Below are 115343 nucleotides of genomic sequence, written 5' to 3' on the forward strand. Positions count from 1 at the left end.
ACGTATAGCTTCTCAATTTCTTCAATAGAGGCAAACTGATTTAGGGTTCTTACTAAGTAGGTCTGACTACCATCGTTGATGCGGCCACCCGCAACGTTGACGTTTTCACTCTTTAATCGGTCTACGATGGTGTTTACGTTGATATTTAGCTGGCTGGCTTTACGCTGATCGATAAGAATTTGGATTTCATCTTCAAGCCCGCCGCCAATTTTGACGGAAGCTACCCCTTCAATGGACTCCAGCTCGCGTTTTATCTGTTTTTCAGCGAATAAACGCATGGCTTTCATGTTGTAGATAAATGACGCCTGGTCAGAAGGGGGATTAACTTCATTAAAGCCCAGACCCATCTTCAATACTGGATCAAAGCTTGGATTAAAACGCAAAAGTCTTGGCTTATCTACATCTAACGGTAGCTGAAGAATATCCAGTTTTTCCCTTACTTCCAGACTGGCGAAGTCCATATCTGTTCCCCATGCAAATTGCAATACAACATCCGATTGCTCGGCCCGGGACACAGATTTGACATTTCTAACCGCTTTAACGACCCCGATGGCCTCTTCAATGGGTTTAGACACCAGTTGTTCAACTTCCGCCGGGGCGGCTCCAGTATAGGCAGTGCGGATGGTTAAGGTGGGGTAGGATAGGTCTGGCAGTAAATTAACCGATAATCTATTTAACGCTACCATTCCAAACAACAAAATAGCAAACGTAAACATGGCAACAGCAACTGGACGTTTAACAGCAATATCGACAATACGCATGGTTCTTGCTCCAAATATTATTCTTATTTAATGCGAATTAGCTACGAACCACTTCAACAGGAGCACTGTCTTTTAAGTTCTGATGGCCTACGGTGACAACCTGTTCGGCGTTCTTTACTCCTGAGAGGATTTCAATTGTATTGCCGTCCTCATAGCCAAGTATGACTTCCCGTTTTTTGGCTATGCCATCTTCCACAACGAAAACGCTGTTTTTATTATCGATTGAAATAATTGCCTGACGAGGTAGTAAAGTCGCATTATCGTGCGTGTCATAGTTGATAGCGACCTCACTGAACATGCCAGCCATAAGCTTAGTGTCTTCGTTAGGCACGCGTAGGGTGACCTTAAATGTGCCGGTCTTAGGGTCTACAACCGGACTTATCCTTTCAATGTATGCAGGGATAGCAGCGTTATTAAGGGCCGGGACGTTAAGTGAAGCCTTTTGTTCTTTACGGATCCTAGGTAGTTCGCTTTCCGGTAAATAAACAATTCCCTGCAACAACTTTTGTTGCACAATGTGAAACATTCGTTCACGTTGAAATGATTCAGTCAGGTTTCCTACTTTTGCATTGCGCTCAGCGATAAAGCCACTGATAGGGGCCACGATGGTGGCTTCTTTTAGATCTAATTCGGCTAATTTGACTGTTGCCTTTATCGCTTCATACTGGGCAGATAATTTGTCATACGTGTCATCGCTGACAAGTTTCTTAGAATAGACTTTATTGATTTTGGCCAGCTCTTGCTCGACGCCTTTTAAATCTGCACGGGCTTTTTTAAGGCTTAATTCATAACGGCTGGGGTCGAGTTGAGCAAGAACTTGCCCTTTTTCCACATAATCACCTTCTTCCACGTAAATATTTTCGATAATGCCAGCAGCTCGCGCGACTACGAACGCCTCTTCTTTGGCTTCAAGTATCGCTGTAGTGGAATAATTTGATGCGATTTCACCCTGACGGGCTTCGTACACTTCAACTGGAATTGCTAACGTTTTTTCTGCTTCGCTTTTGGCAGACTCTGCGGCATAGGTTGCATCAGCGTTACCGCAACCAGATAAAATAAAAGGTGAACTAAGAAGGGTGGTTAACAGGATTGCTTTAGCAATTCGATTTAGTGGCTTATCCATGGTAGTGACCTTTGCTTATTGATGTGTAAGATATTAATAACATCAAATAGCATTCACTGTGCCACCGGCATGAAACGAAAAAGTTGTTTTGAAACAGAGGGTTGAGTTATAAAAAAAGAGAGGCGAAAATAAACTTAGACGCAAGCTTAGTCTTTTTCGCCAAAAGGTAGTGCTTATAACTAAGTTAAATTAACCAGTGATAATTTCGTATGAGGTCGAAATTTTAACCGCATCTTTGAGCATCAGTATGACAGAACAGTACTTTTCAGCCGATAAGTTAACCGCACGATTCACCGCTTTTTCTGTTAACCCGCTACCTTCAACTTTATAATGCGCGTGAATTTTTGTGAAGACTTTCGGGGCAGACTCTGCGCGCTCAGCGGTTAATTCACAATCACAATGATGAATATCGAATCGTCCTTTCTTTAAGATGTCTACCACATCAATACTAGAGCACGCGCCCACAGCGACTAACACCGATTCCATCGGCGATATAGCTTGTCCATTACCGTCCATTACCGTTTTATAACCTGTGTCGGTTTGGCCCGAGAAGGTAAGCTCTTTGTCCCATTTGACTTGTGCTTTCATCGTACTCATTTTTTTGCGTTTTCCTTGTTGAGTTTAATCATTTCAGGATTAATCGTAATACGGCGCTGTTTGTATAACGAACCGAGCGCTTTTTTATACGCCCCTTTACTGACGTTAAATCGTTGATATATATCATCGGCTGGACTTTTGTCAGTTATTGTTGAAAATCCACCATGGGCATGTAAATCGTCAATAATTTGTTGTTCCAGTTTAGCTCTTCCTTTATGCAACTGAGGTTGTAAAGCTACGTCGATTTTACCGTCTTCACGAATGGCTTTAATAAACCCTGTGGTCACGTCACCAATCTTTAAAGGTTTGAATGCATCGCTTTGAAAAATTAAACCTAGACAATTTTGATTTATTAGTACCTTAAAGCCGAGAGGGGTTTTGGCATACACCTGACATTGCACCTCTTCGCCTTCATTTAAATAAGGGCTTTGCTCACGATAAAAGGAGTGAAGTCGGGTAGACCCCAGCAAGCAGCCTGTGTGCTCATCCATATAAACGTGCACCAGGCAACGCATTCCCTGATGGATTGGAAATTCCTGTTGGCGTGTTTTCACCAGTAAATCTTTATCAAGTCCCCAATCGAAAAATGCACCGAAGTCAGTGACTGATACCGCGGTTAATACAGCAGTTTCACCTACCATTACAGCAGGTTGATTATGGTAAGCAACAAGTTCACCATGCTCATCAGTACCAACAAATACATCTATTTTGTCGCCTTGTTTAATATTGTCAGGTGCATTTTCAGACATCAACGTTACTAAACGATCTGGGTCTTCAGGCGTAGAAAGGTGAAAGCCAAAAGGGAGTTCGGCAGAAACAGTTAGCCGATTCATCTTGCCAATATTTATCATAAGGTCCAAATGTGGATAGAATTACTTATGTAATGATAACCAAATGTAGAGATAAGCTGAACATTTATGAAATTAAATTGTGATTTGGGCGAAAGTTATGGTGTGTGGAAGATGCCCGTTGATGACGCGATTATGCCAATAATTGATCAGGCGAATATTGCCTGTGGCTTTCATGCTGGCGATCCGTTAGCAATAAAACATGCTCTTGGTTTAGCCAAAAAACACGGTGTAGAAGTGGGGGCACACCCAGCATACCCAGACCTTTCAGGCTTTGGGAGACGAAGTTTAGCGATGGACGCAAAAGAGATAATCGCGATGCTACATTATCAAATCGGGGCGTTACATGGAATGGCACACTGTGAAGATACGGTTATATCTTTCGTTAAGCCTCATGGTGCACTTTATAATGATATGTTGTCTTCAAAACAAGTAAGGCATGCGGTTATGGATGCTATAGCCAGCTTTATACCCACTTCATTGACCTTAGTTATGCAAGCGCACCCTGATTTTAGATCGTTTCGGGCTGAAGCTAATGAGAGAGATTTAGATATACGTTTCGAAGCCTTCGCTGATCGGTGTTATGCCGACAACGGAGCATTGGTGTCTCGACGTGAAAAACATGCAGTATTAGATTTTGATAAGGCGCTAGAGCAAAGCGAAAAGTTAATAGAGCAAGGATTTGTAATCACTGAAAGTGGTAATACCTTACCGTTGATTGCTGATACACTTTGTGTACACGGCGACTCTCCTGATGCAGTTTACATGGCAAAAGCAATAAGAGAATTAATTAATCGTTCTGATAAAACAGCTTAATGATTTATCACATGAAGGCATTTAAACATATTAAGCATATCGCCTATGCAGGAATGGATGGGTTGATACTATACTTTGCCGGTGAAATTGGACCGGCTAATCAGCGCATTCAGCAGTATATGCAAGCTATCAGCTATGACAAACCGGACTGGTTGAAATCTCTCATTCCTTCATATGATACCCTTCTTGTGTGTTTTGATTGCTTCAAGGTTGATAGTCACTTCGTTTACCAATATCTCGCGAACCTTGAAATAGAAAGTTCTTTTACAAGTGATAGTTCACACCATCATATTCCTGTGTGGTATGACTGCCCACAAACCAGTGACTTTGAACAAATAAAAAACCAAACGGGTTTGGAAAAAAATGAGGTCATTGAACTACACACAGCCTATACATTGCAGGTTTTTGCGGTGGGGTTTGCTCCCGGTTTTGCCTATATGGGTGAATTAGTCGATGAATTAGTTTGCCCGCGATTAGCAACTCCTCGAAAACAGGTGCCCCAAGGCGCTGTCGCAATTGCAGAAAAACAAGCGGCGATTTATCCATTTAGCTCGCCAGGAGGGTGGAATTTGATTGGACTTTGCCCCTGGTATCATAATTTGTCAGATCCCGGCGATTTGCCAGAGTTTTCGGTAGGCGACAGAGTGTCTTTTTATTCCGTTAATGAGAAGCAGTATGGGGAAATAGTAAATGACAAGTAGATTACCTATAACAATTGTCATTGATAACCCTGGTTTGTGCGCAATAATTGTAGATACAGGTCGCACCGAGGGACAGGATAGGGGGTTTTCTGAAGCTGGCCCGTTAGATGAAGAAGCGTATTTTTGGGCAAATTGGCTTTGCGGAAACGAAGTCTCAGAACCCGCTATTGAATGTATCGGGTCCATAGCGTTTACGGTCAAAGCTCACGCAGCTATGGCGGTAACCGGCCCTGAGGTGACATTGACAATTAATGGCGAGGAGCACGCGGCGTGGAAAACGCTTACTGTAGATTCAGATGATAACGTTGCCATTTCTACAAAATGTTCAACCGCTAAATTTTATGTCGCTATAGGGGGCGTGTGGTTACTGAATAAGGTAATGGGTAGCGCATGTACTGTATCGCGCGAGGGTATGGGGGGACTGCATGAAAAGGGCCAACCACTGATTGCCAATGATTCTATTCCTATTCGGGTAGGTTGCGTTGAGAAAAAAGACGTACCCAAGTGCCTTCAACCTGATTATGCCTCGGTGAATCCCGTCGATATCGTCTTAGGCTATCAGTTCGAGAGTTTTCGCTCTTTGGCACGAAGACGCTTTTTTTCTACCGAATATGTAGTGACATCTGATATCAATCGAATGGGATATCGATTAAAGGGAGCTGCCGTTACCTCTGATATGAAGAGTATGCGCTCAGAAGGAATAAATTTTGGTGCAATTCAGTTTCCCCAGGATGGGCAACCTATCATAATGTTGAGAGATCGTCAGACCCTCGGTGGTTATCCTAAAATTGGATGTGTGGCACCTTACGATATTCCGCGATTAGTTCAAACCCCGATAGATGGAGCTATTCGCTTTAAAGAATGTGCGGCCAGTGACGCGCGCACGAATTGGCTGCTCGCGCGGGTGCAAAGAGCTCGCTTTATCAATGGAAAATAAAAACATAATGACTACAGTAGCGTTTCTGAATAACCAGTATCTGCCGCTTGATGAGGCAAAAATTTCCCCTATGGATAGGGGATTTCTGTTTGGTGATGGTATTTATGAGGTCATTCCCAGCTTTGATAAACGAATCGTTGGCTTTGACGCTCATATGCAGCGTATGAAAAATAGTTTACTCGCATTGGAAATTGACAATCCCTTAAGTCGCGACGAATGGAAATCCCTCATACAGACTTTAGTCGAAAAGAATATTGAAGAATTAGGTGCAAGCGTGGGAGTTTATCTTCACGTTAGCAGAGGAATGCAATTAACCCGAAGTCATGGATACAACGACGACTTTACACCCACAATATTTGGGTTTGCCTTTGCAATTCCCCCATCCCAATCCCATCGGCCCGATGAAGTCCAAGGGCTGTCAGTCTCTTTGGCTAAAGATTTACGTTGGCAACGTTGTCATATTAAATCGACTTCTCTGCTAGGAAATATACTGCATTTTCAAGAAGCGAAGCGAGACGGGAAGCATGAATCCATTTTATTTAACCATAACAACGAAATTACCGAAGCAACAACGTGCAACGTTTTTATCGTCGAGCAGGGTATCGTTAGAACACCGCCGCTAGATAATCAGCTATTACCAGGAATAACACGAAAATTGGTCATAGAAAGTTTAGTTAACGAGAATATCCAAGTAGAAGAAGTGGCAATCTCTACTCAAAGACTACTGAGCGCTGATGAAGTTTGGCTTACCAGCTCAAGCAAAGAAATTGCGCCTGTCATTAACGTAGATGGTAGTGTAATGGGGGATGGACTTCCTGGGGAGATGTGGCGTAGAGCGTTGCTTGCCTACAACGAACATAAATTTACCTAAATGCACAAAAAAGCCTGCATGTTACAGGCTTTCGTCTTAGCAATATTATCGATTACTCTTGCTCTTCACAATTGCCATGATTACATTCACCGTACAGGTAAAGGCTGTGATGTGTAAGGGTCATGTTGTTTCTTTTTGCTACTTCCATTTGGCGTTGTTCAATGACGTCATCTTCAAATTCAATCACCTTTCCGCATTTCAGGCATACTAGATGATCGTGGTGCGCTTTGTGACTCATTTCAAAAACCGACTTTCCACCTTCAAAATGGTGGCGATTGAGTATTCCTGCGTCATCGAATTGGTTTAAAACGCGGTACACGGTTGCCAGACCAATCTCTTCTCCATGTTCAATCAGAATTTTGTATACATCTTCAGCACTAATATGCTGATTTTGAGGTTCCTGGAGAATTTGCAGGATTTTCAATCTTGGAAGGGTAACTTTTAGTCCCGCTTTTTTAAGTTCTTTATTTTGATCCATAGATTGTAATAGCTGGCTGCTTAAAGATAGGGCCTATTATAGGTAACTTCCTCAGATTTGGAAGTAAAAGCGGACCTTAAAACCTTAACTGATGCAAAAAAGCACTAAGGGGGGCAGATAGATTTTCAGAATAGTGAAAATAAATCGTTATAATGTGTCTCAAGTTTTGCAAAAAAGTTACGATAATTTTAATAAATAGTCTTTTTTATGGTATAAGGTTTAACAATGTCAACACTAATCCCGTGCACAATAAATAGAATAAATTCGGTGTTGGTATAGATATAAATACTGTGCACGCATGCGTATACCAATTCATTTAAATACTTAACTCACTCATGGGTGGAAATCCCATACTGAGGAGTTGTGTAAGTTAAAGAATCGTATTAAACAATTCCACGCTATAACTATAAACAAAAGTGGAATCGGGAAAAAATGAGTGAGTTGTTTCATGCAGTTAACTGTCGTTAAAAAAATAACCCTGGGCTTTGGGCTATTTGGTTGTTTACTCTTACTAACCAGTGTCTTATCCTATTTTGGCTTGAACGATATTCGTACTTCAGCGGTGGTCGTTGTTGAAGAAAAAATGCCAGTTCAGGCACAAATGGTGGAAGTTAAAACCGATATATTAAATTTAGCCCGTATCACCGCGAACGGTTACCATGAATCCACCGCCGAAGGTCTCTCAGAAAACCGCGAAGAATTTAATGCCAAAGCGCAGATGTTCACGCAACAACGAAACCAACTGGTTTCTCTTATTGAGTCCAGCCCTTTTTTAACGTCGGCCGTAACATCTAGCGATACCTATCTAAACGAAAGTGTTGCTATGTACGAAGCTATTCGCGAACGAATTGCCTTGGAAGCTCGTTTAGCGGGTAAACTTGAGGAAGTGTTGCGGGTGGCGGATGAAGGCAGTGCTTTAATGCTCGATTTATCTTATCTGGATAGTAATGACCCAACCATTAACACCATGATCGGAGCCGGTACCAATATTGACAATAAGCTGTTGACGTTGACAACCGCGATAAGCGAATTAGGTACAACAAATGATAAGCAAGTGACAGATAACATCGTTGAAGATTTGCAGTATCAGTTAAGCAATTTACAGGTTGATAAGGATTACCTGAACCGATTAGCTCAAGATGTTGAAGACGGTGGCACTGTTGAAATGTTTAATGAACAGTATGAAAAACTACTGGCAGGGCTACAGGGAGAAGATAGTCTTGTTTCGTTACAACAACAAAAATTGGCCCAAATTGAAGCCAGTAATCGACATCGTCAATTAGCTTCAGACGCATTAAATGTTGCCCTTGAAAATATCAATACGTTGTCAGAAAACGTACGTCAGTCGAGCCTTGATGGGCAAAATGATATTTTAGAAACCGTACAAGACAATCTCGTCAAAAATGTGATTGTATCAGTGTTTGGTCTTATCGCTGCCGCAATACTTGCAATTATATCTACGCGAAGTATTGCCAGACCACTCGCTAGAATTAATCGCGGATTAACTTCGTTAAGTAAAGGGGATCTTTCGAGAAAATTACGGGAAGAAGGTAATGATGAGTTTTCAGATCTGGCAGTGAAAGTAAATAGTCTAACCGAAAGTTTACGAGAGTTAATCGGGAATATTCTGACGCAGGAAAAGCAGCTTATAACAGTCACTAAAGAAAGCGTGTCTATGGGCGAGAGAAGCTTACAAGATGTAGACCAGCAGCGCGAACAGGTGCGGGTAACATCGCGCAATACGGAAAATGTACAAAACACTAGTCGGAGTAATTTAGAGCAAATTAACCTTGCCATGGAAAAATTAACATCGGTGTCAAATCAGAGTGATCACATTTCGAAATTAGTCGAGGACAACCGTAGACAAGTAGAGATTCAAGCCTCACAAGCTGAAGCATCGGCCACCATAATTCATCGATTGGACGATAACAGCCGCAATATCGGCAGTATACTTGACGTTATTAAGACCATTGCCGAACAAACTAATCTGCTCGCCCTTAATGCTGCAATAGAAGCCGCCAGGGCAGGTGAGCAGGGTAGAGGCTTCGCAGTGGTAGCAGACGAAGTCCGTACTTTAGCGACAAGAACGCACGATTCCACTGAAGAAATTGAAGCTATGATCGGGAGTTTGCAGCAAGATGCGGCCGAAGCTGTGAAGGCAATTAATATCGGGCGTGACCAGGCTAAAGAAGGTGTTGCCATCACTAGCCAAGTAAGCGAGCAAGTTGAAGACATCCGCAAAATCATAGAGGCGCTCAGTCAAATTAACCATCATATCGTGGATGATACGCGTGAGCAGAATACATTATTGGCTGAGGTTGCTGATAGTTTAAATACTATAGTTAGTCTAGCTGACTCAAGTGCCCAGAGCACTCGTTTATCTAATGAGTCTGTGATGCGGTTAGATGCTCAAGTTGAATCACTTAAACGAGCTGTCGAAAGGTTCAAGCTATAGAAAAAAAAGCTGATAGCGTAACCATGCCGCTATCAGCCTTAAATCTAATTTCTATACTATAAATTCTAAATTCCGCTAGGCCAATTCAGCTAAACATAGTTCATCGTGCAATTGCTTACACCAAGCCTTAACGCGACTATCAGTTAATTCAGGTTGGCGATCTTCGTCAATACCCAAGCCAACAAAATGATTATCATCCTGCAAGCCTTTAGACGCTTCAAAATCGTAACCTTCAGTAGGCCAGGCACCCACTAATATAGCCCCCTTAGGTTCTACAATATCTCTTATCATGCCCATCGCATCTAAGAAATACTCCGCATAGTCTTCTTGATCCCCACAGCCAAAAATAGCCACTAATTTGTCGGTAAAATCAATCTCTTCGAGTTCAGGAAAAAAGTCATCCCAATCGCATTGTGCCTCGCCGTAGTACCATGTTGGTATACCAAAAATTAATAGGTCAAAGTTTGCGATATCTTCTTTTGTACTCTTTGCAATATCCCGTACATCGATTAGCTGTTTACCTAATTCTTTTTGAATCATCTTAGCAACATGTTCGGTGTTGCCTGTATCACTGCCAAAAAATAGGCCAACGCTTGCCATATTTAACCTCTTAAAAACTAAAATTTATAACCCAGTACTGAGCCAGAATAGCTCAATAATACCTTTAGCAACAAAACCCAGTGCGCCTAACCCAAGCACTCCGTATGCAACAACGCGGCCGATTAAAGGTACTTCATTTTTCTTTAATACATCATGAACAGCAAAACTCATGAGAGCGAATAACCCGAGTAGCGTTACATACAATACAACGGATTCAATTGTTTCGTAATTTTCGGCAATCATACAGTTTAATATGTGTTGCTTTGATCGATAGGGCGGCAACTATAGCACAATCTATTTACGTCGCGCAGTACAAAGCTGAGGTTGTAAAGAGAAAATAATTCTCATTACGGCTCAGCATTTATTCAAAAGTGGGCCCAATAATGAAAAAATCAATGCTGTTGGTTTAAAAAGCGTTCGATGCCGCGGTTAAAAGCCTGAGGCTTTTCAGCGTGAAGCCAATGTCCCGCAGCCTGGATTATTTTGGCGGAAGAGTTTGGGAAGTATTTTAATACCGTACTTTGATGCTCAAGGGTTAAATAATCTGACAATTCACCTTTAATAAACAGGGTGGGGCCATTGTACGTTTGTTGAGATTCTGGCCAATCACAAATAGCGTCGTAATGCTCGCGAAGATTGTGCACATTGAAGCGCCATTGCCATTTGTCTTTCTCATTTTTCACCAGGCTTTTAAGTAAAAACTGTCTGACGCCAGGCTCAGAAATATACCTAGCAAGCTGGTTATCTGCTTCCTGACGCGTGGTGATTTGTGTTAACTCAACATTATTAATGCCATTAAAAACCTGTTGATGACGGGGAGGATATCGAACGGGAGCAATATCAGCTACCATTAATCCTTTTACTTTTTCAGGCTGCGCTAAGGCCATTTGCATTGCTAGCTTCCCGCCGAGCGAATGGCCTAAGACATAGCATTCTTCTATGTGATGGTCTGCCAAAGTGGATGCCAGCAATTCAACCCAAAGTTCAAAAGAGAAAGTATCCAAATTTATGGAGCGCCCATGGTCGGGCAAATCAATATTCAGTATATTATACGTTGATTCAAAATGACGGCGGACTACGGCAAGATTATCCAGATCACCGAACAGCCCATGGATAAGAATTAACCACGGTGAGTTATGGTCGAGTTTTCGTTTTTCTACATTTAAACTTTTTTGCATAGTAAAATTTACTTATCATGCCGTTATAAAGTAACAGGTGGCAAAGCCACCTGTTTTTACAAATATCAAACTATCAGGTCGTCCGAATTTATAGAAAAATAAAACGAACAAATTAAACTTTTTATATTGAAAAGTTTTCTAATTTCTTACCTTTTTCCAACGCTTCCTTAAATATTTTTGGCATTCTGCCTATGCCCGTCCAAGAGTGTGATTCACCATTTCCATCTTTAATTTGATATTTAACTGGGCGTTTTTTCTTGGGCTTTGTTGAACCAGCTTTTGAAGAGTGTAATCTTTGCAAGTCCTCAAAGTTAACGCCCATTTCTCTCATCTGCGAATGTATTTTTTCAGCACTGGCAAGCCTCTCTTTTTCAGCTTGTTGCAGTTTTTCTTCCTTAGCTTTTCTTTTCTCAATAATACGACTTAATTTTTGCTGAACTTCTTCAAGTTCCTCAATACTTAAATCTTTTACAGCTCCTTGCAAACGTCTTCCATGGGTTAACACGTTTAAAAAATCGTTCATCTAATAACCTTGCATATTGAAAAAGCATTCTTTCTAATAATATGAGAAATTTGTTTAAAAAAAAAGCGGATAATATCCGCTTTTTAAAATTAAATTGTGATTACATATTGGGATAATTAGGGCCGCCGGCTCCTTCAGGTGTTACCCAACGAATATTCTGCGAAGGATCTTTTATATCACAAGTTTTACAATGGATGCAGTTTTGCGCGTTTATTTGAAATTTTGGTTGCCCAGCTTCTTCAACTACTTCATAAACGCCAGCGGGACAGTAACGCTGAGCGGGTTCATCAAATTTAGGTAAATTAACCTCAATGGGAATTGATTTATCTTTTAACTGCAAATGGCATGGTTGATCTTCTTCATGGTTTGTATTGGAAAGAAATACCGATGAAAGTTTGTCAAAACTAAGGTCACCATCAGGCTTCGGGTAGTTTATTTTATCGTGAGAAGCTGCCGTTTCCATTTTCGCATAATCTTGCGTGTTATCTTTTAGGGTGACAAACATATTGCCACCGAAAAGGTTTTGCTCAATGGTATTAAATGCGCCGCCCCAGAAATTACCAAATTTATGAATTGCTGGGCCAAAGTTCCGCGAACTGTAAAGTTCTTTGTGAACCCATGAGCGGGTGAATTTTTCGTCAAATGAAATAACATTTTTTTGTACTTCATCTGTAGAATAGAGCGCGTCAAAAATTGACTCGGCCGCTAACATCCCGGATTTCATAGCGGTATGGTTACCCTTGATTTTCGCAAAGTTTAGGGTCCCAGCGTTACATCCTACTAAGAAGCCACCAGGAAATGTCATTTTCGGTAGCGCGTTTAATCCACCTTTTGTAATGGCTCTAGCCCCGTAAGAGACACGATTCCCTCCCTTTAGATACTGACTGAATAAGGGATGATGTTTCAAACGTTGGAATTCGTGAAAAGGACTTAAATGTGGATTTTTATAATCTAAATCGACGATTAACCCCACCAATACCTGATTATTTTCGGCGTGATATAAATAACTTCCTCCCGACGCTTTATCCAAAGGCCACCCTGCAGTGTGAATGACTAATCCGGGCTGGTGCGCAGATGGATCAATATCCCATATTTCCTTAAAACCAATTGCGTAATGTTGCGCTGTAGCATCTTTATCTAATTCAAATTTTTCAATCAGTTCTTTACCCAGATGCCCCCGGCTTCCTTCAGCAAAAACAGTATACTTTGCGCGTAATTCCATGCCGGGCATATAACTATCTTTATGCTCGCCGTTGACACCAATTCCCATGTCGCCCGTGATGACGCCGCCTACGCTGTTATCATCATTATAAATAATCTCTGCCGCGGGAAAGCCTGGAAAAATTTCAACCCCTAATGCTTCTGCTTGTTCTGCCAGCCAGCGACATACATTACCCATGGAAACGATATAATTTCCTTCGTTATGCATGGTTTTCGGCGTCATGGCGTTAGGAAGTTTTCTTGCCTGTGTCTCGCTTGAAAGCAAATAAATTTCGTCTTGCGTTACTGGCGTATTTAATGGCGCGCCCTTTTCTTTCCAATCAGGAAATAGTTCATCCAAAGCTTTGGTTTCGAAAACCGCACCCGAAAGAATATGAGCGCCAACTTCTGAGCCTTTTTCTACTACGCAGACCATTAATTCCTGGTCTTTTTCTTTCGCTAATTGCATTAGTCGACAGGCCGTTGACAGTCCGGCAGGGCCTGCACCAACAATTACCACGTCAAATTCCATTGATTCTCGTTCCACAACCCGGCTCCTCTTTTTTATATCTGATCTGCACTATAGCTGAAACCAGCGTTGCAGTTGTCAAATTTATGTAATTATATTGGGTGGGAAAGGTAAAGCAGGTTGACGTTTACGTCAACAGTAAGTACATTTCATTCCAGTTTACGTTAACGTAAACGCCCTACATTAAGAAGGGAATCTGAATATATTCGGTTTTTCACGTGTTTTTTAAAACTATCCAACCAATATGTTGGGTTTACACGTAAAATCCGCAGAGCCTTCAAACTCAACGATTGAGGTAAATCATGAAAATACTCGTACCAGTAAAACGAGCTATCGATTATAACGTCAAGGTGAGAGTAAAAGCCGATGAATCCGGCGTTGACCTGACTAATGCCAAAATGGCCATTAACCCATTTTGTGAAATCGCGGTTGAAGAAGCCGTGCGTTTAAAAGAAAAAGGCATTGCGACTGAAGTGATTGTCGTTTCTATAGGCGATAAAAGCTGCCAAGAGCAAATCAGAACAGCATTGGCTCTCGGTGCTGATCGTGGCTTGCAAATTGATGTCGATACTAAACTGGAGTCACTACAGGTTGCAAAATTACTTGCGAAAGTTGTAGAAGAAGAACAACCGCAGCTGGTTATTTTAGGTAAGCAAAGTATTGACTCAGACAATAATCAAACGGGTCAAATGTTAGCCGCATTAACCGGTATGCCTCAGGGTACATTTGCATCTAAAGTGGACGTAGAGGGTGACAAAGTTCATGTTACTCGCGAAATTGATGGTGGGTTGCAAACAGTAGCAATTAATTTGCCTGCAGTTGTCACCACCGATTTGCGATTGAATGAACCCCGTTATGCATCTCTTCCCAATATTATGAAAGCGAAGCGTAAACCTCTAGAGGTTAAAGCTGCAGCTGATTATGGGGTTTCATTAGAGTCTAAAGTGAAAGTCGTTAAAGTGACGCCGCCTCCTAAACGGGAAGGTGGGGTGAAAGTAGCAGACGTGGCTGAATTGGTGGATAAACTCAAAAATGAAGCGAAGGTGATCTGATGTCGATTTTAATTTATGCAGAACATGATAATGTACATCTAAAACCAGAAACCGCGAAAGTTGTTGGTGCTGCTTCTAAAATGGGCGACGACATTCACATACTGGTAGTGGGTGAAAAGTGTCAGGCCGTAGCTGAAAGTGCGGCTAAGATCGATGGTGTAGAGAAAGTCTTGCTTGCAGATAATGCCGCTTACGGTCATCAGTTGGCAGAAAATATTGCCGATTTAATGGTATCCATGGCTGAAGGTTATACTCACATCCTTGCAGCTGCAACGACCACGGGCAAAAACTTCATGCCACGTGTAGCAGCATTACTTGATGTGGCCCAGATTTCTGACATCATAGACGTTGAGTCAGCGGATACCTTTGTACGGCCTATTTATGCAGGTAACGCAATCGCTACAGTCCAATCTGAAGACTCTGTTAAAGTGCTTACAGTTCGCGCCTCGGCTTTTGATTCAGTCGAATTGAACAATTCAGCATCTATTGAGACTATTGAGACTGTCAAAGAAGCCAACAAATCGGCGTTTATCAAAGAAGAGTTAACAGAGTCTGAGCGTCCTGAATTAACCGCTGCTGAAGTGGTTATTTCGGGCGGTCGCGGTATGCAAAATGGCGAAAACTTTAAGTTATTAGAGGGCATCGCAGATAAGCTTGGTGCTGCAATTGGCGCTTCTCGGGCAGCCGTGGATGCGGGTTTCGTACCCAATGATATGCAGGTGGGGCAAACCGGTAAAATTGTTGCCCCTCAGCTTTATATTGCAGTAGGCATATCCGGCGCTATCCAGCATTTGGCGGGTATGAAGGACTCTAAAGTAATCGTTGCTATCAACAAAGATGAAGAGGCGCCTATTTTTCAGGTGGCTGATTATGGATTGGTAGCGGATCTTTTTGAGGTGTTACCTGAATTAGAAGATAAGCTTTAATAAGCGTTACCGGCTAATCAAGCAAAAAAAAATAAGTATTAAAGAAATAGGTAAACAGTAAAAAGTAAAAAGTAAAAAGTAAAAAGGCGGTATCTATCAGATACCGCCTTTTTTATTGCATCTAGAGACACATTTTTTAACAAACTATCACAAGCCTCTGGTAATTAATCACTATAAACTAGTGATTCCAATAATAAGAAGTAATATATGGCGGTAGAAGTTTTATGCTGTCATTGTGTAGATCTGAAATCCATGCTTCTTCACATAGTTACAATACTCGCCTTGAAGGGAAAAAGAATGGCAATGCGAAACTCCATGTTATTAAAAAGCGGTATCCCGTTACTCATCATTCTAGTAGCAATTATTGCGGCAGCAGTGATGATTGGTGCGAAAAAACCTCCAGAGCAAAAGCCTGTTGAATCCAAGCCATTTTTGGTAGATGCCATGCAAATTAATAGTGAAGATGTACATTTCAAAGTGTATTCACAAGGAAACGTCATCCCCAAACACCAAACGAACATAAGCGCACAGGTTAGTGGCAAAATTGTAGAGGTGTCAGATACTTTCGTAGCGGGAGGGTTATTTAATGAAGGTGACTTACTCGTCCGACTCGAACAGGAAGATTATGCCACTGAACTGAAGTTGGCTGAAGCAGAGTTAGTGCAAGCAAATGCTGCCCTTACCGAAGAAAAAGCACGCGGAAAAGTAGCCGAGCAAGAATGGCGTTCAGTTAATTCTTCTATAGCGCCGGAGCTGGGCTTGAGAAAACCACAACTTGCCACTGCACAGGCAAATGTTAAAGCTGCTGAAGCGAAGTTTGAACGCGCCCAACGTAATCTTGCCAGAACTGAAATCCGGGCCCCCTACGATGGTTTAGTGGTTTCAAAAAATGTAGATCTAGGTCAATTTATTACCACCGGGGCAGTGATAGGCACGATTTATTCTACAGATGAAGCAGAGATTAGACTGCCTATCCCCGATAGCGATATGGCCTTTATTGATATAACTAGTCAAATAAAACAAGCTTCACCAGTAACGCTTACCGCGACAGTAGCGGGCAAAAAAAGAGCTTGGGAAGCGGAGCTTGTTCGCTCTGAAGGCATTTTGGATACAGGAAATCGTGTGATTTATGTCATTGCAAAACTTGATGACCCTTATGCCAGAAAAGATACAGATACAACGCCATTGCGGTTCGGCCAATTTGTAGAGGCAGAAATTACCGGAACGCAATCTCAACAACTTTTTGTACTTCCCCGCAACGTTCTTCGGCTGGACAATACAGTATTACAGGTAACAGATGACAGAAACGTAAAAATCAATCCAGTAGAAGTTGTCAGAACGAACGCTAATTATGTATACATCTCGTCGGGTTTAGATGAAGAAAGCCAAGTTATTACTAGTGCAGTACCGAACCCGTATAACGGCATGAAGGTGCGGCTTCCGGGAGATGAAGTGCCCACGAACGCGACTCCTGAAAATGATAAAGCTGATGATTCTTCAAGTATTGACGCACGCGAGGCTGCAAACTAATGGAAAAGATAGATACCCAACGTGGTGTAATAGCTTGGTTTGCCCGTAATTCAGTGGCCGCTAACTTGTTAATGTGGATACTGATCGTTGGCGGAATTCTAGGCGCTTTTGGTATTCAAAAGCAGATTTTTCCAGCATTTGATATAAATGTTATCAATGTGCGCGTGCCTTATTTGGGAGCGGCTCCCCAGGAAGTTGAAGAAGGGGTGATTGTTAAAATCGAAGAGGCTGTGAAAAATCTTGAAGGCATTAAAAAGATTACTTCCACTGCTACCGAAGGAATGGGAACCGTCAGTATCGAGGTGGAAGAAGACTACGATGTTCAGGAAGTATTGGACGAAGTAAAAGTACAGGTTGATGCTATACCGACTTTTCCCCTCAATACCGAAAAACCGGTCGTTTATAGACAAAAGATTCAGCAAGATGTTATTTGGGTGTCGGTTTATGGTGATGCTTCTGAACGCGAGTTAAAAGAATTTGCTAAAGATATGCGAGATACTGTGGCGAATCTACCTGGTATCTCTAGTGTAGAAGTGGTGGGAGCTCGCGATTATGAAATTTCCATCGAACTATCTGAAGCCGATCTTCAAAAATACAATCTAACGTTTGCTGAAGTCGTCAATAAGGTAAGGCAGTCCAGCGTAGACTTACCTGGTGGGTCGATCCGCACAGAAAACGGCGATATTTTACTTCGCACTAAAGGGCAAGCGTATACCGGCTGGGATTTTGCACAAATTGTGCTATTGAATGATAGCTCAGGCTCTCGCGTCACCTTAGGTGATGTGGCCTACATTAATGATGGATTCGTTCAGGAAAATCAATATTCAATGTTCGATGGCAAGCCATCGGTTAGCATGCGAGTTAGAGCCGTAGGTGATCAGAATGCGCTGGAAATCTCTAAAGCTGTAAATGGTTATTTAGAAAAAGCGGAAGAATCTCTTCCTGCCCATATTAACGCTTCAACATGGGGTGATAGTTCATTTTACTTGGCTGACCGTCTCAATATGATGTTAGAAAACATGTTATTCGGTGGGCTTTTAGTATTTTTAGTCCTGTCCTTGTTTCTAAAAATTAAACTCGCCTTCTGGGTAATAGTTGGATTGCCAGTGTGTTTTTTAGGCACGTTATTGGTTATGCCTCTCGATATGGTAGGGGTGTCGATAAATCTTTTAAGTTTATTTGCATTCATTTTAGTGCTCGGGATAGTAGTTGATGACGCTATTATCATGGGTGAGTCTGCTTATTCTGAAATTGATCGCAAAGGGCATAGTACTGACAATGTTATTGCAGGGGTGAAGAAAGTGGCCATGCCTGCCACGTTTGGAGTGTTAACTACTATCGCTGCTTTTTCTCCCATGTTGATGGTTTCGGGCCCATTTGGGGTTATCTGGAAAACCATTGGTTCTGTGGTCATCGTTTGTCTTATTTTTTCATTGATTGAATCTAAATTAATTCTTCCTGCTCATTTGGTTCATATGAATTTGAAGCCCTATGATCCAGCTAAGGCAAATAGGTTACAACGCTTTAGAGATATTTTTAGTGAGGGCATAAAAACATTTGTCGAAATGAAATACGCGCCGTTTTTGAAAAAGGCAGTAAAAAACAGGTACACAACGCTCGCAACATTTTTAGCTATGCTGATATTAACCATAGGATTATTTGGTGGGGGCTTAGTTCGGTTCGTATTTTTCCCCGATATTCCAAGTGATTTTATGATGGCAACGGTTGAGATGGAACCAGGTTCTTCGCTTTCTCAGCGGGACTCGGCTATCGATAGCTTACAACGTGCGATGCAGCGTATGGATGACACAATTAAGCAGGAAAGCGGTGAGGGTGTAGTAAAGCATGCTATAGCTTTTGACACAGGAAACCTTGGTGGACAAATATTTGTAGAGCTCACTAAGGGTGAAAACCGCGAGATGACTGATTTCGAGATTCATCAAAAATGGCGCGATGAAATGGTCGAGATTCCTGGTGTGAAGACATTTAATATAGGTTCTCCCGGAGGCCCTGGCGGTGGTGCAGACGTAAGTTTTGAATTTTCTTCCCATGATATCGAAGCGTTAAGAAGCATTAGTCAGGAACTTAAGGATAAATTAGCTACTTATGATGGTGTGGCAGATATTAATGATACATTCGCTGGGGGAAGTGATGAGATTCAGTTGTCACTAAAACCTCAAGCAGATGCGCTAGGCATCTCTTTACAGCAACTTGGGCAACAAGTTCGATATGGATTCTACGGTGCCGAAGTACAGCGCTTGCAAAGGGATGAAGAAGAAATCAAAGTAATGGTGCGTTATCCTGAGTCTGAGCGTAACTCAATCGAGCATCTAGAATCTATGCGGATCAGAGCCCCCAATGGTGACGATATACCGTTTGAAGAAGTTGGCGAAATGACGGTTGGCAAAGGGTTTGATTCAATCATACGGGTCGATGGTGACCGTTCTGTAACGGTGACCGCAAAAGTTGATAAGGGAATACTTGATCCAGGTGAAGTGACCCGCGATGTCGTCTCTAGTATCATACCTGAGCTAAAAGACAGATATCCGCAAGTTAAATTTCAATTACAGGGTAACTCAAAAGAACAAGGCGAAGCTATGTTAAGCTTGGCCAAAGGCCTCTTGTTTGCATTATTTGCGATTTACGCCTTGTTAGCTATCCCGTTGCGCTCTTATTCTCAGCCATTAATTATTATGTCAGTTATCCCATTTGGTATTGTAGGGGCGATTGTCGGACATCTATTACTCGGTAAAGCAGTAAGTGTATTATCCATATGCGGCATCATTGCCCTATCTGGTGTGGTGGTTAATGATAGTTTAATAATGGTAGATTTCGTAAACCGTGCCCGTAAAGAAGGACACAACTTGATTGGAGCTGCTATCAGTGCAGGTACGCAACGGTTCAGGGCTATTGTTCTAACCTCATTAACAACGTTTATGGGGTTATTGCCAATTGTTTTTGAACGCAGCTTACAAGCACAAATAGTCATTCCAATGGCAATATCGTTGGCGTTTGGAATCTTGTTTGCAACTGTGATCACATTGCTATTGGTCCCGTCTTTATACGTAATTCTCGACGATATCCGCGGTTTATTTAGAAAACGAACCAAGGAAAGTCGAGAGAGCAGCGAAACTGCATCTGTATCGAGTTAGCAATACCTGTATGGAATATGCGTGCTCCATCGCGTGTAAAAGGTATAAAAAGTTTGACAAGTCAACTTCGGAAAGGGGCTGTGGCTCTAAATCAAGCGAGATGCAGAAAGTTAGGTTTGAGAGGCAGTAATAATCTTAATTAACCATTGCATGAAAAGCCCGATAAGTATATCGGGCTTTGTGTTAATGACATTCAGTTGTCTATTATTTCGTATACACGCGAAAAAGCCCCGGCAACGTATGTATGACGGGGCTTTTGAATTCTAGGTAGTTATTGCTGATAAATTGACAGCTTACCGGGCACGATAGATTATGCGACCTTTGGTCAAATCGTAGGGTGTCATCTCAACCGTTACTTTGTCACCGGTTAATATACGAATATAATTTTTACGCATCTTTCCTGAAATATGGGCAGTCACAACGTGACCGTTTTCAAGCTCAACACGAAACATGGTATTTGGCAGGGTATCTAATACCGTCCCTTCCATTTCGATACAATCTTCTTTTGCCATTGAAAGCAGTTACCTCAGTAAGTCTAAATTTTTGCCGCGCAGACATTAACCAATATGGCTTAATGTGTAAAGCGGTTAGATGGATTTTTTATCTATTCTACACCATTTTCCGTCACTAAACCTCTCATGAGGGAAAAAACGTGTTTTATAATTCATTTTTTTACACCCCTCTACCTGATATCCCAGATACAAGTATGCTTTATTTAAACGAGCGGCATACTCGATTTGTTTTAAGATCATATAAGTACCTATTGACCGCTCCGCATATAAAGGATCGAAAAAAGTATACAACGCAGAGAGCCCCGAATGACCAAAATGATCTTCTATAATATCGGTTACAGCAACAGCAATGAGTTGCTCGTCGTTATACGCTTCGATAAATAAGGGCTGCTGCCATGAACACGTAATAAAACTATTGAATTGGTCTACGCTGGGAGGATACATAGTACCATCGGTGTGCCGCGTAGAAATGTAATTATTGTAGAGCGGATAGTAATTGCCTTTCGGTTTGTAACTCAATTCCGTGCCAATTGATTTATTGCGCGAAAGCACACGCTTTTGACTTTTGGTAAGGGCAAAGTCATTTACTGGAATCCTGATTGATTCACATGCCTGACATTGGGGACAGTGAGGGCGGTAGATTTGTTCACCGCTACGGCGAAAACCGACTTGAATGAGTTGCGCATAACGTTGGGAAATAAAGTTTTCGTTGCTTGCAAACACAAGCAATTGCTCATGTTGTCCTGGCAGGTAGCTACAGGAAAATGCCTGAGTTATGCCAAATTTCATGGTGTGATATCCTGTTTTTTCCATATCGCGCAAAAGGAGTCCAATAAATAGCCCTTACTGTCACAGGTCAGATTATTATCTCTTAACTCCCGTATGAATCGTTCACGCTTAATTGGCTTTGCCCCAAGGCTTGCTAAGTGGGGGGTAGGAAGCTGGCAGTCGATAAAGGCCAGGTCAAACTTTTGCATATGCTTTACAAGTGCTGACAGGGCAAGTTTAGAGGTGTCGGTTTTAGTATGAAACATAGACTCACCACAAAATATTTTGCCAATCGCCACTCCATAAAGTCCACCTACTATTGTATTGTCTTCCCATACTTCGACAGAGTGAGCCAACCCTGCCTCGTGCAGCGCTTGGTACGCTAACATCATATTTTCGGTAATCCAGGTACCGCTGAGTTCACTGCTGCCCGGGTAGCTACGAGGGATGTTCGCACAGTGTTCTATAACCGTCTTAAAATCCGCATCCAACGTAACCCGATACCGTTTCTTGTTTATCAATTTGCGTAATGAACGGGAAGTATGAAAATCCTTTAAATATATAATAGCCCGTGAAGAGGGAGACCACCAAAGAATTGGTTCGTCTTCGCTAAACCATGGGAAAATTCCGTGTGAATAAGCAGTAAACAGGCGATTTACGTCCAGACCCCCGCCGAATGCTAATAAACCGTCGGGGTCGTCTAGTGCTGTAGAGACATCAGGAAATGGTGTAGTAGGGTGTAGAAAAGGGATCTCAATCATATAGTATGAGTGGAAAGTAAGAAAGTTAGGCTAAGGCATATAGCCTTAGCCTATATCAAAATAAAAGCTATTGCTCCATTTTAATGCCATCGAGATATTTTTCAGCATCCAGTGCGGCCATACATCCGGTACCTGCCGAGGTGATAGCTTGTCGGTAGACGTGATCGCTGACATCGCCGGCCGCGAATACGCCCTCAACACTCGTTTGAGTAGCATTGCCGTTAAGGCCACTATTAACAATAATATAGCCATCTTTCATTTCAAGTTGACCAGCAAAAATATCGGTGTTGGGTTTATGTCCAATAGCGATAAACAAACCCATTATATCCAATTCTTCTTTTGCATCTGACTGAGTATCAGCAATACGAATTTTACTTACACCCATTTCGTCACCTAATACTTCATCAAGCGTGCGATTTAAATGAAGTACTACATTACCATTCTCAGCCTTATCACGAAGACGCTGCTCAAGTATTTTCTCACTGCGGAATGTTTCGCGGCGGTGAATGACATGAACCTCTGAAGCAATATTAGATAAGTAAAGAGCTTCTTCAACCGCTGTATTGCCCCCACCAACCACTGCAACTTTTTGGTTACGGTAAAAAAATCCGTCACAGGTAGCACATGCAGATACACCTTTGCCCATAAAGGCTTGTTCTGACTCTAGGCCCAGGTATTTTGCTGAAGCGCCAGTGGCAATGATTAATGCATCACAAGTATAAGTTCCATTGTCACCATGAAGCGTGTAAGGGCGCTTGGAAAAATCTGTTTTGTTGATGTGATCAAAGATTATCTCGGTATTGAACTTTTCTGCATGTTTTTGCATTCTGACCATTAGATCGGGACCAGTTAACCCTTCTGGATCGCCCGGCCAATTCTCTACTTCTGTCGTGGTAGTTAGCTGACCGCCTTGTTGGATACCCGTCAATAATACTGGTTCCAGATTAGCGCGCGCAGCATAAACTGCGGCTGCGTACCCTGCAGGGCCCGAGCCTAAAATTAGAAGGCGCACATGTCTGCTTTCTGCCATTTCTCTCTCCAAAAACTTTTTTACGTAGCTGACTCAAATTTGTGGGGCTGAATTTACCACATTCAATAGGGTATGCATATTTTCTCACGTGATTTAAAGGATCCCGATAGTGTCAACACATTGTATGCTTTTGCTATCGGAGTAAGGTAAGACCGGAGCGAAAACACGCTGTTTTTTTTCGGGAAAAGGCGTTGATGCCGATTAAAGTATACTCGCATATTAACAATAGTTATCTGGTATTACAGGTCGACAAATCACCACAGAGATGAAGTAAAAAGGATAAAAGCTTCCCATGCTAACTTTACAATTTTGTAATTTTTATTTTCTTTCTAAGCTATACTGCTCAAAATCGAGTACTATTAATTTGTATAATAATTTTTTCCTGAGATGGTAATAACTGCCATCATGTTTTATGTCGTAACGGGGTGTAGAGTGTCTCAATCTGTAGCTAACATTTTCCGCGATGGACAGGCTTATATGAATACCTGGCCAGTTAGAAAGGAACTTTATGCTTACTTTCCAGACAGTCGAGTCGTAGCGACAACCAAATTTGCTTTAAAAGTGATGCCCCCTATGGCGGTCCTTGCCAGTGCGATAATGATCAATACGTTTGGATACGAATACTTACCACAAGCCCTAGCTATAGGAGCATTTTTTCTAAGCTTGCCTATGCAAGGGTTATTCTGGCTGGGTCATCGTTCAAATCAGACGTTGCCACCTCAATTAAAGCAATGGTATCACAACATTCACGCCAAAATGAGTGCGCACGGTTGCCAGATTAGCGCACTAAAATCCCGTCCTCATTATAAAGAGTTAGCACAACTGTTAAAGGTAGCATTTGAAGATGTGGATAAGATGTTTACCCGAAACTGGTTTCAGTAACTAACAAAACATTGTTAGATGCGAGTTAGCATCGTACCAATTCTTGATGACATCGTTTGCAACGATAAGTTGCGCCTTTTTCTATTCGGTTATGACGGCGTATAGTTACTTCTAGTTTTTGACACCCACAAGTATATGCGAAAGTTTTCATACCTAAAGATGACAGGTTAAAGTTATGCGTAGTCGTTGCTTTAGCCCCAAAAACGGCCTCCATAACATTTCGCCACTCTTCGCCGTGAGGCTTTACCGTGACTGATTGTTTGCGCCATAAGCCCGTTTGGATAAATCGTTTTCTACCATAAACTTGAAATACAACAAGGTGAGCCACTTCATGAGGGATGACGTGATCAATATACTCTTGCCAATTCTCAACTAACAGAACAGGGTTAAAATTAATTCGGTTTTGTTGCAAAAATGCGGTACCGGCATTTTTACCTGAGCGTCTGAAGGATATTGAGGGGGGAGGGAAGGCCTGCTGAAAATACACTGAAGCCTGGTGCATCAACTCTTGCGTACGTTGATGCACCAAATCTATTTGTTCTTGGCTAAGGGTTATTTTACCTGGCATTGCATACACAGAACGTAAACGCCCTGTGGGTCATTGAGCTGGCTGACTACGCTGAACTCATTGACCACCGTTCTTACCATTCCTGCTAAGGCACTGTTTGAATTTGAAAACTGAAGCTTAGCCGCCCAGACCATAGCCTTGCCGAAGAACTCGTTCCAGAAGCGCTCCTGCGGACTGAGTGGACGCTCTACATATTGCGTATCAAACTTTTCCAATGATGCCAATTCAGCCGCTACCCTAACCGCGTCCTGAAGGTCTCCCAGTTCATCGACCAACCCAAGTTCCAGTGCGGTTTCGCCAATCCATACGCGTCCTTGTGCGATACGGTCTACTTTTTCTACTGGAATGCCCCTAGCGTCTGAAACCATATTAATAAAGCGTTGATAACTACTTTCTACGTTCTTTTGTAATATGTCGCCAAACCTGGGATCTAACGGCCGCACTGATGAGAAGCCCGTCAATTCCGTCGAACCTACGCCATCCGAACTAATGCCTAAGTATTCCAACGAGTTCTCGTATGTCATAAGCATACCAAAGACGCCTATTGAGCCCGTGATTGTGCTAGGCGAAGCGATGATCCTGTCTGCATTTGCTGAAATCCAATAACCTCCTGAGGCAGCATACGTGCCCATAGAAACAACCACAGGTTTACCCGAAGCTTGCAGCTGTAGCACTTCTTGGCGGATTATTTCGGATGCAAATGAGCTACCGCCAGAAGAGTCTACCTGAAGCACCACTGCTTTGACGCTATCGTCGAGTCGCGCTTTCCTTAGCAGCCTGGCGGTACTATCACCACCAATTGTTCCTGCGCGCTGCTCGCCATCTAAAATGGTGCCTTTTGCAACAACTATCGCAACCTTATCCATATTACTTTGCGCGCGCATGGGATTATTTACAACTCTGGAATAGGCATCAAAGGGCGTCACATTTATACCCAGTTCGTTATCGTCAGTGCCTACTAAGTTCACGAGTTCCAGACGAATTTCCTCTCGAGTGCGCAAGGCATCGACCCATCCATTCTCTAAAGCGTATTGGGCAAAGTCTCCCCCAGCCTGTTCAAATTTTTGTACCAAGACATCCAGCTTCTCATCAAAGTTATCTTTACTCAGGTTTCTAGCAGCAGCGACATCGGTTTTATATTGTTCCCAGTACGCGTTCAACCATTGTTCATTTGCTTCTTTAGCTGCGTTAGACATATCGTTACGTAAGAAGGGTTCTACTGCGGATTTATAAGTGCCTACGCGGAAAATATGTGTAGTGACTTTGAGTTTTTCCAACATATCCTTGAAATATAAGGCGTAACGGCCATAGCCCTCAATCAGCAAGGCACCCATCGGATTAAGATATACGTGATCAGCATGGGCAGCGAGATAATATTGGGTTTGCGTAAAGTAATCACCAATGGCATAAACAGGTTTGTCCGAGGACTTGAAGTCATCAATCGCGCGTGCGATTTCACGTAATTTATCCAGCCCGCCACTTTGCAGACCTTGTAAATCCATTACTAGCGCCTTAATTCGTTGGTCGTGCTTTGCGTTTTCGATTACCTTAACCACGTGGCGAACTAACACTTCGGGGTTTTCTTCTTCCTCGGCGAAAGCTTCTTCCATAAATTGTTCGAAAGGGTCGACGGCTTCTTTTTCAATGACCAAATTACCGTTAAGGTTCAGATAAAGTGCACTTCCATGCTTGACCATAACGGGATTCTTATCGCTGGAAAATACTACAATAATGCCGATGACAATGACTATGAAAATAACATTGAAAAATAGTTTCCGGCAGAAATTCAGTGCCGACCAAATGCCCACAAATAGGGACTTTGTCCAATTGCTACTGGCGCTCATACGCAATACAAAACCTCTTCGTACAAATATTGATTGTATGTTATCTGAATTACCAGGAATGGCGAACCTAAATTGTAATATTTTGTGAGCAATATATTCGCTATCGAAATGTTGACCCAATACCTTTACCAAGTTGTAACAATATGTAGTCGGTTAAGAGTTCAAAAAGGGTATCTATTCAAGGTGCACTGATGAATGAATACGGTAGACTTTCAAATCACCTAGCGTAGCTGTATTTTACTTTGTACTTTTTCTGTTTTATTTTTTATTTTTTACTTTTTACTTTTTACTTTTCCCCTAGAACGCTTTTTTTTCTAACGATTAGTGTTGCCTCTCTAACTAGTATTGGTTTGGCTAAATTAGCCCAGCATAACTTGTATAAGGAGGAGCCACGCGCATACCCTTAATTAACCCATATCTTATCAGATTAATATTATTATTTTTGCTCATCCTCTTTAAGCCACTTTTTTATTAACGTGGCAATGCGGCGATGTTCTTGTTCACTGAATAACATCAGCACATCGGACTTTTGACTGGAGTATTTTACTTTTCGATGTCCCTTTTGCATCAATTGGCTGAAGGGTGACGGTTTTTTCTTTTGCATAATTAATTGAAAGTTATTCGAGTAAGTCTCGTTCCTGATAATAGTACTTAACTATCTTCACAAAGGTTAAGTCGCCTGTTACTTATTGTGTTCTTATTTTTAGAGGACAGTACTGAGTTAAACAAGTTAAACCCTAAATTTTCTGAGTGAGAAAAAGTAGCATGTTACGCGGTGCATATATAAAATTTAAAAAATTATTAAATTACTTTAATGGCGTTCCATTATTACTGGTCCGCCTATACTTGGCACCAGTACTCATACAAGCAGGTTGGACTAAGGTGATTGGTTTCTCTGATACCGTTGCCTGGTTTGGTAATAGTGAATGGGGCCTTGGTCTGCCACTCCCTGAAATCTTAGTAATACTTACCATTTGTGCTGAACTAATTGGCGGCGTGATGATTTTGCTAGGCCTTTTTACACGTTTGGTCAGCATACCTTTGTGTTTTACCATGTTGGTTGCAATGATTACTGTCCATGCTGAGAACGGGTGGCTTGCTATTGCAGATAAATCGAGTTGGTTAGCTGATGGCACTCTATATTATGACAACGCGATAATGACCTCCGGTGATAAACTAGCGATGGCTAACTCTATCCTTCAGGAATATGGTCACTATGAGTGGTTAACGCAAAGTGGGAAATTTGTGATACTCAATAACGGCATAGAGTTCGCAGCTACTTATTTCATCCTGTTATTAGTTTTGTTGTTTTATGGAGGAGGGAAATACCTTAGTATTGATTACCTTCTGTCGCGACAAAAAATACAGTAAAAATGTCGTCCCTAAGTTATGGTCTTTTTAAACGAATCTGCGTAGGATCGATTTTTATATTGATTGGTTAAGGACCCACTGTGGACGCACTCACTTTATTACTGAATCGAACCTCTCAACCGCGCCTGGACGAGCCAGCGCCAAGTGCAGACGCGTTAGAAAATATAAAATGCGCAGCACTTCGCGCGCCGGATCACGCGTCTTTAACGCCTTGGAAATTCATCGTGTGTGAGGGAGCGGGATTAAATAAACTCGGAGCGTTGTTCGAACAATCCGCAATTGAGGCGGATAAGTCGACAAAGGAAATAGAGCGAGCGCCTTTGCTACCTTTACGGGCGCCTATGGTGATAGTTGCAATTGCGAAGGTCACAGAGCATCAAAAAGTACCCAGAGTAGAGCAAGTAGCATCAACGGCTTGTGCAGTAATGGCTATGCAACTGGCGGCTATTGCTCAAGGATTTCAGGGAATGTGGAGAACCGGAAGCTATGCGCAGTGTGACACCGTAAAAAATGGGCTTGGTTTGAGCGAAGAGGATGAAATAGTAGGCTTTTTATATTTGGGCACAGCAGCAGTTGAAGCGCCCGAACGCAAGTCACATGATACGGCTCAGTATTTCGAGCACTGGTCTTAATGTTCAAAGTCATTATTAAATAAAAATTTAGTCGAACGAATAATCCCTCCGTTGTAGTGGTAATTAATATCAAACCACAATAGCGTCTGCTCATCCAATGGGTGAGCTTTTCAACTATTATCATACCAATTGGGAGAGGAGCTTCTGGTGCTAAACCGAGGGCAACTGGACTCATTCAAACGTTGAAAAAGCCGCACTCGCAGGGCGAAAGAGCAGGCGCCTACACTGCGCAAGATTGATTTTAATGGCCCAGGTACTTGATCATCAAAGCGCATCGATAAAGTACGCGCTACTTTTTTTGAAATAACCACGCCTTATTCCGAATTCATAGTATTAGCGCGCATGATTCTTTGCTGTTCACTTTTTCAGCGAGTGTTCGGGTGTTTGCGCAACGCAGCAATGGAAACTACGTACATAGCGATTAGTCTGTATAAACAGTTTCTCACTTCGCTTAGATGCCCATTAAGCACGGCCCTTTAACGCTAATCTGAGTGCTAACCTGCCGTTGGCGCGCCAACGGCAGGTTAGCACTTCGACCGAAAAGGTTTCGCGCTTTAACAATTTACAGGTTTTAGTCTACCTTAACGATTTTAAGAGCGTTAGTGGCGCCAATTTTTTCCATCTCATCGCCATATGTCATGATGATGCTGTCGCCACTGGCTATCAATCCGTGTTCCTTCAAAACTGCGATCACATCGTGTTTAAGTCGACCCGGTTCACTATTTCTAGAATCGAAGTAAACAGGCTGGACGCCACGATACAGCGCCATAGAGTTTAATGTATCCACATGTCTAGACATAGCAATAATGGGTAGCGATGTCGTTATGCGAGACATTAGCTTTGGCGTATTTCCACTTTCTGTCAGGCCGACAATAGCTTTTATACTAGGTAGATGATTAGCTGCATATACGGTCGATAACGCCACCGTTTCGCTTACAGTAGAAAAGACATCATCCATTCTATGCTTGGATATTTTGACACTGGGATGGGTTTCAGCGCCTTCGCAAACTCTGGCCATGGCTTTAACCGTTTCCACCGGATAACTACCTGCAGCGGTTTCAGCGGAAAGCATGACTGCATCGGTACCATCTAAAACAGCGTTAGCGACGTCCATTACTTCTGCCCGGGTAGGCATAGGACTGGAAATCATAGATTCCATCATCTGAGTTGCGGTTATGACCACTTTGTTTAATTGTCTGGAGCGAGAAATAAGTTTCTTTTGCACGCCAACTAGCTCAGCGTCGCCAATTTCAACACCTAAATCTCCACGCGCTACCATCACTGCATCTGATGCACAGATAATGTCATCAATCGCTTCAGCGCTCGCTACGGTTTCTGCCCGCTCAACTTTCGCACAAATTTTAGCATGACACCCCGCTTTTTCAGCCAATTGGCGTGCATAATTTAAATCGTCGCTGGAACGAGGAAACGATACTGCCAAGTAATCAACATCCATCTGAGCAGCGGTTATGATGTCCTGTTTATCTTTTTCGGTCAGCGCTTCTGCAGATAATCCGCCCCCTTGTCGGTTGATCCCTTTATTATTGGATAGTTTACCGCCCACTATAACCGTGGTTATCACCTTACGACCTTCAACGCTATTTACTTTAAGTTGAATACGACCATCGTCAAGTAGTAATAAGTCACCCTCGCTGACGTCATCAGGTAGTGCTTTATAGTCTATGCCGACCGATTGTTCGGTGCCCTGATCCTTGTCCAGCTCTGCATCCAGGATAAACTGTGCACCTTCATTAAGCATTATCGAACTTGCTTTGAAGCGAGCAACGCGGATTTTTGGCCCTTGAAGGTCGCCTAAAATGGCTACATACACCCCCAAATTTTTAGCCGCTTGCCTGACACGTTTCGCTCGCTCAATATGATCTTCAGCGTTGCCATGGGAAAAATTCATTCTAACTACATTCGCGCCCGCTGCGATAATAGCCTGTATTTTTTCTAGAGAGTCGGTCGCAGGGCCTAACGTAGCAAGTATTTTAGTTCGTCTTGTCATAAATTCATGTCGCTTTAGAAGTTGTTATTAGTCCCACTTCAACGTCGCAGGAATGTTTTTGTAACTATTTTACGTAATATAATTACGTAATGTTAATGCAAAAAGACAAAAAAGTGAAAGTGAAAAGCGTTAAAGTCAGGTCTGAAAGAAGAGGTAAGACTTCTGCAACGCTTTTAACATTGCAGAAAGTATAGCGTGTTTAACACAAGATGCGTCAAGTCAGACTAGTCTGATTTTTTATCGTATCGAGAGCCGCGCAGGGTATCTTTGACGCGTTTTAAATTTTCTCTAAACTTGTTACCTCGCCTTAGAGTGAATCCGGTAGCCAGCACGTCAATTAACGTAAGCTGGGCAATTCGTGATGCCATTGGCATATACATGTCAGTGTCTTCTGGCACTTCAAGTGATAAAACATAAGTGCATTCATTGGCCAGTGGGCTGTCTTCTGATGTTATGCCAACTACAGTTGCATCATTTGAGCGGGCTATCTGGGCAATTTCTACTAAGCTTTTAGTTCGACCAGTATGTGAAATGAGAACAACTACATCACCTTCATGGCAGTTCATGCAGCTCATTCGTTGCATCAGTATGTCTTCAAAATACACCACAGGTACATTGAAACGGAAAAACTTATTCAGCGCATCGTGGGCCACCGACGCCGAGGCACCTAATCCAAAAAATGAAATGCGCTGGGCTTGTGTAAGTAAATCAACAACGCGGTTAACTGTTTGAATATTAACCGATTGGCGAGCGACTTCCAGCGCTGCCATAGTGGATTCAAAAATTTTATTGGTATATTCCTCGGGGCTATCGCTTTCATCAACATGTCTATTAACGTAAGGCGTTCCATTGGCAAGGCTTTGCGCTAAATGTAATTTGAAATCGGGGTAACCCTTGGTGTCCAGCCGTCTACAAAAACGGTTTACAGTAGGCTCACTGACATCTGCCATTTTCGCTAATGTTGCTATACTCGAATGAATAGCTGTCTGCGGATTGGCCAGTATAACTTCAGCAACCTTGCGCTCTGATTTACTGAAAACAGCTTTGTTTTGTGTGATTTTTTCTAATATATTCATACGGCTAAAACATTATTTCTGCGTTAAGATATATACGATTGTAGGCGCTAGTTTACTGTATGTAGCATTTGTGACAAGCGAATTGTAATTTTTTGACAAAAATGCTGTGTTTATTCACCGTAAGGAGGTTGTAAATCCACATTTTTCGCACTTTATTCAGATTGCTTGTAATTTTACTACATTTGTTGTTTACTAATGCCATGTCATTACATGCGATTTAACTCGCGCATAAAACCTCACATATTAAGGGTATCCTTTTATGGTAATGGAAAATTCTAATGAACCTTGTGACTTCGTATTATTCGGGGCACTAGGTGATCTTTCCCGGCGCAAACTTTTACCTTCGCTTTATCAACTCGAAAAAGCCGAGCTTCTCCATCCTCAAACGTCTATCGTAGGTGTTGCCCGCCAAGCTATGAGTGTGAGTGAGTTTCAACAAGAAGTTAAAAAGAATATACAGAAATTCGGGGAGGCAGGGTTTTGTGAAGATACCTGGGCTCGACTGTCGGCCAGATTAGATTATGTATGTGTCGATATGAAGGACACCGCGAGCTATAAACAATTTGATGAGCACGTGAACCCTGATAGAACGATGGTGTGTTATTTAGCCACCCCTCCTTCTATTTATGGGGATATTTGTCGGGGGCTACATTCTAGCAACATAATCGATAGTAGTGTAAGGGTGGTACTGGAAAAACCCATCGGACACGACCTAGAATCATCAAACGTTATAAACGATCAGGTGGCAGAATATTTTAGCGAGTCTCAAATTTACCGTATCGATCATTATCTGGGTAAAGAAACGGTTCTGAATCTGGTCGCGTTAAGGTTTGCTAATTCAATTTTTGCCACGAACTGGGATCATAACTGTATAGATCATGTCCAAATTAGTGTAGCAGAGTCGGTCGGCATAGAAGGGCGCTGGGGCTATTTTGACGATGCCGGTCAAATGCGCGACATGGTACAGAATCACCTTTTACAAATATTAAGTTTGGTGGCGATGGAGCCGCCAACTACTCTTGATGCTGACAGTATCCGAGATGAAAAGCTGAAAGTATTAAAAGCTTTACGTCCAATAGATAGTTCAAATATCAATACGACTACAGTGCGGGGCCAGTATACAGCAGGCTTCGTGAAAGGGGCAGAAGTCCCTGGTTATCTAGAAGAAGACGATGCAAACCAGAAAAGTCAGACCGAAACATTTGTAGCAATTAAGGCCAATATAGACAACTGGCGCTGGGCGGGCGTACCGTTTTACCTGCGCACCGGCAAGCGCATGCCAAAAAAAGTGAGTGAAGTTGTTATCTATTTTAAGCGTCAACCTCACAATTTATTTGGCGACAGCTTCCAAAGCCTTCCCCCTAATAAATTGGTCATTCGGTTACAACCCGATGAGGGGGTAGAAATTACGGTAATGAATAAAGTACCGGGTTTAACCAGCTCAGGCTCTATGGATTTACAGAAGTCAAAGCTCAATCTCAGTTTTTCAGAAGCGTTCTCAGCAGATCGCATTCCTGACGCCTACGAGAAGCTTCTATTGGAAGTGATGCTGGGCAATCAGGCTCTCTTTGTACGCAGAGATGAGGTAGAACAAGCTTGGAATTGGGTTGATTCTATTCTTGCCGCTTGGAAAAGTTCAAACGAGCCTCCTGAGCCGTATCAAGCTGGTACCTGGGGACCAGTGGAATCTATTGGTTTGTTGGCACGCGAAAATCGTAGCTGGTACGAGAGCAAAATAGTTAAGAAGAAATAATATGGGATTATCTACAAAAACATTTTCTGATAAATCTTCGTTAGTTACTTCATTCGCTGATGAAATAATCAGCATTTTAAACGAAGGGATTACCGAGCACGGTCGTGCGTCTTTAGTGGTAAGTGGCGGGTCCACCCCATTACCTTTATTTAAAGAATTAAGTCAGCGCGATTTAGATTGGACCAAGGTCGATATCACGTTGGCAGATGAGCGGTGGGTCGATGAGAATCATTCCGATAGTAATACTAAGTTGGTAAAGCAAAACCTCATTCAGAACAAAGCTGCTAATGCGCATTTTGTCCCGCTCTATAGTGATTACAACGATGCATCGGAAGGGGTACACGAAGCTGAGGTAAGACTTTCGTCCCTTTCGCAGCCTTTCGATGTACTGATTTTAGGCATGGGAGAAGATGGGCATACTGCTTCACTATTTCCTTGCTCGAAGCAAATTGATGACGGGTTATCCTTAAGCAGTGGAAGAATTTGCTTGGCTACAAAGCCTGAAACTGCGCCTCATCAGCGAATTTCACTTACACTACCTGCAATACTAAATAGCAAACATATTTTTCTCCATCTAACGGGAGAAAAGAAAAAGGACGTATTACAGGAAGCAATGAATAATCATACTGAACGCGAGAAACCTATCACTGCCGTAGTCAACCGCGCCCCAGTAACCTTGATGTGGGCACCGTAGGAAAAATGAATATGAACTCTCAACTAGCTGAAGTTACGCAACGAATAATAGAGCGCAGTAAGGCAACCAGACAGGCTTATTTAGACAAAATTGAACATGCTCGATATGAAGGGCCGCATCGTGGCGTTCTGTCATGTGGCAATCTTGCCCATGGATTTGCTGCGTGTGGTACGGAAGAAAAATCTGATCTTCGTAGTATGACTAAAGCAAACGTAGCTATCGTTTCCTCCTACAATGATATGCTTTCAGCCCATCAGCCTTATGAAAATTATCCCGCGATAATTAAACAAGCTATACGTGAAGTAGGCAGTGTAGCTCAGTTCGCGGGTGGTGTGCCAGCGATGTGTGATGGTGTAACGCAAGGTCGGCCAGGTATGGACTTAAGTCTGATGAGTCGAGATGTCATCGCCCAAAGTGCGGCAGTGGCTCTATCGCATAATATGTTTGATGCGGCAATGATGCTGGGTATTTGCGATAAAATCGTACCAGGATTATTAATGGGCGCGTTAGCTTTTGGTCACCTTCCCACGGTCTTTGTACCTGCGGGGCCAATGCCATCTGGCTTACCTAACAAAGAAAAAGCAAGAGTCAGACAAGCGTTTGCTGAAGGGAAAGTAGGGCGAGAAGAATTGCTTGAAGCTGAGTCTCAGTCTTATCATTCCGCGGGCACATGCACCTTTTATGGTACCGCGAATTCTAACCAATTAGTTGTAGAAATGATGGGATTGCATTTACCGGGGTCATCCTTCGTCAATCCCGGCACCCCACTCCGAGATGCACTTACGCGTGCTGCTGCGGTCCAGGCTACGCGTTTAACTGATCTAGGCGATAACTATACGCCAATTGGCCATATAGTTGATGCTAAAGCGCTTGTTAACGGGTTAGTTGGGTTATTAGCCACGGGTGGTTCTACTAACCACACGATGCATTTAATTGCCGTTGCACGGTCTGCGGGCTATATCGTTAATTGGGACGACTTTTCAGATATTTCCAATGCTGTCCCCTTGTTGACTCGTATCTATCCGAATGGCTCTGCTGACATTAACCACTTTGTTGCAGCCGGCGGGATGTCACTATTATTTAAACAATTATTGGATGCCGGGTTACTGCATGAAGATGTGAAAACAATTTGTGGTGAAGGCTTGACTCGATATACCAACGAACCCCAGCTCGAAGATGGGGAGTTGGTATGGAAAAGTGGTGCAAGTGAATCGTTCGATAAAGAAGTGCTCGCTTCGGTTGAGAAGCCATTTAAACCAGATGGCGGATTGAGTGTTCTGAAAGGTAATTTAGGCCGCTCAGTAATAAAGACATCTGCGTTACGCACACCGCATATTCATATTAAAGCGCCCGCGGTTGTATTTGAAGACCAGTTTGAACTGGACGAAGCATTTCGTAGTGGGGCATTGAACAAAGATTGTATTGTTGTCGTGCGTTTCCAAGGACCTTCTGCTATTGGAATGCCAGAATTGCATCGTTTAACCCCGCCACTGGGTGTGTTACAAGATCGTGGTTATAAAGTCGCATTGGTGACTGATGGTCGTATGTCCGGAGCTTCCGGCAAGGTACCAGCGGCCATCCACGTTACCCCGGAAGCCTACAATGGTGGCTTATTAGCAAAAGTTCACGAAGGTGATTTAATCGAATTAAATACGCAATCTGGCGTGTTGACGCTTTGCGTCGATGAGGCGGAACTGGAAAGACGGGAACCCAAAGAGGCTTCGCTAAGTCACCATCAGCAAGGTATGGGACGAGAGCTATTTGCTGGCACCCGAGCAGTGTTGACAGGTGCAGAAGAAGGAGCCTGCTCATTGTTTTATACTCAGGAGCAGGCGTTATGAGTGAACAGTTTGTAGCCGACGTTGGGGGCACGAATATCCGCCTTGCGCGAATTGCTGCTGACGGGTTGGCGAATATTAAAAAGTACATTTGTCGCGACTACGCAAGTATCGATCTCGTTATTCAACAGTATTTTGATGAATTACCAGAGTACCAATTTAGCGGGGGGTGTCTTGCCATTGCCTGTCCGGTAACCGGTGATCATGTTGCGATGACAAATCACAGTTGGGCGTTTTCGCAGCAAGCATTGCGTTTACAGCTTAAGCTGAAAGACCTGTATGTGATAAACGATTTCACAGCGGTTGCTTACTCACTACCTGTATTACATGATAATCAAGTGGTCCAGATAGGAGAGGGGACGGCTAAAGAAAACGGTAATATTGCTGTATTTGGTCCAGGCACGGGCTTAGGTGTTGAACATATCACAATGACCGCTAGTGGCTGGCAGACACTTGACGGAGAAGGTGGCCACGTTGATTTTGCACCTATCGACGAAACCGATATTCTTGTTTGGCGATACCTGCAGAAAAAACATGGCAGAGCATCTGCTGAGGAAGTGATGTCGGGTCGAGGTATTGTTAATATCTACAATGCTCTGTCTGAACATCGTAGTACGCCTACTAAATTTAATAATCCCGCAGAAATTACGGCTGCCGCGCTATCTGGTGAATGTGATACATGCGAAGCCACACTGACTCAGTTTTGCCGTATTATGGGGAGTTTTGCTGGAAATATTGCGTTAAATATGGCGACCACTGGGGGCATATTTATTGGTGGTGGAATTGCGAATAGGTTTACTGACTTTATCCAACAAAGTGATTTCCGCGCTCGTTTTGAAGCAAAGGGAATAATGAAGCATTATGTTAAGAGTATTCCAACTTATTTAATCGCGGAGCCTGATCACGGATTATTGGGCGCAGCGGCATTTCTAAAACAACACATTGTGAGTTCAACAAAATGACATCAAACTGGAAATTAACCCCGGCCGATATTTTTGCATCGGGCCCTGTCGTGCCTGTGCTGGTGATCCATGATGTGGATAAAGCGGTCCCTTTGGCCAAAGCATTGATGGCAGGCGGCATTAAAGTGCTTGAAGTAACTTTACGTACACCAGTTGCGTTAGACGTGATTAAAGCTATTGCAGAGCAGGTACCTGACGCTCTAATTGGTGCCGGCACTGTTACCAACGCGCAACAGCTGAAAGAAGTTACAGAAGCGGGCGCTAAATTTGCCATTAGCCCAGGGATGACTGCTGAACTATTAAAAGCTGGCAAAGAAGGGGCTATCCCTCTTATCCCCGGCATTTCCTCGACATCTGATCTCATGAAGGGCAAAGATGCAGGTTATACCCACATGAAATTCTTCCCAGCGGAAGCTTCAGGTGGAGTCAAAGCGATTAAATCCATTAGTGGACCTTTCCCGGATGTCGTGTTTTGCCCCACCGGTGGGATTGGTCCAGACAATTTTAAAGACTACCTGGCACTCAAAAACGTGGTATGTGTCGGTGGTTCTTGGGTGGCCCCAGACGACGCTATTGCTAATGGTGATTGGGATAAAATTACTCAATTAGCAAAAGATGCGATTGCGGGTGCAGCTGAATTTAGCTAAAAATAATTTACAGGTAGGGCGGCGGGGGTTGCTCGCTGCTGCCCCTCTGTTTAACTAAGAAATAACCTGCGTAAGTATATGACACTCGTCTGGTAATACTTCTTTCCCTGACGTTATTGCTGTTTCCACGCAAATCATTTGTTTGAATCCAAATGCATCCATATCAGAAATAGACGCTGCGCTTTGCCACGGATTCCAGACAACGACCGAATCATGCCCAGAAGAGTGTATTTGGGTAAGCTTTTTGTCTTTATTAAAGAGCGAGATCTCTTTAGCAGCGTGGTCATGTATTCGATCTGTTTCTTGATTAAATCGATATGGCTCAGGCGTATCTTTGATGGAAAAGCTATCAGTTTTGTCTCGGTAGCTGCCTTGCAAACCTCTAAGTTCAATATGGTTAATATCGGGTACTTCAAAATAAGAGTGAAAAGCAGTGTTAAAGGTAAACGGCACAATGCCCGTATTGCGTGTAGAAAGATTAACAGTAAGGGATTCCCCTACAATGATTTCTAATATGACTTCACAATCATATTCAAACCCGTCAGCGCGAGAAAATGTGGGAGTAAGTAAAACGACAGTGCCCTTATCAGTATCCTCAGATGATTTTAATTGCCATACCTGAGAACGTAAGAATCCATGAGCCGGTAATTCACCTTTTTCGCGCCCATGATCATCGCTGAACCACGGCCAGCAGATAGGAATGCCTCCCCGAATGGGTTTTTCGCCACTCATATGAGCGTGAGGGCTTAGCCACAAACGTTCAATATTGTCAGATTTGGGAATATAGGAAAGTACGTGACCGCCATACAAACTGATTTGCGCTATCGCAAACGTATTATCCACGTTAAGGAATGTTATCCCCGATGTTTCTTGTATTGTTATACTGGGAGCAATAGACATGAATCCGACCAGTCAATTTGGATTTATATCGTTCTATTGTGCCTTGAAAACTAAAAAGGTGCGACACAAATCACACCTTTAATTAGTTAATCCATCGAAATGTCATGTAACCCTTCGCTAAAATTATACAGTATTATATCAAGCCATTAATCACTTATATGCTTTACCAAATCTAATACTTTGTTTGAATATCCCCATTCATTATCATACCAGGCAACTAATTTAACGAACGTATCGGTTAGCGCAATACCTGCTTTTGCATCAAATACGCAGGTGTGAACATCGCCAATAAAATCGCTGGATACAACATCGTCTTCAGTGTAAGCCAGAATACCTTTGAGTTCATTTTCAGCAGCAGATTTCATTGCTTCGCAAATCTCATCGTAAGTAGTGGCTTTGTCTAAGTTTACGGTAAGGTCAACTACCGACACATTGGGGGTTGGGATACGAAACGCCATACCCGTTAATTTCCCATTCAGTTCAGGGATAACTTTACCCACTGCTTTAGCTGCGCCAGTAGATGAAGGGATTATGTTTTGTCCAGCTCCGCGACCACCGCGCCAATCTTTGTGCGAAGGGCCATCCACAGTCTTTTGAGTGGCGGTTGTTGCATGTACTGTGGTCATAAGACCATCTTTGATGCCAAAGTTATCGTTTAGCACTTTTGCTAGTGGAGCGAGACAGTTGGTAGTGCAAGATGCGTTTGATACTATCGCTTCACCTGCATAATTATTTTCATTGACTCCCATTACAAACATAGGCGTGTCGTCTTTAGAGGGCGCAGACATCACAACTTTTTTAGCGCCTGCTTGAAGGTGTTTTTCTGCCGTATCATTAGTAAGGAAAAGTCCTGTCGCTTCGACAACTACATCTACCTTAACGGCTTCCCAGTTTAGATCCGCAGGATCCTTTTCACTGGTTACCCGAATTCTTTTGCCGTTCACGATTAGGTGGTCGTTATCTACACTAATTTCGCCATCAAATCTTCCGTGAGTGGAGTCGTATTTAAGCATATAAGCGATGTAGTCCGTATCTAAAAGATCGTTAACGGCTACGATTTCGATATCAGAACGTTCCATTGCGGCCCGAAACACCAGCCGACCTATACGGCCGAAACCGTTTATACCAACACGAGTTGTCATAACATCCCTCACTTAATTTGAAATAATATTACGTAAATTATGGATCATTATGAGTCTATGATCAAAGATAACTGTTAAAATGTTGCAAATTTACGAAAATAAATTATGCAAACGTATTCAATTTCGTTACAACCTAGTTTCAACAATAATGTATCACTTTGTACTCGTCAGAAGCGTGCCTGGGCCACAAACCAACTCGAGTGAGTTATACTGAGCCTTTGCAGCAGCGTCGCGTAATTATTAGACAGGAAAAACATCATGACAGAACGCGTTTTGCAAAAACTGGTTGAAATGCGAGGCATAGAAACTCACTATGTCGATGCCTGGGGAAATCCCGCAACCATTGCCGAATCAAGCAAAACCAAATTGCTAAACGTGTTGGGATATAATACCGAAGATGAAGCAGTCATTTCCGAACAGATCGAAGAGGAAATGCATTCAATATGGTTATCACCGCTTAATCCGGTACAGGTTATCCGTCAGAACGAAGCTATAATTCTCTTTATTCGCCTTCCTATTTCGGTTGTTAACGATTCATATACGTTAGCTGTGGAAATGGAAGATGGTGAGAGACATCACCAGATTTTTACACCTGTTGAAGGAGAATTGATCAATGTCGCTCATGTGGATGACGAAGAGTTCCACGAATATGCAGTCGAGTTAACCCATCATTTCCCTCTTGGATATCACACGGTTTCGTTGATCCAGGAAAACAACGATAGCCCATTAGCATCAATGCGCCTGATCGTAGCGCCAAAAGCATGCTTCACGCCTAAACCTATTGAGGACGGTAAGAAAATATGGGGTTTAAGCGTGCAATTGTATTGTTTACGCAGTGAAAATAATTGGGGCATTGGGGATTTTTCTGATTTAACTAAGTTGATAAAAGAAGCGGCTGACCACGGCGCTGATTTTGTGGGCTTAAATCCCATTCATGCTCTATATCCTTCGAACCCAGACGCTTGCAGCCCTTACGGCCCATCTTCACGACGTTGGTTAAACTTTTTGTATCTTGATGTCTCTGCTATCGATGGTTATGACTCTGAAAGAGTACAAAAAATTGTGAATGCTGCTGGCTTTAAGGAACGGTTGCAACATGTCAGAAGCGTCGACTATGTGGATTATCAGTCTGTCGCAGATTTGAAGCTTGAAGCGCTTAAAGCGGTATTTGAAGAGTATTACTCGCGCCATCTGAGTAAAAATACAAAACAGAATAAAGCGTTCAAAGCGTTTGTCGAGGAAGGTGGGGAAAGCCTCGATATGTTGGCGGTGTATGATGCGATGCAAGCGCATTTAAAAGAATCAGGCCACGCTTATTGGGGCTGGCCCGTTTTTCCTGACGAATATAAAGAATACCATAAGCCCGCTGTAGCGAAGTTTAGAAAAGCCCATCTTAAAGACGTAAAATTCTATTTATTCCTGCAATGGCAGGCGGCGCTTCAATTAGAAAAAGCGAGTAAGGTGGCTGATGATAGTGGTATGTTAATTGGTTTATACCGCGATTTGGCTGTAGGGGTTAGTGAAGGCAGTGCTGAAATCTGGGGTAATAAAGATCTTTACTGTGTGGATGCCAGCGTGGGCGCGCCGCCAGATATTCTCGGTCCTCTTGGTCAGAATTGGGGCCTTCCTCCGATGGATCCGATAAAACTGTATGAGCAGCAGTATCAGCCAATTATCGATTTATTTTCATCTAATATGGCTTCATCGGGAGCGTTACGAATTGACCATGTCATGGCGTTATTGCGCTTATGGTGGGTGGTGAAAGGGGATAATGCTAAGGATGGTGGCTATGTTTACTATCCGGTAGATGATCTACTTGGCATTTTAGCCCTGGAAAGCCATCGCAATCAGAGCCTGGTCATAGGCGAAGATTTAGGTACGGTTCCCGACGAAATTCGTACTAAACTTGCAGAAAATGGCGTATATTCCTATCGTGTGTTTTTCTTCGAACAAGCCGAAGACGGTGGTTTCTTTTCTCCTTCGCATTATCCAGTGCAATCTATGTCCACGTTGACAACTCACGATATGCCGACACTTATCGGTTATTGGCATTGTTTGGATCTTGAACTTGGTAAGGAGTTGGGCTTGTATCCTACACAGGAAATTTTACAAAAGCTTTATCAGGACCGTCACGATAACAAACAGGCTATTTTAGATTCATTACACGGCCACAATAGTATTGATGCCAGCGTAGGACGGGATGTTAATTTTACAGGTATGACTGAAGCGCTAAACTTCGGTATTCAAGTACACATGGCTAAAGGGTCAAGCGCGCTATTGAGTTTACAGTTGGAAGATTGGTTACAAATGGATAAACCAGTAAATATCCCTGGTACGTTTAAAGAGTATCCGAACTGGCGTAGAAAGCTGACCCAAACGGTTGAAGATATTTTTGATAACACTTCAATTCAATCATTGGCTGCTAATTTAACCCAAGCTCGTAAACAAGCTGAAGACTGATTTTACGTATTCGCCGTCAATCGAAAATCCGCGGCTTCACTGCGGATTTTTTATAGGAGCAATATATGCTGATAGAGGAACAGCTCACATACGCAAATTGTGCGCACCCTTTTAACATTTTAGGTCGTCAATACGCTGAGTCGGTTCACAGTGTCACCGTGTGGATGCCTGATGCAGAAAAAATTACGGTAAGTAAAGCAGGCACTAAATCGGTCATTTGTACACTAAAGCAGACGTCTACAAGGGGGCTGTTCAGGGGCCATAGCAAGCAACTTGCAACGGGAGCATACCAATTAAACGTTACTCGCGCAGGCCGCACTTTCAGTTTATTGGACCCATATCAGTATCAGGATGAAGCTTTTCATGCCGTTCATTTTATTGACCATCAACCGCAGAACCTTTACCGTCAAGCTGGTGCGCAACTCATTACCGTTCAAGCGAATAAAAAGACCATTCAAGCAGTAAGATTCGCCGTTTATGCACCGAATGCGTCATCTGTTTCGGTAATTGGCGATTTTAATCAGTGGGACGGGCGAATTCATCCTCTTCAGCAGACAGAGCTAGGCTATTGGGTGTTAGTCATCCCAGAACTTCAACCAGGCGAAAGATACAAGTTCCAGATTAAAGATACCGAAGGTAATGCCTTACCGCATAAGAGTGATCCTTTAGGTTTTCATGCAGAACAATACCCGTCCCATGCATCCAAAATATATGACCACGAGCAATATCAATGGCAGGACGATGATTGGAGGCAGGCGCCAAAGCGCGACCACTATAAAACGCCAATGAGTATCTACGAGGTGCACCTGGCTTCGTGGAAACGGCCTGGTAATAAGAATGAACAGCGCTATTTGACGTATCGGCAACTCGCAGAGGATTTAGTTTCGTATGTAAAAGATATGGGATACACCCACATAGAGCTACTCCCTGTTTCTGAATATCCATTTGATGGTTCGTGGGGATATCAGCCGGTCGGGATGTTTGCACCAACCAGTCGCTTTGGCGAGCCGGATGACTTTAAGTACTTTGTAGATAACTGTCATCAACATGGCATCGGGGTCATTATAGACTGGGTGCCCGCACATTTCCCTGAAGACGGCCACGGTCTCGCTCGTTTCGATGGTTCATGTGTGTATGAGTATTCTGATCCGCGAAAAGGGTGGCATCCTGATTGGAATTCTTGCATCTATGATTTTGGGAAAGACTCTGTTAGACAATTCTTAGTAGCTAATGCGTTATTCTGGTTTGATAAATTCCATGTGGATGGAATTCGGGTGGACGCAGTGGCATCTATGTTATATTTGGATTACTCACGAAATGACGGTGAGTGGATCCCCAATGTCGACGGTGGTAACCAAAATTATGAGGCGGCCAGCCTGCTTAGGTGGATGAACACAGAGGTTTATAAACAGTTTCCTTATGCGATGACCATAGCAGAAGAATCCACTTCATTCCCAAAAGTTTCCAGACCTGTATACGAGGGCGGATTAGGATTCGGCTTTAAATGGAACATGGGGTGGATGCATGATTCATTGCATTTTATCAGTAAAGAGCCGGCTTATCGTCGTTATCATCATGATGATATTACATTTAGTATGGTTTATGCCTTTAACGAAAACTTCGTGTTGCCCCTATCACATGATGAAGTGGTTCACGGGAAGGGCAGTTTACTAAATAAGATGCCTGGTGATGAATGGCAACAAGCCGCTAACCTAAGGTGTTATGCGGCATTTATGTACGGTCACCCTGGCAAAAAACTAAACTTTATGGGCAATGAAATTGCGCAGAGTCGAGAATGGAACCACGATTGTTCAATAGATTGGCATCTGCTCGATTATGACAAGCATAAAGGTATCAATGCGCTTTATCGAAAGCTAAATGAGGTGTATAAAACCACCCCTGCGCTATATGAGCTCGATCACGAACCACGGGGTTTTGATTGGATTGATCACCAAAATCAAGAACAAAGCGTACTTTCCTTCGTGCGTAAAAATGGTGATGGTAAGCAAAAAGTTTACGTTGTGTGTAATTTTACACCTAGTCCACGTGAACCGTTTAAATTAGGTGTACAGGACGAAGGTGAATATAGATTGCTGTTAAACTCTGATGAAAATCAATACTGGGGAAGTGCTTATAAAGTACCTGAATTGGTAACAGCTCACCACGAATATTGGAACAATCAGCCGTTTAGCATCGATCTTACATTACCGCCGTTAGCTACTCTTTTTATCGTATGGAACGGCAAAGCATAAAATATGGCAGTGAAATCAAGCGTGCAAGTAAACGTAGGTCATGCGCGGCAATTGGGGGCCAACCTTACTGATACAGGGTGCAACTTTGCGGTTTTTTGCACCAACGCAGATGCGGTAATTTTGTGTTTATATCGGGCCGATACAGAAGAATTAATTAACGAAATATCATTACCTGGTAAAACTGGCGATATATGGCACGGTGAAGTGGCGGGTATTGTGGCCGGTCAATTTTATGCATACAGGGTGGAGCGTGGTGCGAATGAATTACATGGTGGCTCGGCCAACAAATTATTGATCGACCCTTATGCAAAAAAATTGAGCCGAGCAATAGTTTGGAATGCCCGGCAATACACCTATGATTCCCAATTTATGATTCCAAAGGCGGTGGTGGTTGATGAAGCGTCGTACCGCAGAACCATTACCCGGCCCTTTATACCTTCACATCAACGCATTATATATGAAGCGCATATTAAGGGGATATCCCAGTTAAGAGGCGATATTCCAGAATTTGAACGGGGGAGTTATATTGCTGCTTGTCATCCATCCATTATTGAACACTTAAAAGCCTTAGGCGTAACTTCGATTCAATTTATGCCCCTTGCTTCCTTCATGCCTGAACCCTATTGCGTTGAGAAAGGATTAACCAATTATTGGGGGTACAATCCGGTAAACTTTTTCGCTCCGGAACCACGCTATGGTAGGCAGGATGCATTAAATGAAGTTTGTCAGATGGTTGATGCTTATCATGCTGCGGGAATCGAAGTTATTGTAGATGTAGTTTTCAATCATACTGCCGAAGGAGGCGAGGGTGGTTCGATGCTATCTTTCAAGGGTTTTTCCAGTGAACAAAGCTATCTATTTGAGCAAACAAAACAAGGTGAAGTCGCGTTCAGCAACCATTCTGGTTGCGGTAACACCGTCAACTCTGCATCCGCGGTAATGACTCGAATGATCATGGATGCCATGAGGTTCTGGGTAGATGTTATTGGCGTAGACGGATTCCGTTTTGACCTGGCCGCTTGCTTAGGTCGAGATCCTCATCACTTTACGCCTAACGCAGGTTTGTTAAGAGCGATTAACCAGGATCCCGTTTTACAAAATTGCGTGCTGATAGCAGAGCCATGGGATATCGGCCCAGATGGCTACCAGCTTGGAAATTTTCCGCCGCCCTGGCTGGAAGTAAATGATAAATTTCGTGATACTGTAAGAGCGTTCTGGAGAGGGGATGATGGTCAGACAGCCGATTTTGCCACACGCTTGATGGGGTCTCGTGATGTTTTCGCTAAAGGTGTTCGCCAGCCTAATACTTCTGTGAATAATGTCACTTACCACGATGGTTTCACATTACATGACCTAGTGAGTTACGCAAAGCGCCATAATGAGGCCAACGAAGAAAGCAATAAAGATGGACACGGCCATAATCTTTCAGCTAACTATGGTGAAGAGGGGGAAACGACGAATGAAAAAATTCTTTCGTTAAGAGAGCGCCAAAAACGAAACTTGTTTGCCACACTTATCCTCGCGCAAGGTACCCCTCACATTTTGGGAGGCGATGAGTTAAGTCGCACTCAAAAGGGCAATAATAATGCTTATTGTCAAGACAACGAAATCAGCTGGGTAAACTGGGATTTAAATAAACGTAAACAGGATTTTTTTAATTTCTGTCAGTACGTTATTAAGCTACGCCAGCAAAGCGATTTACTCTCCCAGGTACTAATGAAGGATGATTCTTTTCAACAGTCGGTGAACGTAGCGTCTATTAATTGGTATAAGCCTGATGGCAGTGACAAAGTCTCGGCTGATTGGCAGGCCACACACAATAAGGCTTTCGGATTAGAAATTATTGGCGAAAAATCAACTGATAAACCCTATGAACATTGGTTCATTGGCTTCAACGCCAGTGATAATGATGTGCGTTTTAATCTACCTATAGAAAAGAAAAAAGGCGGCTGGATGTTACACCTCGATACCCGCTATTGCACATTAGCCGAACAACCTCGAATTTGTATTCAACGTGCTTTTCTACAAGCAGGCAAGAGTTTGGCAGTTTTCTCCTGGCATGCTTCCACATAACGAGTTCCAGTTATCCTAAAAACAAATGTTAAAATTTTTAGCCTAAAGCTGTTCTTCTTGCGAGGCGATGGTATTATGCGCTCCCATCTATTGAGCGGGTTTTCTTGCAACAAAACGGTGGAAAAAAAATGAGCGATAAACAATGTGATATTGGGTTTATTGGTTTAGGTGTCATGGGTAGTAACCTTACGTTAAACCTAGCGGACCATGGTTATCGCGTAGCCTGTTTCGATTTAGATCAAAATAAAGTTGATGCGATCCTTGCCAAAGATGAAGCCGAGAGGGGTAGCCAACCGGCGCGGGTAGAGGGTTGTAACTCTTACACCGAACTACTTAGCAAACTTAAATCTCCCCACCTTATTATTCTTTCTGTTCCTGCTGGTGAACCTGTAGATCATGTTTGTCATCATTTGATAGATGCGGGCGTTCAAGCCGATGATATCGTAATTGATACTGGAAATAGCTTGTGGACTGACTCTGTTGAGCGTGAAGAGCAATACAAAGGTAAGTTTATCTTTTTTTCTACCGCAGTGTCCGGCGGCGAAGTGGGCGCGCGATTTGGCCCTTCATTAATGCCGTCGGGTAACCCGTATGCCTGGACACGTATTGAACCTGTCCTAAAAGCTATTTCCGCCAAGGTAGATGCTGCGACAGGTAAGCCGATAGAATCCTATTCCCCCGGCAACCCAGTAAAAGAAGGCGAGCCTTGTGCTACTTATATTGGTCCAGTTGGAGCAGGTCATTACGTAAAAATGGTCCATAACGGTATTGAATATGCGGACATGCAACTTATTTGTGAAGCCTATCACATTATGCGAAACGCATTTGCAATGAGCCCGGTGCAAATTGCCAACACGTTCAGGGAATGGAACCAAGGAAAGCTAAACAGCTACCTGATGGAAATAAGCGCAGAAGTGTTGGAACAGCAAGATCCTGAAACAGACCGACCATTAGTAGATGTTATCCTGGACAAGGCGGGGCAAAAAGGTACGGGCTTGTGGACAGCTGTTAGCGCACTGCAAGTAGGCAGTCCTGCACAAACTATCACAGCGGCCGTATTTGCTCGTAGCATATCCAGTTTGAAAGATGAACGCGTGGCGGCTAGTGAACAGCTAGCGGGCCCTCAGCAAATAAAATTATCAGATCAAGAGAAGACTGTTGCAATTGCAAAGTTAGAACATGCGCTATATTGCTCAAAAATCTGCGCTTATGCCCAAGGCTTCCAACTAATGGCAACTGCTGCTAAAGAGCATGGTTGGGAATTAGATTTTGCAGAAATCGCTAAGATTTGGCGGGCAGGATGTATCATCCGAGCTGTGTTCTTACAATCTATAGCAACCGCATATGAACAAGATGAAAATCTAGCAAATCTGCTTCTTGCACCTTATTTTTCTGAGCAAATAGCTGAATATCAGGAAGATTGGAGGCACTCTGTTTCACAAGCCACCCTATCAGGCATTCCATGTCCTGCGATGATGTCGGCAATCAGTTATTACGACTCTTATCGCACAGCCGTGCTACCAGCCGGCTTGCTCCAGGGACAACGTGATTACTTTGGTGCACACACCTACCAACGAGTCGATAAACCGGTGGGCAAAAAATTTCATATTGAATGGAGTGATCCTGCTAGACCTCAAATAGCTATCAAAAAATAGTTTAATAGTCTTGCGGGAATTCGCTATGTCACAAATAGATTGGAAAGACAAACTTTCGCAAGATGAGTATAGAGTTTGTCGAATGGGCGGGACTGAACGCCCATTCACCGGGATATTGCTAAATGAAAATCGGGAAGGGGAGTATGTCTGCAAATGCTGTGGTGTGACCCTTTTCACTTCAGAAAGCAAATATGATACTGGCTGTGGGTGGCCTTCATTTTATGACCAGTCTGTAGATAAAAATGTAGGTTTCCGGGAGGACCACAGCCATGGGATGCAGCGTGTTGAGATTTTTTGCAAACAGTGTGATGCACACTTAGGCCATGTATTCCCCGACGGGCCACAACCGACCGGGGAACGTTACTGTGTTAATTCAATATCTCTATCTTTCAATCCTGACGGGAATGAACAGGTTAAAGGTTAACCATTAGATAATGTTATAGATGGTGTAAAAAATTTATTGCAGGGTTTGCATATGAAAGTTTATTACACTCATTCAATTTAACGATCTCCCTGAAATAGCTTTCACATTTATTAAATTTTGTGCAGTCCAAGATTAGTAGCATTAAAGCTTCCGTCTTCGAGCGCATCTATTACCTCGTCTGCAACATCTTCTAATTTATCAGTATCCAAATTAAACCGCTTGGCCCAAGCTGTCCTGTCATTACCTTCAATGAGCGCATCATATTCTTCGGCCACAATCGACCAGACATACGCTCGGGCATATTTTTCCTGTTCTAAAGAGATAGTTACTAACGTAGGAAATACTTCAGTATCTATCCCATCATCATTTTCATATAAGCTAAGCGCTCGGTATAGGGTCTTACGAGTTTGATTAAGATCATGTTTTACTTCAATCGTTGCCAACGCGACCAGTAAATCTGGAGTGTTCAATTTACCCGTGCGATTGGCGTTCATAAAGCGCTGTAACGCATTGTCATCACTAAATCTTGACCAGTGATAATACGAAAGGTAAGGGTTCGGGTCATTCTTAGTAGCCCTGGCTAATCGTTTTAATTCCCGCTTCGCGGTGATTACGCCTTTCATTCTGTCAGATTCTTTTTCTCTGTACTTTATGTGTTCAATTCCCGCGGCTTTTGTGATGCATGCTCTATAATCCTCAAATAATATGAGCAATCGATATTGCTGTTTTGCCGTAAGTGGTTCTCGGTGTCTATAACGGTGGTTCACTATTTCAGCTTTCTCAGAACGGCACCAACTGTCCGAATTTAAGTCGCTGCATAAATTTGGATGAGTACTACATATCTCGGAAACCTTGGGCGAGAAATATTCACCGCACCCAGTTAAGTAGATACAAAGTATCGGGAACATCACTATTTTTCGTGAAAGTGTCGAAAAATTACCAATATTTTTGGCTATGACACGATGTTTATGATTGCTTTTGAAACTTATCAACAATTTGGTGATCCCATCATGTTTAATTACAATACCGCTCGTCGTCAGAGGGGGTCTACAAGTTTACCCTACAATCTTTTCTGATGCGTTTAAAATTTTTCTTTTAAATCGAAGGCAGAAGCATGAACCAACAGTTTGAACAGGAATTGCAAAATAGCTGGCAGGAACGTCAGGAATACGCTGAAATGATGTTGCCGTTGATCGGTAAATTATACCGCAATCACGCCGTTGAAATTTCCGTATACGGGCGCCCACTTTTAAACGCCAGTGCAATTGATGTAATTAAAGCGCATCGCAAAGTACGCTTGCATGAAGGCATCAAACTGAGATTACGTGAAAGCTTCCCTATTTTAGAAGCTATTAGCAAAATGCAGTTAGCGCCCGCGCAAATTGATATTGGTAAGTTGGCCTTTGACTTCCACTACGGTGCTGCAGTTGATCAAAAAGATCTGGAAGCATATCTAAACGAGAAGTTGTCAACGATTGCTGGTCGTGGCGACGATCAACAACCTAAAGACGTAGTGTTATATGGATTTGGACGTATCGGCCGCTTAATGGCGCGTTTGCTCATTGAGCGTAATGGCATGAACAACAAACTTCGTCTGCGAGCAATTGTAGTTCGAGGCGGAAAAGAAGGTGATCTTGAGAAACGCGCTAGCTTATTGCGTCGTGACTCTGTACACGGCCCGTTTAACGGCAGTATTACTGTTGATCATGAGCGTCAGGCAATAAAGGCCAATGGTGCGTTTATTCAGGTTATCTACGCAGATAGCCCAGATCAAATTGATTACACAAAATATGGTATCGACAATGCTATCGTTGTTGACAATACGGGCAAATGGCGAGATCGCGAAGGGTTAGGTTTACACCTTCAAGCTAAAGGTACAGCAAAAGCGATACTGACTGCACCTGGTAAAGGTGATATCAAAAATATTGTGCATGGTGTTAACCACAGTGATATCCAACCCGAAGACACCATTTTATCTGCAGCAAGCTGCACCACAAATGCGATTACACCAGTACTTAAAGCGTTAGATGAAGAGTATGGGATCACTAATGGTCACGTCGAAACGGTGCATTCATATACTAACGACCAGAATTTGATTGATAACTTTCACAAAGCAGAACGTCGTGGTCGTAGCGCTCCATTAAACATGGTTATCACCGAAACGGGTGCTGCAAAAGCGGTAGCGAAAGCCTATCCTCAGTTAGACGGGAAGTTAACAGGGAATGCCATTCGTGTACCTACACCAAATGTATCGCTAGCTATTCTGAACCTCAATTTGGCTAAAGAAACAGATAAATTAGCGGTAAACGAATTTTTGCGCAATACCGCACTATTTTCGCCTCTTCAGCACCAGATTGATTACACCGCCAGCACTGAAATAGTATCGACGGATGTGGTTGGTTCAAGGGCAGCTTCTGTAGTTGATTCTCAGGCGACTATCGTTGCGGGCAATCGTCTAACGTTATATGTTTGGTATGACAATGAATTTGGTTATAGCTGCCAGGTTATGCGCTGCGTTATGGATATGGCGGGCATAACATTCCCTACGCTCCCTGCATAAATTTTAAAATCGTTTAACAAATCACTCTAAAGCCGACACCTGTTGTCGGCTTTTTCAATTTCAGCTTAATTGCCCTTATAGCATGGTATTCTGCGACCAGAATGTGCTAAATTACCGCGCAATTAAAATAAGGAAACAGGCAGGGCTTATGCATATCTCAAGTCAATTCGATAGTGGCAACATTCGTGTCATACAAGCCGAATCTCCCAACGATATCATTTTATCAATTAACAAAGACAATCAGTCCGAGTTTTATCAGTGGTTTCATTTTCGTCTTTTTTCAGAACAGTTCACTGAACATAAAATTACCATTACAGATTTAGCAAAATCAGCTTATCCTGAAGGCTGGAAAGACTATAACGTGTTGGCGTCATATGATCGCCAGGAATGGTTTAGGGTAGGTTCACAGTTTGATGGCGATAACTTGACGTTTGCTATCAATCTTGAAGAACCGTCGGTTTACTTTGCCTATTTCATACCTTATAGCTACGAACGTCACCTAGATTTTATGCATGACGCCCAGGTGTTTCCTGAATGTGAGCACAGGTGGTTAGGGCAAACGCTGGATGGACGGGATATGTCCATGCTCGTTATCGGTGAAGAAAGCTCTGAGAAGAAAAAAATCTGGATCACGGCGCGACAGCACCCCGGAGAAACAATGGCGGAATGGTGTGCAGAGGGCTTAGTGTACCGTTTACTGGATGATCAGGATGGTTTAGCACGTCAGTTGTTACAACATGCTGTGTTTTATGTGGTCCCCAATATGAATCCTGATGGCAGTGTACGCGGACACCTGCGTACTAATGCCACAGGCGCCAACCTCAATAGAGAATGGGCCACCCCGAGATTGGAAAAAAGCCCTGAAGTTTATTATGTGACCGAAGCAATGCAGAAATCAGGCGTCGATATGTATCTGGATTTGCACGGTGATGAAGCCTTGCCTTATAACTTTGTGGCTGGCAGCGAAGGTATTCCTAGCTATAACGATAAGTTAAAGCACTTGGAAGACACATTCAAACATGCGTTACTTAATGCGACGCCTGAGTTTCAAGACGAATTTGGCTACCCAAAAGATGAACCGGGTCAGGCCAATCTTTCCATTGCCTCAAGTGCAGTTGCTGAGAAATTTAAATGTATGGCATATACGCTTGAGATGCCGTTTAAGGATAACAAAAATCTGCCTGATGCTGACTATGGTTGGTCAGTTCCACGTTGTCAGCAGTTAGGTGAAGATCTTTTGGTTGCAGTAAACGCGGTATTGCGTGAATTAAAGAATTAACTGATATATTTCATTACAACAATAAATAATAAAAAGAGGGACTCAAGTTGGAGAGTTTATATAGTTTCTTGCTTTTGCTGGATTCGATGCTAGGTGGTGCAGGCTGGTTTCCGTTTGTACTTCTTGGTGTGGGCCTGTTCTTTACTGTTTATCTCAAATTTCCGCAGATACGCTTTTTTAAGCATGCCTGGTTGGTAGTCACAGGTAAATTTGACCACGCGGGCGATCCTGGTGATACGACCCACTTTAGAGCCCTAACCACCGCCCTGTCAGGCACGGTTGGTACAGGAAATATTAGTGGGGTCGCATTCGCGATATTTTTAGGGGGCCCCGCAGCGTTATTTTGGATGTGGGCAACGGCGTTTTTAGGGATGACGACTAAATTTGTAGAAGTTACGCTTTCTCATAAATATCGTGTAAAGACAGAAGATGGCACCATGGCTGGCGGACCGATGTACTACATGGATCGTCGTTTAAACATGAAATGGCTAGCCGTCGCGTTTGCAGTAGCAACGGTTATTAGTTCATTCGGTACCGGTAATTTACCGCAAAGCAACGGTATTGCCAGCAGTCTAGAAGCAACCTTTGGATTTGATCCTCTCATTGTAGGTAGTGTGTTGGGGATATTGCTCGCTTTGGTAATCTTAGGCGGCATAAAGCGTATTGCAGCGGTAACAGCGAAGGTTGTTCCTTTAATGGCCGTCATTTATTTGATCGGCGCTTTGGCGGTTATTTTTGCGAACCTTGAAAACATAGGCCCATCGTTTATGGCTGTTATTAGCGATGCTTTTACTGGTTCTGCAGCAGCAGGGGGCTTCCTTGGCGCATCATTAGCCTATGCATTCAATCGTGGTGTAAATCGTGGGTTATTTTCAAATGAAGCCGGTCAGGGTTCTGCTCCTATAGCGCATGCCGCCGCCAAGACGAAAGAACCCGCCTCAGAAGGGATGGTCTCGTTACTAGAACCTTTTATCGACACCATAATAATCTGTACTATCACGGGGTTGGTTATACTTTCCTCGGGCGTATGGAAAGAAAAACATGAAAACGTATTTGATCGTTCAGATATGCTATTTATCGAAGGCGTATATGAAGAGTCGAATAGTGAAGATGTCGCTCAGCTTTATTCATTAATTAACGAACGCACAGATAGCCAGGTTAAGCCTTACTCGGGTACTATCTCTGTGGTGAATGGTGTTGCTGTAAGTGAGGGCTTTACGCTAATCAATGCCCGTTCTGTGGCCGAAGAGGTAAAATATTCCTTTGGTGGTGATGACCCGTTTACGGGCTCTCTGAAAATTAAAGACGGAAAGCCGATTAAAGATAATCTTATAGTCAGTGGTAAGTCTTTAGTACATTCAGCCCCTCTTACCACTATTGCGTTTACCCGTGGCTATTTTGGTGATTACGGACAATATATTGTATCGATAGGCCTAATGTTATTTGCATTTTCCACAGCAATAGCGTGGTCTTATTATGGCGATCGAGCCATGACCTATCTATTTGGGCCTCGTTCAGTTATGCCTTACAGGGTCATTTACGTTGCTGGTTTTGTGTGGGCATCGTTTTCTGATACTACGCTGGTGTGGGCCCTTTCCGCCGTGGCGATAGTGGTTATGACACTACCTAACCTGTTTGGCATCGTTTTGCTTAGCAAAGAAATGAAACAAACAGTTAACGAATATTGGAATAAACACGGTAAGTAATCGCTAAATATCAATGTGGCCGGGTATCGAGTGGTTGCCCATGCCGCATCGAGTAAGCATAATAATAATTCGTTAGTGAAAACTGATAAAAGAAAAATGACATAATACTCGCCAACTACCACCGCCTTTTAAAATTAATCAACACAGGAGAAGGTATGGCACTCATCGACTGTCCTTCATGTAACAAAAAAATTTCAGATAAAGTGGATACTTGCCAACATTGTGGTTTTAACTTAGGTAAAGCTACGGATGAAGATATTGTTCGCAAGCAGCAATTAAATAGATTTCAAAAACTAAGCAGCATACAAACGCAGTCTATGCTGGCTATGTTATTATTTGTCGCTGGTTTTGGGTTTATGTATTGGGGCGGAGCAAGACAAGGTGAGCTACAGTATAATATAGCTGTGCTAATGTCAGTTGTAGGCTTTGTCTGGTACATAATAAATCGTATTCGTATTTTGATTATTAAACGTTTCTCGTCATGAATATAGAAGCTTTACTCTCAGCGATGACCCCTGAGGTTTTTGAACGAATTCAAGAAGCCGTAGAAACGGGGAAGTGGGGTGACGGTAGCCGTCTTTCCGAAGGACAAAGAGAAAGTTGTATGCAGGCTGTAATGCTTTATCAAGCAAAAATTGCTAAATCGTCTGAACATATGACAGTGAATGAGCATGGTGAAATAGTTCATAAATCCAAGCAAGATTTCAAACGCGACATCTTTTCTTCAACTACAGAATCTATAGCACGGTTTAAACATAATGATATTTAAGCGTTTTTTTTCTTCGTCACATAAAAGTAACAGTCCTCAAAAGCGGATTGAATCAATAGCGAAACTCGAACCTACCAATTCCCAAGACAAACAAGTTTTGCATGAGCTGGCGTTCAATGACGAAGATAAAAACGTGTCTTTGGCTGCGCTTGAAAAACTAGCATCATTTGCTTTGTGGCAGAAAATGGCACAAATCGCCCGGGATCCTTATGTAAAACGTGAAGCTCAACGCTTTGTGAACGAAACCATTTTAGGGCATAACAATTACCCGCTAAGTAATAAAGAACGCACTGCTTATTTACTGGAAAGTGCAAATAACGAATTACGAAGTCAGTTTCTTACCTTAAACCCTCACCAACAGTCAGACGATGTCACGCTTAAGTTATTGGAGAAATTGAATAACGCGTCGTTCACACTAAAATTCATTAATCAATACGCCAGCTCGACCTTACAACAGAATTGGCTCAAGACAGCTGATGATAAAAAGATCTTACAGAAGCTAAAGAACAAAACCACCGATCCTAAATTTGCGGAAATAATTAGCCAACGCTTGGATGAGCTTAAAACAGAAGAAGAAAAGCCTGTACAGTTAATTCAGCAAGCCACGTTTGTCTTATCTAAACTTCAAGCCTTAGCAGATAGTGGTGACTATGAAAAAATCACAAAAAAAAGCCGCTTACTTAAAGAAGAATTCAATGAGCTAAGTAAAGGCTTTTCGCTTCTGCCAGCAGATAAAAAACTCGAAATAGAAACGAAGTTTGATCGTATCAATAACAAGGTGGAAACGGTTTTAGAGCGCCTATTCCCAGAATGGGAACGCGCACAATTCAAGTTGGAGCAGGAGCGTCGGATGACGAGTCTCGCCCGTTTAACCAGGGACCTTAATGAATTAACTGATGCGCTGTTAACGGTGGATGATGCAGAGCTTCAAAGTACGGTTCAGGAGGTAGACAGTAAACGTAACCAACTTTATCAAGAAGTCCAACAGGCCGAAGCGTTCAGTCCTGATTTCCCGCAAAAAGGTTTTATCGCTGCGGCGGATAGAGCAACAGATACCGTCGCTAATTTGAAAACTTTAAGGAGTGAAGTTAATAGGATAAGAGATATCGTCAATGAGTCTGAAGCACTATTTCACAGTAAAGAGACTACCTTTGAGGTAAAAAGCCAAAAGCAGCAAGAATTAAAAGCCGCCTGGTTAAAGTCTTCCAAATCTCTTCCAACAATGCCCAATGATTTGGCTGATAGATGGCAAGAAATATCGAAACGCTGGAAGAAGCAAATTGACGATAATGAATCCAAGCAAATCGACCTAACTAAAACCTGCCATCAGCAAATGAGTGCAATTGAGAACCTGATTAGTAAAGGGAAATTTAATGCAGCAATAGCGAAATTCTCAAAGTTAGAAGCCAACTTTGCGAGTTTATCATCAAGTAAGCAAACCTCGCTTACCTACAAATTCGAAAAGGTCCGAGAAAGCGTTGAAAGATTAGAAGGTTGGAAGGACTATCTAGCTACACCACGCCGGCCGGAACTCATTGAGCAGGTTAAAAGACTTTTATCAGAACCAGTTGGCTCTATAAAGGAAAGAGCCGAAAAGGTAAAGTATTTGCGAAAACAATGGCAAAGCCTTGGCGCACTTTCCAGTAAAAGCGAGCTAGCGCTTGAGTTTGATGAGCTCATAGAGCAAGCCTTTTCGCCTTGCAGAAAACACTATCAGGAACAGGAAGAGCGACGCGAAAAAACGAAAAGAACCCGTCAAGCGCTCATTGATGAAGCTGCATCTTTAGATGTGGAAACTGACATTGAGTCTCTTGCGTCTCAGTATGAGAAGTTAACTGCCAGCTGGCATAAAGAAGACAGACTCGATAGTGATACCTGGCGCAAAATGAAAAGACAATGGTCTGATGCAATCAAATCCACTTCCCAAAGGGTAAATGAGTGGTATCAAGAAAATCAGCGTCGAAAACAAAAGTTAATTGAACAAGTCAAGACACAGCTCGACGAAGAAGACGTGCAAACAGCCGTCGAGTTTGCAAAGCAAGCGCAGGCTAAATGGAAAACGTTAGGCTATGCGGGTAAGAAAGAAGAAAATAGATTGTGGCGTTCATTTCGTGCAGCAAACGATGAGATTTTTGCACGATTAAAAGATTCAGAACGGCAAGCGAAAGAGCAGTATAACCAGGAGAAAGAGCGTTTTCTTAGCGAAATTCAATCAATTAATGATGATTTTTTGCAGCACCAGGATACATCCGATAGTGAGGCTATTGAAGATCTGGAGACAAGGATTAATGCATCGGCCATGCGTAATGATAAAACAGTAAAAAATGCATTGAGCAGGTTGGTTCAAATTAAAAAGCTTCATGAGCAGCGTAAGAAAAATATTGCTAAACAGCACCAATATGATGCGTTGTTGACAGCTATTCCTGTATTTCATAATAGCGATACGCCAGAAAGTAAACTTCCTAATGAGGTTTGGGAAAAGTTAGACAAGAAGCAGCAAGGCTGGTTTGTGAATGTAAACGAGCCTGGAAAAAATGATAGAGCTTACCTGACCACTAAATTAGAATGGATAACAGGGATAGATAGCCCAGAGGAAGCTCAAAATGAACGTAACCAAATCAATCTTGAGCAACTAGCTGAAAAAATGGAGCAGAATCGCGTCGCAGATTTTGAAACAGTACTTGGCCAGTGGGTGGGGTGCGGACCATTAGCCGATTTTGAAAACGAGCTGTTTGAGCGTTTAGCCCGCTGCGTTCATAAACAAATCGCTGATTTGGAAACTACAGCGCCGTGAATGTTCAATTGCAATATAAGTTTCCTTCCGAACAACTAGCGTATCGGTTTTTAAATACTGTTTCACACTTTGATGCGGAAGAGCTAACAGTCAAGTTTGGCCAATCTGACCACCACGTCCGCGTGAATTATAGATACCGGCAGGGGACGTTTGATAACCTGGCGTCCCAACTTGACGATTTAGCTGCGAATATGGAAGGTGAGGAAGTGTAATGTTAATTCCCAATGTTCTAAAAACAGCAGAGAGAATAAGGGGTGTACTTAGACAAAACGCGGTTTTTGAATAGAGTTAACGCATGGTCGTTGGGTATTAACAAACATGTGAAAAAGAGACCTACTGTTTCCCTCGGTAATTTAGACAGAACAACAGCGCTCGTTGTTAACACACAACGTTGCATTCGTCTCAATTCCAGCTACCCCTTTTGATAGAGGAACTTGCCTAAACGTGACCGTTATATGAGTGCCAAAAGCAGACATTGGCACATTAACAGCTCAAGGCAGTTTAGAGACTATTTAATACCGCACAGCATTATTTAAGCTTTCTCCGTTTTAGCCAGCTTTTAACTGGTACGATCCATTCATTTCTTGGGAGGAAAAAAGCGCCATGTTCCTTACCGGTAGAAATTGAAATTTCTTCGTAAGAGCTGACAGTATCCCTTCTCCTAGCAACCACATCGTCACACGAACCAACGGAATCGGATGTTTCATATACTGAAAATAAATGACCATAAATAGCTATTTCTTCTCTTTTTGCCAGACTACTAGTACAAGCGGCTAATATTACGAAGTTAATATCCATGTTTTTTAAATTGCTCGATGTAATTGCGGTAATAAAACCGCCGCGTGAAAAGCCGACCAAAGAAATATTGCTCGCCGGTACGCCATTTTTAAGTAATTGATTTACTTGTTTTGATAGCTGTTCTGCATACTGGAAAGGGTGAGTTTTGGCTGGCCGATGTGTAGCAATTAAATGATAGCTTGGGTCGGCAAGTCCCTTTTTCACCGCTGGGAAATTATATTTTCCCCAGCGTTCATGAATAGGGGTGGGATCAGTACCTTCTACAATGAACCCGTGAGAATAGAATACATAGCTATCCGACGATTTGATATTCTTGGGGAAGCTCTCAAATATTTCTCCGCCATAGCTAGATGAATTAAAAAGAAGAATAAAAATAATTAAAACAAATTGTTGAAACATGACCTTTCCTTTTTATAGCTACATGGTATCGGTAGATAGCACTATAGTCATTAGCCCTAAGGTGTTCATCCGTACTTAGACTTTAGTCTATATTTCATTGTGAATTTCATACACTTTTTGCGCACTTGCCCCGTAAATCTTTCAATCTATTCACGCTCGAATTATTTTTTTGTTTTCGATGAAAATAAGGAGTATCCATTTAAGGCGCTGAAAAATATAGGAATTGACGACCTGAGAGAAGGTGACTATGAAGTGGCATGTGAGTTGCTGAATTTATCTGTATAAGTAGAAGTAATTTTTTCCCTGTGAATTGATTTTTCCAATGGGTAAACAGAAGTAAGGAGTTTTAGTTTGCAGCCTCTATCCAGTCCGCCCCATCCCGGCCAGTATTTCCATGACAAATTTTTATTGCGCGGTAAAGCAACCTTAACTGAACTTGCTTCAGCAATGTCAGTCAGTAGCACAGTGGCACTAGAGTTCAGTCACGGTTTACTTGACGTGGACTATCCAAAAGCAGTGGCATTAGGACGGTATACTAAAACAAGTCCGACTTTCTGGTTAGCATTGCAGCGCGACTACGACGAGCATATTGCCGAATTTGTGAAGCAGGTCGAGTCGTTTAAACCAGCAAACATTGCGCCACTCAATAGTGTTGCTTAACTACAAAAAGGTGGAATAGGGTTAGGGATTGGATATCGTACATAGGATATCCAATCAGTAAAGGCTACAAAATGTATTTAACTGCTGACAGATAGTTTTACATTGTAGCCTGCGAATTTGCGAATATTTATTACCCGATCATCGTCTAACAGCCAATATTGACCTTTTATTCCTTTTAACACACCAGTAAAACTCGGCGTTTTATCGAGGTTTAAGGATTTAATTTTTTCCGGATACTGTATTACTGGGAATGTGATATCAATTGGGTCGCTTTCGATAGACGTGTAGTTAAACGCACTTTTATCGTGGCTGATTAAAGAAAGCTCATTGTTAATTTTCTCAAGCAAGAGGCGCTTTTCTTCTTCAAGATCTATTTTCTCTGGTTCCCCTTTGAGCATAGTTCGCCAGTTAGTTTTATCGCCTACATGTTGCTTACAAATTACTTCAACCTTGCCGCTGGTCAGGCGGTCATTAACCTGCAAAATAGGAATGGCCTGCGTCGCACCTTGGTCTATCCATCGGCTCGATACACCCGCTGTGACGTGACGCGTAATACCTACTTTCAAATTACCTGTGTTAGCAAGATATATAAAGTGGGGTGAGAAACAATTTTCTTCTCCCCATTCAGGTTCTCTGCACGTACCTTCATGGTAATGACAAAGTTCAGGTTTGATAATACAGCTATCACAACGAGCAAGGGAAATTAGACACCGGTAGCAATAACCTTGATTAAAACTTTTATTCGTTTTTGTCTGACAGTGTATACAATTTATTTTACCAGAATAGGTTAACTCGACTTTCTTTCCAATTATGTCATTTAGATTCAGCTTATCTTCACCCAGCTGAAGCGCGTATTGGGCAGTTTTACCTGACTCTGCCGCAACAGACATTTTTCTAAGTTGACCAGAATACATCAGCCTTCCTCTTCTGTCAGTTCACCGCGCAAATTGGCTACTAGTTGTGCCTTGAGGGTGTCAAAATTCAATGATTTGCTCAATAAGTAGTGAAGTTTTGCTAACGCAGCTTCTGGCGTCATATCGCAACCTGAGATAACACCCACTTCTTGCAGAGCATTGCCCGTCGCATAACCGCTCATATTTACCTTACCTCGTAAACATTGGGTACAGTTTACCACGACTATCTTTCGTTCTTGAGCATAGTTAAGTTGCTCAAGCAAATTAGGGTGTTGAGGCGCATTGCCTACACCATAGCTCAACAGTATGAGGGCATTTACTGGCTGCTGTAATGTGTTTTTTATCACTTCAGAGGAAATGCCGGGATATAGACTCACCATTCCGATTGGCTGCGATGAAACAGGGCTAACAATCAACTTCTCATTTGAATTTTGTTTTACTTTTCCCGCTTTAACTCTGATGTGAATGCCTGCCTCTAGCAACGGAGGAAAGTTAGGTGAATCAAACGCGTTAAAGCCATCAGCATCAACTTTACGGCTCCTATTCCCTCTCAGTAACCTGTTATTGAAGAATAAACTCACCTCTGGGATAGGATAATTAGCCGCAATATACAAAGCGTTTAACAGGTTGACCTGACCGTCAGAACGTAGCTCAGCTAAGGGAATCTGCGAACCCGTAACTATAACCGGCTTACTCAGATTTTCTAACATAAAACTAAGTGCCGAGGCAGTATATGCCATAGTATCGGTGCCGTGGAGGATTATAAAACCATCGTACTGGGTGTAATGCCGCGCAATATCATCCGCTATCTGCTGCCAATCTGATGGCGACATGTCAGAAGAATCAATCAGGTGTTCGTATTCCTGAACGGTAAATTTTGGCATTTCCGCGCGATGAAATTCAGGCATTTTGGCCAATGTTTCAGAAAGGTAACCTGCGGCAGGAACATAGCCTTGTTTGGATGGGCGCATACCAATCGTACCGCCAGTATAGGCAATGTAAATGTGCTTTCTCATAAAGTCATACCTTGGCTTTTTTTGTAGTTTACCAAGTTATAACGCAATGTCATCCTGCTACTTAGCTATATAATTGATTCCCTTCTTTATTCTGAAATATTTTTTCACAAATATTTCGTGGGGATTTTATATCTACCGTGTTTTAATAGGCTTCATGGTGTCAATCTATTTGCTCGAACCAAAGTAATCAATTTTTTATTTTTTACTTTTTACTTTTTACTTTTTATTTTTCACGTTTCGCTTAACTTCTAGGATCATTCATGAACAAAGCCCTTCTCGCGTTAACGGTTGTATCATCCTTGCTTCCACTTACGGGGTGTCAGACTGCGTCAAACGATACTCGTGTGGCATCCTCATCTATGGTCGAAAGTAAAAGTGAAGCGGCTAAGTTAAATGAATTGACTCAGCAGTACTTCGACGAGTCACTTGCTCGAAATCCTTTAATGGCAACTTTTGTAGGTGTTCATCGATATGATGATAAATTTAATCCGCCACTATCTGAGCAATTTCTTGCTGATACTAAAGCTTTTGAGCAAAGCTACCTGGATAGAATTAATCAAATTGATGCGAGCAAATTAGAGGGTCAAGATTGGTTAAGTTATGAAATTTTTAAATATGATAGACAGCATACGTTAGCGGGGTGGGACTTTGAAAACCAATATTTGCCTCTATCGCAAATGGGGGGCGCGCATACTTATTTTGCGATGCTAGGTTCGGGTCAATCCGCCCAACCGTTCAAAACGTCCCATGATTATCGGGAATTCATGCTGCGGGCAGAGGGTTTCGCCGAGTTCATGGATAGCACTATCATTTATATGAAAAAGGGGGTTAAAAGCGGTGTGGTTTTACCCAGGCCGATAGCTGAAAAAGTACTACCCCAGCTTTCTTCACATATAGTGCAAGATGTGACGCAAAGTGTTTTTTATGCTCCGGTTGCTACACTGAATACCCTGACAGATATATCTGCTGAAGAAAAAGTTGCACTTCAAGATGAATATATCGACATGATTCGTAACACCATCATTCCTGCATATGATCGCGTCTATCAATACATGAAAAACGAATATTTAGACAGTGCACGCGATACAGTTGGCCTTTCAGCGCTACCAGACGGGCAACAATGGTATGAATATCAAATTCAGACGCATACTACATTACCTCTTACGGCTGAAGAAATACACGCATTTGGGCAAAATGAAGTTAAACGAATTCTTGGGCAGATGAAGAATGTGAAGGAGCGTGTGGGGTTCGATGGCAATTTGCAAGATTTTTTCAAACACTTACGTACTTCCGATGAGTTTTACTTTGAATCAGAAGAAGCTGTTATCGAAGCTTATACGAACGTAAAAAACAAGATCGATTCCCGCTTACCACAACTTTTTAGTGTATTTCCTAAAGCGGATTATGAGGTTAGGGCGGTAGAGCCATATCGCGCGGCTTCAGCAGCAGCTGCGAGTTATCAGCCCCCTGCGCCCGATGGGTCGAGACCCGGTATCTTTTATATCAATACGCATAATCTCAAAGCACAGCCTAAATTTGTCTTAGAAACGCTAAGCATTCACGAAGCGGCGCCTGGGCATCATTTTCAGATTGCGATTCAACAAGAAGTAGAGGGGTTACCTCAATTTAGAAAATTTAATAACTATACAGTGTTTGCTGAAGGGTGGGCGTTATATGCTGAAAGCCTCGGGAAAGAACTGGGCATGTTTGAAGATCCTTATCAGTGGTATGGCAGATTAGTTGATGAACAGTTACGTGCTATGCGTCTGGTGGTAGATACAGGCTTACATGCCAAAGGTTGGACACGTCAACAAGCTATTGATTTTATGACTGCAAATTCATCTATGCCAGATTCCGACGTAGTTGCAGAGGTAGAACGCTATATTTCTATGCCTGGCCAGGCGCTTGCGTACAAAGTGGGGGAGCGACATATCAAACAGCTGCGACAACAGGCTGAAGATGAACTAGGTGATAAGTTCGATATTCGCGCCTTTCACAAGCAGGTGTTAATTGATGGTGGTATTCCAATGCCTTTACTAAGTGAAAAAATAAAGCGTTGGGTGGCTTCACAGAAATTAGAGGGCTAATATAGGTCCAGGCGAAAGAATGCCTGCTCGTTAAAAGGAGGCAATAATTTATTTCCAATTTTCAGTTTCAAAGTTCGTTATCTAATGAATGTAAAGTTTTGGTTTTTATTTTTAATAATCTTATTCAGCGTTGCGACAAAGGCTCAATCCGAAACCTATGCCAGTGATAGCACTGCGAGCAGCCAAAGTCGTTTGCTCCAAGCCGATCACATAAGGCTGTCTAATAGAGAGAAGTCGAAGGATATTCTTGCTGATATCGATGTGTCACAACTTTCTTCCAGAGACCGCGCACTACACCAGTATCTGTTAATTTATCATTCATCTTTTGATGGTAATCTATTTGATACCTTTAAGCGCTATAAATTGTTACTGCCGAGCATTCAGGACCGAATAATTCGAATCCGTGTTTTGCAATCAATGATCAATATTGCTTCTTATAATGGTAGGTGGAGTGAAGGTTTTTACTACGCTGAGCAACTAAAACAAGAATTGGATAAAAATACCAGTGAAAGAGCATTGATAGAAGCCTCGAAAGGATTAATCTCATTTTATAAAAATGCCTCACTTCCGGATATCGCGCTCGACTATTTATTGACAGCACAGAACCTTAAAAGCTTAACCGCCGATGATAAATGTTACTTTTCATCTTTTAAGAATGAATTAGAGTATTCGCATGAATCTAAGTTTATATCTGAAGAAGTGTTTTTAAAAACGCGGGATCTATGTAAACGGGTCGATAATAGCTACTATGCAACGCTCAATTTAACCTATTTATTGTATCATTATATGCAAACAGGGCGGCTGAATCTGGCTGTTCAAATTATGCCTAAAGTAAAAAAACAAGTGGATAAACATGATGCAATATATCTAACCACTATATTTTACGCGAAGGTGGCAAAGCTCTTTTTATTAAACAAGGAATACACGAAGGCTGAACATTTTGCAATGAGGGCGGTTTCGTTAGACGAAAAAGCCGAAAATATATTAGCCAGTATTATTTCGTATGAAGTGTTGGTTGAACTAGCTAAAGAAAGAGGAAACTATAAGCAAGCTGTTGATTATTTGGAGTTTCTTCAAGAGAATCGTAATCAGTTCAATAGTCAGGAAATAGCGAGACAGATTGGCTTCCAACAAGCCCGTTTTGAATCTCAGCAAAAACAAAATAAAATTAATCTACTGGATAATCAAAACAAATTACTTACCGTAGAATCTGAACTTGTTACACGAGAAAAAGAAAGCTTTTTGATGGCGTTATTTTTAATGCTGTTTATCTTACTGGTGTTACTTGTATGGAGCTTCTTAAGCAGACGCAATCAAAAGAACCTGGAACAATTGGCTAGAACGGATACGTTGACCGGACTTTATAACCGTGGATACTTTACGGAATATGTGAAGTCACTATTGGAATCGGCAAAAAAACAGAACACTACCGCCACGCTTTTATTACTCGATTTGGATTACTTTAAGCAGGTAAACGACGCTTACGGCCATCAAACTGGCGATTGGGCTTTATGCGAAGTTGTAAGCACAATTAAAAAACGAGTACCTGCGAATGTAGCGATTGGAAGAATGGGGGGAGAGGAGTTCGGCATCCTGCTGGAAAATGCTACTGTTGATGATGGATTAAAGCTGGCAGAGTTGTGTCGGGAAGCAATATGTCAGGTAAATACTGACGCGACGGGTTATCAGTTTTCGTTAAGTGCAAGCTTTGGTGTGAGCGATACTAACCAGGTGGGGTATAAGTTAGAGAACCTGATCGCAGCGTCGGACCTCGCTTTATTTCAGTCCAAACAGCATGGTAGAAATCAGGTGTACGAGTACGTTGGTAACGAACAATTCGCCTGAGCGAATAGATAAATAGACAAAAGCCTGAATATTAGTTCAGGCTTTTGATGGTTTTTACGTCTGTACTTACTTACCTATTTGACTTCTTCGCCCGCGGCTTGCCTGTCAGCATGATAACTGGAACGGACCATAGGGCCACAGGCTGCGTGTGAAAAACCAATCTCTTTGGCAAAGTCTCCTAAATCATCAAACTCTGCGGGTGGAACATAGCGTTTAACTGGGAAATGGTGACGACTAGGTTGTAAATACTGACCTAACGTCAACATATCAACATTGTGTGAACGTAAATCTTCCAGCACTTTCTTTATTTCGTCATTTTCTTCGCCCATCCCCATCATCAATCCTGATTTAGTAGGTATGTCTGGGTGTTGCTCTTTGAACCTTTTAAGTAAATCCAGAGACCATTGATAATTAGCACCCGGGCGGCACTCTCGGTACAGACGAGGTATGGTTTCCAGATTATGATTGAAAACATCTGGTACACCTTGTTTGAAAATTTCTAATGCGCGATCCATTCTTCCTCTAAAGTCCGGCACTAATACTTCAATAGTGGTAGTGGGGCTGTGTTCACGGATAGCATTAATACAATCAACAAAATGCTGAGCACCACCATCCCGCAAATCATCACGGTCAACCGATGTGATCACTACGTATCTTAAATTCATTTCGGCAATTGTTTTAGCCAGCTTTTGAGGCTCTTCTGCACTCGGAGGAAGCGGCTTGCCATGAGCTACATCGCAAAATGGACAGCGTCGCGTACAGATATCTCCCAGGATCATAAATGTAGCGGTGCCATGGTTGAAGCACTCAGCGAGATTTGGGCAACTGGCTTCTTCACATACAGAGTGTAGATTGTTTTTGCGCAAGGTTGCTTTAATATGATCAATCTTGTCGGTGGTTCTTGGAAGTTTGATTTTTATCCACTCAGGTTTGCGAAGCATCTGCTCCTTCTTAGTGGGGATAATCGTCACCGGAATATGTTTAACTTTTTCGTCGTCGCGGAGTTTTACTCCAGCTTTTGGTCGGGCGCTACTCATCGAAACCTTCTTTATTTATTGATTCGGTGATGTTTAATTCACCTAACAGCTGATTTACTAAAATGGGGGCCGTTTGTGCCAAAGTTGATGGCCCATTCAGCGTATGTGTATCTACCATTTCTAGCCCAGCATATCCACATGGATTGATACGTGTGAATGGGTTCAAATCCATATTGACATTTAATGCCAGTCCATGAAAAGAACAACCTCGGCGTATACGAAGACCAACCGAGCACACTTTTTTATCCTTCACATATACACCGGGCGCATCCTTTTTCGCCTCGGCTTGAATATGGAAATCTGCAAGCACTTTAATGACGGCATTTTCCATTGCATTCACTAAATGACGAACTCCTAATTTACGCCGTTTGATGTCAATCATAAGATAAACAACCATTTGGCCGGGGCCATGATAAGTTACCTGGCCACCTCGATCGACTTTTACTACCGGAATATCTCCAGGCATTAAAAGGTGCTCTTCTTTCCCTGCCTGCCCCTGAGTAAAAACAGGTTCATGTTCCACTAACCATATTTCATCATTGGTTTGTTCATGGCGAGTATCAGTAAGTTGTTGCATCCTCTGCCATATTGGTAAGTAAGGCTGACGGTGTAAATGTCTTATTACAACGGGAAGTTTCTTATCTGACACTACAGCACAACTCGTACTAGTTCAATTTTGGCTAACTCTGTGTAAATTTCTTCCATGTGTTCTTTGCTGGTGACACGAACGCTGACGGATACAGAGTGGTAGTTACCTTTACTACTAGGCTTAATCGTAGGGGAGTAATCGCCCGGCGCTAACCTCTGTAAACAGCTGACCACCTCGTTAGGAAGCGCATCGTCAGCTACACCCATCACTTTAAAAGTCTGATAGGTAGGGAAGTCCAATAATTCATCAAAACGGGTATCCATCAGATATCCTTCAAAACTCAATTGTGTTAAACAAAAAAACGGCGGCTGGATTATAGCAAATCCTGCCACCGTTTTACATTATCCAACATTGATAGGGCGTTATTCGCCCCATCCAAGCTGTAACATTATATAATCAATAATGCGGTCGAAAAAGCTACCTTCTTTTACTTCTTGCAATGTCACTAACGGATATTGAGCCACATCTTCGCCCTCTAATTGCAGATAAAGCGTTCCTACCACCTGACCTTTAGCCAGGGGGGCTTCTAACTTTTTGTTCAGTTCGAAATTAGCTTCCAGATTATCTGCTTGACCGCGGGGTATCGTAATAGGTGTTGGTTGATTGATGCCCAGGTCCACCGTTTCTCTGTCTCCCATATAAATACGGTGTGATACAAAACTCTCGCCGGCCTTGTAAGGCGTTACCGTTTCGTAAAAACGAAATCCATAACGCAACAGCTTTTTATTTTCAATTTTACGAGCACGTTCACTATCTGTACCCATTACCACTGAAACCAGCCGCATGTCCCCTTGCTCGGCTGAAGTCACTAAACTGTAACCCGCATCTGAGGTATGTCCGGTTTTAATTCCATCAACATTGAGACTCTGGTCCCACAATAAACTATTTCGATTGTATTGTTTGATACCGTTGTAGGTATATTTTTTTATTTTAAATAACCCGTAAACATCAGGTGTTTCTTCAATTAATGCTTTCGATAAAATTGCCATGTCTCTAGGGGTGGTGAAATGGTCGGGGTCGTGCAGACCGTGACTATTAACAAAATTCGACCCTGTCATACCTAAATGTGCCGCATGCGCATTCATCATACTTGCAAATGCGCTTTCCGAGCCAGCTACATGCTCGGCTAAAGCAACACAAGCATCATTTCCAGATTGAATTATCATGCCATGTAACAGTTCATCAACAGTTACTTGAGTTCCTACTTCAATAAACATTTTAGATGACTCGGGAAATTTTTTGGCCCAGGCATTCTCTGAAACTGTGACTTTATCAGTTAGCGCTATATTCCCCTCATTTAGTTCTTTTCCTACCACATATGCAGTCATCATTTTAGTAAGGCTAGCAGGAGCAAGTTGCATATCAGCATTTTGATCTGCGATGGCGTGACCAGTTTCGAAATCAGTTAGAATGAAGCCTTTGGCATCAACGCTGGGGGCAGGGGGGATCACCACAGCAGCAGCTGCGGAAAAAGTGAAACTCGTCGCCATTAGCATAATGCTAAAAAGTGACAGTGATTTAGCGCGTAATATCTTTTTTTGCATAATTATATTTTTCAATCGTGTAATCGTAACGACAATAGTGTGTGAATTCTAACGTAAGGGCTGTTATACGACTAGGTTTTACCGAAAAAGTTTAGCTTTTAATAGATAAACTGCCAGTTTTCCACTGTAAAGCCCCGAAATTAACACCTTTTACCCTCCACCTTACAGTTAAGCCGAGTTGTTTATAAATTCATCTCAACGGTGTAAGCGCCGGGGTAACCGTTTTTCTTCAATTCGGCCAAAAGCATTTTCGCCTGGAATCGATCGGATAAAGGTCCCAGGCGAAGTTTATATATATTATTGACCAAGGGTATTTCAGCTGGTACCTGATAAAGAGAAGAAAGAACGGTCGAAACAGAGCGCGCTTTTTCTATATCTGATAAAGCAGCTACCTGAATATATAAGCCAGGGGTAAACGTCACTTTGGTCTGTTCTTCAGCTTTACGCACAGGCACATCTATGACCGCATATTCAGCATATGTCATTGTGGGTTGACTCCCTATAGTGACGTTGTTCTCTTCGTCAAAGTGGATTACTTCAAGCCGCACTTTGGCAGTGCCCTTGCTCTGATAACCTAATTTGTGAGAAGCAGCGTAAGATAAATCAATAATACGATCTGGATGGAACGGCCCCCTGTCATTCACTCTTACTATCACTTGTTTGTTATTTTCCAAATTGGTAACACGAACATAAGAGGGGAGGGGCAGAGTCTTGTGCGCCGCCGTCATCGCGAACATATTGTAGGTTTCACCATTTGAAGTAAGGTGGCCGTGGAATTTTTGTCCATACCAAGACGCGTAGCCTTCCTCTTCAAATCCTTTTCCTGTTTGAAGTGGGAAATAGCGTTGGCCCAATACTTCATAGGGACGACTGTTATAACTGCGGTAAGGTTCGTACTTAGGAACTGCGTCCACAATGGATATTTCTTTATGTTGAAAACGTGGTGCAGAGTCGTACCGCTGTTTATATCTTCCTTGTGAAGGAGTTTGACAACCGACAATGGTTATCAACAATAATAAAACCACTACATAGCGCATCACCGTGATAACAATCTCTTTTGTGTACTTATAGCCATTAGCATGCCAAATCCTGCCATTAATGTCACCATTGATGTGCCGCCATGACTGACTAGCGGCAATGGAACGCCCACTACCGGTAATAACCCCGACACCATCCCCATGTTAACAAACACATAGACAAAAAAAGTAAGCGTGATACTTCCTGCGAGCAGTTTACTATATGCGTCCTGAGCTCGATTCGCGATAATCAGACCCCGGGTAATAATAAACAGATAAATTGCCAGTAAGCCCAATACGCCGAATAAACCAAACTCTTCGCTGAAAACGGAAAAAATAAAATCTGTATGCCGTTCCGGTAAAAACTCAAGCTGAGATTGAGTTCCTTCCAGCCATCCTTTACCTCGTAAACCACCGGAACCGATGGCTATTTTCGACTGAATAATGTGGTAACCCGCACCGAGTGGGTCGCTTTCCGGATTCATAAAGGTAATAACTCGCTGTTTTTGATATTCCTTCATGAGGAAGAACCACATAATGGGCAGAAATGCGCCGCCAAGCAAGGTGAGAAAACCAATCAAACGCCAGCTCATGCCTGCTAAAAAAATTGCGAAAATGCCTGAACTTGCGATCAATAATGAGGTGCCCAAATCGGGTTGTTTTGCAATAAGTATGGTCGGGACAACGACAATGACGAACGCTATAAACACTTGGTTCGTTTTAGGCGGTAGATTGTAATTACTGATATACCAGGCGACCATCATGGGTACGGCCAGCTTCATCATTTCAGAAGGTTGAAAGCGAATAACTTTAAGGTCGAGCCAACGTTGAGCGCCTTTACCTATATCGCCAAAAAGTAGTACGGCAATAAGCATTAAGATGCCGATGGCAAATGCATAGATCGAAAGTCTTCTATAGGCCATGGGCGGCACCTGCGCCATAACCAACATCACAATTAATGCTACTCCCATCCGCATAAACTGGCGTTGTAACTGGCCTGCATCTTGTCCCGTAGCTGAATATAATGTTGCCAAGCCGACAGCCATCAGTATCAATAAACCTAAAAGGAGCACACCATCAACATGAATGCGCTGTAAGAAGGTGACTTGGTTGGGTCTAATTTGTGTTCTTTTCATTCTACATCTTTGCTTGGGTTTCAGCGTTTGTCAGCTGCGTTGGAAAAGAATGATTACGAAAGAAAAAATCCATCATATTCCGAGCTATAGGTGCGGCGTTACTACTCCCGCCCCCTGCATTTTCGAGGACAACGGTAATTGACATTTCGGGTGATTCATACGGCGCGTAACCCACATACATGGCGTTGTCCCGTAATCTTTCGGCAACATTTTCCTCCTCATAACTTTCATTTTGGCCAACCGAGAACAGCTGTGCTGTTCCGGTTTTTCCTGCGGAAACATAAGGTGTATCTATAAATGCAGCTTGTGCAGTACCATCCTCGCGATTTACCACGCCGTACATGGCATCAAGTACAATATTCCAGTTTTTAGGCTCTTTAACAACAATTGGCCTTAGAGATTTTAACGGTTCAAGTTCTATTGTACCAACCTCACTCATAAACCCACGCATAATTTGCGGTACATAACGCTCACCTCGGTTAATTAATGTATTAACAGTATGCGTAAGTTGGATTGGGGTGGTTGTCCAAAAACTTTGGCCAATCCCTACGGGAATAGTATCACCGATATACCAAGGTTGATTGAAGCGAGCTCGCTTCCAGCCTCTGCTGGGCATATTGGCATCAGATTCTTCATATAGGTCAATCCCAGTATAGTCGCCAAAACCAAATTCAGTCATCGCTTCACTAATTCGGTCAATACCAAGTTGATAGGCTAAGTCATAGTAAAAAGTATCACAGGAGACTTCTATCGCTTTGGTAACATTGACTTTTCCGTGACCCCAACGTTTCCAATCTCGCCAAACGTGATTTACATTTGGAAGGCGATACCTTCCATGATCATTGATAGTTGTTTGTTGCGTTATGATTTCCTGTTCCAGCCCAAGCAATGCTAAATGGGGTTTGACGGTCGAAGCAGGCGGATACTGACCTTGCGTCGCGCGATTTATTAGCGGTCGATCCTCTGAGTTAAGTAGCGCGGAGTAGTTTTTTCGACTGATACCATGTACAAATAAATTAGGGTCATAGCTTGGACTGCTGTACATAGCGAGTACGCCACCAGTTTGGGGCGATGTTACAACTATCGATCCTCTTTGCCCATCAAGTTCGCGTTGCGCCGCTAACTGTAATTCTATGTCGATATTTAATACAATATCTTTCCCAGGTTGGGGGGGATCAACGTTTAAAATACGTATGATTCTGCCTTGGTTGTTCACCTCCACTTGTTGGAAGCCAACCGTTCCGTGTAATAGATCCTCATGAAATTTTTCGATGCCTAGTTTGCCGATATCATAAGTGGCTGCATAATTTGCTTCCTGTCCTGCTTCAACAATTTTTTGCAAATCATTTTTGTTAATCTTAGCGACATAACCTAGTACATGCGTTAATGTGCTTCCATAAGGGTAATGGCGAGATAACCTTGCTTCAATATTAACGCCAGGAAAGCGGTGTTTTTGTGCAGAAAAACGTGCCACTTCTTCCTCGTTAAGCTGCGTTCTCAACGCCACAGGTTTAAAGCGGCGCTGGCCTCTAATTGTGGCGAAAAAATTTTCGATTTCTTCATCTGAAATATCTAATAATTTCGTTAATTCGCCTAACGTGAACGGCAGATTGTCAATTTGTTCGGGGATGAGTTCTAAACTAAAAACAGGTCGGTTTTCCGCCAGTAATACGCCATTACGATCGTAGATAAGGCCTCTATTAGGCGCAATCGGAAGCACTTTAATTCGATTACCGTTCGAGCGTGTCTGAAAGTCTTCATATTGCTCCACTTGGAGTACATAAAGGTTACTGACGATTATACTCAGCATGAAAAAGACAATAAGAATTGCCACAGTAGCACGACGAGCAAAGAGGTTCGCTTCAGCGGTATGATCGCGAATTGTCTGGCGTTTTCTCATCAACTTAATTTACTCTCGATGATAGGGGTGATTCTGGGTTACCGTCCAGGCCCTATAAAGACTTTCTGCCACAATAATTCTGACTAATGGATGGGGAAGGGTCAACGGGGAGAGAGACCATTTCTGATCGGCTGCTGCAATACATTCTGGTGAGAGACCTTCTGGTCCACCAATAAGCATGCTGACATCGCGCCCGTCCATCTTCCAGTTATCTAACTGCGTTGCGAGTTGATCAGTAGACCAGGGTTTGCCATGGACTTCGAGGGTTACGATACGATGGCTTTTCTCCACGCGGGAGAGCATAGCCTCTCCCTCGGCTTTTAGAATACGCGCTATATCAGCATTTTTGCCCCTTTTACCGGCGGCAACAGGACTGAAGTACACGTCCATATCTGGGCCAAACCGGCGCAAAAATTCGTTTACCCCATGATCGACCCAATCGGGCATCTTCGTTCCAACAGCGACGATTTGAATGCGCACGTGATTGCTTTACCAAGTTAAGTTAATGACAGCTTCGTTAATCCCACAGCTTTTCTAACTGATAAAAGTCGCGGGTTTCATCTTGCATAACATGCACGATGATGTCACCCAGGTCAACCAGTACCCATTCACCGCTCTCTTTTCCTTCCACGTTTAATGGCGGATGACCGGCATGTTTGGTTTCAACCAATATCTTATCCGCTATAGAAATTACGTGTCGTTTAGAATTACCTGAGCATATGATCATGGTATCAGTAATAGTCGATTTACCGTGTACGTCTAACTCTGTTACGTCGCGGCCTTTCATATCGTCAATTTTGTCTTTCACAAATTGCTTGAGTTGTTGACTCTCCAATTTTGCTCCTCTATCTATGTAATGACTGCATCATACAGTCGGTTAGCTTTAATATAGTCGAATACTTGCGGCGGGAGCCACTTTATTATTTTATGCTCAATCTCTTTAGCAGCAACGGGGCCAGCGTGAAAATAGTTGGCTAGTTCTTGTCGTATTAATGTTGATGAAACAGTAAAATAAGGAGTATCCACCAAATATACATTACCCGAAATCGATTCAAATTTTCCACATTCGACCTCGCTATACGAATTTTGTAGCCATTTTTTTTGTTCTACAGGCAAGGGAGGTTTGCAGCCTTTTCGGCGCATTACAACTATGTGGCAATAATCAGTAAGCATCTGCCACTTATACCAGCTCGTAAGATGATAAAACGAATCTTCCCCCATTAAAAATAGGAGAGCCGTTTGCGGGTACAAGGCGCGGAGTGCCTGGAACGTTTTCACACTATATGAGGGGGCAGGTAACGATAGCTCACAAAGCTCTGTATATAGTCTGGGGTCGACTGAACAGGCTAGCTCTGTCATTTTTACCCTATGCGTTTGGTTAACTTCAGCCAATTGCTTATGCGGTGGAACCTTGCAAGGCATAAGGCCTAACTTTTCTGCCCCGATAATTTCGATGGCAGCTATGGCTGGCTGAATGTGGCCATAGTGAGGCGGATTAAAAGTACCCCCAAGCAGGGCAATAGAAGAAAAGCAAGTTGTCACTTATTCTGCCACTTCATATTGCTGCACAGGTACTGCCAAAAAAAGCATGCATAAATGACATAATTTTACAAATGGCTTATTCACCGTTGTCTGCTTAAAAAGTAAATCCGCTTGTTGTAATTGCTCGCGTATGATTTCAAGGTGTTTTCTATTTAAACGCGTCAGGGCTGTCTGATAAAAAGCTTGGCGGTTTTTCCAAATACCGAGTTTTTGCCAGGCGATAGGCTGATTGGCATCACGCAATTGGTTTAGTGACCATAGCGTCTGCCATTCTCGTACTAGCGCCCAAATTAGAATGTTAGGCTCAATACCCTCGCTCTCCAATCGGAGTAACATTTTGACACACCGATGGTTGTCACCACTTAAAATAACGTCGATAAGTTGAAATACATTAAACCTTGAGTGATCTACTAACGCCTTGTCGAGTAATTCAAGGGTGATATAGTCTTGTTGATAGAGCAATGAAAGCTTATCTATTTCCTGGCGCGCAGCGAGTAGGTTGCCTTCACAGTAATCAGCAAGACGCTTAATACACGTATTATCCAGATTCAATTTCGCTAGCTTACAACGTTGGCTAATCCATTGGGTCAGGGCATTACCTTCAAGTGGATAGCAAAGGCTATATACGCCTACTGAATCAAGTGCTTTAAACCATTTGGCTTTCTGCACATCTTTCCCAATACGTGGGCCATGAACCACAATAATGACATCATCATTTACCTGTTCTGCCAACATCGCAAAGGTTTTGCTTCCTTCTGTTCCTGGCTTTCCGGTGGGTAATTCAAGCTCGATAAGTTGTTTGCTAGCAAATAGAGACAAGGTTTGAGTGGCCTCTATTAATTGAGACCATTCAAAGTCAGAGTCTGCCACAAAGGAAGTTCTCTCTTCAAAACCTGCACGCTTTGATTGCTCGCGTACGGCATCAATCATTTCTATCTTTTGCTGTGGCTCATCGCCAAACAATAAATAGAATGGGTGGATGCGTTTTGCCAACTCTTCATTAAAACGATTAGGAAAAACTTGCATGTAATATTTCGACTATATTCGAGTTGTTGACTGACTTGATAGCCGGCGAATGATTCGGTCAGCTGCCTCACGTCGCATTTCACTCAGTACTAGTTCAAGCTCTCTTGACTTTGCCAATACTTGATCAGGATCATCCTGGTAATCCCTAACTACTTCAAAATAGGCTTCAATTAAATCATTATCACCAAATTTAACAGTGTAGGGAACGCCTAATATTAGTTCGTATTCAGCAACCTGGCCGGTGGAAAATACAGATAGCAACCTTCGTTCAAGTTTTTCAGGTGCTAATGTAATAGTTATAGTGTGAACGTGGCTTTCCTTTGCCATATCTACAACCGGAACAATATTGTAAATTTCCAAGCGCTTGTTCAATGCGCGTTTAAGCGGCGCATGGCTGTGCATCGATTCAACGTGTAAATGCTTATAGCCCGCAGGGAGAGAATGGTCTCCCCTTAATTTGAAGCCGCATGCCACCAATACCGAAGACAGGCACATTATAAGTAAAAAGCGAGAGAAGCTCATTAGTTAGCAACAATATTAACGAGCTTGCCGGGTACTACTATCACTTTTCTTACGGTCTTACCGTCTGTGAACTGAGTGACATTAGGTTGCGCCATTGCTTGCGTCTTCACGTCATCTTCACTAGCGTTGGCTGCTACTGTTATTTTAGCGCGTAGCTTACCATTTACCTGGACGATAATTAATTTCTCGTCTTCCACTAAAGCAGCGGGATCAGCCACAGGCCATTGCACATGCTCAATTGGGGTTTGGTGACCCAGATCTTGCCACAATTGATGACATATGTGCGGGGTTATCGGATTTAACAACAACACAATCGATTCAACAGCTTCACGCATAACCATTCTATCTTCAGTACTATCCACTGAAGCTTTTTGTAGATGATTAAGCAGCTCCATAATAGCTGCGATTGCCGTGTTAAACGTTTGCCGACGACCTAAATCATCAGTGACTTTTTCGATAGTTTTATGTACTTCACGGCGTAAAGATTTTTGCGAATTGTTCAAATTAGAAAAATTGGTTAAATCGACAGCCTCATCGTCAATGTGATCATGAACTAACTTCCATACCCGACGGAGAAATCTATTGGCCCCTTCTACACCTGAGTCGACCCACTCGAGAGTTTGTTCTGGAGGCGCAGCAAACATGGTGAAGAGCCTGACTGTATCAGCACCATATTGATCGATAACGTGCTGCGGATCAATGCCATTATTTTTAGATTTAGACATCTTTGTCATGCCGCCATGGATCACCACCTCATTGGTTTCGGTTATCCACGCTTTAACAATACGGCCTTTGTCATCTTTTTCGGTAGAAATATCAGTTGGGGGATACCATGTCTTCTTACCATTCGCATCTTCACTGTAGAACGAATCAGCTAATACCATTCCTTGACATAGCAGCTTTTTAAATGGTTCGTTAGATTGAACAAGGCCTTCGTCACGCAGTAATTTATGGAAAAAGCGCGCATAGAGCAGATGCAATATAGCGTGTTCAATTCCACCGATATATTGATCAACAGGTAACCAGTAATTGGCTTCCTTAGGATCGAGCATGGCGTCATTTTCCATTGCGCTGGTATAGCGTGCATAGTACCAAGACGACTCCATGAAGGTGTCGAAAGTATCTGTTTCGCGTTGCGCCATTTCGCCATTGAAGTTGGATTTAGCCCACTCCGGATCTGCTTTTATTGGTGAAGTAACACCATCCATGACCACATCTTCAGGTAGAACTACCGGTAATTCATCTGCAGGTACCGGAACGGATTCGCCATTTTCCAAATTTAACATTGGAATAGGAGCTCCCCAGTAGCGCTGTCGACTTACGCCCCAGTCCCGCAAACGATAATTGACTTTGCGTTTACCATGCCCCAATTTTTCCAGCTCGCTTGCAATTTGGGTAAACGCAGCGTTGAAATCTAGGTCGTTGAATTTATCAGAATTAATCAGTACACCTTTTTCAGTATAAGCCGATTGGTCTAAATTAATTTCTGCATTATTGGCAGGGACAATAACCTGTCGTATGGGTAGAAAATATTGCTGGGCGAATTCCCAGTCTCGTTGGTCATGTGCAGGTACAGACATCACTGCACCCGAGCCATATTCCATTAATACAAAATTAGCAACCCAAACTGGAATAGCCTGCTTAGTTAACGGGTGGATTACTGAAAGGCCCGTGGCAAAGCCTTGTTTTTCCATGGTGGCTAATTCAGCTTCCGCCACTTTGGTGTTTTTGCATGAGTCAATGAAGTCTGCTAATTCAGAGTTAGACTCAGCAGCAAACTCTGCTAACGGATGTTGCGCGGCCACTGCCAAATAGGTTACGCCGAAAACCGTATCGGGACGAGTTGTGTACACGGTTACCGATTCAACTGGAGTGTTTTTTTCAACCATATCGAACGTGATGTCAACGCCTTCAGAACGACCAATCCAGTTAGCTTGCATCGCTTTAACTTGTTCAGGCCATTCTGGTAACTCTTCAAGGTCTGCCAGCAGTTCCTCGGCATAGTCGGTGATTTTTATAAACCATTGAGGAATCTCTTTTTGTTCAACTAATGCGCCTGAACGCCAGCCCCGGCCATCAATAACCTGTTCATTCGCCAGAACGGTTTGGTCAACAGGATCCCAATTTACGGTAGAATTCTTTTTATAAACCAAGCCTTTTTCATACAAACGCGTAAAAAACCATTGTTCCCAGCGATAATACTCAGATTTACAGGTAGCAACCTCTCTATCCCAATCGTAGCCAAAACCCAACGATTTCAGCTGACCTTTCATATAATCTATATTGGCATAAGTCCATTTAGCTGGCGCCGAATTGTTATTAATAGCCGCATTTTCTGCTGGCAAGCCAAAGGCATCCCAACCCATTGGTTGAAGTACATTTTTACCCTGCATTCGCTGAAACCGGCTGATAACATCGCCGATGGTATAATTTCGCACATGTCCCATATGTAGCCGACCACTAGGATAGGGGAACATACTCAAACAATAGAATTTTTCTTTTTCAGGATCGATACTAGCTTTAAATGTTTGATTGACTTCCCAGTTTTGCTGGACAGATTGCTCAATTTGTTTGGGGTTGTACTGTTTTTCGGCCATGAAAAAAAGGCTTCCGCTTATAGACTGAATGGTTTAAAAATATTAGCCCAGTAGAATACCTCAAGCCCACGGTCTATCACAATAGGGACTGGCCTTTTCTTCTTATATACAAAAAATATTCTAGCTAAACGTTATTTTTCGCTGTTTTTTTCTACAAAGGCTTTTAAGGCATTAAGTTGCTGATTCTGCACTTTTGCGACTATGGGTGCCAAATCTTCAAATCCGTCAGGGCGATAGCCTTGCGCATAGTAAGACAGGGTCACTTTTGTTCCAGATTCTGTTTTTTCAAATTTCCAATTTAACGCGCCATATACACCCATGCCTTGCAAGGGGCCAAGACCCCCAGCCATCCTCAACATTTTCATCGGGTCAACAAAAGTAATTTGCATATGTTGAGCTTGTTGCTTACCTTTTTTCTCACAGAAGCATCCTCCAGCTGAAGATGAAATAGTGAAAGTGCCTTTCCACCAACTATGATCTTTAGGCCACCATTCATCCACATCGTTGATTAAGGCATACCATACTTTTTTAGATGAGTGGGGGGTCTCTATCTCATTTTGGATAATGAAACCCGTATTATCTACGTGTAGGACTTTTGCATTTACGTACGCTGCAAATAGGCTCAGTGCCAGAATAATGATTTTAATCATGATAATTATTCCACTTAAATCAAATGGGCTTTAACGGTTTACAGCAATTAAGAAGCGTTCCCGATAGCATAGTTAAGTTATATAGCGCTTTAACGCGCATGTACAACTTTTTGCGTCAGTTCGTTATGAAGTGTTTGACAGTGACGCCTAATCACGTTTCACTTAGCACAAAGAAATTTAATGAATAGAATATGTCAGGCATCCACGCAATTTTGCCTCTTACTTCGAAGCAGTTATCCCCACAGATAGAACGCAGTAAAATCAAGCAAGCGCTTGAAGATAGTCAATCGATAAGTGCCACCTTTATCGGGCAGGAACGTGCCCGTGAAGCGTTGACTTTTGGTTTGGGAATGAAAGCGAAAGGCTATAACTTTTACGTAATGGGAGAAGCGGCGACGGGTCGTTATACCCTTGTTCGTGACTATATCCAACGTTACGCAAACAGTCTTCCAAATCCTGATGACTGGTGCTTGATTAACAATTTTGATGAAGAACGTGAGCCTTTTGTACTCAGAATGCTCGCTGGCGGCGCACGTGCATTTGTCAAAGATGTGAGCCATTTGATAGACGAATTGTTGGATACATTTCCAGCCGCTTTTGATAATCCCGGGTATCAACGTCGTAAAGCGGCTATCGCAAGAGAGTTTGATCAACGCTATGACCGAGCAATTGACTCCGTCGAGCGATATGCTCAGGCGAACCAGGTCGCATTGCTGGAAGAAGGGGGAACGATTAGTTTTGCTCCCATCGTCAATGGTTCCCCGATTACCGATACTGAATTTAGTAAGTTGGACGACGAGAAACGTAGCTATTATTACCAGCTTATCGATGAATTGGAAAATAGGCTGAGTGAGAGCTTATTGAGTTTACCAGCATGGAAAAGAGAAAACTCAGAAAGGCTACGTGAATTGAATCGTCAGACGATTGAAAATTGTATTAAGCCATTGCTCAAAACCCTTGAACACAAATACGCCTCGCATTTAGCAATATTAAAATATTTGCGGCGAATGAAAGGGCATCTGATTGATACCATTATCTCCACGCTGATAGAAGAAAATAAAGAGGACAAGCTTGATGAACAAGAGCGTCGGGCACTGTTAGAAGAACTTTATTTACCCAATGTATTAGTGGGACACGAAATAAACGCTAGCGCTCCTATCGTTTATGAAGCCAATCCTAATTATCAGAACTTGTTTGGCAAAATGGAATACACGAGTATACATGGCAATGTATATACCAATTATCGAATGATTCGTCCTGGGGCCCTGCACAAAGCGAATGGGGGTTATTTATTATTGGATGTGGAAAGGTTAATTGAACAACCCTATGTGTGGGAAACACTTAAATTAGCGATAAAGTCCAGTTCTCTAAAAATGGATTTACCCCAGCAGGATGTTGGGATGGTCAATGCCATGACGCTAAATCCGCAACCAGTAGAGCTCAATGTCAAAATTGTGCTTTTTGGTTCTCGTGAGCTGTATTACACCTTGCAGGATTACGATGAAGAATTTATGGAACTCTTTCGTGTATTGGTTGACTTCGACCCCGATATTCCACTCACTCGCCAGTCACAGTTTGACTTCATCGGCAGAGTAAAACGCGAACTGGCCGAACTTGGAATGCGCGATATATCCGTAGCCGCCATGCAGCGTTTAGTCGAGTATTCTTTGCGTATGGCGGAACATCAAAAACGTCTGTCAGCTCACTTTGCTGATGTCATTGAACTAATTCACGAAGCCAAGTATTTTTGTGATAAGGCGCACACGGACCAGCTTGAATTAGAGCACATTAATACAGCATTAGAAGCAAAAAAACGGCGTACAGGGCGGGTAAGTCAAAGCTTACTAGAAGACATTAAGGAAGGACATGTCTTAATTGCCACTGAAGGCAGTGCGGTAGGTAAGGTAAATGGTCTGACTGTATTGGATATCGGAGACTCTACATTTGGTACGCCAGCCCGAATCACTTCTACCGTATATGCGGGTGCAAGCGGCGTTATTGATATAGAAAGAGAAGTAGAGTTAGGCCAGCCTATTCATTCCAAAGGCGTAATGTTATTAACGGGTTATTTAGGTAATAAGTACGCTCAACATTTTCCTTTAACACTCTCTGCCAATATTGCGTTGGAACAGTCGTATGGGCATATTGATGGAGATAGCGCCTCATTGGGGGAGCTTATCGCTTTAATTTCGGCTTTAACAGAAATTCCGGCTACGCAAGACATAGCCGTTACCGGGTCAATTAATCAATACGGCGAAGTTCAGGCAGTTGGCGGCGTGAATGAAAAAATAGAAGGATTTTTTGATTTATGCCAACACAGAGGGTTGAATGGCCATCAAGGCGTAGTTATCCCTAAGTCCAATGCGATTAATTTAGTTCTGGACAAAGCGGTTATTAATGCTGTTAAAAAAGATCAATTTAGGATTTACGCGGTTGAAACGGTCGATCAGGCGTTGAGCCTATTAATGAATAAAGAAGCCGGTGTTATTAATAGTAAAGGGCGCTATCCAAAAAATTCAATCAATTACCACGCTGTCAACAGGTTGTACAATATAGCCTTAACCGTCAATGGTGAGTAAAAGAGGGCGTTAAATGCCCTCCAATATTCCTACTTATTTTGGCGGCATTCTCATTGCGCCGTCTAAACGCACTGTTTCTCCGTTCATATAAGTATTGTCCATCATATGAATGACAAGTTTAGCAAATTCAGCAGGTAGCCCTAACCGTTTAGGAAACTGTACATTCGCTGTTAATGCATCCTGTACTTTTTCTGGCATCGCCACGACCATTGGCGTTCCCATGACACCGGGCGCGATCGTATTTACCCGGATACCTAACGGCGCCAAATCTCGAGCCATAGGTAACGTTAAACCGATGATGCCCCCTTTACTCGCCGCATAAGCTGTTTGTCCAATTTGACCTTCATAACCGGCAATAGAAGCAGTATTAACGATTAAACCACGCTCGTTAGCTTCTCCCTGAGGATTTTGTAAAGCCATTCTAGCTGCCACTAGCCTGGCAACGTTGAAACTACCCACCAAATTGATATCAATAGTTTTTTGGAAACTTTCTAAAGGAGCGGGTTGGCCATCTCTGTCAAGTAGACGCTTAGCCGGAGCAATACCTGCGCAATTTACGAGCAAATGAATGTCGCCAAATTCTGCGGAAACCTGGTCTAATGCTTGGGTGACGGATTTTTCATCACGCACATCGACCTGACAAAAAATGGTATTTGCTGTTCCAAGTTCGGAAACCCGCTGATTTCCTAAGTCTTCATTCAAATCAAATAAGGCAACATTTAAACCTGCTTCACGCAACTTTATTGCAGTAGCATGACCTAAACCGGAACAACCACCTGTAACGATGGCCGTCGCTCCTTCTAAATTCATAGTTTTTCCTTTCTTTGTAGGGCTAACAAGCGTGCTTTATTAACAATCAATTTGCCGTAAAGTTTATTTTGGTAACTGAATTTTTTTATCTTCACTTGGCCGGTATAAAACCAAAGTATGACCAATTACCTGCAATTTATTAGCGCGGGTCTCGCGTACAATAGCGTCCATAATCAATGCTTTTTCTTCACGATCGTCTGAAGGCACTTTTACCTTTATTAATTCATGATGACTTAAGGCATTATCAATTTCCGCAACCACGCCCTCAGTAAGCCCATTGGCTCCAAGCTGGACAACGGGTTTTAGAGAGTGAGCCAGTCCCTTAAGAAACTGTTTTTGTTTAGTTGAAAGTTTCATTCTTAAAAATTCTTACAATTAAAATAGTGGATAAGACGTGAAGTAAAGTATTCTACCGCCTTCTGGTCGACAATCCTAACCAGTTTATGGTCGAATGACAAAAGTTGTTCGCACTCGCCATGGATTATTTACACATAACGTGTTCATAGGGGATAGTTTTACAGACTAAACTAAACACAAATAGAGGTTGGCGCGTACTTTACTCCACACAGAAATAAAATCGGCAAAAATTTATTTTCTCGAGAAATTAGGCTGAACTTTTTTAAATCAATTAATAATATTTTTGACAAAGTGGTTGTATTTAGCGAAAGCGTCACAATCTAGCGAGTATAGAAGAAGAACTTATGTTAGAACAGGGGCTTCGGAAGAGTTAAACATAACAGATCTATTTCACTATTTAGCCGAGTTTAGTTGATGAGACGGCTAGGTAATTGGTAGCGTGTAAAAATAAAGTGTAGTACCCTTTCGTTTGGTATTACATTACTAAATACGGTTCGGAAGGAAATAATTGTGGTAAGAAATTTGCTGCGTTGTTGTTCTACACCGAGTTGTTTTTAACAGAGGTTAATAGCATTGAGCGATATGGCAAAAAATTTAATCTTATGGCTGGTCATTGCCGTTGTGTTGATGTCGGTGTTTCAGAGTTTTTCTCCAAGCGAATCGACTCGGGCGCAAACGGATTATACAACCTTCCTTAAAGAAGCGAATCAAGGCAATATCCGTGAGGTTCGTATAAATAGTGATGCCCGTGAGATACGTGGAACGAAGCGTAATGGTGAATCATTTGTTACCTATATCCCATATTTCGATGATCAATTAGTATCGGATTTGGTTAAACAAGATGTTCGTATTTTAGGCGAACCTCCAGAGGAACCATCAATCTTAACATCGATTTTTATTTCATGGTTCCCCATGTTACTGCTAATTGCTGTATGGATTTTCTTTATGCGTCAAATGCAAGGTGGCGGCGGTCGCGGAGCCATGTCTTTTGGTAAAAGTAAGGCGCGATTATTGGGTGAAGATCAGATTAAAACTACCTTCGCTGATGTTGCGGGTTGCGATGAAGCAAAAGAAGATGTTGCTGAGCTAGTAGATTTTCTTAAAGACCCGAGTAAATTCCAGAAATTAGGCGGCAAAATTCCTAAGGGCGTCCTTATGGTAGGCCCGCCTGGAACAGGTAAAACGTTACTGGCAAAAGCAATCGCGGGTGAAGCTAAGGTCCCATTCTTTACCATTTCAGGTTCGGATTTCGTTGAAATGTTCGTAGGTGTAGGTGCTTCGCGCGTAAGAGATATGTTTGAACAGGCTAAAAAAGCCGCGCCCTGCATCATCTTCATCGATGAGATTGATGCAGTTGGTCGCCAGCGCGGTGCTGGATTAGGCGGAGGCCACGATGAGCGTGAACAAACGCTAAACCAAATGCTTGTCGAGATGGATGGTTTCGAAGGGCATGAGGGTATCATTGTAATAGCTGCAACTAACCGTCCTGACGTACTCGATCCGGCATTGCTTCGTCCTGGTCGTTTCGACCGCCAGGTAATTGTAGGCTTGCCAGATATTCGAGGTCGCGAACAAATTCTCAAAGTTCATATGCGCAAAGTACCCATTGCCGATAATGTAGAACCATCCGTTATCGCTCGTGGTACTCCCGGCTTCTCAGGTGCAGACTTAGCCAACTTAGTGAATGAAGCAGCCTTATTTGCAGCCAGATCCAACAAACGCTTAGTCAATATGGAAGAATTTGATAAAGCTAAAGACAAAATCATGATGGGTGCTGAGCGTAAGTCTATGGTTATGTCTGAAGATGAAAAGGCCATGACCGCATACCATGAGGCCGGGCATGCTATTGTAGGTAGACTGGTTCCTGAACACGACCCGGTTTATAAGGTATCGATTATTCCGCGTGGTAGGGCGTTGGGTGTCACCATGTATTTGCCTGAACAAGACAGAGTTAGTCATTCAAAACAGCATCTTGAGAGTATGATTTCGAGTTTGTTTGGAGGCCGTATTGCTGAACAAATTATCTTTGGCGACGAAAAGGTTACTACTGGCGCATCAAACGATATTGAGCGAGCTACCGATATCGCCCGTAAGATGGTAACCCAATGGGGGCTTTCTACTAAAATGGGCCCAATGTTATATGCAGAGGAAGAAGGGGAAGTGTTTCTTGGCAAGTCTATGTCCAAAGCTTCTCACATGTCTGATGATACAGCCAGAGCAATCGACGCAGAGATCAAAGCAATCATCGATTCAAACTATGAACGTGCGAAAAAGATTCTTGAAGAGAATGTGGATATTCTGCACACCATGAAAGATGCATTGATGAAATATGAAACAATTGATGCAAAACAGATTGATGACTTAATGGCTCGCCGTGAAGTGAGACCACCTGCAGATTGGGATGATCGTACTCCTAGCGGTGGAGATAAACCAACCGGTGGCACCCCGCAACGCGAAGGTGAAATTACTGATGACGGTGTGGATAAACCGTCAGTCGGCAAACCTGGTGATTTACCCGGTTAGTACATGAATGAAAACGCCAGAACCTTTTCTGGCGTTTTTCCTTTTCTCTTGCATATTTCCGAAAACCCGCTTTCCCCGTTATGAAGTTTAAAGATAAAATCATCGATCTATCTCGCCCTCAGGTGATGGGCATATTAAATGTTACGCCTGATTCATTTTCTGATGGGGGTCAATACAACTCCTTAGATGCCGGTATCAGGCATGCCCAACGTATGGTAGCGGACGGTGCAACTTTTATTGATGTGGGGGGGGAATCAACGAGACCTGGGGCTGTACCTGTTAGTGAAGAAGAAGAGTTAGAACGGGTAATTCCAATTGTTGAACTTCTTGTAAAGGAAGTGGATTGCGTTGTTTCAGTCGACACCAGCAAAGCCGCAGTAATGAAAGAAGCCGCAGATGCTGGAGCTGGATTAATTAACGATGTTTATGCGCTGACTAAGTTTAATTCCATGGAAACGGTAGCAAAGCTCGACATACCTGTTTGTTTAATGCATATGCAAGGTACGCCTGAAACTATGCAAATACAGCCAGAATATGACGACGTAATAAACGAAGTTCGGCATTTCTTTAGACAGCGAGTCGAAGATTGCATTGAAGCGGGCATTCGAAAAAATCGCATTTTGCTTGATCCAGGATTTGGTTTTGGGAAAACACTTCATCATAATTACCGTATGCTAAAACGACTCAACGATATTTCTTTTGATGCACTACCGCTTTTAGTGGGGATGTCAAATAAGTCAATGTTAGGCACACTACTTGATAGAAAAGTTAAAGATAGATTGGCAGGTAATATTTCTGTCGCTACAATCGCTGCATTAAATGGGGCGAATATACTGAGAGTCCACGACGTTAAACAAACGTGTGACGCAGTAAAAATCGTAAACTACTTAAGTGATATAGAAAAATAGAAAAGTTAAGGAACCCAGATGGGACAACGTAAATACTTTGGTACTGATGGCATCCGAGGAAAAGTAGGAGAGAGCACTATCAATCCTGAGTTTGTCACTAAACTTGGTTGGGCAGCTGGTAAGGTGCTGGCGGGCCGAGGCACGAATAAGGTGTTGATTGGCAAAGATACAAGGATTTCTGGCTATATGCTGGAATCGGCCTTGGAAGCAGGATTATCTGCAGCGGGTATCAATATAGGCCTATTAGGTCCTATGCCTACACCGGCGATTGCGTATCTTACAAAAACTTTTCGTTCCGAAGCGGGGATTGTTATCAGCGCTTCACATAATCCATATTACGATAATGGGATAAAGTTTTTCTCTTCTGATGGGTTCAAATTAGACGACGATATTGAACTAGCAATTGAAGATATGATGGACCAGCCCATGACGTGCGTTGCGTCAAACAAATTGGGAAAAGCAACTCGCATCAGCGATGCGGCAGGACGTTATATTGAGTTTTGTAAAGCTACGTTCCCTTCAGAACTATCACTTCACGGTTTAAAAATAGTTGTCGATTGCGCTCATGGCGCTACATATCATATTGCGCCCAATGTACTGAGTGAACTAGGCGCTGAAGTTATCGAAATCGGTACAACGCCCAATGGTCTGAATATTAATGAGGGGGTGGGAGCGACATCGCTTCAGTCGCTGGTTGATAAAGTACTCGAGACGGGTGCAGATTTAGGTTTTGCGCTTGATGGGGATGGCGACCGGATCATGATGGTTGATAATATTGGTAACATTATTGATGGTGACCAAATTATTTTCATGATTGCAAGAGATGCGCTTAAAAATGGAAGAATGCAAGGCGGCGTCGTCGGCACACTGATGAGTAATCTTGGTCTTGAAAATGCCCTTAATAAACTCGGTGTTCCCTTTGCTAGAAGTAAAGTTGGTGATCGTTATGTTATGGAGCTACTTCAGCAAAAAGGCTGGACTATTGGTGGCGAAAATTCAGGCCATGTATTGAACCTAAATGCTTCCTCAACAGGGGATGGTATTGTTGCAGGATTGCAGGTACTTATTGCAATGGTAAGGTCAAATATGGATTTGCATGCCTTAAGCAGCGGATTTGAAAAGTATCCTCAACAACTGGTCAATGTGCGTTTTGGACCGGGCGGTGATAACCCGCTTGAGAACGACAACGTTAAAGCGGCAAAAAAGGAAGCAGAAAAAGCGCTTGGCAAGACCGGTAGGGTATTGTTACGTAAAAGTGGTACAGAACCATTAATCCGTGTCATGGTCGAGGCTGAAGATGAAATGGCATCTATTAAGTGGTCCGAGAGTATTGCTGATGCTGTGCGTAAAGTAACCGGTTAAGTTGCAAGTGAATGTAAATGCGTATTTTTGCTTGTATATTCATCCCGAAATCGTTAATATCACGCCCGCTTTAATAGGGCTAAGGCTGAAACAGTAATGGAACACAACCGCGTACCTATGGTGGCTGGAAATTGGAAAATGAACGGTGATCAGGATTTGGTCAACCAATTTTCTAAAGAGTTAAAAACCCAAGCGCTTTCATGCGCGGTGGTAATTTGTCCTCCATCTGTATATCTACCGCTGTTTTCGGACCATGATTTTAGTCTTGGTGCGCAAAACGTGAGCCATCTTCAAAATGGAGCGCATACTGGTGAACTATCGGTTAGTATGCTCAAAGAAGTTGGCGCCGACTATGTAATAGTGGGACATTCTGAGCGTAGAGAGTCGCAACAAGAAAGCAGTAAATTAGTTGCGCAAAAAGCAAAGAATGCGGTTGAAGGTGGATTAACACCTATAGTATGTGTGGGCGAACCGTTAAATATTCGCGAGCAAGAGACAGTTGAACCCTATATTGCCGAACAGTTAAAAGCGTTAACCGAATTGTTAAGTGTTGATGCGATGAAACAATGCGTTATTGCCTATGAGCCTATTTGGGCTATTGGAACAGGTAAAACGGCAACGCCTCAACAAGCTCAAGAAGTGCACGCATTTATTCGCCGCACATTGAATGCTCATGCTGAGGAATTAGGGGAAGGTATACGGCTGCTATACGGTGGCAGTGTTAAGGCTGACAACGCAAAACAGTTATTTTCTCAACCTGATGTTGATGGTGGCCTAATAGGTGGCGCCAGTTTGAAAGTCGAAGATTTTATAGCAATTTGCCGAGCGGCAAACTGACGAGGTATTTATGTTATACGAAGTGCTGTTAGTTTCGTACCTGATCGTTGCACTTATGCTGATTGGATTTGTTCTGATCCAGCAGGGTAAAGGTGCGGGTATGGGAGCATCTTTTGGTGCAGGTGGTTCCAACACTGTATTCGGGTCAAGTGGATCTGGTAACTTTATGACTCGAACAACGGGGGTGTTGGCAACGTTGTTTTTTCTTATTAGTTTAATTCTAGGCAACCTTTCTGCGAATCGCGAATCTGCTGAAGATGAATGGAACAATCTGGAAGTGCCCGCCACGCAATCAGAATCAGTGATCGCTGAAGATATACCAAGCGATAGCATGGCTACACAGCCGGCGGATTCAGATGTGCCAGTAGGAAACCAGACGGTGTCTGATGTTCCAGTTACTGAGACTAACGAAAAAGAAAAGGGCGACAAATAATATTCGCGGAAGTGGTGGAATTGGTAGACACGCCATCTTGAGGGGGTGGTGAGCATAGCTCGTGCGGGTTCAAGTCCCGCCTTCCGCACCAAATAAAAAAAGCTGCTTAACCGCAGCTTTTTCTATTTTTGGCGATCGAAAACATGAATTTGTAGTGGGTATTTCACCTAGTTCAAAAATAACCTTTTTCCAGTTATGGAATACGCAACTCATCCTTTTAATCTGATCAGTTCTCTATAAAACGCGGTATCAAACTTTGTCTTTATCAGTTTATACGGCAGTTTCTCCTCTATGCACACATCGATTAGGCAAATTCTCACTAATGTTATGGTAGGAGGGGTATTGCTTATTGGTGTCGTATTTCTTCCCGCTATTTGGTTTTTAAGTAATGGTTTAATAGAAAGACATCAACAGCATACATTTCAAATAGCGAAAGATCAGTTTCACAAAATTATTCAGCAATCTGCTGAAACGCTGCATCAGCAGTCGATTGAGCTACTTCGACAACCCTCATTTAGAAAAGCTTTAGAAAGTAAAAATTTTCAAAACTTAGCGGATGCTGCTCAGCGCTTTAGTGATCGGAAGGGAACCCGATTTAGCGTGTCCTCCACAGAATTACTTATGCCATTAACCTATCATGTAGAGAAATATCAAGATCAGGTTTTTCTAACCGTTTCTATCAAGGTGAATGATGCTGTAACTGTCACTGCACGCGAACCCATCACTAAAGGGTACTTCAATACTTTGATTACTGAACACAAAGTAGGTGTTATTTTTCAGTATCAATCGAATGGCGCTATTCTATTTTCTTCAAACCATCTCTCGGACATATCTCTACAATCAATTAGAAATATCAACCCCATTAGGCTTTGGTTAAGTAACTTTTTGAACAGCGAAAAGGTTTTTGTCTCAACTCCTTTTGCTTTCTACTCGGTTCCTCATCCTGAAGTTGCGATTTATCTTATAGGAGAGTTCACAGGATATTACGAAATGGTGAATAAACTTCAAAAAGTACTTTTAGGGTTGATTATATTGTTGTTATTGCTTGCGCTACTCTTAGCGTGGCAGGTCTCACGAAGAGTAAATATACCGCTTAGGCGATTGGTAAAACACGCTGACGAGCTTGCCCAAGGTAATTATATTGAACTGGAACCTACCCCTAATTCTCTGTCTGAAATCAAAAATTTGTACTCAGCTTTATCGGTTTTGAAAAACAGCGTTAAGCGTAGAGAAGAGCAGATACTTTACCAAGCCACTCACGACCTTGTTACAGGGCTCTATAATCGAAACTTTCTTGAACAAACCATCAGTCGTTCTATTGAAGCCGAACGCCGATTACAGTTAATTGGAATCAAGGTATTAGGAATCAGAAGGATTAGTGAACTCTATGGATATGCGAGCGGAGATAAATGTCTCCAAATGTTGGCGCAACGGTTATTACGATGGCCCGGAACCGTTACTAGGATTTCCGATGACGAATTAGTTTTCATCCCGGAGCATGCTCTGAGTGAAGAGCAAATAGACACGTTGAAACATATAGCAGAGCAGCCCGTTGAAATTGAATATTTCTCCATTCCAGTCAAGGTGGCACTAATAACACTTAATTGTCCGCAGCAGGTTGAAAACGTTGCTGATATGTTTAAAAAAATCAGAATCACTATTGATGAGGCCATTACCAGCAAGCAAAGGGTTATGGCATTTGACGACAAACTTGAAGTCCGTTATGCCCGCCGCCTTTCGATAGTGTTAGAACTGAAAAATGCGTTAGTAAATTGCCCCCATGAGCTGGCTGTTGTCTACCAGCCTATAATCAATTTAGAAACAAATGCATTGACTAGTGTTGAGGCGCTCATCAGGTGGAATAGTAAAAAGCTAGGAGTTGTGTCGCCAGATGAATTCATTAAAGTAGCTGAGCAGGCTGGCATAATAGATAAGGTTACGGACTGGGTTATTCAGCGTGTCTTGATAGAGTTATATGAGTTTCGTCAACTTGGCTACTCCTTCCCGATAGCGATTAACCTTTCTTCCCACGATATACAGCGAGAAAGTTTTATCAAGTCGTTTACACCTTTGCTAAAAGAAGTGGGCTTTAGCCCAGCCGATATTGAATTAGACCTTACCGAAAGCGATCTCTTATCAGATTTGAACGCAGCCAAGCGGAATTTAACAGCGCTGCATAAAAGTGGATTTAGTCTTGCGATCGATGATTTTGGTACGGGATATTCTTCATTGGCTTACATTAAGGATTTCACTTTTACGACCTTAAAAATCGATAAACGTTTTATTATTACACTAGATAAAAATGAAAGCGATAAGCTGATTGTGAAGACAATATTATTGCTCGCAAAAGCACTTAGGCTAGCAGTGACCGCGGAAGGTGTGGAGAACGAAGAAAGCTTAGCTTTATTAAAAGAGTGGGGGTGTACTCATGCTCAGGGGTACTTTCTAAGTAAGCCTTTGAGCGCCGAGGAGCTCGTCAAACAATGTCGAGATGGCAAATTCAACGTAACCTCTAAACCGAAATTAAATAGCTGAAAAACTTGCACATATCTTGCTTTCAGTTATTAAAGCAAGCTATGAACAGTTTATAACAACCGACTAATTAAGGATTTTAAAATGGATATTATTCGCATTATTCTATCGATATTATTGCCACCCTTAGGCGTATTTCTGCAAGTAGGAATAGGTAAACACTTTTGGATCAATGTCATTCTAACGTTATTAGGTTACATTCCAGGTATTATACATGCGGTGTATATCATTGCTACGCGCTAACTAAGTTGGTACGTGGGGCGCGGCCGACTTTTCTTCGGCGCGCCTGAACCTTTCTTTCGCTCAATTTCGATGAGCGAAAACAGTATTCTTGATATCGAAATTAACCATTAAGTGGTCAATCTTTTCTCTATCTGTCACCGATGGGTTTGTGGTAACCAGTAATTCATACGTTGCATTGGCTTGATTGTTAATAATTGACTTATGCTCGTCACTTAAATGATGAGTAAGTTTTTTCAAACAATGTAAAATATGCAGACCTATTGCGACGTGATTTTTCCCTGATTGCCTTATTTGGTCAAAAGACATATCTATCACGCCCCTTAGTGAGAAGGTCCTTCGTTTCAGCCATGTTTGGTGTTCTGTATTTAGGATAGTGTCAAACGGGAAGGGGCGCCGACTCATTAATATACAAGCCGATGTTAGTTTGTCTAAACATGATATTGCAGTAAAGGGGTCATTTATGCCAGGAGAAAGCGCCCGAAGGGCAATTTCCACAAGCTGACTAACAGCAAACTCAGGGTCTTGGACGGGCGTCCTGCGATGACCCAGTAGAATTAATCCATTAAGACAGGTTAAATCTTTTTCAGTCAATGCATAATGTGAATGGATTACTACAATTTTTTCGCCGGGCATCACATAGTCCCCACTTCTGACTAAAATTTCAAACCCGCAGATACCTTTTATTTTTGAATTTAGAAATTCCTCATAATTAATAGTCTGCACGTAACCGCTCCCTTCAGAGAAATATGATATCTGAAATTGCGCATTTGGTAATATCCTTTCAGGAACAGGCTCCTCCTCGTCCCGTATGTCCAGTTTCGGAAGCAACGTGGGGAGATCCATTTTGAAGTCAACAAAACTTTTGTGAATAACTTCTTCGGCTTGAATTGCATTCGAAACATGATGAATGAAAAAGATTAGTGCAAATAAATTGACCACCCCAATAAAAAAGGTAACCGTAGAAATAATTGAAAGCGCTTCTGCATTTTCACGGATAGCGGCAAGATGATGAAGTGCAATAATACAAAACAGAAACGAGGAAACTAAAATACCCAAAACACTCTGGGTAGCCTTATCAAGCATAAACGTGCGTAATAGCCGCGGACCGAATTGAGCAGTGGCCATCGTTAGCACTACAATTGTCATCGAAAATGCAATACTTGTGGCTGTAATAATTGCCGTGGCCAAAGTAGAAAGCAATTGTCTTGCGCCTTCTTCTTCCACTAAAGGAATAAGGTTAATGACAAATTCCGGTAATTTAGAGCGTTGTACCATGAATAAGCAAAATAAACATACTGCTGACATTCCTATCATCATCAGCACAGGGATGAACCAGTAGCTGGTGCTTACAGCTTCCCAAATGGTACGTAATCGAGTTTTATACTTTATAAAGCGCATTACTTAGCGGGGCTATGGAAGTTTATGCTTTAAACGGTTGATTTACCTAAAAAGACCTATGTTTTTAAAAATGCTGGGGTAAAAAGCTATTATTGAAAAAATAAAAGAGAAGAGGGGACGCTCCCGTGGACGCAAAGGCATAATGCTATTTGCATCGTTATCGTGATCGCTCCTAAGACTTATCTAAGGTTTTCTAAAGAAGAGACTTACACGGTGTCACGTACACGCTTACCTCATAAAAAAAGTAAAAGTGCCTATAACAGTTCTATTTAATCGCTTTATCGAAGTAAATCGTAATGGCTCATATGTAGTAACTCATAACTGAACCGAAATTTTCCATCGAAGGCTTCAGCCTAAACTCATTATCTGCTATGTGCTCGATTAAATAAGAATTTTCGGCGTCAAACCACACCATCAAAATAAACGACTTAGAGGACTCACTACGCCATTAGCGCCCTGCTGAAGAACATGAGTATAAATTTGTGTTGTTTTAACATCAGAGTGCCCTAATTGGGCCTGAACGGTTCGAATATCTGCGCCAGACTGTAATAAATGGGTGGCGAAAGAGTGCCTTAACGTATGAGGTGTTATTGGTTTCGTCATTCCGGATACAGATACAGCTTGTTTAACCGCTTTACGGACGCAAGTAGGGTGAAAATGATGCCTTCTTATCTCACCTGTTGCTGGATCTGCACTGAGTTTATGCGAGGGAAACAAGAACTGCCAAGCAAGCGACTTATTCGCTAAGGGATATTTTTTTGCTAACGCATGCGGCATCCAAACGCCGGCGTATTGTTCATTCTGCATATCGAGTTTCAAGTATTCATCAACCTGCGCTATTTGATTTCTGAGTAATGGAATTAGCTCTGCAGCCAGAGTAACAATGCGGTGTTTCTTGCCTTTACCGTTCCAGACCCTTACACACTTATAGTCAAAATCGATATCTTGTACGCGTAGTTGCACTGCTTCCATGCATCTCAGACCACTACCGTACATCAAGCCGGCTATAAGGTAGTAACGTTTGTTCAATTTTGACATAAGCAATTTCACTTCAGTCTGGGTCATAACAATGGGCAGTTTGGGTTGACGTTTACTTCGGGCAAAATTCAAATTAAGAGACAGTTCGTTCATAACAATATGCTTATAAAGAAACGATAGCGAGTTAAGTGCAGTGGCTTGCGTACGCGGTGACACATTGGCCTTCAACGCCAAATGCTCAAGGTATTGTTCAACTTCATTGTCGCCCATTGAAGAGGGATGACGTTTTTCGTGAAAGTGAATAAATGCTGAGATCCACTTCAAATAAGTAGACACAGTCCTGGGAGAATACTGCCTAAACAACATGTACTCAGTTATATGATTTAAGAAAGGAGACTTTGTTTTCATGGCTTTAAAATGTGGGTGTATGTATATACAGTTGTAGCTGGTTTTCCCCTATATTCAAGAAAACGACCCAATCGCGCGTTTTTGTCATACGAATTATCAGGTAAATTTTCTTAAAGCCTTGGCATCTATTGGCTTTAAGAAACATTGAAATCATGGCACTATGGACAAAAAAGAGCACATGCTCGGTAGAAAAACGCGCAATTTGCGCCTTATTAAATTGTTATGTTTCATAAAGGATTATTTAAAATGGATATAGAAGAAATTGAGATTGATGGGCAACTAATTGTAGTTCATCTCCCCGTCAACAATATGAATATATCGGGAAGAACAGTAAGCTACCAAGACGGTGGTGGATCTCGTGAGCAATCATTCAGTACCACTTCATTAGCAAGAAAATTCACTTTGATATTAGCGGAGCTAAAATGATTCCCCTGTTTAAATGGAATACCAGAGCTGGTACTTTTTATATTTGCCAGTCAGCAGATGGAAAATTTCACCCAGTCTTTGAAAATGAAAGCTTAGGTAGTTACTCGCAAGCTTGGCAGGCAGCAGAAGATCTTGCTGGCGGGCATACTTTTTCGAATTCGGCAGGTGTAGATACATCAGAATTAAGTATTCCAGACCATACGAATGATTGGGAAAGAGCCTAGGTAATTTTAAGCATATGAAACATAACAAAAACTTAAACACGCCCGCATGGGCGGGCTCGGACAAAAACACAGCGCCGCTTCGCGATTGTAGCGCTGTGTTTTTGCCTGTTAAGTAAAGGTTAGCCACCACACAGTTTTTATCGCTCATCTGAAAAAGGATGTTTTATGAGAGTAATTTTATTATCAATATTGCTATTTATTTCGGGTTGTACAACATCGTTATGGTTACCCAAATATAAACAGGAGTTGGTAGATGGGTTTTATGTCAAAAGTGACACAGGCGAACTATTTGTAACTGGCTCAAGTACAGCTTATCTTTTCGATATCAGTAAAGATTTTGGAGAAGCGCTCGCTTTATCTAGGAAGGTAGAATTTTATCCTACATTTACTGATTTCGAGTTGAGGAAAGATAACACCATCAAAGGCACCGTTTCATTGACCCTGCTAAGTGATGAACCATCCTCTGAATTAGAAGAACAACTGGTTTCACTTGGCTTCAGGAAAGATAAACTCCTCAAATGTTTCAGACTGACAGAGCAAGTAAATGGTCAGAGGTATGTTGTGGAAGGCGAATTGCCACTAGAAAAATTTGAAGAAAGCTTACGAATAGCAGTTGCACAACCGTCTACTTTCTCAGAAACGGCGGGCAAAATAATAGCCACTCCAGCGACAATAGCTATAGATTCAGTAGTAATAGTTCCAGCCGTGTTTCTTGGGGCTACTGTAATGGCGGCGGGCGGTGGCTAACAAAAAAATCAAGTCGCCTGCTGACGAAGGCTGGGACGCTATCAGGCAGGGCGGCTTCGCCATTATGCCCTACGCGTCTGCGCCCCAAAGCTTAAAGTTATGTGACTCAGGGAGAGTTCATTTGAAATTCACAATGATATATGGCCCCTCAGGGATTGGAAAAGAGAGTGTTGGACGTGAACTTGCTAAAAGAAATGGTTGGCATGTATTTCCGCAACATTTGGCTTTTGATGTCGCGTGTGCCGTTATTGGTTTTGGTAACGATGGCTTTGAGGCGTATCAACGTAAAATTTGTCTAGATGCCTTTCGAACACTCTTTGAAAATAATGTTAAAGGCGTTGTTTTTACCTTTTGTTATGTCCACCCTTTCAGTAATTATTTTATTGAAGGTCTATTAGAATTTTTGGGCGAGTCAGGTATTAATGCAAACTTTATACGCCTAACATGTGACTACGAGGAGCATGTAAAAAGAGTTACCAATACTGGTCGCCACAATACCAATAAAATCCAATCAATAGAATATCTTGATGATTATTTGAAAAGGTTTGATTTCTCAGTTGATATACCAAATGTGGAAACACTTCACATTGATACAACAACGATGTCCATTGAAGCATCAGCTAAAGATATTGAGAGAAGTATCGTCACATAACAAGGGAATCATGAAAGGGACGCAAAACGCTTGGCTTGCGCTCCTTCGTCGCTAATTTTAGCCAAGCATTTATGCGCCCCATATTGCGGCGTTAGATGCACACAGGTGACTCAATGAGTGACGAAACAACTCCAGAGCTAAAAAGTGCTGTACACGAAGCAAATAAGAGAGAAGCTTTCGATGGGATGAGGGCTTATCATCAGTCAGAAATTGCACATAAGAAAGATGCCGTAGATATTCTCAAGGCAATTCTTACTACAACAATTGTTTTGTATGGTGGTGTATTAAGCGTCGTAATAAGCGGAAATATTGATAATTCTTACGCAATTTATACCGGCTGGACCCTAGTTGTACTGATAGGCTTGTCAGTTGCATTAGTAGTAGGTGTTACAAATAGAAAAATAGATGAAGACAATAAGAGATATAGAAAGTATCGAGATGAATACGTGCTCGAGAGAAAGCTACTAGGCCTTGAGTCAGATCTATTGAATGAGAATTATACATCGGCATGGATAGAAGAACATTATCCTACCAAAACAGGTTACCACCATACAAAAAACATACTCAGAGTTTTTGCTGCCATGATATTTTTCGTTTCATTAGTTGGTAGTGCTTTTATATATGGTGCAAAAGAAGCATCTAACAATAGCGTTCAACAAGGACAGGCTGCTGCACCGTGCCCTACGGTCACGACACAGCAGCCTGCCTATTAGCTGGGCGTTATATTTACGTGGAGTTCAGTAGTTGAAATATTCATTATCTATATTATTGCTCGCAATCACGTCGAGCGCTCTTGCAGATCCACAAGCTCTTCGTTTAGCTAGATATATCGGCAATCTGAACATGTATGACGTTACGTTTTCTTTGGTAGACTCAAAGTGCAATACATCCTATTCATTAACGACCGAGCAGGTTGAAGAAATCAATAAGTTAACTTTAGAAAAAGCGCGGGTATCATACGAGAAATTCAACTCAATTATCGGCGACCCAGCACTTACTAAAAAGATGGCAGAGGAGTCAATTCAACCTATCATCGACAGCAACTGTAATTCTAAGCTGCTTAATTATTGGTATTCTAACGTTTCCAAAGACTTTGATAAAAATATGTCAAATTTAAGAAGTGAACAGTCAACGAATGTACAAGTTAAGTAAATATAACAAGCCAATAAACTCACTCACTTCGTTCGCTGGGATGCATACACGCAGGGCGGCTTCGCCATTATGCCCTACGTGCATGCGCCCGTTATTGAAAAGTTAGCTGCCACGACAAAGTAATGCACAATATTCTGTACATGTACTTAGTTTCAAACTAAACTTGTTCCATATACTGTACAAGTGAGGTGCAAAATGAGAATAGTCTCTTTTACCGAAGCCCGAAATGGCCTAAAAGCCGTTTTGGATAATGTAATTAACGATGCGGATACTACTGTAATTACTCGTCGTGACTCTGAAGATGCTGTTGTAATGTCATTGGATTACTACAACAGCCTTATGGAAACTGTTCATTTACTTCGTTCTCCAGCGAATGCTGAACACTTAAATCGTTCAATTGCACAGTTTAAAGCGGGTAAAACGACCCACCGAGAACTTATTGATGAGTGACAGGTTATTATCATGGACTGATGAAGCTTGGGATAGTTACGTCTATTGGCAGACACAAGACAAGAAAACCTTGAAACGCATCAATAAGCTAATTGCCGATGTCAAGCGCTCTGCATTTGCTGGGATTGGAAAACCGGAATCCCTTAAAGAAAACCTTTCAGGCTTCTGGTCTGGCAGAATAGATGATTCTAATCGTTTGGTATATGCCGTAGATGATACAGCAATTACGATTATCTCGTGTCGTTATCATTATTAGTAGGTGGCAGCTAACAAACTAAGTAAACGGGACAATTACACGCAGGCTCCCGTCACTTCGTTCCGTATTATAGCCTGCGTGCAATAGCTCCTTCTTGGGGGCGTTAGCCACCTCAAAGGAGTATCAATTCAATGCGAAAAAAACTGGCATTTGTTACACTCTTATTATTTTGTAAACTGACTAGTGCTAGTGCCAGTGAGGATGAGTTTTTCACTGATGTTCACAATGAGTTACAAAACAGTTCGTTTTCTGGATTGATTTTTATTGCACATGGGAAGCAAGTTTTATATTCAAAGGCTTTTGGTTATTCCAACAGAGAAAATGGAACAAAATTTAATAAATATACAGTTTTCGATATTGGATCAATTACCAAGCAATTTTTAGCTACGTCAATAATAAAACTATCTGAACAAGGACTTTTGTCTGTAGAGGACGAAATATCAAAATACTTCAATGGTGTACCTGAAGATAAGAAAAAAATAAAGTTACATCACCTTTTAACTCATACTGCTGGCTTTCCTGCGAACCTTTCTAATCATCGACTTTATGATATCGTCAATTATCAACAATTTCCCTCGTTGGCATTCCGGGAAAAGTTACAATCAGACCCCGGTGTGAAATATCAGTATTCAAATATTGGTTATAGCCTATTGGCTAGAGTGGTTGAATCAGTTACTAATAAAAATTGGGAAGAATATATTAATGAAGAGCTGTTGCAACCTGCGGGTTTGAAGAGTACGGGGTATCGTATTCCTAATTTTAAATCTGAGATATTGGCAATTAATTATGGTGCCGACCAGAATACGTTCCAACGATTGTTTTCAATTGAAGCGAAAAGTCGAAGTGTAGGTCATTCGTTAAAGCATTTATACGACGAACCAGGTGAACGTTGGATGGAAGGTGCAGGTGGTTTTATGTCAACTATTTCGGATATGTACAATTGGTATCTAGTAATGCGGGCAGGTCGTATTTTAAGTAAGGATTCTTGGGAAACTATCTTTACTCCACATGCCAAAGAAGGAGATCGTTCCCATTACGGCTATGGGTGGGCAATTACCAATTCTGAGCTGGGAAGTAAGTTAATAACTCACAATGGCTCCAATGGCTACTCTTTCGCTGATTTTAAATATTACCCTAGTGAGGATCTATTTGTAATTATAGCAACAAATGATATTGATAATTATCCAGAAGAATTTGTCAACAAGCTGAACAAACATGCGCTAACGGTAGTGGCTAACAAGTCAATTCACCTGACCGCTGACGCGTCGGCTGATTGAGGCGTTATCTTCCAATTGACATATGCGCTCTTCCGCGATAATCTTAACTTATGCCGACAGTATTAAGATTAGGGCCTTATCGTTTCTTCTTTTATAGTAATGAAAACGGTCTGGACATGACTCAATGAGTTTGACGATTTTACTTTCTATTTTTTTAATCTAATTTTTGAAGTCCGTCGATATAGGCTTGATGGTCATAGCAAGTCCCTTCGGCAGAATTTGAAGGCGGTTCTTTTCCATCGTTTGCATGACCAGCAATTGATTTCTTCTTGCGACTAAATCACTCATAGCTTGCATCGTTTCTGGCTTTAGCTGAGATAGGTTGGGTTGAATGGCTTCACCATAATGTGCAATTAGTTGTGCAGCTAGCTTATCAGTTTTTGCCCGTTGACCTAGTGCTCCGGCAAAGCGCTTTACGTGGATAGGATTCGCGATAACAAAAGGTAAATTAGCGTTAGCCCATGTCATAATAAAAGGCATTCCAAGGCGACCAGTGGCCTCTATAACAATGCGGTAGGGTGAATATTTCTAGATTGTTTTAACGGCTTCTTTAATGCCTTTTTCATCATTATTGACGGTGAAATATATGTCGAATGGGCGGATATAAATATCCAGCTGAAACTTACCCGTATCGATACCAACGTTAACGTTTTGCTTTGTTTTTGTATTCATAATAAGCTAACTCTTGCTTGCATAATGCGGTCCGGTGACCGGTGCAATCGAAACTCAGTAGACTATTCGAGTGTGGAGCTTGGAGTCCTTTGTGGTGTTCTTTCTTGTTATCGGTCCCTCAACTGAGGAGCCATCGCTCAATCGAACGACCACAAAACAAAGCTTTAGTTGCTGCTAAAGCCTGGGTCTCACTTTACTTCACACTGATTGAAATCAGGATGATTTACGTGAATTATTATCCATACAAGCTGCTCAAAAGGAAAAGTAACAGTTGGCCATCGCATCGCGATTATATCAAACCATTATTTTCCTCTTCGCAATGCGTTATATGGCAAGGGTAATAAAGTGACTTTTTCAAATATTTTGAAAGTTTGTTTAGTTGTTATATTGCCAATCACTGTTACTTGGTTTTTAGTGCAAGTTCAATATCGATACTTCGACATGAATTCTAATGCAATGCCATCCATTATTGGATTTATAGTTGGGTTTGGAGTGTTAACGACAATTGAAATTGAATCTCAAAGGAACAGGAAGTGGTTTACATTGAGTTTCGTCTTGCTAATGCCAGCAATAGTTTTGTTTGTTGGCCTTTTGGCAAGCTGTAGTAATGGAGATTGTCTGTAAGTGCCATATAACAAACGTATCAATGGACAAATACTCGCGGGCTATCCCTTCGGGATTATAGCCACCAAGCATTTGCCGTTTATTAGGGGCGTTAGATGCTCATGGAGAACTAACTATCCACCCAACTAAAATAACTCGTACGCTGGTAGGTTTTTTAGTAGCACCGGTAGTTCCAGTTTTTCTGTTCTCATTGAGTGCGGGGGCGTACTTTTTTGTTTTGTTTATGGTAGGTATTCCGGCAGCATATGTCGGTGCTCTTGTCGTAGGGGCTCCATTATTTCATATCTACAAAAAATTGAATTGTTTGAGTTGGCCGTATTTTTTAATTGGTGGCCTTATTTGCTCCTTACCCTTTGGGTGGTTTTATTCGGGCGGAGCCAATACACACCTTGAGATTTATGGTCTGAGAAATATGGTGATATTTTTCGCCATTGGCGCTACTGGTGGTATCACATTTTGGTTTATATCGGTTCGCTCACGATTTGAATTTCGTCGTTCATTCCTACGTGAATCCATAGGTCTAATTGGGGTCGTTATTGTTACTTCGTTTAGTCTCTATGTTTATTATCTTGGTACTTCAGAAAGCCTCGAAGGTACAATGCCTGCACAGAACGCCGAATTTCTTAGTTCTTCGAGTCGTGCCGTCCAAATAGAGCTGTCTAATGGCATCTTCGTTACTGCCAGCCTCCCAGCCAATTTGCCATTCAGACCGGGCTGTCCAATTTTTGTAACAGTAAGGCGCTCATACCTAACAACTGAAAGCTTATATTGGGTTAATGGTTATAAAGACTCGCCATTTGTAAACGTATGGCAAATTCTTGAGCAGAGTAAAAGAAATGATATCCCTAGATCGTGCGAGTAATGCATCTTACAAGGCGCTGTTGCCGGATAAATTTCCCGCTACGCTCCAAATTTGCCGCAAAGCGTGGCGTTAGGCACTAAATATGAATCCCATACAGCAAGCATTGAATTACGACAAGATTGCAGAGCATTGGTGCAGCGACCGGTTCAATAGTGAAAATGGTATTTCTCAACACGAGAGAGCGCTTAACTTTGCTCCAAAAGGGGGAAAGGCTATTGATATAGGCTGTGGTAGTAGCGGTCGTATAATCGATTTGCTCTTAAAGCATGGATATGATGTTGAGGGGCTTGATCTTTCATCCGAAATGCTAAGGCTTGCCAGAATAAGGCATCCCGACCTAATATTCCATCACGCAGATATCTGCAACTGGCATCCGTTTGGTAAATATTCATTCATATCGGCATGGGATAGTATTTGGCATGTACCGCTAGAATGCCAAGCAAGCGTAATTAGTAAGCTTCTTGAGCATCTGGAGGTGAACGGGGTAATTATCTTTACCAGCGGCGCCGTCGAGGAGAAAGGTGATGGAAGCAATCTGTTTTTAGGTCAAGAGTTATATCATGCTGCGCTTGGCATACCTGCAATTTTAAAATTATTGGAAAGTAACAATTGCGTGTGTCGACACTTGGAAAATGATGACTTTCCTGACAAACATCTATACGTGGTCGCGCAAAAAAGTGCCTAACGACAAATTATGCCACCCACTGTCGCTCGTTGAGATGTAAACATGTGTGCGCGGCTTCGCCATTATCGCACACATGTCTGCGTCTCATATTTGGAAGTTATGTAAAAATAGAGTCATGAGTTATTAAAGGGGATTAGTTGATGAACAAAGCTATCAATAAATTTTGCCCTCGTTCAGGAAAGCCTGTCAGAGATGACTCGCTGACAGAATACAGAGGTTTCACTGTAGGCTTCTGCAATTCAGGTTGTCGCGATGACTTTGCAAATAACACTGAAGATTGCCAAAGTGATACAAGCTACTTTGATGTAGTTATCAAGGAAAATGAACTATAAATTAGTTCTAGATGCCGTACTAAAATACAGAAATAATGACATAATCTGCTTTTTCGAATTTATGCTAAAAAAATTTGGCGCATGTTTAGTTTATAATATAAATCGCAAAGTAAAATGCATAACAAGTTGCGTCATACTCTGCTGCTTCACGTCTTAGATATCCGTTTCGGTGCGTGGCATCTACACTATGGCCCAGGCGCAGGCGTGGTGCGCTTTGAAGTATCTCAGCAAAAAGGAATTAAAGTGGAAGTAATTAGAAGTAAAGAGTTCAAGGCAAGTAATGCATGGGGTGCAAAAGACATTGCCAATATGAACGGGATTACCACTCGTTTACATTGGACTGACAAACCCTACAAATGGCACATAAATGACGGCGAAGAAGTTTTTGCTGTTATGGATGGGGTCGTAGAAATGCTGTACAAAGAAGATAACGAAGTTAAGTCTGCAACCCTAAATTCAGGTGATATATTCTTTGCATCTGTCGGAACTGAACACATTGCTCACCCCAAGGGCGAAGCAAGAATATTGGTTATAGAACGTGCAGGCAGCGTATAACAAGCGCCAAACCCTCTCCCTGCGTTCGCTGGGACAAATGTCCACTTCCCCTAAACTGAGACAGACATAATTGGAGTTTTCTGCAATGATTAACGCAGGAGACAATAATGAAAAAATCACGATATACAGAATCTCAGAGCATGGGAGTATTAAAAGAAGTCGATGCTGGTAGGAAGGTTGAAGAAGTGTGCCGACAACAGTGAGCATAGAGATCTTTAGAATTCAGTCAGCCGCAAACGCAATCGTGCTCAGTGGCAGCATATTGCCCGTTTTTGCCGAAGCGTATATGAGCTTCATGGTCTTAACCTGTATTGTTACTTCTCCTTCGTGGCTGGCATATATATCGGCGGGGTTTGCTATGTCAATTGTTGTTCTTCTTGGCTACGCCGTATTGCTCATTCGAAAGGCACAGAAGTATCAGGCACCAAAGGTAGAGCTCTCACATTTCGCCCTATATCAAGGTGAATACGAGCATGACGCCCAACAAGGCGCACCAGAGGGACGCGGCGTCGGCAAGTCGGCCTCGCGTCCTTGAGCTTGAGGGTGAGAGGCCAGCAATATAGGGTTTTGAACCGAATTAAGAGAAACGAAAATGAATAAATTGAGGTTTGCTTTATTGGCGTTGGGAATGAGTATGACTACATTACCCGCCAAGGCGGATGATTACTCGGTAATAGCCACCGATAATATCGAGTGGGGGCTACTTAACCCTCTTAGAGGCAAGGCAAGCCCAAGAGCAGCTGATCTATGGGGGGATCGTACTAAAGGTATGGCAACAGGAATGTTGGTGACATTTAATAAAGGGTTCTCTTCGCCACCCCATACTCACAATATTACATACCGTGGTGTAGTAATCGAAGGGTTAATGCATAACGACGATCCTTCGGCAGAGAAGGTGTGGCTTCCGACAGGGTCTTTTTGGACCCAATCAGCGGGCGAAAACCATGTCACAGCTGCAAATGGAGAAAGTAACTTAATTTACCTGGAGATCGATAGCGGTCCATACCTCGTCCTTCCTTCAGAAAAGGCATTTGATAACGGAGAGCGTTCAATCAATATAGATGAGCGCAACCTGGTTTGGCTTAGTGCTAAAGACGTCAGGTGGCTCAAAAAAGGCGCTTTACACATAGCTTACCTATGGGGGCAACCTCATTTAGCGAATGGCAGCTTCGTTAAATTACCAGCGGGCTTTAAAGGTACGATTAAAAGCGGAAATGAATTGAAAGCTGTATTAGTGAGAGGCAAAGCTACGCATCAGTGGAATAGCGCTAAAACGAAAACTGTACTATCGCCAAGTAGCTTCTTTAGCTCAAAAATACAAGGTGAACATAACATTAATGCTGAGACAGAAATAGTTCTGTACATTAACTCTAACGGTAGGTTCACCGTAGAATAACCAATTGCGTCATAATACATGCTGACTAGGGATGAAAAAACCACCGCTTCGTTCTGGTTTTTCGGAACAATGGCTTACAAGAATGCATTAAAAAATGACGTCAAACGCTTGCTCGAAGTCCAATCTTCGCTAATTATAGTCGAGCTTTATCGGCATTTTTTTTGGGGCGTTATGTGGCATTAGCCTTAGAGTTTATTGCACTATTGGAAGGCGACGTTGACTTGCTGTCTTCATCAAACGCGTTTTCAGTGTATGTAATGATTGATGTCAGGCGCATTGTTTACGGCAAACACATCTAGGGCTGGGCCGGTCACCAGCGCTTAATGTGGGTCTTCTCAATTCCTTCTGCGTTGAAACGGCACTAAATACTCATCCATTAACCTTTGTCTGTCTTATCGAGAGTAGGGCACATAGTCGTTCTGTACTTCATTATTGTAAAGAGCATGCCACTTCTTCAAAAGCACCTTAAGTAGGTACATTTACCGTTATCTGAGCCGAATACACCGAAATCTATTGTGGTATTCGGCTAATCAAAAAAATTATTGGTGAAGTTCGGAGCGCATCTCCTGTTGATAATTGGTTGCTAGCTTTTCTTTTTGCGATTCATTTAACACTTTGCCCGCCACCTGGAAAAATTCACGTTCTTCATCCGCCAGATGGTGTTCCACCTTTTCCTGTAGCGTTTTTAAATGTCGCAGCCAAGCGGGTGAACTCATATCAGTTTCATCTAATTTTTCAATAAGCTCATCAATCTCATGATGTTCTGCGACGCCATGACGAGATAGCTCAATCGCACTGTCTGATTTCATAAGAGGGGAGTAAAAATATCGTTCTTCTGCAGTAGCATGAGTTTCTAACTGTTCTTTAAGTTCTAAGTAGTATTCTCTTCTGGCGGGTGTATCACCACTCGTTTCTGCCAGAATTTTCAATAATAAACGTTGTTTCTCGTGGTCCTGTCTTAGCGCTTCAAATATTTTCATGGAACTCTCCTCATCCAATTACTGTATTGAATGATGCGATTTCCATTCCACAACGCAATTTTCCTAACTTGCTGAAATTTATATTAATTTTAACTTTGTGCGTAATTAAATGCGTGGATGCTATAATTTGTGAGTCGTTTTTACACATACCCGCGCACTTTTTGCTAATGCAGGGAGGGGTTAAATCCCTTGTGACACCATTGCATCGGCTAATCTTCTAAATGCCGCTATATTTGCACCCTTTGTATAATTTATGAAATCACCTTCGTTGCCTTCTTGAACACATTGGAGATGAATGTTTTCCATGATTTCTTTCAAAGAAGCGTCCATCGACTCATAAGTTGCTTTGTGAAAAGTCGCGTTTTGAGACATTTCCAATCCGGAGAGAGCCACCCCGCCAGCATTTGATGCTTTACCTGGAACAAAGGTTATTTTAGCTTCTTTAAAGGCTTTTTGCGCAGCTTCATTACAAGGCATATTGGCTCCTTCAAGCACAAATTTACAGCCATTCTTAACTAAAGAACGGGCATCTTCACCAATCAATTCATTTTGTGTAGCGCAGGGCAGGGCTACGTCTACCGCAGCAGACCACGGCTTGGTGTCAGCCTCCCATACACCGTTAATTCGTTCATTTAGCGAGAGAAGAATATTATCAGGCTTTCCTTTGTGGTTAATCACCCAATGTAAGTCTTCTTCCGTAAATCCTTTTTCATAAAACAATGTCCCCCGGCTGTTAGATAAAGTAATCACTTTCGCGCCAAACTGAATCGCTTTAAGCGCAGCATGCAATGCCACATTTCCCGCACCAGATATGGCTATTCGCTTTCCTGATATATCGGTATTAGCCTGCTTCAATACATCGTCGAGAAAGTAAATTAAACCAAATCCCGTTGCTTCCGTTCGCACATAACTTCCACCAAACTCAATATCTTTTCCTGTTATTGCGCCTCCAAATCGGTTATTAATTTTGCGATATTCACCGTATAAATAACCTATTTCTCGGCTCCCCACATTAATATCACCCGCAGGGACATCAGTATAGGGGCCAATATGTCGTTGTAGTTCCTGCATGAAAGCCTGGCAAAATCTCATCACTTCGTAATCGCTGCGACCTTTTGGGTTAAAATCAGAACCGCCCTTTGCCCCCCCGATGGGTAATCCGGTTAACGCATTTTTAAATGATTGCTCAAACGCCAAAAATTTCAAGATTGATTCGTTGACGGTAGGGTGAAAGCGCAAGCCACCTTTGAATGGACCGATGAGACCGCAATGTTGCACTCTCCAGCCTTTGTTTATTTCAACCTCGTGGTTATCGTTTAGCCACGCGACACTGAATTGAATAATTCGTTCTGGTTCGCATAGCCGTTTAAATACTTCCCACTGTTTATATTTTTCATTTGCATTGCAGACAGGAATTACATCGTTCGCTATGTCAAAAGTTGCTTGTAGATATTCCTTCTGGTCTGGATAGCGTTGGGTGATCCATGCTTTAAACTCATCTAAATTTGATGTGTATGACATATCTACTTTCCTATGATCTTTTCGTTACCATTTAGCATCACTTTAAAATTACATTTACCGTTACTTCTATACAAAGAGCAAAGTTCAATTTATTGTAGCTGAGTATTTAATGGCCGTTCAGTAAGTATTTTCAAACTTTTTGGTAGAATTTTTATCGTAATACTCTTTGCGATAAAAATCTCACCATCTAATGCATACTCACTTTCTTGGTCAAAATGTATTTCAATTTCAGAAGCTTGCTTGTGATTAATTCTAGGTGATTCCTTCTTAGTGTCTGCATCGTTAAAAATGAGTTCAGCCAGGGACAATAGCTGTTGATCAGAGTTTATCTGTGGAGTTAACCAGGTTATATCCAGTTTTCCGTCTGTCACGTCTGGTTCGTCGCCTCCTTGTGCTAATGCGGTAGTTATAGGCGCTGCATTTGCTATAACTAAGCTTGGCGTATCTAACGTTTCAGTTTCACCATCATCGAACTTTACCTTTAAGTGCAATGTTTCATTTTTACCAATCGCATCCCAAAGACCTTTTAAATATGCCACCTGACCGCCTTCGTCTTTTTGTGAACGATCTGCGGTAGAGATCATTTTTTCCTCAAATCCTACCGCAGCCGCTAATAGCATTAACTTGTCATTACAAAGGGCAGAATCAATCTTCACTACATTGCCTTTTATAAGTGTGTTGCACGCGGTATCGATAGGATCTATCTTACTGATCACGCCGTGTAAAACCTGACTTAAGGAATTGGCTGTTCCTAAAGGAATAACCCCTAGTGTAGTGTCAGTTTTTATGCATTGACGGGCAACTTCTGAAATAGTGCCATCTCCTCCACAGGCAACGACGATGTCAGCACCGTGTTTGATAGACTTTTTAGTAATTTCAGTAGCGGATAAATCTTTCTTTGTCTCAAAGATACTCACGCGGAAATGAGGGTTGAGTTGCGATAAAATATTTTCTTTCTCCTCCTTCCACTTACCGCCACCGGCCACCGGGTTAGCCACGAGCACTAGTGAACTTAATAGTTTAAGTCGGCCACCTTGTTTAATTTGGGTTAATGATTTTAACTGCCGCTTGTTGAGACGTGCTGTACTGCGAACCGATTGAATCTTACTCATTGCATCGTTAATCGATAAGTTTTCATCGCGGGCCAGAAGATACGCGGCCAGTGTTAAAACGGACCGACCCCGCCCAAGCGCACAGTGAACAACTACTTTATTGCCATCTTTAATGTGCTGGTCGAGCCAGTTTATCGCTGTATTCAATTGTTCTGGAGTAGGGCTTGTGTGGTCTAGTACGGGTATATTCAGGTAGTCGCAATCTGCCTGGTACGCCGTCCAATCTAATCCATCGAATTCAGCTGTTACATCCAAAATAGCTGTAACCCCAAGTTCGTTAAGGGTTTCAATATCATTGTGAAATAATCGGCAAGCTAAAAAAAGATGATCATCTATTTGTTGAATAGGAGGAACTTTGTCATTTTTCCGAGCCCAACTGTTATAGGCATCAGTCCCCAATAAGAACGGAATGAATATCCATCTAATATAGAATGGGATACTTCCATCATTACGTTTGCGAAATAATGAAGGGTAGCGGAAAATGTAAGCACTGCTGACTACCGAGAGGGAAAGGGCCACCCACCACAATAGAGTGCTTAAAATGAACCACGGGGCGTACCAAGCCAGTAAAGCAGCCAACAAAGCACCCATTAGATAGTACTTCACCATTTTCACAAATTTTTCTCCTTTCTTTACATACCCTTATTACTACTGTGAACTGAACTATGTTAGTTCAGTTTCGTAGCAAGAAGCAGGTAATAGAAATAAATTATATGTAAATAATTAGCAGATAGATGAAAACAGAACCTGCCATTAATAGGCAAAGCCGGTACTTTCTCGTATTCAACATGATTTGGTTCCAAATTATTTGGATTTTGGCAGTTGTCTATCAAATGGATTACATGTATTTAGTTTTGGGCTTAATTATTCTGCATTTTTGTATAACCTCCGCAAAGGGGATTGATGGGGCAGTAATGATGGCCGGTGTGTTGTTAGGCTCGATTATCGATGGCTCTTTAACGCTATCCGAAGTTTTCGTGTTTGAGTCCGAACACACACTCGGGGTACTACCGATTTGGTTAGTGGTGTTATGGGGCGCTTTTGCGCTATCAACATATTACAGTTTGTCTGTGTTAATCAAACGCCGATCTATTCAAGTCGCTTTAGGGGCGATCGCGGGGCCAATGAGCTATGTCGCAGGTCTTCATTTTGACGCGGTTTCTTTTTCTTATTCAATTACAACTACCTCTATTATTTTAGCGGTCATTTGGGCATTTTTATTACCAACGCTGATTGAAGTGTCTCATTATTATAGACGTGTAAGTATTAGAACAGGATGACGATATATGACTAGAACTGTATTAGTAACGGGTGCTAATCGGGGAATAGGGTTTGAAACTGCAAAAGGATTTGCCGCCCATGGCTGTAAGGTACTTATGGGAGTACGCGATGAGTCGGACGGTGAAGCGGCCAGAAAGGACATCACCGGCAACGATATTCACGTTGTTGAAATAGACTTAACCAATGCCGATACAATAACCGAATGTATAGTCCGCGCTGAAGCAGTTTATGGAAATATTGATATTTTGATAAACAACGCTGGCGTAATGGTTGAATCCTCATTTGAAGAGCTGGAAGCGGCAGACTTTGAAAAGTCCCTGAAAGTACACGTCGAAGGGCCCTTGCAATTATGTCAGCTATTACTACCAGGCATGCTTGAAAGGAATTTCGGCCGCATCGTAAATGTGTCCTCGGGGTGGGGGGCTTTTACGGAAGGTATGGAGGGGCCTCCGGCGTATGCCATTAGCAAGGCAGCGTTAAATGCATTAACAATGAATCTGTCAAACATAATCGAGGCTAATCAAAACGTCAAAATTAATGCAATGTGTCCTGGTTGGGTACATACGCGTATGGGGGGGAAAGACGCGCCACGTTCGCCTGAAAAAGGTGCTGAAACGGCATTATGGCTGGGTATGCTCGACGAAGATGGTCCTACCGGTGGTTTTTTTCGCGACAAAAAGAAGATTAATTGGTAATAAAAAAAGCTTGCATAGAGCAAGCTTTTATAAAAAAATTAAACATCCCAATGCTAATGAATCGCTTCTACTACCTGAGAACTTTTCCGTTTCAACACTTCGGCGACCTTGGCTGCCGACTGATTTTTCTTCAAGTTTACCACTAACGCGTAATGGTGCGTTTTAAGTGCATGACGAACTGTTTCTATTATCTCGGTTCGGTCAGGTCTGAGGCTAAATAACCCTGCGGCAAATAGGCCCATAAAAATCCCCGGGCTAATCAAGGCGATATAGGTGAACATAGGATTCTGTTGGGTAAGTGCGGGGCCAAAATTGACTAGTAAAAAAGCAGCTAATAAGCCAACTATAAGCCCCACACCGCCAAGTAATAAATGAGAGTTCCACATAAACTTACCGATGGATCGGCTGGAGCCCTCAAGCTTTTCACTATAGTGAGTATCATTTGGATCGATAACAACAATTTGTTGGGGCGCTACTCCAGTGTCCTGATTGAGTTCGTTTGCGGACATTCTTGCTTCCTCTGCAGTATCGTAAATTGCCGCTATTTGCAGATGTTCAGAATCCAACAATGTCTCCTTCAATCTATCATGGTGTTCAGTTTTTTGGCTCATGCGTCCTCCTTTTCTCATAACGCAAGTTGCCGATTACTTAGAATTCGAAGAAAAAGATAACGGGCAACCCAGAAACCTCTACTCCCTTCTTGCATCAAACTTCATACCTTTTTAGTCTGAATTTTCTTAACTCATTAAAAGCAAAGTGCTTTTTCTTTCACTCTGCGCGTTTAATAAAGAAATTAATCTGTAGACAGGAATAAATTGCGAATAGATTTGCAATATTTTCTCAATTTTACTTCATTTTTTGCGGAACATTCTTAATTAAATGAATAGTAAACAGATTTATATCAATTTTAGTAATGAACAGTAAGCTGGTTGAAATGGACATAAAAATATGGGAGAGACCCCATTAGAAATTTTTCGCCGCAAGCGCGGCAAAGGATTTGAATATTACTATAATTCAGGGAGAAAGGTGACTGACCAAAGGATTCTGAAACGAATCAAAAAGCTTGTTATTCCGCCTGTGTGGAAGGATGTGCAGATTAGCCGTTCTCCAACTCAGCACCTACAAGCTGTGGGTTACGATCTTAAGAACCGAAAACAGTATATCTATCACGAGGACTGGCACAAAGCTCGACAGGAGGAGAAATTCGCCAAGTTAAGCGAATTTGGAATTAGGTTACCTGAATTTAGAAAATTCTGTTGGAGCAATGTGAATGAAAAAAAGTGGACGATAGATAAAACCTTGTCCCTGGTCGCATTGTTACTTGACCATACCGGGCTTAGAGCAGGTAACCGTCAATATACCACGCAAAATAATACGTATGGATTAACCACATTGCGGCGAAAACATGTTAGCGAAACTGACGGCACGGTAAGATTAAACTTTATAGGAAAACATAATAAGGACAGGAATGTCGAAATCGAAAATCCCCTATTGGCTGAGCTTGTATCTCAAAGCGCAGAACAAAGGGGATACGCCTTATTTAGGTTCAAAGATGAGGCTGGAGAATGGGCTGATGTTGATAGTGATGACGTTAACCACTTTATCCATACTCACTTAGGAAGCGACTACTCCTGTAAAGATTTTAGAACGTGGGCTGCATGTCGATATGGGGTATTTAGTCTGCCATCAGTTAAAGAATTAGTCAGTCAAAGTCCGCGACGGAAATGGTCTACTACCTTAACCAAAGAGGTCGCGTCTATGTTAGGTAATACCCCAGCAGTATGTCAGCAATATTACCTTCACCCGAAATTATATGAGTTGATAGAAAGCCGAACTGAGCGGGAAAATACCATCCAGCAAGTACTAGGTTACGCTCCCGAAAAGATCATGCATGACAAGGCATTATCAGCTACAGAAAGGCTTCTTGGTCAAATTATTGCAATTCAGTGAAACAGCGACTGATTTTATTCATTAATCATTGTTTTCATACTTTACACCTTACAATCGAATGGTTTATTCAACGGAATGACATTGCTTTCGAAATTATGAGTTTATTATAACTTATTGAAATTGATGGTTTAAACGTTAAAAGTCACACTTCAGAAAACCTCATGTAGTGCACGTTGCATAGTATCGACAAACACTATGAAAATAGAAGTCGGCGTGGATAGCAATTTGCATTCTACCTCAATCTATGAATATAATTAGTGTTCGAATTAATGGTGTTCGATGTAAATTTACATTGAACATGCTGTTTTGGAAACGAATTGAGGTAATTCTTCTTTTATGCAAATAGAAAGCTACATCTCCCTAGCAATATATTTTCTAGCGATGTTGGGTATTGGCTTATTCGCATATCGACAATCAACAAGCGACATTTCAGGTTATATACTTGGAGGCCGTAAAGTGAGTCCTCAAGTGACCGCGCTTTCTGCAGGAGCATCCGACATGAGTGGGTGGATGCTAATGGGGCTACCGGGCGCTATGTTTGTTGCAGGGTTTGACGCAGTGTTTATTGCGATAGGACTTATTTCCGGCGCATTAATTAATTATTTGGTGGTAGCACCAAAATTGCGGGTTTATACAGAAGTAGCCGATGATTCGCTCACTGTACCAGAATTTTTCGCCAAACGTTTCGGCCAGGCAAATGCTAGTGTAAGAATGGTGTCGGCGGCGATTATCGTTTTGTTTTTTACGCTGTATACGTCAGCAGGGCTGGTGGCGGGTGGCAAGTTGTTTGAAAGCGCGTTTTCTTTAGATTACCAACTAGGACTTTTCATCACGATCGGTGTAGTTGTGTCCTATACTTTACTGGGTGGGTTTCTTGCAGTCAGTCTTACCGATTTCGTTCAGGGCTGTATTATGTTCGTAGCGCTGGTATTAGTGCCTATTGTTGCTTTTACTCAATTTAACAATGTTGGACAAATGAATGCCGCAGCCTTTGAGTCAATCCCTGAGCTAGGTGAGACATGGGAGTCGTTAACCTTCGTTAGCTTGCTATCGAGTCTGGCGTGGGGGCTCGGATATTTTGGGCAACCACACATTATTGTACGTTTTATGGCAATACGATCGGTTAATGCAGTCTCTACTGCCAGAAACATTGGAATGTCATGGATGGTCGTTACCATTGTAGGAGCGCTTGCTACTGGCTTTGTGGGAGTTGCCTATGCTAACCAATTTAATTTGCAGGTGGCGGATCCTGAAACCATTTTTATTATATTTTCGCAAATATTGTTTCATCCGTTAATTAGCGGCTTTTTGATGGCTGCAATATTGGCAGCCATTATGAGTACTATTTCATCGCAGTTATTGGTTTCGGCGAGTTCTCTTACAGAAGATATCTTAAAAGTTGTTTCTACTAAGCCAGTTAGCGCAAAAACGACAGTGAGCTTAGGTCGAATCGGCGTAGCCGGTGTAGCAATTGCTGCGCTTTTACTCGCGTTAGATCAGTCAAACAGCATTTTGTCGTTAGTGAGTAATGCGTGGGCTGGTTTTGGGGCCGCATTTGGTCCATTAGTACTCTTTTGTTTGTATAAAAGAGATTTAACGCATAAGGCAGCGTTAGCAGGCATCATTTCCGGTGCTGTAACCGTTTTGGTATGGATTTATCTGCCGCTTTTACCAGATGGAGAAACGTTGAGTAGCGTTATGTATGAAATCGTACCTGGGTTTCTCGTGAGTTCACTTACGCTGTGGGGCGTGTCAAAGCTTGACAGCGAACCAGGCCAAGAAACGATGCAAATGTTTTCTAAGGCTACCCAGGAATTGGCAGATCAGAAAAGTTAATAGTAAGGTGAGTTAGATACATGAGTCATAATTGGAAACGAGTTGTAGTCAAAGTTGGGAGTGCTTTAATCTCTCCTAACCAAATAGGCTGTAGCAGTCACTACTTATTAAGTATTGCCCAGTTTATCGTTAAATGCCGGGCTATGGGAACTCAGGTTGTGCTTGTGTCATCAGGCTCTGTGGCTGCGGGTGCCCATCAGTTCAGTGATCATGAAAAAACAGAAATCGCGGTTAAGAAAGCGATGGCGGCAGCGGGACAGACGGAAATGATTGCTACATGGGACAGGCTGTTTGATTTCCCGTCAGCGCAAATTTTGTTGACCCATGCTGATTTGCGTGACAGAGAACGCTATATCAGCATTCGTGAAACTATTTTCAGCCTGTTGGAGCACGAAATTTTGCCCATCATTAATGAAAATGACACAGTCACAACGGATAAACTTAAAGTAGGCGACAACGATAATTTATCGGCAATGGTTGCCGCTGCGGCAGATGCTGACGCATTGATCATCTGCTCTGACGTAGATGGTTTGTATGACAAAAATCCAAACGAGCATGATGATGCGCAGTTATTGTCGTGGGTGGATAATATTGACCAAAGTATTTATGACATGGCAGGTGGGGCCGTAGAGGGCGGTGTAGGTACCGGTGGCATGCGGACTAAAATCGAAGCGGCTGAAAAAGCAGTATCTCATGGTATTGATACTTTCATTGTTAATGGATTTACTGAAGCAACCTTTAATCAGTTGTTGGATGGCAAGAATCCCGGTACGCATTTTCAGGCTCACGATAAGCCTATGAAAGAAAATATCCACTGGATGCGTCATACATCCAACGCACAGGGTGAAGTCATTGTAGAAAGTGATTTCGCAGCATCATTGGAAAATGAAGCTGAGCAGTTAACCAGTAGTGAGATTATCGATGTAAAAGGCGAGTTTTCGGTAGGAGATACCATTCTCGTCAGAAAAGACGATGGTACCAAACTGGTCAAAGCGCGCTCGAATTACAGTAGTTGTTTGCTTAATTTTATAGCAAAACAAGACAATGAAGATTTTGCGCAAGAATTTGAGAAGAAAACTGGCCCAATCATTTCTAATAAGCATATAGCAAATCTGGAGAAAGAATGAGTTTAATTACACAACTAGCGCAAGAAGCCAAGTCAGCGGCTTATGAGCTGGCTGTTTTAGAAGAAAGTAAAAAAAATCAGGTTTTGCAGGATATGGCTGATGCTATTCGTGCAAATAAACAAAAAATCATTGAAGTAAACCAAAAGGAAGTAGCACGCGCTAAGGAAAATAACCTTGAAGCGTCTATG

109 protein-coding genes, 1 tRNA gene and 2 pseudogenes (2 of these 112 running past the window's edge) are annotated in these 115343 nt (G+C 42.3%); 64 read left to right on the forward strand and 48 right to left on the reverse strand.

Going from position 1 to position 115343, the window contains the following annotated elements; genetic code table 11:
* From OPS28_RS09480 to OPS28_RS09495, 4 genes are all read right to left on the reverse strand, one after another.
* Positions 1-761, reverse strand: partial view of an efflux RND transporter permease subunit gene (locus OPS28_RS09480; RefSeq protein WP_265609214.1) — the start only. It extends 2569 nt beyond the left edge of the window; the window shows 761 of its 3330 coding nt (coding positions 1-761); it begins with the start codon at positions 759-761; its stop codon lies beyond the left edge, outside the window.
* Positions 762-798: 37 nt separating this feature from the next.
* Positions 799-1884: an efflux RND transporter periplasmic adaptor subunit gene (locus OPS28_RS09485; RefSeq protein ID WP_265609215.1), complete on the reverse strand. Its 1086-nt coding sequence runs from the start codon at positions 1882-1884 to the stop codon at positions 799-801.
* A gap of 189 nt (positions 1885-2073) precedes the next feature.
* A complete protein-coding gene (locus OPS28_RS09490; RefSeq protein WP_265609637.1) occupies positions 2074-2472 on the reverse strand; it encodes an OsmC family protein in 399 nt (132 codons plus the stop codon).
* A 5-nt stretch (positions 2473-2477) separates the two neighbouring features.
* Positions 2478-3332: a CvfB family protein gene (locus OPS28_RS09495; protein WP_265609216.1), complete on the reverse strand. Its 855-nt coding sequence runs from the start codon at positions 3330-3332 to the stop codon at positions 2478-2480.
* Between the two features lie 66 nt (positions 3333-3398).
* Here OPS28_RS09495 and OPS28_RS09500 point away from each other — a divergent pair, with 66 nt between their 5' ends.
* From OPS28_RS09500 to OPS28_RS09515, 4 genes are read left to right on the forward strand one after another with little or no spacing between them, the layout of a single operon-like run.
* Positions 3399-4145 (forward strand): 5-oxoprolinase subunit PxpA, encoded by a 747-nt coding sequence (locus OPS28_RS09500; RefSeq protein WP_265609217.1) that lies wholly within the window; start codon positions 3399-3401, stop codon positions 4143-4145.
* Positions 4146-4156: 11 nt separating this feature from the next.
* A complete protein-coding gene (locus OPS28_RS09505) occupies positions 4157-4846 on the forward strand; it encodes a 5-oxoprolinase subunit B family protein (RefSeq protein WP_265609218.1) in 690 nt (229 codons plus the stop codon).
* Positions 4836-5783, forward strand: a complete 948-nt coding sequence (locus OPS28_RS09510) for a biotin-dependent carboxyltransferase family protein (RefSeq protein ID WP_265609219.1) — start codon at positions 4836-4838, stop codon at positions 5781-5783. The genes OPS28_RS09505 and OPS28_RS09510 overlap by 11 nt, the downstream gene beginning before the upstream one ends.
* Positions 5784-5790: 7 nt before the next feature.
* Positions 5791-6654 carry an aminotransferase class IV gene (locus OPS28_RS09515; RefSeq protein WP_265609220.1) on the forward strand — a complete coding sequence of 288 codons (864 nt, stop codon included), beginning with the start codon at positions 5791-5793 and terminating at the stop codon, positions 6652-6654.
* 52 nt (positions 6655-6706) lie between these two features.
* Here the strand turns inward: OPS28_RS09515 and fur are convergent, their stop codons facing one another.
* Positions 6707-7132: a ferric iron uptake transcriptional regulator gene (gene fur, locus OPS28_RS09520; RefSeq protein ID WP_265609221.1), complete on the reverse strand. Its 426-nt coding sequence runs from the start codon at positions 7130-7132 to the stop codon at positions 6707-6709.
* Between the two features lie 448 nt (positions 7133-7580).
* Here fur and OPS28_RS09525 point away from each other — a divergent pair, with 448 nt between their 5' ends.
* Positions 7581-9587 carry a methyl-accepting chemotaxis protein gene (locus OPS28_RS09525; protein WP_265609222.1) on the forward strand — a complete coding sequence of 669 codons (2007 nt, stop codon included), beginning with the start codon at positions 7581-7583 and terminating at the stop codon, positions 9585-9587.
* A gap of 75 nt (positions 9588-9662) precedes the next feature.
* Here OPS28_RS09525 and fldA read toward each other — a convergent pair whose 3' ends face one another.
* The 5 genes from fldA to OPS28_RS09550 all read right to left on the reverse strand — a co-directional run bounded on the left by fldA (position 9663) and on the right by OPS28_RS09550 (position 13635).
* On the reverse strand, positions 9663-10187 hold the full coding sequence (gene fldA / locus OPS28_RS09530; RefSeq protein WP_265609223.1) for a flavodoxin FldA: 525 nt from the start codon (positions 10185-10187) through the stop codon (positions 9663-9665).
* A gap of 24 nt (positions 10188-10211) precedes the next feature.
* Entirely contained in the window at positions 10212-10430 is a 219-nt protein-coding gene (locus OPS28_RS09535) for a DUF2788 domain-containing protein (protein ID WP_265609224.1), read from the reverse strand.
* A 149-nt stretch (positions 10431-10579) separates the two neighbouring features.
* Entirely contained in the window at positions 10580-11365 is a 786-nt protein-coding gene (locus OPS28_RS09540) for an alpha/beta fold hydrolase (protein WP_265609225.1), read from the reverse strand.
* A gap of 121 nt (positions 11366-11486) precedes the next feature.
* A complete protein-coding gene (locus OPS28_RS09545) occupies positions 11487-11888 on the reverse strand; it encodes an H-NS histone family protein (protein WP_265609226.1) in 402 nt (133 codons plus the stop codon).
* Positions 11889-11988: 100 nt separating this feature from the next.
* Positions 11989-13635, reverse strand: a complete 1647-nt coding sequence (locus OPS28_RS09550; RefSeq protein WP_265609227.1) for an electron transfer flavoprotein-ubiquinone oxidoreductase — start codon at positions 13633-13635, stop codon at positions 11989-11991.
* Positions 13636-13919: 284 nt separating this feature from the next.
* On the opposite strand from OPS28_RS09550, the gene OPS28_RS09555 reads away from it, so the two are divergent.
* From OPS28_RS09555 to OPS28_RS09570, 4 genes are all read left to right on the forward strand, one after another.
* Positions 13920-14669, forward strand: coding sequence for an electron transfer flavoprotein subunit beta/FixA family protein (locus OPS28_RS09555; RefSeq protein WP_265609228.1), 750 nt, complete (start codon positions 13920-13922; stop codon positions 14667-14669).
* On the forward strand, positions 14669-15595 hold the full coding sequence (locus OPS28_RS09560) for an electron transfer flavoprotein subunit alpha/FixB family protein (protein WP_265609229.1): 927 nt from the start codon (positions 14669-14671) through the stop codon (positions 15593-15595). The genes OPS28_RS09555 and OPS28_RS09560 overlap by 1 nt, the downstream gene beginning before the upstream one ends.
* A 303-nt stretch (positions 15596-15898) precedes the next feature.
* The gene (locus OPS28_RS09565) at positions 15899-17125 is read left to right on the forward strand and encodes an efflux RND transporter periplasmic adaptor subunit (RefSeq protein ID WP_265609638.1); all 1227 of its coding nucleotides are present in this window, start codon (positions 15899-15901) and stop codon (positions 17123-17125) included.
* Positions 17125-20277, forward strand: coding sequence for an efflux RND transporter permease subunit (locus OPS28_RS09570; protein ID WP_265609230.1), 3153 nt, complete (start codon positions 17125-17127; stop codon positions 20275-20277). The genes OPS28_RS09565 and OPS28_RS09570 overlap by 1 nt, the downstream gene beginning before the upstream one ends.
* 293 nt (positions 20278-20570) lie before the next feature.
* On the opposite strand, the gene infA is transcribed toward OPS28_RS09570, so the two are convergent.
* From infA to trxB, 4 genes are all read right to left on the reverse strand, one after another.
* Positions 20571-20789 carry a translation initiation factor IF-1 gene (gene infA / locus OPS28_RS09575; RefSeq protein ID WP_008844395.1) on the reverse strand — a complete coding sequence of 73 codons (219 nt, stop codon included), beginning with the start codon at positions 20787-20789 and terminating at the stop codon, positions 20571-20573.
* Between the two features lie 75 nt (positions 20790-20864).
* Complete coding sequence (locus OPS28_RS09580) at positions 20865-21578, reverse strand: arginyltransferase (RefSeq protein ID WP_265609231.1); 714 nt, start codon at positions 21576-21578, stop codon at positions 20865-20867.
* Positions 21575-22318 carry a leucyl/phenylalanyl-tRNA--protein transferase gene (gene aat / locus OPS28_RS09585; RefSeq protein ID WP_265609232.1) on the reverse strand — a complete coding sequence of 248 codons (744 nt, stop codon included), beginning with the start codon at positions 22316-22318 and terminating at the stop codon, positions 21575-21577. Before aat ends, OPS28_RS09580 begins: the two co-directional genes overlap by 4 nt.
* Positions 22319-22385: 67 nt before the next feature.
* The gene (gene trxB / locus OPS28_RS09590; RefSeq protein ID WP_265609233.1) at positions 22386-23348 is read right to left on the reverse strand and encodes a thioredoxin-disulfide reductase; all 963 of its coding nucleotides are present in this window, start codon (positions 23346-23348) and stop codon (positions 22386-22388) included.
* A gap of 432 nt (positions 23349-23780) precedes the next feature.
* On the opposite strand from trxB, the gene yfbV reads away from it, so the two are divergent.
* Positions 23781-24230 (forward strand): terminus macrodomain insulation protein YfbV, encoded by a 450-nt coding sequence (gene yfbV / locus OPS28_RS09595; protein ID WP_265609234.1) that lies wholly within the window; start codon positions 23781-23783, stop codon positions 24228-24230.
* A gap of 25 nt (positions 24231-24255) precedes the next feature.
* On the opposite strand, the gene OPS28_RS09600 is transcribed toward yfbV, so the two are convergent.
* The 3 genes from OPS28_RS09600 to OPS28_RS09610 form a co-directional block, all read right to left on the reverse strand.
* Positions 24256-24798, reverse strand: coding sequence for a SprT family zinc-dependent metalloprotease (locus OPS28_RS09600; RefSeq protein WP_265609235.1), 543 nt, complete (start codon positions 24796-24798; stop codon positions 24256-24258).
* On the reverse strand, positions 24783-26642 hold the full coding sequence (sppA, locus tag OPS28_RS09605) for a signal peptide peptidase SppA (RefSeq protein ID WP_265609236.1): 1860 nt from the start codon (positions 26640-26642) through the stop codon (positions 24783-24785). Before sppA ends, OPS28_RS09600 begins: the two co-directional genes overlap by 16 nt.
* 436 nt (positions 26643-27078) lie before the next feature.
* Entirely contained in the window at positions 27079-27246 is a 168-nt protein-coding gene (locus OPS28_RS09610; RefSeq protein WP_265609237.1) for a hypothetical protein, read from the reverse strand.
* Between the two features lie 161 nt (positions 27247-27407).
* Here OPS28_RS09610 and OPS28_RS09615 point away from each other — a divergent pair, with 161 nt between their 5' ends.
* Together OPS28_RS09615 and OPS28_RS09620 are read left to right on the forward strand one after the other, a co-directional pair.
* Positions 27408-28013, forward strand: a complete 606-nt coding sequence (locus OPS28_RS09615) for an HvfX family Cu-binding RiPP maturation protein (RefSeq protein ID WP_265609238.1) — start codon at positions 27408-27410, stop codon at positions 28011-28013.
* An 80-nt stretch (positions 28014-28093) separates the two neighbouring features.
* Positions 28094-28645, forward strand: a complete 552-nt coding sequence (locus OPS28_RS09620) for an NAD(P)H nitroreductase (RefSeq protein ID WP_265609239.1) — start codon at positions 28094-28096, stop codon at positions 28643-28645.
* Between the two features lie 571 nt (positions 28646-29216).
* Here OPS28_RS09620 and pyk read toward each other — a convergent pair.
* Entirely contained in the window at positions 29217-30653 is a 1437-nt protein-coding gene (gene pyk, locus OPS28_RS09625; RefSeq protein ID WP_265609240.1) for a pyruvate kinase, read from the reverse strand.
* A 224-nt stretch (positions 30654-30877) separates the two neighbouring features.
* Positions 30878-31729 (reverse strand): MurR/RpiR family transcriptional regulator, encoded by an 852-nt coding sequence (locus OPS28_RS09630; protein WP_265609241.1) that lies wholly within the window; start codon positions 31727-31729, stop codon positions 30878-30880.
* 259 nt (positions 31730-31988) lie between these two features.
* Here OPS28_RS09630 and zwf point away from each other — a divergent pair, with 259 nt between their 5' ends.
* Genes zwf through OPS28_RS09655 form a run of 5 tightly spaced genes read left to right on the forward strand, consistent with a single transcriptional unit; the run spans position 31989 to position 37623 of the window.
* On the forward strand, positions 31989-33482 hold the full coding sequence (gene zwf / locus OPS28_RS09635) for a glucose-6-phosphate dehydrogenase (protein ID WP_265609242.1): 1494 nt from the start codon (positions 31989-31991) through the stop codon (positions 33480-33482).
* A gap of 1 nt (position 33483) precedes the next feature.
* Entirely contained in the window at positions 33484-34176 is a 693-nt protein-coding gene (gene pgl, locus OPS28_RS09640; RefSeq protein WP_265609243.1) for a 6-phosphogluconolactonase, read from the forward strand.
* An 11-nt stretch (positions 34177-34187) separates the two neighbouring features.
* Positions 34188-36017 carry a phosphogluconate dehydratase gene (gene edd / locus OPS28_RS09645; protein WP_265609244.1) on the forward strand — a complete coding sequence of 610 codons (1830 nt, stop codon included), beginning with the start codon at positions 34188-34190 and terminating at the stop codon, positions 36015-36017.
* Complete coding sequence (locus OPS28_RS09650) at positions 36014-36976, forward strand: glucokinase (protein ID WP_265609245.1); 963 nt, start codon at positions 36014-36016, stop codon at positions 36974-36976. The genes edd and OPS28_RS09650 overlap by 4 nt, the downstream gene beginning before the upstream one ends.
* On the forward strand, positions 36973-37623 hold the full coding sequence (locus OPS28_RS09655) for a bifunctional 4-hydroxy-2-oxoglutarate aldolase/2-dehydro-3-deoxy-phosphogluconate aldolase (protein WP_265609246.1): 651 nt from the start codon (positions 36973-36975) through the stop codon (positions 37621-37623). The genes OPS28_RS09650 and OPS28_RS09655 overlap by 4 nt, the downstream gene beginning before the upstream one ends.
* Positions 37624-37677: 54 nt before the next feature.
* Here OPS28_RS09655 and OPS28_RS09660 read toward each other — a convergent pair whose 3' ends face one another.
* Positions 37678-38523 (reverse strand): D-hexose-6-phosphate mutarotase, encoded by an 846-nt coding sequence (locus OPS28_RS09660; RefSeq protein ID WP_265609247.1) that lies wholly within the window; start codon positions 38521-38523, stop codon positions 37678-37680.
* A 146-nt stretch (positions 38524-38669) separates the two neighbouring features.
* Positions 38670-39665 (reverse strand): type I glyceraldehyde-3-phosphate dehydrogenase, encoded by a 996-nt coding sequence (gap, locus tag OPS28_RS09665; protein WP_265609248.1) that lies wholly within the window; start codon positions 39663-39665, stop codon positions 38670-38672.
* Positions 39666-39923: 258 nt separating this feature from the next.
* Between gap and malQ the strand changes: the two genes are divergently transcribed.
* The 5 genes from malQ (at position 39924) to msrB (ending at position 48529) form a co-directional block, all read left to right on the forward strand.
* Positions 39924-42125, forward strand: a complete 2202-nt coding sequence (gene malQ, locus OPS28_RS09670) for a 4-alpha-glucanotransferase (RefSeq protein ID WP_265609249.1) — start codon at positions 39924-39926, stop codon at positions 42123-42125.
* Positions 42126-42190: 65 nt separating this feature from the next.
* The gene (glgB, locus tag OPS28_RS09675; RefSeq protein ID WP_265609250.1) at positions 42191-44377 is read left to right on the forward strand and encodes a 1,4-alpha-glucan branching protein GlgB; all 2187 of its coding nucleotides are present in this window, start codon (positions 42191-42193) and stop codon (positions 44375-44377) included.
* Positions 44378-44380: 3 nt separating this feature from the next.
* A complete protein-coding gene (gene glgX, locus OPS28_RS09680) occupies positions 44381-46450 on the forward strand; it encodes a glycogen debranching protein GlgX (protein WP_265609251.1) in 2070 nt (689 codons plus the stop codon).
* Between the two features lie 128 nt (positions 46451-46578).
* On the forward strand, positions 46579-48105 hold the full coding sequence (gene gndA / locus OPS28_RS09685; RefSeq protein WP_265609252.1) for an NADP-dependent phosphogluconate dehydrogenase: 1527 nt from the start codon (positions 46579-46581) through the stop codon (positions 48103-48105).
* A 25-nt stretch (positions 48106-48130) separates the two neighbouring features.
* On the forward strand, positions 48131-48529 hold the full coding sequence (gene msrB, locus OPS28_RS09690; protein WP_265609253.1) for a peptide-methionine (R)-S-oxide reductase MsrB: 399 nt from the start codon (positions 48131-48133) through the stop codon (positions 48527-48529).
* Positions 48530-48639: 110 nt separating this feature from the next.
* Here the strand turns inward: msrB and OPS28_RS09695 are convergent, their stop codons facing one another.
* Positions 48640-49437 (reverse strand): DUF2989 domain-containing protein, encoded by a 798-nt coding sequence (locus OPS28_RS09695; protein ID WP_265609639.1) that lies wholly within the window; start codon positions 49435-49437, stop codon positions 48640-48642.
* Positions 49438-49643: 206 nt separating this feature from the next.
* On the opposite strand from OPS28_RS09695, the gene OPS28_RS09700 reads away from it, so the two are divergent.
* The 7 genes from OPS28_RS09700 to OPS28_RS09730 all read left to right on the forward strand — a co-directional run bounded on the left by OPS28_RS09700 (position 49644) and on the right by OPS28_RS09730 (position 57849).
* On the forward strand, positions 49644-51089 hold the full coding sequence (locus OPS28_RS09700; protein WP_265609254.1) for a glyceraldehyde-3-phosphate dehydrogenase: 1446 nt from the start codon (positions 49644-49646) through the stop codon (positions 51087-51089).
* A gap of 148 nt (positions 51090-51237) precedes the next feature.
* Positions 51238-52368 carry a M14 family metallopeptidase gene (locus tag OPS28_RS09705; protein WP_265609255.1) on the forward strand — a complete coding sequence of 377 codons (1131 nt, stop codon included), beginning with the start codon at positions 51238-51240 and terminating at the stop codon, positions 52366-52368.
* Positions 52369-52454: 86 nt separating this feature from the next.
* Positions 52455-54074: an alanine/glycine:cation symporter family protein gene (locus OPS28_RS09710; RefSeq protein ID WP_442863989.1), complete on the forward strand. Its 1620-nt coding sequence runs from the start codon at positions 52455-52457 to the stop codon at positions 54072-54074.
* A gap of 155 nt (positions 54075-54229) precedes the next feature.
* Positions 54230-54559, forward strand: a complete 330-nt coding sequence (locus OPS28_RS09715) for a hypothetical protein (protein ID WP_265609257.1) — start codon at positions 54230-54232, stop codon at positions 54557-54559.
* Entirely contained in the window at positions 54556-54843 is a 288-nt protein-coding gene (locus OPS28_RS09720) for a YeaC family protein (protein WP_265609258.1), read from the forward strand. The genes OPS28_RS09715 and OPS28_RS09720 overlap by 4 nt, the downstream gene beginning before the upstream one ends.
* Entirely contained in the window at positions 54833-57637 is a 2805-nt protein-coding gene (locus OPS28_RS09725; protein ID WP_265609259.1) for a DUF349 domain-containing protein, read from the forward strand. The genes OPS28_RS09720 and OPS28_RS09725 overlap by 11 nt, the downstream gene beginning before the upstream one ends.
* On the forward strand, positions 57634-57849 hold the full coding sequence (locus OPS28_RS09730) for a hypothetical protein (protein WP_265609260.1): 216 nt from the start codon (positions 57634-57636) through the stop codon (positions 57847-57849). The genes OPS28_RS09725 and OPS28_RS09730 overlap by 4 nt, the downstream gene beginning before the upstream one ends.
* A 316-nt stretch (positions 57850-58165) precedes the next feature.
* Here OPS28_RS09730 and OPS28_RS09735 read toward each other — a convergent pair whose 3' ends face one another.
* Entirely contained in the window at positions 58166-58834 is a 669-nt protein-coding gene (locus OPS28_RS09735; RefSeq protein WP_265609261.1) for an alpha/beta hydrolase, read from the reverse strand.
* Positions 58835-59185: 351 nt separating this feature from the next.
* On the opposite strand from OPS28_RS09735, the gene OPS28_RS09740 reads away from it, so the two are divergent.
* A complete protein-coding gene (locus OPS28_RS09740; RefSeq protein WP_265609262.1) occupies positions 59186-59494 on the forward strand; it encodes a helix-turn-helix transcriptional regulator in 309 nt (102 codons plus the stop codon).
* A 77-nt stretch (positions 59495-59571) separates the two neighbouring features.
* Here the strand turns inward: OPS28_RS09740 and OPS28_RS09745 are convergent, their stop codons facing one another.
* Both OPS28_RS09745 and ansA read right to left on the reverse strand, forming a co-directional pair.
* The gene (locus OPS28_RS09745; protein WP_265609263.1) at positions 59572-60408 is read right to left on the reverse strand and encodes a DUF2797 domain-containing protein; all 837 of its coding nucleotides are present in this window, start codon (positions 60406-60408) and stop codon (positions 59572-59574) included.
* A complete protein-coding gene (gene ansA, locus OPS28_RS09750) occupies positions 60408-61424 on the reverse strand; it encodes an asparaginase (RefSeq protein ID WP_265609264.1) in 1017 nt (338 codons plus the stop codon). Before ansA ends, OPS28_RS09745 begins: the two co-directional genes overlap by 1 nt.
* A gap of 260 nt (positions 61425-61684) precedes the next feature.
* Here ansA and OPS28_RS09755 point away from each other — a divergent pair, with 260 nt between their 5' ends.
* Complete coding sequence (locus OPS28_RS09755) at positions 61685-63511, forward strand: DUF885 domain-containing protein (RefSeq protein WP_265609265.1); 1827 nt, start codon at positions 61685-61687, stop codon at positions 63509-63511.
* An 84-nt stretch (positions 63512-63595) separates the two neighbouring features.
* On the forward strand, positions 63596-65356 hold the full coding sequence (locus OPS28_RS09760) for a GGDEF domain-containing protein (protein ID WP_265609266.1): 1761 nt from the start codon (positions 63596-63598) through the stop codon (positions 65354-65356).
* Between the two features lie 74 nt (positions 65357-65430).
* Here OPS28_RS09760 and lipA read toward each other — a convergent pair whose 3' ends face one another.
* The 14 genes from lipA to OPS28_RS09830 form a co-directional block, all read right to left on the reverse strand.
* Entirely contained in the window at positions 65431-66393 is a 963-nt protein-coding gene (lipA, locus tag OPS28_RS09765; protein ID WP_265609267.1) for a lipoyl synthase, read from the reverse strand.
* The gene (gene lipB / locus OPS28_RS09770; RefSeq protein WP_265609268.1) at positions 66386-67042 is read right to left on the reverse strand and encodes a lipoyl(octanoyl) transferase LipB; all 657 of its coding nucleotides are present in this window, start codon (positions 67040-67042) and stop codon (positions 66386-66388) included. The genes lipA and lipB overlap by 8 nt, the downstream gene beginning before the upstream one ends.
* A complete protein-coding gene (ybeD, locus tag OPS28_RS09775) occupies positions 67042-67308 on the reverse strand; it encodes a DUF493 family protein YbeD (RefSeq protein ID WP_265609640.1) in 267 nt (88 codons plus the stop codon). Before ybeD ends, lipB begins: the two co-directional genes overlap by 1 nt.
* A 96-nt stretch (positions 67309-67404) precedes the next feature.
* Positions 67405-68538, reverse strand: coding sequence for a serine hydrolase (locus OPS28_RS09780; protein ID WP_442863990.1), 1134 nt, complete (start codon positions 68536-68538; stop codon positions 67405-67407).
* Between the two features lie 230 nt (positions 68539-68768).
* The gene (locus OPS28_RS09785; protein ID WP_265609641.1) at positions 68769-69623 is read right to left on the reverse strand and encodes a septal ring lytic transglycosylase RlpA family protein; all 855 of its coding nucleotides are present in this window, start codon (positions 69621-69623) and stop codon (positions 68769-68771) included.
* Positions 69623-70738, reverse strand: coding sequence for a rod shape-determining protein RodA (rodA, locus tag OPS28_RS09790; RefSeq protein ID WP_265609270.1), 1116 nt, complete (start codon positions 70736-70738; stop codon positions 69623-69625). The genes OPS28_RS09785 and rodA overlap by 1 nt, the downstream gene beginning before the upstream one ends.
* Before the next feature lies 1 nt (position 70739).
* Positions 70740-72641 carry a penicillin-binding protein 2 gene (mrdA, locus tag OPS28_RS09795; protein ID WP_265609271.1) on the reverse strand — a complete coding sequence of 634 codons (1902 nt, stop codon included), beginning with the start codon at positions 72639-72641 and terminating at the stop codon, positions 70740-70742.
* A gap of 6 nt (positions 72642-72647) precedes the next feature.
* The gene (gene rlmH, locus OPS28_RS09800; protein ID WP_265609272.1) at positions 72648-73118 is read right to left on the reverse strand and encodes a 23S rRNA (pseudouridine(1915)-N(3))-methyltransferase RlmH; all 471 of its coding nucleotides are present in this window, start codon (positions 73116-73118) and stop codon (positions 72648-72650) included.
* A gap of 37 nt (positions 73119-73155) precedes the next feature.
* On the reverse strand, positions 73156-73473 hold the full coding sequence (gene rsfS, locus OPS28_RS09805) for a ribosome silencing factor (RefSeq protein ID WP_265609273.1): 318 nt from the start codon (positions 73471-73473) through the stop codon (positions 73156-73158).
* 14 nt (positions 73474-73487) lie between these two features.
* Positions 73488-74180, reverse strand: a complete 693-nt coding sequence (gene nadD, locus OPS28_RS09810; RefSeq protein WP_265609274.1) for a nicotinate (nicotinamide) nucleotide adenylyltransferase — start codon at positions 74178-74180, stop codon at positions 73488-73490.
* Positions 74181-75206 carry a DNA polymerase III subunit delta gene (gene holA / locus OPS28_RS09815; RefSeq protein ID WP_265609275.1) on the reverse strand — a complete coding sequence of 342 codons (1026 nt, stop codon included), beginning with the start codon at positions 75204-75206 and terminating at the stop codon, positions 74181-74183.
* 12 nt (positions 75207-75218) lie between these two features.
* Positions 75219-75728 carry an LPS-assembly lipoprotein LptE gene (locus tag OPS28_RS09820; RefSeq protein ID WP_265609276.1) on the reverse strand — a complete coding sequence of 170 codons (510 nt, stop codon included), beginning with the start codon at positions 75726-75728 and terminating at the stop codon, positions 75219-75221.
* Positions 75728-78325: a leucine--tRNA ligase gene (gene leuS / locus OPS28_RS09825; RefSeq protein WP_265609277.1), complete on the reverse strand. Its 2598-nt coding sequence runs from the start codon at positions 78323-78325 to the stop codon at positions 75728-75730. Before leuS ends, OPS28_RS09820 begins: the two co-directional genes overlap by 1 nt.
* A 131-nt stretch (positions 78326-78456) precedes the next feature.
* Positions 78457-78975 carry an SRPBCC domain-containing protein gene (locus OPS28_RS09830; RefSeq protein ID WP_265609278.1) on the reverse strand — a complete coding sequence of 173 codons (519 nt, stop codon included), beginning with the start codon at positions 78973-78975 and terminating at the stop codon, positions 78457-78459.
* A 191-nt stretch (positions 78976-79166) separates the two neighbouring features.
* Between OPS28_RS09830 and OPS28_RS09835 the strand changes: the two genes are divergently transcribed.
* The gene (locus OPS28_RS09835) at positions 79167-81554 is read left to right on the forward strand and encodes a Lon protease family protein (RefSeq protein WP_265609279.1); all 2388 of its coding nucleotides are present in this window, start codon (positions 79167-79169) and stop codon (positions 81552-81554) included.
* Between the two features lie 33 nt (positions 81555-81587).
* Here OPS28_RS09835 and OPS28_RS09840 read toward each other — a convergent pair whose 3' ends face one another.
* Together OPS28_RS09840 and yhbY are read right to left on the reverse strand one after the other, a co-directional pair.
* Positions 81588-82364, reverse strand: coding sequence for an SDR family NAD(P)-dependent oxidoreductase (locus tag OPS28_RS09840; RefSeq protein WP_265609280.1), 777 nt, complete (start codon positions 82362-82364; stop codon positions 81588-81590).
* Positions 82365-82427: 63 nt separating this feature from the next.
* A complete protein-coding gene (gene yhbY / locus OPS28_RS09845) occupies positions 82428-82721 on the reverse strand; it encodes a ribosome assembly RNA-binding protein YhbY (RefSeq protein WP_265609281.1) in 294 nt (97 codons plus the stop codon).
* A 573-nt stretch (positions 82722-83294) separates the two neighbouring features.
* Here yhbY and ftsH point away from each other — a divergent pair.
* The 8 genes from ftsH to OPS28_RS09885 all read left to right on the forward strand — a co-directional run bounded on the left by ftsH (position 83295) and on the right by OPS28_RS09885 (position 91559).
* On the forward strand, positions 83295-85244 hold the full coding sequence (gene ftsH, locus OPS28_RS09850) for an ATP-dependent zinc metalloprotease FtsH (RefSeq protein WP_265609282.1): 1950 nt from the start codon (positions 83295-83297) through the stop codon (positions 85242-85244).
* Between the two features lie 80 nt (positions 85245-85324).
* Positions 85325-86152 (forward strand): dihydropteroate synthase, encoded by an 828-nt coding sequence (gene folP, locus OPS28_RS09855; RefSeq protein WP_265609283.1) that lies wholly within the window; start codon positions 85325-85327, stop codon positions 86150-86152.
* Between the two features lie 18 nt (positions 86153-86170).
* Entirely contained in the window at positions 86171-87514 is a 1344-nt protein-coding gene (gene glmM, locus OPS28_RS09860) for a phosphoglucosamine mutase (RefSeq protein WP_265609284.1), read from the forward strand.
* Between the two features lie 96 nt (positions 87515-87610).
* The gene (tpiA, locus tag OPS28_RS09865) at positions 87611-88351 is read left to right on the forward strand and encodes a triose-phosphate isomerase (protein WP_265609285.1); all 741 of its coding nucleotides are present in this window, start codon (positions 87611-87613) and stop codon (positions 88349-88351) included.
* A gap of 10 nt (positions 88352-88361) precedes the next feature.
* A complete protein-coding gene (gene secG, locus OPS28_RS09870) occupies positions 88362-88784 on the forward strand; it encodes a preprotein translocase subunit SecG (RefSeq protein ID WP_265609286.1) in 423 nt (140 codons plus the stop codon).
* Positions 88785-88789: 5 nt separating this feature from the next.
* Positions 88790-88875: transfer RNA gene (locus OPS28_RS09875), tRNA-Leu, on the forward strand.
* Between the two features lie 200 nt (positions 88876-89075).
* A complete protein-coding gene (locus OPS28_RS09880; protein WP_265609287.1) occupies positions 89076-91319 on the forward strand; it encodes a putative bifunctional diguanylate cyclase/phosphodiesterase in 2244 nt (747 codons plus the stop codon).
* Positions 91320-91400: 81 nt separating this feature from the next.
* Positions 91401-91559 carry a YqaE/Pmp3 family membrane protein gene (locus OPS28_RS09885; RefSeq protein ID WP_265609288.1) on the forward strand — a complete coding sequence of 53 codons (159 nt, stop codon included), beginning with the start codon at positions 91401-91403 and terminating at the stop codon, positions 91557-91559.
* Positions 91560-91619: 60 nt separating this feature from the next.
* Here the strand turns inward: OPS28_RS09885 and OPS28_RS09890 are convergent, their stop codons facing one another.
* Together OPS28_RS09890 and OPS28_RS09895 are read right to left on the reverse strand one after the other, a co-directional pair.
* Entirely contained in the window at positions 91620-92957 is a 1338-nt protein-coding gene (locus tag OPS28_RS09890; protein ID WP_265609289.1) for a DUF2254 domain-containing protein, read from the reverse strand.
* 414 nt (positions 92958-93371) lie between these two features.
* Complete coding sequence (locus OPS28_RS09895; protein WP_265609290.1) at positions 93372-94343, reverse strand: integron integrase; 972 nt, start codon at positions 94341-94343, stop codon at positions 93372-93374.
* A 246-nt stretch (positions 94344-94589) separates the two neighbouring features.
* Here OPS28_RS09895 and OPS28_RS09900 point away from each other — a divergent pair, with 246 nt between their 5' ends.
* The 9 genes from OPS28_RS09900 (at position 94590) to OPS28_RS09940 (ending at position 99527) form a co-directional block, all read left to right on the forward strand.
* Entirely contained in the window at positions 94590-94769 is a 180-nt protein-coding gene (locus tag OPS28_RS09900; RefSeq protein ID WP_265609291.1) for a hypothetical protein, read from the forward strand.
* Complete coding sequence (locus OPS28_RS09905; RefSeq protein ID WP_265609292.1) at positions 94766-94993, forward strand: hypothetical protein; 228 nt, start codon at positions 94766-94768, stop codon at positions 94991-94993. The genes OPS28_RS09900 and OPS28_RS09905 overlap by 4 nt, the downstream gene beginning before the upstream one ends.
* Before the next feature lie 165 nt (positions 94994-95158).
* Positions 95159-95740, forward strand: coding sequence for a hypothetical protein (locus tag OPS28_RS09910; RefSeq protein WP_265609293.1), 582 nt, complete (start codon positions 95159-95161; stop codon positions 95738-95740).
* A gap of 121 nt (positions 95741-95861) precedes the next feature.
* Positions 95862-96392, forward strand: coding sequence for an AAA family ATPase (locus OPS28_RS09915; protein WP_265609294.1), 531 nt, complete (start codon positions 95862-95864; stop codon positions 96390-96392).
* A 113-nt stretch (positions 96393-96505) separates the two neighbouring features.
* Positions 96506-97105: a hypothetical protein gene (locus tag OPS28_RS09920; RefSeq protein ID WP_265609295.1), complete on the forward strand. Its 600-nt coding sequence runs from the start codon at positions 96506-96508 to the stop codon at positions 97103-97105.
* A gap of 31 nt (positions 97106-97136) precedes the next feature.
* Positions 97137-97544: a hypothetical protein gene (locus OPS28_RS09925; protein WP_265609296.1), complete on the forward strand. Its 408-nt coding sequence runs from the start codon at positions 97137-97139 to the stop codon at positions 97542-97544.
* Positions 97545-97739: 195 nt separating this feature from the next.
* Positions 97740-97994 (forward strand): type II toxin-antitoxin system Phd/YefM family antitoxin, encoded by a 255-nt coding sequence (locus OPS28_RS09930; protein WP_265609297.1) that lies wholly within the window; start codon positions 97740-97742, stop codon positions 97992-97994.
* Entirely contained in the window at positions 97987-98250 is a 264-nt protein-coding gene (locus tag OPS28_RS09935) for a Txe/YoeB family addiction module toxin (protein ID WP_265609298.1), read from the forward strand. Before OPS28_RS09930 ends, OPS28_RS09935 begins: the two co-directional genes overlap by 8 nt.
* A 131-nt stretch (positions 98251-98381) precedes the next feature.
* Positions 98382-99527 (forward strand): serine hydrolase domain-containing protein, encoded by a 1146-nt coding sequence (locus OPS28_RS09940; RefSeq protein WP_265609299.1) that lies wholly within the window; start codon positions 98382-98384, stop codon positions 99525-99527.
* Between the two features lie 162 nt (positions 99528-99689).
* On the opposite strand, the pseudogene OPS28_RS09945 reads toward OPS28_RS09940, so the two are convergent.
* Positions 99690-100199: pseudogene (locus tag OPS28_RS09945) on the reverse strand (IS110 family transposase); the annotation flags it as partial.
* Between the two features lie 1036 nt (positions 100200-101235).
* On the opposite strand from OPS28_RS09945, the gene OPS28_RS09950 reads away from it, so the two are divergent.
* The 8 genes and pseudogenes from OPS28_RS09950 to OPS28_RS09985 all read left to right on the forward strand — a co-directional run bounded on the left by OPS28_RS09950 (position 101236) and on the right by OPS28_RS09985 (position 104952).
* On the forward strand, positions 101236-101685 hold the full coding sequence (locus tag OPS28_RS09950; RefSeq protein ID WP_265609300.1) for a hypothetical protein: 450 nt from the start codon (positions 101236-101238) through the stop codon (positions 101683-101685).
* An 82-nt stretch (positions 101686-101767) separates the two neighbouring features.
* The gene (locus OPS28_RS09955) at positions 101768-102370 is read left to right on the forward strand and encodes a class I SAM-dependent methyltransferase (protein WP_265609301.1); all 603 of its coding nucleotides are present in this window, start codon (positions 101768-101770) and stop codon (positions 102368-102370) included.
* Positions 102371-102510: 140 nt separating this feature from the next.
* Positions 102511-102702, forward strand: coding sequence for a YHS domain-containing protein (locus OPS28_RS09960; RefSeq protein WP_265609302.1), 192 nt, complete (start codon positions 102511-102513; stop codon positions 102700-102702).
* Between the two features lie 243 nt (positions 102703-102945).
* Positions 102946-103257 carry a cupin gene (locus OPS28_RS09965; RefSeq protein ID WP_265609642.1) on the forward strand — a complete coding sequence of 104 codons (312 nt, stop codon included), beginning with the start codon at positions 102946-102948 and terminating at the stop codon, positions 103255-103257.
* A 107-nt stretch (positions 103258-103364) separates the two neighbouring features.
* Positions 103365-103454 (forward strand): annotated as a pseudogene (locus OPS28_RS09970) (transposase); the annotation flags it as partial.
* Between the two features lie 2 nt (positions 103455-103456).
* Positions 103457-103792: a hypothetical protein gene (locus OPS28_RS09975; RefSeq protein WP_265609303.1), complete on the forward strand. Its 336-nt coding sequence runs from the start codon at positions 103457-103459 to the stop codon at positions 103790-103792.
* 57 nt (positions 103793-103849) lie between these two features.
* Positions 103850-104653 (forward strand): DUF4437 domain-containing protein, encoded by an 804-nt coding sequence (locus OPS28_RS09980; protein ID WP_265609304.1) that lies wholly within the window; start codon positions 103850-103852, stop codon positions 104651-104653.
* A 173-nt stretch (positions 104654-104826) separates the two neighbouring features.
* Positions 104827-104952, forward strand: a complete 126-nt coding sequence (locus tag OPS28_RS09985) for a hypothetical protein (protein WP_265609305.1) — start codon at positions 104827-104829, stop codon at positions 104950-104952.
* 240 nt (positions 104953-105192) lie between these two features.
* Here the strand turns inward: OPS28_RS09985 and OPS28_RS09990 are convergent, their stop codons facing one another.
* The 3 genes from OPS28_RS09990 to OPS28_RS10000 all read right to left on the reverse strand — a co-directional run bounded on the left by OPS28_RS09990 (position 105193) and on the right by OPS28_RS10000 (position 108881).
* Positions 105193-105633: a hemerythrin domain-containing protein gene (locus OPS28_RS09990; protein WP_265609306.1), complete on the reverse strand. Its 441-nt coding sequence runs from the start codon at positions 105631-105633 to the stop codon at positions 105193-105195.
* 180 nt (positions 105634-105813) lie between these two features.
* Complete coding sequence (gdhA, locus tag OPS28_RS09995) at positions 105814-107154, reverse strand: NADP-specific glutamate dehydrogenase (RefSeq protein WP_265609307.1); 1341 nt, start codon at positions 107152-107154, stop codon at positions 105814-105816.
* 89 nt (positions 107155-107243) lie between these two features.
* Positions 107244-108881 carry a diacylglycerol kinase family protein gene (locus OPS28_RS10000; protein ID WP_265609308.1) on the reverse strand — a complete coding sequence of 546 codons (1638 nt, stop codon included), beginning with the start codon at positions 108879-108881 and terminating at the stop codon, positions 107244-107246.
* Positions 108882-109000: 119 nt separating this feature from the next.
* On the opposite strand from OPS28_RS10000, the gene OPS28_RS10005 reads away from it, so the two are divergent.
* Positions 109001-109546, forward strand: a complete 546-nt coding sequence (locus OPS28_RS10005; RefSeq protein WP_265609309.1) for a DUF2878 domain-containing protein — start codon at positions 109001-109003, stop codon at positions 109544-109546.
* A 6-nt stretch (positions 109547-109552) separates the two neighbouring features.
* Positions 109553-110242 carry an SDR family NAD(P)-dependent oxidoreductase gene (locus OPS28_RS10010; RefSeq protein WP_265609310.1) on the forward strand — a complete coding sequence of 230 codons (690 nt, stop codon included), beginning with the start codon at positions 109553-109555 and terminating at the stop codon, positions 110240-110242.
* A gap of 53 nt (positions 110243-110295) precedes the next feature.
* On the opposite strand, the gene OPS28_RS10015 is transcribed toward OPS28_RS10010, so the two are convergent.
* Positions 110296-110853, reverse strand: a complete 558-nt coding sequence (locus OPS28_RS10015) for a hypothetical protein (protein WP_265609311.1) — start codon at positions 110851-110853, stop codon at positions 110296-110298.
* Positions 110854-111190: 337 nt separating this feature from the next.
* Here OPS28_RS10015 and OPS28_RS10020 point away from each other — a divergent pair, with 337 nt between their 5' ends.
* From OPS28_RS10020 to OPS28_RS10035, 4 genes are all read left to right on the forward strand, one after another.
* Positions 111191-112192, forward strand: coding sequence for a DNA topoisomerase IB (locus tag OPS28_RS10020; protein WP_269468646.1), 1002 nt, complete (start codon positions 111191-111193; stop codon positions 112190-112192).
* Between the two features lie 336 nt (positions 112193-112528).
* Positions 112529-114028, forward strand: coding sequence for a sodium/proline symporter PutP (gene putP, locus OPS28_RS10025; protein WP_265609313.1), 1500 nt, complete (start codon positions 112529-112531; stop codon positions 114026-114028).
* Between the two features lie 20 nt (positions 114029-114048).
* Positions 114049-115155: a glutamate 5-kinase gene (gene proB / locus OPS28_RS10030; protein ID WP_265609314.1), complete on the forward strand. Its 1107-nt coding sequence runs from the start codon at positions 114049-114051 to the stop codon at positions 115153-115155.
* A protein-coding gene (locus OPS28_RS10035; RefSeq protein WP_265609315.1) for a glutamate-5-semialdehyde dehydrogenase crosses the window boundary here: on the forward strand, positions 115152-115343 show its 5' portion. 1056 nt of this gene lie beyond the right edge of the window; only the first 192 of its 1248 coding nucleotides appear in the window; its start codon is at positions 115152-115154; the stop codon falls past the right edge of the window. Before proB ends, OPS28_RS10035 begins: the two co-directional genes overlap by 4 nt.

Source organism: Alteromonas sp. ASW11-130, from assembly GCF_026183735.1.
Classification (GTDB): Bacteria; Pseudomonadota; Gammaproteobacteria; order Enterobacterales; family Alteromonadaceae; genus Alteromonas.

Excerpts from the sequence above, each read along its gene's own strand:
- OPS28_RS10005 (WP_265609309.1), top strand. The coding sequence starts at position 109,001 with ATGAAAACAGAACCTGCCATTAATAGGCAAAGCCGGTACTTTCTCGTA.
- glmM (WP_265609284.1), top strand. The coding sequence starts at position 86,171 with ATGGGACAACGTAAATACTTTGGTACTGATGGCATCCGAGGAAAAGTA.
- OPS28_RS09705 (WP_265609255.1), top strand. The coding sequence starts at position 51,238 with ATGCATATCTCAAGTCAATTCGATAGTGGCAACATTCGTGTCATACAA.
- pgl (WP_265609243.1), top strand. The coding sequence starts at position 33,484 with ATGGGATTATCTACAAAAACATTTTCTGATAAATCTTCGTTAGTTACT.
- OPS28_RS09940 (WP_265609299.1), top strand. The coding sequence starts at position 98,382 with ATGCGAAAAAAACTGGCATTTGTTACACTCTTATTATTTTGTAAACTG.
- secG (WP_265609286.1), top strand. The coding sequence starts at position 88,362 with ATGTTATACGAAGTGCTGTTAGTTTCGTACCTGATCGTTGCACTTATG.
- fur (WP_265609221.1), bottom strand. The coding sequence starts at position 7,132 with ATGGATCAAAATAAAGAACTTAAAAAAGCGGGACTAAAAGTTACCCTT.
- OPS28_RS09600 (WP_265609235.1), bottom strand. The coding sequence starts at position 24,798 with ATGCCAGGTAAAATAACCCTTAGCCAAGAACAAATAGATTTGGTGCAT.
- OPS28_RS09700 (WP_265609254.1), top strand. The coding sequence starts at position 49,644 with ATGAACCAACAGTTTGAACAGGAATTGCAAAATAGCTGGCAGGAACGT.
- holA (WP_265609275.1), bottom strand. The coding sequence starts at position 75,206 with ATGCAAGTTTTTCCTAATCGTTTTAATGAAGAGTTGGCAAAACGCATC.
- OPS28_RS09495 (WP_265609216.1), bottom strand. The coding sequence starts at position 3,332 with ATGATAAATATTGGCAAGATGAATCGGCTAACTGTTTCTGCCGAACTC.
- infA (WP_008844395.1), bottom strand. The coding sequence starts at position 20,789 with ATGGCAAAAGAAGATTGTATCGAAATGGAAGGGACGGTATTAGATACC.
- OPS28_RS09760 (WP_265609266.1), top strand. The coding sequence starts at position 63,596 with ATGAATGTAAAGTTTTGGTTTTTATTTTTAATAATCTTATTCAGCGTT.
- OPS28_RS09570 (WP_265609230.1), top strand. The coding sequence starts at position 17,125 with ATGGAAAAGATAGATACCCAACGTGGTGTAATAGCTTGGTTTGCCCGT.
- aat (WP_265609232.1), bottom strand. The coding sequence starts at position 22,318 with ATGATTGAGATCCCTTTTCTACACCCTACTACACCATTTCCTGATGTC.
- zwf (WP_265609242.1), top strand. The coding sequence starts at position 31,989 with ATGGTAATGGAAAATTCTAATGAACCTTGTGACTTCGTATTATTCGGG.
- OPS28_RS09505 (WP_265609218.1), top strand. The coding sequence starts at position 4,157 with ATGAAGGCATTTAAACATATTAAGCATATCGCCTATGCAGGAATGGAT.
- sppA (WP_265609236.1), bottom strand. The coding sequence starts at position 26,642 with ATGAGCGCCAGTAGCAATTGGACAAAGTCCCTATTTGTGGGCATTTGG.
- OPS28_RS09660 (WP_265609247.1), bottom strand. The coding sequence starts at position 38,523 with ATGTCTATTGCTCCCAGTATAACAATACAAGAAACATCGGGGATAACA.
- yhbY (WP_265609281.1), bottom strand. The coding sequence starts at position 82,721 with ATGAAACTTTCAACTAAACAAAAACAGTTTCTTAAGGGACTGGCTCAC.
- OPS28_RS09840 (WP_265609280.1), bottom strand. The coding sequence starts at position 82,364 with ATGAATTTAGAAGGAGCGACGGCCATCGTTACAGGTGGTTGTTCCGGT.
- OPS28_RS09735 (WP_265609261.1), bottom strand. The coding sequence starts at position 58,834 with ATGTTTCAACAATTTGTTTTAATTATTTTTATTCTTCTTTTTAATTCA.
- OPS28_RS09510 (WP_265609219.1), top strand. The coding sequence starts at position 4,836 with ATGACAAGTAGATTACCTATAACAATTGTCATTGATAACCCTGGTTTG.
- OPS28_RS09490 (WP_265609637.1), bottom strand. The coding sequence starts at position 2,472 with ATGAAAGCACAAGTCAAATGGGACAAAGAGCTTACCTTCTCGGGCCAA.
- OPS28_RS09695 (WP_265609639.1), bottom strand. The coding sequence starts at position 49,437 with ATGTTCCCGATACTTTGTATCTACTTAACTGGGTGCGGTGAATATTTC.
- ansA (WP_265609264.1), bottom strand. The coding sequence starts at position 61,424 with ATGAGAAAGCACATTTACATTGCCTATACTGGCGGTACGATTGGTATG.
- gap (WP_265609248.1), bottom strand. The coding sequence starts at position 39,665 with ATGACAACTCGTGTTGGTATAAACGGTTTCGGCCGTATAGGTCGGCTG.
- OPS28_RS09615 (WP_265609238.1), top strand. The coding sequence starts at position 27,408 with ATGTTACGCGGTGCATATATAAAATTTAAAAAATTATTAAATTACTTT.
- OPS28_RS09745 (WP_265609263.1), bottom strand. The coding sequence starts at position 60,408 with ATGTATTCTGGTCAACTTAGAAAAATGTCTGTTGCGGCAGAGTCAGGT.
- OPS28_RS09900 (WP_265609291.1), top strand. The coding sequence starts at position 94,590 with ATGGATATAGAAGAAATTGAGATTGATGGGCAACTAATTGTAGTTCAT.
- tpiA (WP_265609285.1), top strand. The coding sequence starts at position 87,611 with ATGGAACACAACCGCGTACCTATGGTGGCTGGAAATTGGAAAATGAAC.
- pyk (WP_265609240.1), bottom strand. The coding sequence starts at position 30,653 with ATGACAAGACGAACTAAAATACTTGCTACGTTAGGCCCTGCGACCGAC.
- OPS28_RS09755 (WP_265609265.1), top strand. The coding sequence starts at position 61,685 with ATGAACAAAGCCCTTCTCGCGTTAACGGTTGTATCATCCTTGCTTCCA.
- OPS28_RS09515 (WP_265609220.1), top strand. The coding sequence starts at position 5,791 with ATGACTACAGTAGCGTTTCTGAATAACCAGTATCTGCCGCTTGATGAG.
- malQ (WP_265609249.1), top strand. The coding sequence starts at position 39,924 with ATGACAGAACGCGTTTTGCAAAAACTGGTTGAAATGCGAGGCATAGAA.
- OPS28_RS09540 (WP_265609225.1), bottom strand. The coding sequence starts at position 11,365 with ATGCAAAAAAGTTTAAATGTAGAAAAACGAAAACTCGACCATAACTCA.
- OPS28_RS10015 (WP_265609311.1), bottom strand. The coding sequence starts at position 110,853 with ATGAGCCAAAAAACTGAACACCATGATAGATTGAAGGAGACATTGTTG.
- gndA (WP_265609252.1), top strand. The coding sequence starts at position 46,579 with ATGAGCGATAAACAATGTGATATTGGGTTTATTGGTTTAGGTGTCATG.
- OPS28_RS09720 (WP_265609258.1), top strand. The coding sequence starts at position 54,556 with ATGAATATAGAAGCTTTACTCTCAGCGATGACCCCTGAGGTTTTTGAA.
- OPS28_RS09655 (WP_265609246.1), top strand. The coding sequence starts at position 36,973 with ATGACATCAAACTGGAAATTAACCCCGGCCGATATTTTTGCATCGGGC.
- OPS28_RS09565 (WP_265609638.1), top strand. The coding sequence starts at position 15,899 with ATGCGAAACTCCATGTTATTAAAAAGCGGTATCCCGTTACTCATCATT.
- OPS28_RS09830 (WP_265609278.1), bottom strand. The coding sequence starts at position 78,975 with ATGATTAAAATCATTATTCTGGCACTGAGCCTATTTGCAGCGTACGTA.
- folP (WP_265609283.1), top strand. The coding sequence starts at position 85,325 with ATGAAGTTTAAAGATAAAATCATCGATCTATCTCGCCCTCAGGTGATG.
- rodA (WP_265609270.1), bottom strand. The coding sequence starts at position 70,738 with ATGAAAAGAACACAAATTAGACCCAACCAAGTCACCTTCTTACAGCGC.
- OPS28_RS09580 (WP_265609231.1), bottom strand. The coding sequence starts at position 21,578 with ATGAAATTTGGCATAACTCAGGCATTTTCCTGTAGCTACCTGCCAGGA.
- OPS28_RS09820 (WP_265609276.1), bottom strand. The coding sequence starts at position 75,728 with ATGAGCTTCTCTCGCTTTTTACTTATAATGTGCCTGTCTTCGGTATTG.
- glgX (WP_265609251.1), top strand. The coding sequence starts at position 44,381 with ATGGCAGTGAAATCAAGCGTGCAAGTAAACGTAGGTCATGCGCGGCAA.
- OPS28_RS09880 (WP_265609287.1), top strand. The coding sequence starts at position 89,076 with ATGCACACATCGATTAGGCAAATTCTCACTAATGTTATGGTAGGAGGG.
- OPS28_RS09485 (WP_265609215.1), bottom strand. The coding sequence starts at position 1,884 with ATGGATAAGCCACTAAATCGAATTGCTAAAGCAATCCTGTTAACCACC.
- edd (WP_265609244.1), top strand. The coding sequence starts at position 34,188 with ATGAACTCTCAACTAGCTGAAGTTACGCAACGAATAATAGAGCGCAGT.
- trxB (WP_265609233.1), bottom strand. The coding sequence starts at position 23,348 with ATGGCAGAAAGCAGACATGTGCGCCTTCTAATTTTAGGCTCGGGCCCT.
- OPS28_RS09785 (WP_265609641.1), bottom strand. The coding sequence starts at position 69,623 with ATGCGCTATGTAGTGGTTTTATTATTGTTGATAACCATTGTCGGTTGT.
- OPS28_RS09935 (WP_265609298.1), top strand. The coding sequence starts at position 97,987 with ATGAGTGACAGGTTATTATCATGGACTGATGAAGCTTGGGATAGTTAC.
- OPS28_RS09535 (WP_265609224.1), bottom strand. The coding sequence starts at position 10,430 with ATGATTGCCGAAAATTACGAAACAATTGAATCCGTTGTATTGTATGTA.
- OPS28_RS09950 (WP_265609300.1), top strand. The coding sequence starts at position 101,236 with ATGGTGATATTTTTCGCCATTGGCGCTACTGGTGGTATCACATTTTGG.
- OPS28_RS09955 (WP_265609301.1), top strand. The coding sequence starts at position 101,768 with ATGAATCCCATACAGCAAGCATTGAATTACGACAAGATTGCAGAGCAT.
- OPS28_RS09885 (WP_265609288.1), top strand. The coding sequence starts at position 91,401 with ATGGATATTATTCGCATTATTCTATCGATATTATTGCCACCCTTAGGC.
- OPS28_RS09610 (WP_265609237.1), bottom strand. The coding sequence starts at position 27,246 with ATGCAAAAGAAAAAACCGTCACCCTTCAGCCAATTGATGCAAAAGGGA.
- fldA (WP_265609223.1), bottom strand. The coding sequence starts at position 10,187 with ATGGCAAGCGTTGGCCTATTTTTTGGCAGTGATACAGGCAACACCGAA.
- OPS28_RS09980 (WP_265609304.1), top strand. The coding sequence starts at position 103,850 with ATGAATAAATTGAGGTTTGCTTTATTGGCGTTGGGAATGAGTATGACT.
- OPS28_RS09890 (WP_265609289.1), bottom strand. The coding sequence starts at position 92,957 with ATGCGCTTTATAAAGTATAAAACTCGATTACGTACCATTTGGGAAGCT.
- OPS28_RS09780 (WP_442863990.1), bottom strand. The coding sequence starts at position 68,538 with ATGCTAATGGCGACGAGTTTCACTTTTTCCGCAGCTGCTGCTGTGGTG.
- OPS28_RS09555 (WP_265609228.1), top strand. The coding sequence starts at position 13,920 with ATGAAAATACTCGTACCAGTAAAACGAGCTATCGATTATAACGTCAAG.
- proB (WP_265609314.1), top strand. The coding sequence starts at position 114,049 with ATGAGTCATAATTGGAAACGAGTTGTAGTCAAAGTTGGGAGTGCTTTA.
- gdhA (WP_265609307.1), bottom strand. The coding sequence starts at position 107,154 with ATGTCATACACATCAAATTTAGATGAGTTTAAAGCATGGATCACCCAA.
- OPS28_RS09725 (WP_265609259.1), top strand. The coding sequence starts at position 54,833 with ATGATATTTAAGCGTTTTTTTTCTTCGTCACATAAAAGTAACAGTCCT.
- OPS28_RS09710 (WP_442863989.1), top strand. The coding sequence starts at position 52,455 with ATGCTAGGTGGTGCAGGCTGGTTTCCGTTTGTACTTCTTGGTGTGGGC.
- OPS28_RS09930 (WP_265609297.1), top strand. The coding sequence starts at position 97,740 with ATGAGAATAGTCTCTTTTACCGAAGCCCGAAATGGCCTAAAAGCCGTT.
- OPS28_RS09960 (WP_265609302.1), top strand. The coding sequence starts at position 102,511 with ATGAACAAAGCTATCAATAAATTTTGCCCTCGTTCAGGAAAGCCTGTC.
- leuS (WP_265609277.1), bottom strand. The coding sequence starts at position 78,325 with ATGGCCGAAAAACAGTACAACCCCAAACAAATTGAGCAATCTGTCCAG.
- OPS28_RS10020 (WP_269468646.1), top strand. The coding sequence starts at position 111,191 with ATGGGAGAGACCCCATTAGAAATTTTTCGCCGCAAGCGCGGCAAAGGA.
- OPS28_RS09500 (WP_265609217.1), top strand. The coding sequence starts at position 3,399 with ATGAAATTAAATTGTGATTTGGGCGAAAGTTATGGTGTGTGGAAGATG.
- glgB (WP_265609250.1), top strand. The coding sequence starts at position 42,191 with ATGCTGATAGAGGAACAGCTCACATACGCAAATTGTGCGCACCCTTTT.
- OPS28_RS10010 (WP_265609310.1), top strand. The coding sequence starts at position 109,553 with ATGACTAGAACTGTATTAGTAACGGGTGCTAATCGGGGAATAGGGTTT.
- OPS28_RS09905 (WP_265609292.1), top strand. The coding sequence starts at position 94,766 with ATGATTCCCCTGTTTAAATGGAATACCAGAGCTGGTACTTTTTATATT.
- OPS28_RS09560 (WP_265609229.1), top strand. The coding sequence starts at position 14,669 with ATGTCGATTTTAATTTATGCAGAACATGATAATGTACATCTAAAACCA.
- OPS28_RS09630 (WP_265609241.1), bottom strand. The coding sequence starts at position 31,729 with ATGAATATATTAGAAAAAATCACACAAAACAAAGCTGTTTTCAGTAAA.
- OPS28_RS09895 (WP_265609290.1), bottom strand. The coding sequence starts at position 94,343 with ATGAAAACAAAGTCTCCTTTCTTAAATCATATAACTGAGTACATGTTG.
- OPS28_RS09835 (WP_265609279.1), top strand. The coding sequence starts at position 79,167 with ATGTCAGGCATCCACGCAATTTTGCCTCTTACTTCGAAGCAGTTATCC.
- OPS28_RS09650 (WP_265609245.1), top strand. The coding sequence starts at position 36,014 with ATGAGTGAACAGTTTGTAGCCGACGTTGGGGGCACGAATATCCGCCTT.
- lipA (WP_265609267.1), bottom strand. The coding sequence starts at position 66,393 with ATGAGTAGCGCCCGACCAAAAGCTGGAGTAAAACTCCGCGACGACGAA.
- putP (WP_265609313.1), top strand. The coding sequence starts at position 112,529 with ATGCAAATAGAAAGCTACATCTCCCTAGCAATATATTTTCTAGCGATG.
- OPS28_RS09525 (WP_265609222.1), top strand. The coding sequence starts at position 7,581 with ATGCAGTTAACTGTCGTTAAAAAAATAACCCTGGGCTTTGGGCTATTT.
- msrB (WP_265609253.1), top strand. The coding sequence starts at position 48,131 with ATGTCACAAATAGATTGGAAAGACAAACTTTCGCAAGATGAGTATAGA.
- OPS28_RS09910 (WP_265609293.1), top strand. The coding sequence starts at position 95,159 with ATGAGAGTAATTTTATTATCAATATTGCTATTTATTTCGGGTTGTACA.
- OPS28_RS09545 (WP_265609226.1), bottom strand. The coding sequence starts at position 11,888 with ATGAACGATTTTTTAAACGTGTTAACCCATGGAAGACGTTTGCAAGGA.
- OPS28_RS09715 (WP_265609257.1), top strand. The coding sequence starts at position 54,230 with ATGGCACTCATCGACTGTCCTTCATGTAACAAAAAAATTTCAGATAAA.
- OPS28_RS09920 (WP_265609295.1), top strand. The coding sequence starts at position 96,506 with ATGAGTGACGAAACAACTCCAGAGCTAAAAAGTGCTGTACACGAAGCA.
- OPS28_RS09990 (WP_265609306.1), bottom strand. The coding sequence starts at position 105,633 with ATGAAAATATTTGAAGCGCTAAGACAGGACCACGAGAAACAACGTTTA.